The 115,343-nt window shown below is 38.6% G+C and carries 110 protein-coding genes and 1 tRNA gene (2 of these 111 running past the window's edge); 31 read left to right on the forward strand and 80 right to left on the reverse strand.

Features of this window, described 5'->3' with window-relative positions:
• Positions 1-740 carry the 3' portion of an aromatic amino acid DMT transporter YddG gene (gene yddG / locus MKL51_RS10310; RefSeq protein ID WP_017481477.1) on the forward strand. The gene continues 193 nt to the left of window position 1, outside the view, so only the last 740 of its 933 coding nucleotides appear in the window; the start codon falls outside the window, past its left edge; the stop codon is at positions 738-740.
• 128 nt (positions 741-868) lie between these two features.
• Positions 869-1,300 carry an SRPBCC family protein gene (locus tag MKL51_RS10315; RefSeq protein WP_017481476.1) on the forward strand — a complete coding sequence of 144 codons (432 nt, stop codon included), beginning with the start codon at positions 869-871 and terminating at the stop codon, positions 1,298-1,300.
• A 51-nt stretch (positions 1,301-1,351) separates the two neighbouring features.
• Here the strand turns inward: MKL51_RS10315 and MKL51_RS10320 are convergent, their stop codons facing one another.
• From MKL51_RS10320 to MKL51_RS10400, 17 genes are all read right to left on the reverse strand, one after another.
• The gene (locus MKL51_RS10320) at positions 1,352-1,918 is read right to left on the reverse strand and encodes a TetR/AcrR family transcriptional regulator (protein WP_017481475.1); all 567 of its coding nucleotides are present in this window, start codon (positions 1,916-1,918) and stop codon (positions 1,352-1,354) included.
• A gap of 787 nt (positions 1,919-2,705) precedes the next feature.
• Positions 2,706-3,221 (reverse strand): SMI1/KNR4 family protein, encoded by a 516-nt coding sequence (locus tag MKL51_RS10325; protein ID WP_005070062.1) that lies wholly within the window; start codon positions 3,219-3,221, stop codon positions 2,706-2,708.
• A 268-nt stretch (positions 3,222-3,489) separates the two neighbouring features.
• Positions 3,490-4,890 (reverse strand): hypothetical protein, encoded by a 1,401-nt coding sequence (locus MKL51_RS10330; RefSeq protein ID WP_002114038.1) that lies wholly within the window; start codon positions 4,888-4,890, stop codon positions 3,490-3,492.
• Between the two features lie 11 nt (positions 4,891-4,901).
• Complete coding sequence (locus MKL51_RS10335; RefSeq protein WP_087400482.1) at positions 4,902-10,973, reverse strand: two-partner secretion domain-containing protein; 6,072 nt, start codon at positions 10,971-10,973, stop codon at positions 4,902-4,904.
• Positions 10,974-11,019: 46 nt separating this feature from the next.
• Positions 11,020-12,759: a ShlB/FhaC/HecB family hemolysin secretion/activation protein gene (locus MKL51_RS10340; protein ID WP_017481474.1), complete on the reverse strand. Its 1,740-nt coding sequence runs from the start codon at positions 12,757-12,759 to the stop codon at positions 11,020-11,022.
• Positions 12,760-13,105: 346 nt separating this feature from the next.
• Positions 13,106-14,326 (reverse strand): chloride channel protein, encoded by a 1,221-nt coding sequence (locus MKL51_RS10345; protein ID WP_017481473.1) that lies wholly within the window; start codon positions 14,324-14,326, stop codon positions 13,106-13,108.
• A gap of 302 nt (positions 14,327-14,628) precedes the next feature.
• The gene (locus MKL51_RS10350; protein ID WP_017481472.1) at positions 14,629-16,347 is read right to left on the reverse strand and encodes an acetyl/propionyl/methylcrotonyl-CoA carboxylase subunit alpha; all 1,719 of its coding nucleotides are present in this window, start codon (positions 16,345-16,347) and stop codon (positions 14,629-14,631) included.
• Positions 16,344-17,930, reverse strand: a complete 1,587-nt coding sequence (locus MKL51_RS10355; protein WP_270904288.1) for an urea amidolyase family protein — start codon at positions 17,928-17,930, stop codon at positions 16,344-16,346. Before MKL51_RS10355 ends, MKL51_RS10350 begins: the two co-directional genes overlap by 4 nt.
• A gap of 33 nt (positions 17,931-17,963) precedes the next feature.
• Positions 17,964-18,779 (reverse strand): putative hydro-lyase, encoded by an 816-nt coding sequence (locus MKL51_RS10360; protein ID WP_080612904.1) that lies wholly within the window; start codon positions 18,777-18,779, stop codon positions 17,964-17,966.
• A gap of 2 nt (positions 18,780-18,781) precedes the next feature.
• Complete coding sequence (locus tag MKL51_RS10365; RefSeq protein WP_017481469.1) at positions 18,782-19,546, reverse strand: LamB/YcsF family protein; 765 nt, start codon at positions 19,544-19,546, stop codon at positions 18,782-18,784.
• Between the two features lie 34 nt (positions 19,547-19,580).
• Positions 19,581-20,834 (reverse strand): NRAMP family divalent metal transporter, encoded by a 1,254-nt coding sequence (locus MKL51_RS10370; protein WP_014206320.1) that lies wholly within the window; start codon positions 20,832-20,834, stop codon positions 19,581-19,583.
• Between the two features lie 345 nt (positions 20,835-21,179).
• Positions 21,180-22,091, reverse strand: coding sequence for a LysR family transcriptional regulator MumR (gene mumR, locus MKL51_RS10375; RefSeq protein WP_014206319.1), 912 nt, complete (start codon positions 22,089-22,091; stop codon positions 21,180-21,182).
• 91 nt (positions 22,092-22,182) lie between these two features.
• Positions 22,183-22,362 (reverse strand): zf-HC2 domain-containing protein, encoded by a 180-nt coding sequence (locus MKL51_RS10380; protein WP_017400102.1) that lies wholly within the window; start codon positions 22,360-22,362, stop codon positions 22,183-22,185.
• The gene (locus MKL51_RS10385; RefSeq protein WP_017481468.1) at positions 22,356-22,976 is read right to left on the reverse strand and encodes an RNA polymerase factor sigma-70; all 621 of its coding nucleotides are present in this window, start codon (positions 22,974-22,976) and stop codon (positions 22,356-22,358) included. Before MKL51_RS10385 ends, MKL51_RS10380 begins: the two co-directional genes overlap by 7 nt.
• A 2-nt stretch (positions 22,977-22,978) precedes the next feature.
• Positions 22,979-23,734 (reverse strand): HvfC family RiPP maturation protein, encoded by a 756-nt coding sequence (locus MKL51_RS10390; RefSeq protein ID WP_031945047.1) that lies wholly within the window; start codon positions 23,732-23,734, stop codon positions 22,979-22,981.
• Positions 23,685-24,548, reverse strand: a complete 864-nt coding sequence (locus MKL51_RS10395; RefSeq protein ID WP_017481466.1) for an HvfB family MNIO-type RiPP peptide maturase — start codon at positions 24,546-24,548, stop codon at positions 23,685-23,687. The genes MKL51_RS10390 and MKL51_RS10395 overlap by 50 nt, the downstream gene beginning before the upstream one ends.
• A gap of 69 nt (positions 24,549-24,617) precedes the next feature.
• Positions 24,618-24,926, reverse strand: coding sequence for an HvfA family oxazolone/thioamide-modified RiPP metallophore (locus tag MKL51_RS10400; RefSeq protein ID WP_004642275.1), 309 nt, complete (start codon positions 24,924-24,926; stop codon positions 24,618-24,620).
• A gap of 164 nt (positions 24,927-25,090) precedes the next feature.
• On the opposite strand from MKL51_RS10400, the gene MKL51_RS10405 reads away from it, so the two are divergent.
• Entirely contained in the window at positions 25,091-25,693 is a 603-nt protein-coding gene (locus MKL51_RS10405) for an HvfX family Cu-binding RiPP maturation protein (protein ID WP_017481465.1), read from the forward strand.
• Between the two features lie 128 nt (positions 25,694-25,821).
• On the opposite strand, the gene MKL51_RS10410 is transcribed toward MKL51_RS10405, so the two are convergent.
• The 8 genes from MKL51_RS10410 to MKL51_RS10445 form a co-directional block, all read right to left on the reverse strand.
• A complete protein-coding gene (locus MKL51_RS10410; RefSeq protein WP_017481464.1) occupies positions 25,822-26,766 on the reverse strand; it encodes a DUF4424 family protein in 945 nt (314 codons plus the stop codon).
• A 122-nt stretch (positions 26,767-26,888) separates the two neighbouring features.
• Complete coding sequence (locus MKL51_RS10415) at positions 26,889-27,233, reverse strand: hypothetical protein (protein WP_017481463.1); 345 nt, start codon at positions 27,231-27,233, stop codon at positions 26,889-26,891.
• Positions 27,234-27,545: 312 nt separating this feature from the next.
• Positions 27,546-28,004: a hypothetical protein gene (locus tag MKL51_RS10420; RefSeq protein WP_017481462.1), complete on the reverse strand. Its 459-nt coding sequence runs from the start codon at positions 28,002-28,004 to the stop codon at positions 27,546-27,548.
• A gap of 250 nt (positions 28,005-28,254) precedes the next feature.
• Positions 28,255-28,449, reverse strand: a complete 195-nt coding sequence (locus tag MKL51_RS10425; RefSeq protein WP_005070097.1) for a hypothetical protein — start codon at positions 28,447-28,449, stop codon at positions 28,255-28,257.
• A 174-nt stretch (positions 28,450-28,623) separates the two neighbouring features.
• Positions 28,624-28,941, reverse strand: a complete 318-nt coding sequence (locus tag MKL51_RS10430) for a hypothetical protein (protein ID WP_005070099.1) — start codon at positions 28,939-28,941, stop codon at positions 28,624-28,626.
• 160 nt (positions 28,942-29,101) lie between these two features.
• On the reverse strand, positions 29,102-29,794 hold the full coding sequence (locus tag MKL51_RS10435) for a hypothetical protein (protein WP_017481461.1): 693 nt from the start codon (positions 29,792-29,794) through the stop codon (positions 29,102-29,104).
• Between the two features lie 245 nt (positions 29,795-30,039).
• Positions 30,040-30,744, reverse strand: a complete 705-nt coding sequence (locus tag MKL51_RS10440) for a hypothetical protein (protein WP_017481460.1) — start codon at positions 30,742-30,744, stop codon at positions 30,040-30,042.
• Between the two features lie 286 nt (positions 30,745-31,030).
• Positions 31,031-31,888, reverse strand: coding sequence for an SDR family oxidoreductase (locus MKL51_RS10445; protein ID WP_025468432.1), 858 nt, complete (start codon positions 31,886-31,888; stop codon positions 31,031-31,033).
• A gap of 127 nt (positions 31,889-32,015) precedes the next feature.
• Here MKL51_RS10445 and MKL51_RS10450 point away from each other — a divergent pair, with 127 nt between their 5' ends.
• Complete coding sequence (locus tag MKL51_RS10450) at positions 32,016-32,369, forward strand: winged helix-turn-helix transcriptional regulator (protein ID WP_017481458.1); 354 nt, start codon at positions 32,016-32,018, stop codon at positions 32,367-32,369.
• Positions 32,370-32,456: 87 nt separating this feature from the next.
• Here the strand turns inward: MKL51_RS10450 and MKL51_RS10455 are convergent, their stop codons facing one another.
• Both MKL51_RS10455 and MKL51_RS10460 read right to left on the reverse strand, forming a co-directional pair.
• The gene (locus MKL51_RS10455; RefSeq protein ID WP_017481457.1) at positions 32,457-33,011 is read right to left on the reverse strand and encodes a TetR/AcrR family transcriptional regulator; all 555 of its coding nucleotides are present in this window, start codon (positions 33,009-33,011) and stop codon (positions 32,457-32,459) included.
• Between the two features lie 588 nt (positions 33,012-33,599).
• Entirely contained in the window at positions 33,600-34,349 is a 750-nt protein-coding gene (locus MKL51_RS10460) for a 3-oxoacyl-ACP reductase family protein (RefSeq protein ID WP_017481456.1), read from the reverse strand.
• A 106-nt stretch (positions 34,350-34,455) separates the two neighbouring features.
• Here MKL51_RS10460 and MKL51_RS10465 point away from each other — a divergent pair, with 106 nt between their 5' ends.
• The 3 genes from MKL51_RS10465 (at position 34,456) to MKL51_RS10475 (ending at position 36,943) form a co-directional block, all read left to right on the forward strand.
• Positions 34,456-35,391, forward strand: a complete 936-nt coding sequence (locus tag MKL51_RS10465) for a LysR family transcriptional regulator (protein ID WP_017481455.1) — start codon at positions 34,456-34,458, stop codon at positions 35,389-35,391.
• Between the two features lie 161 nt (positions 35,392-35,552).
• Positions 35,553-35,924 (forward strand): nuclear transport factor 2 family protein, encoded by a 372-nt coding sequence (locus tag MKL51_RS10470; RefSeq protein WP_017386636.1) that lies wholly within the window; start codon positions 35,553-35,555, stop codon positions 35,922-35,924.
• 260 nt (positions 35,925-36,184) lie between these two features.
• Entirely contained in the window at positions 36,185-36,943 is a 759-nt protein-coding gene (locus tag MKL51_RS10475; RefSeq protein WP_017481454.1) for an HD domain-containing protein, read from the forward strand.
• Between the two features lie 61 nt (positions 36,944-37,004).
• Here the strand turns inward: MKL51_RS10475 and MKL51_RS10480 are convergent, their stop codons facing one another.
• A complete protein-coding gene (locus tag MKL51_RS10480; RefSeq protein ID WP_017481453.1) occupies positions 37,005-37,604 on the reverse strand; it encodes a TetR/AcrR family transcriptional regulator in 600 nt (199 codons plus the stop codon).
• A 180-nt stretch (positions 37,605-37,784) separates the two neighbouring features.
• Between MKL51_RS10480 and MKL51_RS10485 the strand changes: the two genes are divergently transcribed.
• The 3 genes from MKL51_RS10485 to MKL51_RS10495 are packed head-to-tail and all read left to right on the forward strand — an operon-like array spanning position 37,785 to position 40,656.
• Complete coding sequence (locus tag MKL51_RS10485) at positions 37,785-38,837, forward strand: sugar phosphate isomerase/epimerase family protein (protein ID WP_017481452.1); 1,053 nt, start codon at positions 37,785-37,787, stop codon at positions 38,835-38,837.
• A 21-nt stretch (positions 38,838-38,858) separates the two neighbouring features.
• Positions 38,859-39,758, forward strand: coding sequence for an alpha/beta fold hydrolase (locus MKL51_RS10490; protein WP_017481451.1), 900 nt, complete (start codon positions 38,859-38,861; stop codon positions 39,756-39,758).
• Positions 39,742-40,656, forward strand: coding sequence for an alpha/beta hydrolase (locus MKL51_RS10495; RefSeq protein ID WP_017481450.1), 915 nt, complete (start codon positions 39,742-39,744; stop codon positions 40,654-40,656). The genes MKL51_RS10490 and MKL51_RS10495 overlap by 17 nt, the downstream gene beginning before the upstream one ends.
• Before the next feature lie 124 nt (positions 40,657-40,780).
• Here MKL51_RS10495 and MKL51_RS10500 read toward each other — a convergent pair whose 3' ends face one another.
• Positions 40,781-42,160, reverse strand: a complete 1,380-nt coding sequence (locus MKL51_RS10500) for a putative bifunctional diguanylate cyclase/phosphodiesterase (protein WP_017481449.1) — start codon at positions 42,158-42,160, stop codon at positions 40,781-40,783.
• Between the two features lie 322 nt (positions 42,161-42,482).
• On the opposite strand from MKL51_RS10500, the gene MKL51_RS10505 reads away from it, so the two are divergent.
• Both MKL51_RS10505 and MKL51_RS10510 read left to right on the forward strand, forming a co-directional pair.
• Positions 42,483-43,181, forward strand: a complete 699-nt coding sequence (locus tag MKL51_RS10505) for a DUF1826 domain-containing protein (RefSeq protein ID WP_017481448.1) — start codon at positions 42,483-42,485, stop codon at positions 43,179-43,181.
• Between the two features lie 215 nt (positions 43,182-43,396).
• Positions 43,397-44,425: a MerR family transcriptional regulator gene (locus MKL51_RS10510; RefSeq protein ID WP_017481447.1), complete on the forward strand. Its 1,029-nt coding sequence runs from the start codon at positions 43,397-43,399 to the stop codon at positions 44,423-44,425.
• Positions 44,426-44,549: 124 nt separating this feature from the next.
• On the opposite strand, the gene MKL51_RS10515 is transcribed toward MKL51_RS10510, so the two are convergent.
• Positions 44,550-45,020, reverse strand: a complete 471-nt coding sequence (locus tag MKL51_RS10515; protein WP_017481446.1) for a Csu type fimbrial protein — start codon at positions 45,018-45,020, stop codon at positions 44,550-44,552.
• Between the two features lie 491 nt (positions 45,021-45,511).
• Between MKL51_RS10515 and MKL51_RS10520 the strand changes: the two genes are divergently transcribed.
• Both MKL51_RS10520 and MKL51_RS10525 read left to right on the forward strand, forming a co-directional pair.
• On the forward strand, positions 45,512-46,435 hold the full coding sequence (locus MKL51_RS10520; RefSeq protein WP_017481445.1) for a hypothetical protein: 924 nt from the start codon (positions 45,512-45,514) through the stop codon (positions 46,433-46,435).
• A gap of 443 nt (positions 46,436-46,878) precedes the next feature.
• Positions 46,879-47,316 (forward strand): DUF2147 domain-containing protein, encoded by a 438-nt coding sequence (locus tag MKL51_RS10525; RefSeq protein ID WP_017481444.1) that lies wholly within the window; start codon positions 46,879-46,881, stop codon positions 47,314-47,316.
• An 85-nt stretch (positions 47,317-47,401) separates the two neighbouring features.
• On the opposite strand, the gene MKL51_RS10530 is transcribed toward MKL51_RS10525, so the two are convergent.
• From MKL51_RS10530 to MKL51_RS10555, 5 genes are all read right to left on the reverse strand, one after another.
• Positions 47,402-48,706 (reverse strand): MFS transporter, encoded by a 1,305-nt coding sequence (locus MKL51_RS10530; protein WP_017481443.1) that lies wholly within the window; start codon positions 48,704-48,706, stop codon positions 47,402-47,404.
• Positions 48,707-49,054: 348 nt separating this feature from the next.
• On the reverse strand, positions 49,055-49,651 hold the full coding sequence (locus MKL51_RS10540) for a cytochrome b (RefSeq protein WP_017481442.1): 597 nt from the start codon (positions 49,649-49,651) through the stop codon (positions 49,055-49,057).
• 12 nt (positions 49,652-49,663) lie between these two features.
• Positions 49,664-50,728 carry a catalase family peroxidase gene (locus MKL51_RS10545; protein WP_017481441.1) on the reverse strand — a complete coding sequence of 355 codons (1,065 nt, stop codon included), beginning with the start codon at positions 50,726-50,728 and terminating at the stop codon, positions 49,664-49,666.
• Positions 50,729-51,044: 316 nt separating this feature from the next.
• Positions 51,045-51,608, reverse strand: coding sequence for a TetR/AcrR family transcriptional regulator (locus MKL51_RS10550; RefSeq protein WP_017481440.1), 564 nt, complete (start codon positions 51,606-51,608; stop codon positions 51,045-51,047).
• A gap of 759 nt (positions 51,609-52,367) precedes the next feature.
• Positions 52,368-53,060 (reverse strand): alpha/beta hydrolase, encoded by a 693-nt coding sequence (locus MKL51_RS10555; RefSeq protein ID WP_017481437.1) that lies wholly within the window; start codon positions 53,058-53,060, stop codon positions 52,368-52,370.
• A 200-nt stretch (positions 53,061-53,260) separates the two neighbouring features.
• Between MKL51_RS10555 and MKL51_RS10560 the strand changes: the two genes are divergently transcribed.
• Positions 53,261-54,151 carry an AraC family transcriptional regulator gene (locus tag MKL51_RS10560; RefSeq protein ID WP_017481436.1) on the forward strand — a complete coding sequence of 297 codons (891 nt, stop codon included), beginning with the start codon at positions 53,261-53,263 and terminating at the stop codon, positions 54,149-54,151.
• A gap of 250 nt (positions 54,152-54,401) precedes the next feature.
• Here the strand turns inward: MKL51_RS10560 and MKL51_RS10565 are convergent, their stop codons facing one another.
• The 3 genes from MKL51_RS10565 to MKL51_RS10575 form a co-directional block, all read right to left on the reverse strand.
• Positions 54,402-54,590, reverse strand: a complete 189-nt coding sequence (locus tag MKL51_RS10565) for a hypothetical protein (protein ID WP_080612931.1) — start codon at positions 54,588-54,590, stop codon at positions 54,402-54,404.
• 171 nt (positions 54,591-54,761) lie between these two features.
• Positions 54,762-54,971, reverse strand: coding sequence for a cold-shock protein (locus MKL51_RS10570; RefSeq protein ID WP_014206275.1), 210 nt, complete (start codon positions 54,969-54,971; stop codon positions 54,762-54,764).
• A 230-nt stretch (positions 54,972-55,201) separates the two neighbouring features.
• The gene (locus MKL51_RS10575; RefSeq protein WP_017481434.1) at positions 55,202-55,522 is read right to left on the reverse strand and encodes a hypothetical protein; all 321 of its coding nucleotides are present in this window, start codon (positions 55,520-55,522) and stop codon (positions 55,202-55,204) included.
• Between the two features lie 383 nt (positions 55,523-55,905).
• Between MKL51_RS10575 and MKL51_RS10580 the strand changes: the two genes are divergently transcribed.
• The 3 genes from MKL51_RS10580 to MKL51_RS10590 all read left to right on the forward strand — a co-directional run bounded on the left by MKL51_RS10580 (position 55,906) and on the right by MKL51_RS10590 (position 56,925).
• Complete coding sequence (locus MKL51_RS10580; protein WP_014206273.1) at positions 55,906-56,058, forward strand: hypothetical protein; 153 nt, start codon at positions 55,906-55,908, stop codon at positions 56,056-56,058.
• A 175-nt stretch (positions 56,059-56,233) separates the two neighbouring features.
• On the forward strand, positions 56,234-56,350 hold the full coding sequence (locus MKL51_RS10585) for a hypothetical protein (protein ID WP_107908818.1): 117 nt from the start codon (positions 56,234-56,236) through the stop codon (positions 56,348-56,350).
• A 341-nt stretch (positions 56,351-56,691) separates the two neighbouring features.
• Positions 56,692-56,925: a hypothetical protein gene (locus MKL51_RS10590; RefSeq protein ID WP_017481433.1), complete on the forward strand. Its 234-nt coding sequence runs from the start codon at positions 56,692-56,694 to the stop codon at positions 56,923-56,925.
• A 158-nt stretch (positions 56,926-57,083) separates the two neighbouring features.
• Here MKL51_RS10590 and MKL51_RS10595 read toward each other — a convergent pair whose 3' ends face one another.
• Entirely contained in the window at positions 57,084-57,710 is a 627-nt protein-coding gene (locus tag MKL51_RS10595) for a hypothetical protein (RefSeq protein WP_017481432.1), read from the reverse strand.
• 184 nt (positions 57,711-57,894) lie between these two features.
• A complete protein-coding gene (locus MKL51_RS10600) occupies positions 57,895-58,770 on the reverse strand; it encodes an EamA family transporter (protein WP_017481431.1) in 876 nt (291 codons plus the stop codon).
• Between the two features lie 118 nt (positions 58,771-58,888).
• On the opposite strand from MKL51_RS10600, the gene MKL51_RS10605 reads away from it, so the two are divergent.
• Positions 58,889-59,356, forward strand: coding sequence for an Lrp/AsnC family transcriptional regulator (locus MKL51_RS10605; RefSeq protein ID WP_002115807.1), 468 nt, complete (start codon positions 58,889-58,891; stop codon positions 59,354-59,356).
• Between the two features lie 88 nt (positions 59,357-59,444).
• Here the strand turns inward: MKL51_RS10605 and eat are convergent, their stop codons facing one another.
• Positions 59,445-60,860, reverse strand: coding sequence for an ethanolamine permease (eat, locus tag MKL51_RS10610; RefSeq protein WP_017481430.1), 1,416 nt, complete (start codon positions 60,858-60,860; stop codon positions 59,445-59,447).
• A 181-nt stretch (positions 60,861-61,041) separates the two neighbouring features.
• Between eat and MKL51_RS10615 the strand changes: the two genes are divergently transcribed.
• The 3 genes from MKL51_RS10615 to qhpR all read left to right on the forward strand — a co-directional run bounded on the left by MKL51_RS10615 (position 61,042) and on the right by qhpR (position 64,786).
• On the forward strand, positions 61,042-62,043 hold the full coding sequence (locus tag MKL51_RS10615; RefSeq protein ID WP_017481429.1) for a phosphotransferase enzyme family protein: 1,002 nt from the start codon (positions 61,042-61,044) through the stop codon (positions 62,041-62,043).
• A 74-nt stretch (positions 62,044-62,117) separates the two neighbouring features.
• On the forward strand, positions 62,118-63,443 hold the full coding sequence (locus MKL51_RS10620) for a phosphoserine phosphatase (protein WP_017481428.1): 1,326 nt from the start codon (positions 62,118-62,120) through the stop codon (positions 63,441-63,443).
• A 308-nt stretch (positions 63,444-63,751) separates the two neighbouring features.
• Positions 63,752-64,786 (forward strand): AraC-like transcriptional regulator QhpR, encoded by a 1,035-nt coding sequence (gene qhpR / locus MKL51_RS10625; protein ID WP_031945045.1) that lies wholly within the window; start codon positions 63,752-63,754, stop codon positions 64,784-64,786.
• Positions 64,787-64,936: 150 nt separating this feature from the next.
• On the opposite strand, the gene MKL51_RS10630 is transcribed toward qhpR, so the two are convergent.
• Positions 64,937-66,277 (reverse strand): aspartate aminotransferase family protein, encoded by a 1,341-nt coding sequence (locus MKL51_RS10630; protein WP_017481426.1) that lies wholly within the window; start codon positions 66,275-66,277, stop codon positions 64,937-64,939.
• Between the two features lie 403 nt (positions 66,278-66,680).
• On the opposite strand from MKL51_RS10630, the gene mutS reads away from it, so the two are divergent.
• The 5 genes from mutS (at position 66,681) to MKL51_RS10655 (ending at position 72,242) form a co-directional block, all read left to right on the forward strand.
• On the forward strand, positions 66,681-69,320 hold the full coding sequence (gene mutS, locus MKL51_RS10635) for a DNA mismatch repair protein MutS (RefSeq protein WP_057089874.1): 2,640 nt from the start codon (positions 66,681-66,683) through the stop codon (positions 69,318-69,320).
• Positions 69,321-69,381: 61 nt separating this feature from the next.
• A complete protein-coding gene (locus MKL51_RS10640; protein WP_017481424.1) occupies positions 69,382-69,912 on the forward strand; it encodes a GNAT family N-acetyltransferase in 531 nt (176 codons plus the stop codon).
• 345 nt (positions 69,913-70,257) lie between these two features.
• Positions 70,258-70,581, forward strand: a complete 324-nt coding sequence (gene fdxA / locus MKL51_RS10645; RefSeq protein WP_002051033.1) for a ferredoxin FdxA — start codon at positions 70,258-70,260, stop codon at positions 70,579-70,581.
• A gap of 131 nt (positions 70,582-70,712) precedes the next feature.
• Positions 70,713-71,435 (forward strand): D-Ala-D-Ala carboxypeptidase family metallohydrolase, encoded by a 723-nt coding sequence (locus MKL51_RS10650; protein ID WP_182917432.1) that lies wholly within the window; start codon positions 70,713-70,715, stop codon positions 71,433-71,435.
• Positions 71,436-71,573: 138 nt separating this feature from the next.
• Positions 71,574-72,242, forward strand: a complete 669-nt coding sequence (locus MKL51_RS10655) for an O-methyltransferase (protein WP_017481423.1) — start codon at positions 71,574-71,576, stop codon at positions 72,240-72,242.
• A gap of 116 nt (positions 72,243-72,358) precedes the next feature.
• On the opposite strand, the gene MKL51_RS10660 is transcribed toward MKL51_RS10655, so the two are convergent.
• From MKL51_RS10660 to MKL51_RS10715, 11 genes are all read right to left on the reverse strand, one after another.
• Entirely contained in the window at positions 72,359-73,201 is an 843-nt protein-coding gene (locus MKL51_RS10660; protein WP_002115820.1) for a universal stress protein, read from the reverse strand.
• A 155-nt stretch (positions 73,202-73,356) separates the two neighbouring features.
• Entirely contained in the window at positions 73,357-73,968 is a 612-nt protein-coding gene (locus MKL51_RS10665; RefSeq protein WP_002115833.1) for a chloramphenicol acetyltransferase CAT, read from the reverse strand.
• Positions 73,961-74,560 carry an IMPACT family protein gene (locus tag MKL51_RS10670; protein WP_017481422.1) on the reverse strand — a complete coding sequence of 200 codons (600 nt, stop codon included), beginning with the start codon at positions 74,558-74,560 and terminating at the stop codon, positions 73,961-73,963. Before MKL51_RS10670 ends, MKL51_RS10665 begins: the two co-directional genes overlap by 8 nt.
• Positions 74,561-74,651: 91 nt before the next feature.
• The gene (locus MKL51_RS10675; RefSeq protein WP_017399974.1) at positions 74,652-75,848 is read right to left on the reverse strand and encodes an HlyD family efflux transporter periplasmic adaptor subunit; all 1,197 of its coding nucleotides are present in this window, start codon (positions 75,846-75,848) and stop codon (positions 74,652-74,654) included.
• Positions 75,845-77,986, reverse strand: a complete 2,142-nt coding sequence (locus MKL51_RS10680) for a type I secretion system permease/ATPase (RefSeq protein WP_017481421.1) — start codon at positions 77,984-77,986, stop codon at positions 75,845-75,847. The genes MKL51_RS10675 and MKL51_RS10680 overlap by 4 nt, the downstream gene beginning before the upstream one ends.
• A complete protein-coding gene (locus tag MKL51_RS20990; RefSeq protein ID WP_017481420.1) occupies positions 77,983-79,449 on the reverse strand; it encodes a TolC family protein in 1,467 nt (488 codons plus the stop codon). The genes MKL51_RS10680 and MKL51_RS20990 overlap by 4 nt, the downstream gene beginning before the upstream one ends.
• A 273-nt stretch (positions 79,450-79,722) precedes the next feature.
• Positions 79,723-80,466, reverse strand: coding sequence for an LPS export ABC transporter ATP-binding protein (gene lptB / locus MKL51_RS10695; protein WP_002122331.1), 744 nt, complete (start codon positions 80,464-80,466; stop codon positions 79,723-79,725).
• Positions 80,466-81,014, reverse strand: a complete 549-nt coding sequence (lptA, locus tag MKL51_RS10700; protein ID WP_002122334.1) for a lipopolysaccharide transport periplasmic protein LptA — start codon at positions 81,012-81,014, stop codon at positions 80,466-80,468. The genes lptB and lptA overlap by 1 nt, the downstream gene beginning before the upstream one ends.
• Positions 80,998-81,546, reverse strand: coding sequence for an LPS export ABC transporter periplasmic protein LptC (lptC, locus tag MKL51_RS10705; protein ID WP_005070181.1), 549 nt, complete (start codon positions 81,544-81,546; stop codon positions 80,998-81,000). The genes lptA and lptC overlap by 17 nt, the downstream gene beginning before the upstream one ends.
• Positions 81,547-81,583: 37 nt before the next feature.
• Positions 81,584-82,123: a KdsC family phosphatase gene (locus tag MKL51_RS10710; protein WP_017481419.1), complete on the reverse strand. Its 540-nt coding sequence runs from the start codon at positions 82,121-82,123 to the stop codon at positions 81,584-81,586.
• 3 nt (positions 82,124-82,126) lie between these two features.
• Complete coding sequence (locus MKL51_RS10715) at positions 82,127-83,104, reverse strand: KpsF/GutQ family sugar-phosphate isomerase (protein ID WP_002122342.1); 978 nt, start codon at positions 83,102-83,104, stop codon at positions 82,127-82,129.
• 213 nt (positions 83,105-83,317) lie between these two features.
• Between MKL51_RS10715 and cysS the strand changes: the two genes are divergently transcribed.
• The 3 genes from cysS to MKL51_RS10730 all read left to right on the forward strand — a co-directional run bounded on the left by cysS (position 83,318) and on the right by MKL51_RS10730 (position 86,106).
• Entirely contained in the window at positions 83,318-84,739 is a 1,422-nt protein-coding gene (gene cysS, locus MKL51_RS10720; RefSeq protein ID WP_005076856.1) for a cysteine--tRNA ligase, read from the forward strand.
• A 63-nt stretch (positions 84,740-84,802) separates the two neighbouring features.
• A tRNA-Gly gene (locus tag MKL51_RS10725) sits at positions 84,803-84,878 on the forward strand.
• Between the two features lie 214 nt (positions 84,879-85,092).
• Positions 85,093-86,106 carry a tyrosine-type recombinase/integrase gene (locus MKL51_RS10730; RefSeq protein WP_270904289.1) on the forward strand — a complete coding sequence of 338 codons (1,014 nt, stop codon included), beginning with the start codon at positions 85,093-85,095 and terminating at the stop codon, positions 86,104-86,106.
• A 24-nt stretch (positions 86,107-86,130) separates the two neighbouring features.
• On the opposite strand, the gene MKL51_RS10735 is transcribed toward MKL51_RS10730, so the two are convergent.
• The 8 genes from MKL51_RS10735 to MKL51_RS10770 form a co-directional block, all read right to left on the reverse strand.
• Entirely contained in the window at positions 86,131-86,325 is a 195-nt protein-coding gene (locus tag MKL51_RS10735) for a hypothetical protein (protein WP_270904290.1), read from the reverse strand.
• A gap of 139 nt (positions 86,326-86,464) precedes the next feature.
• Positions 86,465-87,082 (reverse strand): lysozyme, encoded by a 618-nt coding sequence (locus tag MKL51_RS10740; RefSeq protein WP_270904291.1) that lies wholly within the window; start codon positions 87,080-87,082, stop codon positions 86,465-86,467.
• A 10-nt stretch (positions 87,083-87,092) separates the two neighbouring features.
• Entirely contained in the window at positions 87,093-87,464 is a 372-nt protein-coding gene (locus MKL51_RS10745; RefSeq protein ID WP_044100789.1) for a hypothetical protein, read from the reverse strand.
• Between the two features lie 123 nt (positions 87,465-87,587).
• The gene (locus MKL51_RS10750) at positions 87,588-90,086 is read right to left on the reverse strand and encodes a right-handed parallel beta-helix repeat-containing protein (protein ID WP_270904292.1); all 2,499 of its coding nucleotides are present in this window, start codon (positions 90,084-90,086) and stop codon (positions 87,588-87,590) included.
• Between the two features lie 69 nt (positions 90,087-90,155).
• Positions 90,156-90,449, reverse strand: coding sequence for a hypothetical protein (locus tag MKL51_RS10755; protein ID WP_031946159.1), 294 nt, complete (start codon positions 90,447-90,449; stop codon positions 90,156-90,158).
• A gap of 114 nt (positions 90,450-90,563) precedes the next feature.
• Complete coding sequence (locus MKL51_RS10760) at positions 90,564-90,803, reverse strand: hypothetical protein (protein WP_119517287.1); 240 nt, start codon at positions 90,801-90,803, stop codon at positions 90,564-90,566.
• Positions 90,804-90,919: 116 nt separating this feature from the next.
• A complete protein-coding gene (locus tag MKL51_RS10765) occupies positions 90,920-97,450 on the reverse strand; it encodes a GNAT family N-acetyltransferase (protein ID WP_270904293.1) in 6,531 nt (2,176 codons plus the stop codon).
• A gap of 81 nt (positions 97,451-97,531) precedes the next feature.
• Positions 97,532-98,386 (reverse strand): KilA-N domain-containing protein, encoded by an 855-nt coding sequence (locus MKL51_RS10770; protein ID WP_046023630.1) that lies wholly within the window; start codon positions 98,384-98,386, stop codon positions 97,532-97,534.
• A 376-nt stretch (positions 98,387-98,762) separates the two neighbouring features.
• Between MKL51_RS10770 and MKL51_RS10775 the strand changes: the two genes are divergently transcribed.
• Positions 98,763-98,906 carry a hypothetical protein gene (locus MKL51_RS10775; RefSeq protein ID WP_171249681.1) on the forward strand — a complete coding sequence of 48 codons (144 nt, stop codon included), beginning with the start codon at positions 98,763-98,765 and terminating at the stop codon, positions 98,904-98,906.
• Positions 98,907-98,920: 14 nt separating this feature from the next.
• On the opposite strand, the gene MKL51_RS10780 is transcribed toward MKL51_RS10775, so the two are convergent.
• The 19 genes from MKL51_RS10780 to MKL51_RS10870 form a co-directional block, all read right to left on the reverse strand.
• Positions 98,921-99,253, reverse strand: a complete 333-nt coding sequence (locus tag MKL51_RS10780) for a hypothetical protein (protein WP_052691325.1) — start codon at positions 99,251-99,253, stop codon at positions 98,921-98,923.
• A gap of 2 nt (positions 99,254-99,255) precedes the next feature.
• Positions 99,256-101,517: a transglycosylase SLT domain-containing protein gene (locus MKL51_RS10785; RefSeq protein ID WP_270904294.1), complete on the reverse strand. Its 2,262-nt coding sequence runs from the start codon at positions 101,515-101,517 to the stop codon at positions 99,256-99,258.
• On the reverse strand, positions 101,517-102,146 hold the full coding sequence (locus MKL51_RS10790; RefSeq protein ID WP_071709591.1) for a hypothetical protein: 630 nt from the start codon (positions 102,144-102,146) through the stop codon (positions 101,517-101,519). Before MKL51_RS10790 ends, MKL51_RS10785 begins: the two co-directional genes overlap by 1 nt.
• Positions 102,143-102,613 (reverse strand): phage protein Gp13 family protein, encoded by a 471-nt coding sequence (locus MKL51_RS10795; protein ID WP_023187947.1) that lies wholly within the window; start codon positions 102,611-102,613, stop codon positions 102,143-102,145. Before MKL51_RS10795 ends, MKL51_RS10790 begins: the two co-directional genes overlap by 4 nt.
• Complete coding sequence (locus tag MKL51_RS10800) at positions 102,610-104,646, reverse strand: hypothetical protein (protein WP_270904295.1); 2,037 nt, start codon at positions 104,644-104,646, stop codon at positions 102,610-102,612. The genes MKL51_RS10795 and MKL51_RS10800 overlap by 4 nt, the downstream gene beginning before the upstream one ends.
• Positions 104,647-105,201 carry a hypothetical protein gene (locus MKL51_RS10805; RefSeq protein WP_023187945.1) on the reverse strand — a complete coding sequence of 185 codons (555 nt, stop codon included), beginning with the start codon at positions 105,199-105,201 and terminating at the stop codon, positions 104,647-104,649. It lies immediately after the preceding gene.
• Between the two features lie 5 nt (positions 105,202-105,206).
• Positions 105,207-105,494 (reverse strand): hypothetical protein, encoded by a 288-nt coding sequence (locus tag MKL51_RS10810; protein WP_270904296.1) that lies wholly within the window; start codon positions 105,492-105,494, stop codon positions 105,207-105,209.
• Between the two features lie 11 nt (positions 105,495-105,505).
• A complete protein-coding gene (locus MKL51_RS10815) occupies positions 105,506-105,910 on the reverse strand; it encodes a Bbp16 family capsid cement protein (RefSeq protein ID WP_071708551.1) in 405 nt (134 codons plus the stop codon).
• Positions 105,911-105,923: 13 nt separating this feature from the next.
• The gene (locus tag MKL51_RS10820) at positions 105,924-106,946 is read right to left on the reverse strand and encodes a major capsid protein (protein ID WP_001142379.1); all 1,023 of its coding nucleotides are present in this window, start codon (positions 106,944-106,946) and stop codon (positions 105,924-105,926) included.
• An 11-nt stretch (positions 106,947-106,957) separates the two neighbouring features.
• Complete coding sequence (locus MKL51_RS10825; RefSeq protein ID WP_270904297.1) at positions 106,958-107,617, reverse strand: hypothetical protein; 660 nt, start codon at positions 107,615-107,617, stop codon at positions 106,958-106,960.
• A complete protein-coding gene (locus tag MKL51_RS10830; protein WP_270904298.1) occupies positions 107,586-107,915 on the reverse strand; it encodes a Bbp19 family protein in 330 nt (109 codons plus the stop codon). The genes MKL51_RS10825 and MKL51_RS10830 overlap by 32 nt, the downstream gene beginning before the upstream one ends.
• Positions 107,912-109,603, reverse strand: coding sequence for a portal protein (locus tag MKL51_RS10835; RefSeq protein WP_000133665.1), 1,692 nt, complete (start codon positions 109,601-109,603; stop codon positions 107,912-107,914). Before MKL51_RS10835 ends, MKL51_RS10830 begins: the two co-directional genes overlap by 4 nt.
• Before the next feature lies 1 nt (position 109,604).
• Positions 109,605-109,859 (reverse strand): hypothetical protein, encoded by a 255-nt coding sequence (locus MKL51_RS10840; RefSeq protein WP_000337838.1) that lies wholly within the window; start codon positions 109,857-109,859, stop codon positions 109,605-109,607.
• A gap of 77 nt (positions 109,860-109,936) precedes the next feature.
• Complete coding sequence (locus tag MKL51_RS10845; RefSeq protein ID WP_270904299.1) at positions 109,937-111,562, reverse strand: terminase; 1,626 nt, start codon at positions 111,560-111,562, stop codon at positions 109,937-109,939.
• The gene (locus MKL51_RS10850) at positions 111,543-111,878 is read right to left on the reverse strand and encodes a hypothetical protein (RefSeq protein WP_270904300.1); all 336 of its coding nucleotides are present in this window, start codon (positions 111,876-111,878) and stop codon (positions 111,543-111,545) included. Before MKL51_RS10850 ends, MKL51_RS10845 begins: the two co-directional genes overlap by 20 nt.
• A 16-nt stretch (positions 111,879-111,894) precedes the next feature.
• On the reverse strand, positions 111,895-112,104 hold the full coding sequence (locus MKL51_RS10855; RefSeq protein WP_151859440.1) for a hypothetical protein: 210 nt from the start codon (positions 112,102-112,104) through the stop codon (positions 111,895-111,897).
• Complete coding sequence (locus MKL51_RS10860) at positions 112,097-112,678, reverse strand: terminase small subunit (RefSeq protein WP_270904301.1); 582 nt, start codon at positions 112,676-112,678, stop codon at positions 112,097-112,099. The genes MKL51_RS10855 and MKL51_RS10860 overlap by 8 nt, the downstream gene beginning before the upstream one ends.
• Entirely contained in the window at positions 112,678-112,887 is a 210-nt protein-coding gene (locus MKL51_RS10865) for a hypothetical protein (RefSeq protein ID WP_001144538.1), read from the reverse strand. Before MKL51_RS10865 ends, MKL51_RS10860 begins: the two co-directional genes overlap by 1 nt.
• A gap of 213 nt (positions 112,888-113,100) precedes the next feature.
• Positions 113,101-115,343, reverse strand: partial view of a phage/plasmid primase, P4 family gene (locus MKL51_RS10870; protein WP_270904302.1) — the 3' portion only. Its footprint extends 376 nt past the window's final position; 2,243 of the gene's 2,619 nt are visible here — the last part of the coding sequence; its start codon lies off the right edge, out of view — the gene reads right to left on this strand; the stop codon is at positions 113,101-113,103.

Raw genomic sequence — 115,343 nt, forward strand, 5'->3', positions numbered from 1 at the left:
TAATATTTGGCACAATTCTGTTCGTGGCTTATGAGGTGTGCTTCTCGTTTGCGATTGCTTACTCTCAGACAGCAAAACAAGCAATTGAAATTAGTATTGTTAACTATCTGTGGCCGAGTTTAACGGTTTTAGCTTTTGTTATTTTTAAGGAATTAAAGTTTAATTTCCTTATTATTTTAGGTCTAATGCTTTCAATTTTCGGCATTATTTTTATTCAAACTGGAAGCGGTGATTTTAGTCTAAATAGTCTTGTCGATAATTTTCATAGCAACCCACTGAGCTATATTTTGGCATTTGCAGGCGCCATCATTTGGGCTTTTTACTGTGTACTCACCAAAAAATTAAGTAATGGGCAAAATCCAATTTCCATTTTCTTTGTTGGTGTCGCGCTCACGCTATGGTTCAAGCTGCTTGTATCGGGGCACTTTGCTATTCCTTCAATGGATATTCCAACAGTCATGACCCTTTTAGTTGCTTCTGCTGCCATGGGTTTTGGTTATGCCGCTTGGAATGTTGGCATCATTCATGGAAACATTACCGTGCTTGTGGTGGCCTCTTATTTCACCCCGATTATTTCGTCTATTTTGGCGATGTTTGTTTTACAAACTCAATTATCGATGAGCTTCTGGCAAGGAACAGCAATGGTGACAGCTGGTTCCTTTATTTGCTGGGTTTCAACCAACTGGTCTGTGATTCAGCCCTTCTTTAAAAAATTAAGAAAAGGCCAAAAAGCATTGTAGATTGAACGCAATACTTTTTTCAGACTTAAAATAACTCCGACGAAGAAGAATTCCCCCATTGCCCAAAGCGTGCTAACATCCAAATTCTGACAATTACCAATGTCAAAATAATTTCTAGAGGGAATAAGATGTTAAAAACTCAAAAAATCAACATCGTACAAGAATTTGATGCACCCGTAGATAAGGTCTTTGCAACCTTAAGTGAGCATGAAAACCTAAGTAAACTTTTCGCTCCTGCTAAAGTGACTCGCATTAGCAATGGAAAAGACGCTCGTAATGGTGTTGGCTCTGCACGCAAAATGTCTATTCCATTGACCCCTTCATTTGTTGAAACCAATTTAGTCTACAAAGAAAATGAACTGATTGAATATGCAATTACGAGCGGGATTAGCCCAATTAAGGGCCACCGTGGTGTCATGAAATTTACTGACTTGGGAAATAATCGTAGTCGTTTGGATTACACCATTAGCTTTAAAGGTCGCGTACCATTTATTGGCCCTATCATTAAAGCCGCTCTACAAAATGGTGTGAGTCGTGGGCTTAAAAAACTTAAGTTTTAATCGCCGCATCTAAAAGAAAAAGCCCAATCACGGGCTTTTTGTATTTAAGGTTTAAGTTGAATGCTCAGATAGCATAAATAAAAAGTAATCTAATAATTTATCTCGTTCATCTACGCTATTGGCACTTAATAGCTGAACCATTGCCCCATCAATTGCAAATAGAAACATGTGTGGGTCTTTTATTGAAGCGGTAGTTTTTACAGTAAGAAGCAGCTTATAAAGCTCATTTATAAACCAGTTTCTATAATCAAGAACCACTCGATAAGCTGTTGCATAACACTTTTCAATTTCAAAAATTGCTTTAAATGGTAAACGATAAAAGCCTTCTAAATTGGCATGTAAAAAGTAAATTTGCTTGAGTTTATCGAACACCATAAGTTCGCTGTATGAATTGATAATTGAAAGGACTTTTACTTTGAGCGCATCCGTTTGAAAGGTTAAACACATCTCTATCAGTCGTGCTTTTGAATGAAAGATGTTATAGAAAGTCGCTTTGGGGATTTTGGCTTCAGCAATAATTCGGTCAACCCCGACCTTGTTAAACCCATTTTGAGTAAATAAATCTTTTGCTGTGTGCAGCACTCTGAGTGCTCTAAATGAAGATTCTAAATTTTTCATGTATACCGCTTAAAATATTTTTTGTTGTATGTAAAAGAGATAGAAATGCCGTCACTCTTAAATTGAGTGCTAAAAACAGGCATGTAAGAGCGGCACTAAAGGTGTGCTCGCCTATCTCGGTTTTATTGTTGCTATGTTTTAGTCGTAACGATGTTTAGGCGTAAAAACCTAGAGTCGATTAAACCGATTTAGAGAGTATGTAAACGGTATAAATAGAGAGATTTTGGCAAAGGCCAAAAATTGAGAAGAATTAGTACGCATAGCGGACTCCTAGATGAAATAGAAGTTCTACCAGATCACTGCTAAATGATTATGGTGGCAGAACGAAGAAGGGTTAGCAGACCAGTCATCTAGGAACTGGCACGCCCGAAGGCGTCCCTCCTCCGTCCTACCGCTACGAAGGGAGACGAACGAGTTCATCACCAAAAAATTACTTTTTTGATGATCTAGATGAAAACGGTCTGCTAAAACCGACTGGCAATGTGGCCAGCACGCAAAGGATAGTATTCGCTATTGTTGGCGTCAAGCGTGGGAAATGACATTTGTTTTAAAATAGATCGTTAAAAAGAAAGAAATTAGCCATCGGAAATGGGCTTATATATTCATAGAAAAATAAGGATATACCTTTCTTGCTTTATTAATTTAGTAACTACATAGCAAACTATAGATTAGCTCTAGAGATGACTTATATATTTAATTTTAAGCATTAATCTTTGCAACATAATTAGAATAATAAATAAAATGGGATATGCTAAAAAAACTAGCCCTTGTTAGAGCTTCAATAAAATTATTTTTTTGTTCGCATCTCCCAGAATTTATCGCCCTCAAAATTAACATAGTCAGTTATAAAATATTCAAAGTTGACTGAACAATACCAATCTGAGCGATTATCAAAAGGTAAAGCGATAAGTACAACGCCATAATCCTTACTTTCAGGATCACACCTTAACAATAACAAATCTGAATCACCATAAAACTCACCAATTATCAAATCCCCCTTAGTGAAGTCTTTAGGCCTTAACTCTCTATAATATTTATTAGATGACTGTAACTCATCAATACTAAATATTCTCGCTCCCCATTGCCCATATTCCTCATCCTTGAATAAATCAGCCCCATTACTAACTAAGAGGAACTCCTTAAACTCTGTGGGTAATTGCAAATCGATATCATCAAATCTATCTGGTGAAATACCATTATTCAAAATACAACGAAACTGAAAAAAAGTTTTTTCTCCTCTATGAACAGCGTGCTTTAGTTCTTTACTCCAAAGAATCTCTATTTTTCTTAATGCTTCATTCACATTTTTCTCCAAAAAGAATTAAATTCTTGTTAAGGGTGTCCCTAAATTCTTCACAAGAATTTTTTGATCGCTTTTTAAGGCATCAACATTTTTAGCTGCCTTTAAATCCACACGTATTGATAATTCAATTAAAGCAGATGTTCTGTCATCCATAGTGGATGACAGAACATTCAACAGCTATATTCGCTGCTATATATTTCTTGTACAGAATAAAAATAAGGAGCTTCATCCCCTTATTTTTATCAATAAAAGTCTTTTTATATAAATATTACTTAGCTTTAAACAAGTTAAAAATTGGGTTAGAAATTTCTTGAGATTCACTCAAGTCATTACACCAATAATCCATGAAAGTGACTTTAACAAAAAACCGCTCAAATACAATTACTTTAATTGCTATACGAAACAAATTAAACTCTTGTGGATCGATTTGGTCTAAATAAACTTCTGAATGCCCCTCAAAATGATCAACTTTACTTTCTACATTTGACCATTCTGATTGCGCTAATGGGTAATTACTAGCTAATACTTGAAGTATGGATTCAGCATACTTCTGACGGCTCATTGTTTCTTGCTCTGGTCGATCCCACGCTCCAATAAATAGTTCCTTTTCTATAGGAGAGTCATATCCATCGGGTTTATAAAAAAACTCTATTTCACTTACCTCACCATGATTATAAACATCCTCAACACCATAACCAAGCGCTATAGGATCAAACATGCGTAATAACCATGCTTGAGACAATTGAACAATCCATTGATCGGTACCAAATTCCTTTATTCCCTTCAAATATGTATAAATATTTTCCGGCGGCACTTCTGCTTGCATATAAGCATCTGATATTAAATTAAAATGAGGCACACGGAAGACATCAGTATAATTAGTCTGCAAAGGAATATTAATTACATTATGTTCAGATAAGCCTTTTAAAACTCTATAATCCGTGTTTATTACATAAGCCTTTTCTGGTGACCAAAAGGCATCAGTACCCAAATGATGTTTAACTATTTCACGCTGTTCATCCACATGTTCTGTTTTTTCAAATATATCTTGTACTTGCTCAGTTAATTGAATGTAAACAGCATCATCTGATAACTTTTCTACTTTATACGCGGGGGTAGACAATAAACACTCTAAGCCAAATAAATCGACATAAGGTTTACCAAATACCGTTCCCCAATACATATCTGGTAACCAATGTTTTAGTTCATAGGAAAAAGGTGTTACCCCACGCCATCCTTCTTTAATTCCTAACTGTGGTTCCGAATGCCGATTTGCATCAATAATTGCTAAGTCCGCATTAAATTGTAAGGTAGTAGTTTTCAGATAATTTATCAATTTATGCTGATCAATTTGAGTAAACTCTGAGGTAAGATATTCCTCACTATGCGTCTCTCCATGCAGTGAAGGCCAAAAACTTCCTTGATAACGGGGCTTTTTTAAACGTTGGCACAATAATCGATCAGCAGCTCCCCCTCTGTCATTAGGAATCAGTTTTTCTATTATGTCAGGTGAAAATGGGATTTTTAATGGTTCCCAAAAACCATACTTTTCTGGAAGCATTTCTGGAAAGGAATTACAGTAGTGGTGTATCCGTTTAAAAAATTCTTGGGGATCTCTCAACATATTTGGAGTAAAAATTTTGCTATAAATAGGACGCTTAAACTTCATTTGATAATTTCCTAATATGAGTGGAGAGTATTTTTGATAGGATCAAATCTTTGAATTGTCCCCTTATTAGATAAAATACTATTCTTCACTGTTTCAGATATCTTTGTATTCATATTTACTACTAAAGTAACTGGTTTTCCTGTTGCCCCATACCCCCTGAGTTGCTGGGTATCTGTAAGATATTGGACATTCTTGAACTCAACTAATGTCCCACCATTACCGAATGCATCTGGAATAATATTAATCTGTCCATCTCTCTCAGTTTTTATGGTAATCATTTGTCGATCGGTATTTCGCTTTACCCCCAATTTACTTGCAGCACTCATTTCAAATTCTTTACCGTTTAATCGGTTTCTGGTAACTACGTCTTTTTTTACTTGTAAAACTTTTAAAGTATAAGCTTGATCTACTTTTAATTTATCCAATTCAGCTTGAGCAAGCTTTAATGATTCAGCCTTCCCCGGTTTTAAATCTGTTCCAATAATAAGGTCAAAAGCTGCTAAAGCTCTATCAAAAGGAGTACTGGCAGGACCAAAAACAGTTACCAAATCATCAGCTATTCCAACAAGCTCACTTACGCCTTGATCTTTAAGTTTTTGTACAAAAACCTTTGAATCGACTATACCCTTATTTGCTTTCTTAATATCACCATAAATTTCAGCTGCTTTTACTAATAGCTTACCTGTGGTAGTTGCTAATCTAACTAAGGAGTTATTCTGAATCGCAGTATCAGCACTGTTCGCAGCAGTGTTTACATCATAACCAGTATATGCTGCAACCGTTCCAGAAACTAATTTACCTATATTCCGGATTTTTAGTTTTTCTGCATCAGTATATTCAATACCATTGGCTGGTTCTGGCATTAACCCTGCAACTATTTCACCTACACCGGCACCAATCGCACCTGCCTCACAACTAGACTTCGTTGCAGCAGCAGCAGCACATCCAACAGCGGCGTGAGCAATTTTATGAATTGTATATTCAAATATATTCGGATCGACTTTATCTAAACTCGTTCCAATCTGACTAGCCAACTCTCCTTGTAAGGCCCCTGCTAAACCGGCTAGTAATGCAACTTGTAAATTATCGCCAAGATTCCCACCATTAATGGCAGTTTGTACTAAGGTGGATCCTACAGAAGTGGTAAAATTATTTACTAATCGGTCTGATAGGAGAGTACTGTCTGGTTTTAAATTTAGAGCAGTACCAACTTGACTTAATAAACCTGCTGTTACCACAGATGCAGCCAGATTTTTAATGGAATCTTTACTTCCCATCTCTTTTAGGGTCTTGCCAATATCCCCACCGTTATTAATCAGACCAATACTTGCCTGAGCAGCTAGACTCGTGACTGCTGCATTTGCCATTGCCCCTAATGTTGATGGAACAATTGCGCCTGCCGCTGTGGTAGTCACCCCAGCCGTACCAAGCATGCTTGCCCCAAGACCGACCGTAGTACCACTAGCAGCTGTTCCTCCTGCTGCTCCAGCCGCCGCTGCTGTACCAGTACCCATTGTCGCAATAGTGACGATGATGACAATTAAAGCCGCTCCTGCTCCAGTTAGACCTTGTGATTTATAATCCCAATCCTTTTGAGTAAGGAGGATCTTCTGCCAATCCACATCATTACGATTGACTAAATCTTTAAGGTAAGTATTTCCAGGTTGGTTTGCTAATTTTAAAATTTCATCCCGAAGTACTATTTTATTGGCATCTTTTTCACTTATCGGTATTTGTACGCTCAGCCCACCAGCAGCCTTAAATGTAGGCGCAACAGGTCCATTAAAATTTGGGAGTTTGGCTGTTTCTGTAATGGAGCCTTTATCTTGCATAGATTGCCAAACAACAGAATTACTTTCTTTCTTTAGTTTTGTCGAAATATTAGTAATAGCAGGCTCAATAAAGATTTTACCACCTGATTCAATTGTTGCGCCTTTTAAATATTCAAAATCAGTCCCTACTAATCGTGTATCAAAGCCTGATTTTGTACCGATATAATCAGCAACTAATTTCGTCGGTATTTGTGTTACTACATTATGAGTCGAATTTGTCTTTGAACTATTATATTTAATCCCCATTATTGATGATTTACTATTCACATCAATTGTTGTTTTTGAAGATTCAGGAGCTGTATAAAAATTCAAATTACCACCTGAACGAACTGAAATCATCCCTCCATTCGCTGTGAGCTTACCTCCATAAATATCTATACTATTTTGTGGATTTACTTCTTTACTTTCTATATAAATATTTTTTGCATCAATATCAACTGAAGCAGGTCTTATTAACTCGTTTTCCATTACAGTTGTTATTGTCTTTTTCTTTAATCCACCCCAAGATTTTTTCTTCTGTACCTTTGTTGACCGATCAAAAATTTGCTCGAGTGCTACATCAAACAGAATATTCTTTTTCGCTTCTATCTTTACTTGATTTTTAGCTGAAATACCCACTCCTTGAAGTACAAGATTATCACCTGCACTATTTCCTACTGTTTTTATATTTATATCAGCTCCTTCAATAGTAGTAGGGCTTACAAAAGAAATTGCTTTATAATTAGAATCTGTATCATTACCCTTGTCATAAAAGTCATTATGTCCAGCTATAATAATACTAGCATTCATATTTATAGGCTGGTTATTCTTGTTTAAAACCGTAGAATTATAAATTTTATCGCTTCCCCCTTGAGCTTCAATATTTACTTTTCCATCATATCCTGCCTGGATTGTTGCTCCAGTAATTTTTATTCCCTTTTTTGAAATAAGGTTAATAATTCCATCACCTAGACTTGTTCTAAGTACAGTTTCTGCATGTTCGAATCCATTTGTCCCATTTTCTAAAAATGTGGAGGCATCTTTTAGATCTGCTAATTCTTCTTGCATTTGACTAATTCTTGAAGCACTATATTTTTTTAAACTTTCAGTATTAGATAAGATCATTGTCAAATTAAAAATTTTTTCAAACAATTCAGAGCTATATTTTTTACTAGCATAATTATTAAAATTATTCTTAATTCCATCAATATTAATATCACCTGAACTAGTAAAAATATTTATATTTCGACCAGAAATAAAAGCCCCTTGAATATCTACTTTTTTTCCTTCTACGTGAATATCTCCTGTACCACTAATAGTAAAATTCCTCTCAGAACCATTACCTTTACTCCCCCCATATCCAAGTAAGGTTAAATCTCCATTTTTTGAAATTAACTCAATATTATTATCACCTTGAATTTTAATTTTTTCTGGATCCAATACAAGAGTATTATTTGTTTGAATTGAAAGATTTCCCTGTATCTTCTGTAATTGAGGATCACTTGCTAAAAATTTATCAGACTCTTGATTAGAAAATATATTCCTTGCTGAGTTTAGTTGAACATCCTTATTTATATTAAATGACCCATCAGTTTCAATATTGATTGCTCCTCCTTTAATGCTAGTAGAGTTAAGAGCTTGTGAGCCTTTACTTTTTAATGATAATAAACCAGCTGCTTTTAAATTAACTAAACTATAAGATTCCCAAATTGTAGATGTTACTGTAGGGCCCTGTTCACTATTCAAATAGATATTTTTTTGACTATTAAGCGCCATGTGTTTATCAGCATTCGCTTCTATATTTTGTAAAGTCAAATGATCTTTGGCGGAAAGCTCAATATTCCCTTTAGAGTTTAATTCGCTATTTGATAATGTCGTTTTACCCTCGCCATTAATAGATAAACCACCAACAGAAGTTGTTAAATTGGTGCTATCAATAACGATATCTGCTTTCTTATTCTGAATCTGTAAGGATTGTCCTTGTAAAACATTCTTTCTTACATTGTCATATCCACTATCACCACTAATCGTAACATCGGTATTCGCCTGTAAAGAAACACCATTACCAGCAACTAGTTGAATATCACCCTGTTCAGCAGTAATACGAGTAGATTTTAATTGTACATTCCCATCCCCAATTGACCCTAATGTAACCCCTTTATTACCATTAATGAAGGTCATATCAGTTGTTGCGCCATCTTGATCTGCCCAAGGAGCTGATTCTATTTCTTGCAGTGAATTTAAAACTAGATTTTTATTCGCAAGAATCGAAATTTTGCCAGCATTAGAATTGGCTTTGAGGCTATTGGCAGTAATCCCACCAGTTAAAGCTGAAATGTTGATATCATTTTGAGCATTTAATACATTATTTAGAAATAAATCAGTTGTTTCTGTGATCAGATTAATATCTTTTTGGGAGGTGAAATTCGTATTTAATGTTAATTGACCTGCTTGTAACTGGATACTATCTTTACTAGAGACCCCTTGAGCTGAAATACTTAAATTATTCTCGGCATCCAATGCAACTTTCCCTGTAATCTGGGGTAGAACTTTTGTTGCATTGTTCCAAACCAAGTTTCGTCCACTATGAGCATTAATGTTCTTGACTCGTGTTGCAGAATTTTCAAGTGCAAATCCAAGATTTTGTAAATTTACATCTCCTGAACTATATAAGTTTAAATCTTTACCCCCATAAATAGTCCCACCTCGAATATCAATTAAACCATCTGTATTTGAAGAATCTGCTTGTAGGTTTATTGAACCCAAGGATGCCTGTATCTGATTTTCGTTCAGTGAGAGCTTACCTTTTCCGGATACATTCAAATTTTGTGCTGCTATTAATTTTGCACCTTGAGCTGCAACTACATCTTTTTGCGACTGGATATAAGCAGAACCCCGATTACTGGTAATGCCTGCATTAGTTGCCAGATCGATGTTCGCTGCATCAACATATACATCTCCACTCTGTGCATCATTAAAAATTCGACTATTTGCCGCTAAATTTAAATTCCCTTTGCTACTAATGATTAAAGGAGAAGCAGCCAAGCTACCATTATTAATAATAATTTCTTTAGCATTTACATTCAGGTTATTACCTGAATCAATATTTAACATGCTATTACTATTAATACTGCCTGATGAGTTGATATCTGCAACAGCACCAGTGCCTGTTGTTTGTAGACTCACTAAACCTTGGGTTTTACTGGTCGAACTGATAGTACCGCTATGCTCAATTTTCCCGGCACTGGTAATTACCAGATTGTTGACTGCCTGAAGTGTCCCCGCATTAGTAACGCCTAGGCCCTTTTCTGTACCCATCAAATAAATATTATTGGCATACATTCCACCCAGCGCTTTAACATCTACTGCCAATGTCGGTGCGGTTCCTGTGCCTGTTTTAGCAGTAACGTCCTGTAAATCTGCACTGACATTATTTGCTCCAGCAATGACCTGAATATCATTTTTGGCGCGTAGCTCAGCACTAAGCTCTAATGCACGGGTATAGAGGTCTACATAATTTGCATCATTATTATTTCCCCCCAAGCCAAATTTAGAATTAGGATTCGCTGAGACCGTAATTTTTCCTTGGTCAACTGTAAACTGCTTGATACTGCCATCGGCATTTAACTGAGGCTTACCCGTAGTAAAAATTGCCTTATTGGCATTAATAAAGCCACCACCTTTAATATTAATACCAGACGGGTTGGCAATAATCACATCTGCCATTTGCCCTGCAACTTCTAAGTTCCCCTCAAAGCGTGAAGCAGCTGTTGAATTTACCTCATTTAAAATAACTCGAGCTTCGCCTGTTGCTAAAAATGGGTTTGCCCCCACGGCCCCTACGGTTTTCGTGGTAGCTCCTGTTCGGCTGTTATTTAAAACAGCGCCTTCAGCCAGAACATCAAACTGTTTGTAAATATTATGGGATATACCATTTTTAGGGGTCTGGATATTGACCACCGGAACTGTTGTGCCTGCTGAGTTCTTACCAGCACCAATGACAGCCCGATTCGCAGCATTCGCTGCGCTATCTGCAACAATAGCAGCATAGACCGGAGCAAATGGCACCAACAAGCTGATACTTGCCGCCAATGCCTTAACGTGCCACAGTTGATGAAATGATTTTTCTTGCACCAGTGATTGCCCAGAGCTCACTATTTCTGAGGAGGTAGATTGTCCTGCCGCCTTGCTCTGGCTTCTGACATTCTCGGCAACTGCCATAAACATGTTACGGGCTTTGTTAAAAACAATTCGATAAAGATTTTTATTCATAAGTCAGTTTTCTCTAATTAAAATTAATTTTGTTTCTTAAGGAAACTTAATAAAAAGCATTTAGGCTAAATCCCAAAATCCAGTCTTTTTTTATACTTTTAGGTGTGATTAGGCCTCGCCCTGTAAAGGCATCAATATAAAAATGGTTGAGATAACTTCGTAGTCCTACGACACTTCCCATCAGATGACGCTGCCCAGCAATACTGTTCTCACCGTTCACCCACCCCTGATCTACAGCCATGTAAAATTGAGTATTAGGAATTTGTGTATTTACGCTGATTTCCTGTTGTAAATACTGTCCGTTATCGCCTGATAGCATCAGTTCACCATCAAAACCTCGAACGCTATAACGACCACCGATATAAAAACGGTCATTAGGTACTAAAACTCGTGGAGCATATTGTCCGCGCCAGTTCAAACGGTATTGCGCTGGCACATTTAAAAGCTGAAATGGCATTTGAAAACGTAAATCGGCACTCCATATCGGTGCACGGGAATACCCTTCTGATGGTAATGGATTTTTATCAATGTCCTTAATTTGTTCTTCTGGTGCTAACAACGCATCAAATGCGCCTGTGCCATGCCGATAATCCAAACCCGCATCTAATACAGCATCACCCAGATATTGGCGATGTTGTATCCCTGCATTCCAGCCTGAAGTTTTTCTACGTTGTACTTCGATTTCAATATCATCAATAAAGTTTGAATTTTGCTTATGGTAGAGCTTGCCATAGAGGCTAGTTTTATGCTGTCCACTTCGGCTAAGTACACGAGATACATTCAAATTACCCTGCTGACTTAAGCCGTGATAACGTAGTACACCATTTGCACCCAATACATTTTGCTCGTATTGATAACGGCTATAGCTAGTACTGAAATCATAATTTCCTAACGGAAGCTGATAACTTACAAAGTAGTTTTTATTTAAGTCTCGATTTAAGTTATCTAATGAATGACTAAAATTAAAAGAAAAATAATCACTTAAATAGAATGGATTATTAATATTGAGTCCAAGACTACCTATATAACGACCTGTATCTTTACTTCCTGAATTATCCAGACCAAAATTTAAATTGATTTTCGATTGTGGCTGTAACTTAATAATCAGATCACTATACCCTTTAGCTTCCTGAACAGACTCATTTGACGGCACAATTTGTATATCTACCGTATAAGCTCGTTTTAAGTTTTCGAGACCCTGATCAAGTTGTTGTAGATTAAGGACATCGCCTTCTTTAAATGGTAAAGCTGCTTTAAGTTGTAATAAGGAGAGTTGCTCACCTTCTACGATGATCTTACGTAAACGCCCAATCTGTACACCGAGCCGTAAAGAACCTTGCTGAATATCTTGAGGATCAACAGTAACCTGACTGGTAATAAAACCCTTTTTAATCAATTCATTTTGGGCGAAATTAACGAGGTTACGTAAGCTTTGCGTACCGATACACTTGCCAATAATCTTCTGCGGATGATTCCAGATTGCCCGAAGCATAAAGTGAAATTTATAGTGTTCAGGGTCCTGTAACGTCTTTCTATCAAAATCAATATTCTTGACCTTAACGCATGGCTCTTCCGAAACGACTATAGTTTTAAAATCCTGCAATTGGGTAGTGACAGGTTTAGGTGCAAGCTGAGTGATTTGCTCTTCTAATTGTTGATTAAGCTCTTTTAAACGTTGTTCCTGACGTATACGATCTGGTAAAGAAATATCATCGATAGCATAAGCATGTGTAGCTACCCCATACAAAAGAAAAAAAGCGTGAGTAAAAAAAATTTTGTTTTGCATAAAATGTTATTTTTAATTTACCAAATGGATAAAAAATCAAACAAAAACTACATGAATCATTCACAATCAACAATAAATGTCATAAAAAATTCATAATTGAAACATTTTGGAAATTTTTTAAATATTTTTAATTTTTATTAATGTATACCTATAGTTTAAATATTTAGGAAACAATAGTTGTTCATTAAAATTAATTTCTATCTTCTTTTATAAAGCTATAAATTCAATTCTTTTCATATTTTTAGAATTATTTTCATTTACTAGGCCAATTTTTATTATTAAAAAAAAAGAATATTTAATAGGAGTTAAGCACTCTAAAACCACTCAACTCCTTAGAAATGCTTAATCAATCCATCAACTTTTTACGGCGATACAATCCACAATTTCCAGAAAATAACGCTGCCAATAAACACGTAATGATGGCATAAGTCGCAACATTCATTCCAAATAGCTCAACAGCTAAAATAATAGAGGTCAACGGTGCCTTACTTGCTCCAGAAAACAGACTCACCAAGCCTAAGCCTGCAAGTAATGAAATGGGTAGGTTTAAAACTGCGCCTAAAGCATTACCTAATGTCGCACCCACATAGAACAACGGTGTAATTTCACCACCTTTAAAACCCGACCCTAAAGTGATGGCTGTAAAAATAGTCTTGTTAAAAAAGTCGTAAAACTCAATCGGTACATAAAAAGATGAAATGATTTTATCTGTACCCAAACCGTTGTATTGCTGATGCGCAGTGAACAGCGTAAGTAGCATAATGACAATACCACCCGCCATCGTTCTTAATGGTAAATAACGCACATATTTATAAAAGACGTCACTCGCAAAATGAATGGCAGCAATAAAGAAACGTGCGACTAGACCGAAGATCAGACCTGCCACAATTAAGTTCATGAGCGTGCCAAAATGAATGGCTGGAAACTCACTAATCACATAAAAAATATGCGGGTGAACAATATCAAATAGCTCAGGGATCGCCGATGCAATCAGAGCCGACACAAAGCATGGAAAAATAGCTGAATATCTTAAATTACCCAAAGCAGTAATTTCTAAACCATAGATTGCACCCGCTAGAGGCAAGCCAAATACCCCTGCAAAGCCTGCACCAATACTGGCGATTAAACAGATTTTTCGGTTATCTTCCGAGACTTTTAATATATGACTCAAGTGGTCAATTAAGGCACCCGAAAGCTGAACCGCTGGCGCCTCACGCCCCGCCGAACCACCGAATAACTGCGTTAAAATTGAAGTAATAAAAATGATGGGGCTCATTCGTTTTGGAATAAACGACTTAGGCTGGTGAATTTCATCAATCAGTAAATGGGTTCCGCGTTCAATCGGTGATCCATATTTTTTAATGAGATAGCCAATACCAAAACCCACAAAAGGTAAAAAGTAGATGAGCCAGTGATGCAGACTTCGAACTTTGTTTGAAATATCAAAAGCGACAAAAATTAAGGTCGAAGCTAGCCCTGCTATGACTCCAATCACAATTGAGATGACGAGCCAATAGACACTGTATTTTAGAATTTGATCATATTCAGATGAAGGTAGAATTTTCATTCGCTTTCTTCAATTCGCCTTTGAGTGAGTGCCAAATTCTCAAATTATTTTTATGCTGCCAGCTCATTAAGTGAGAAATGCTTAAACTGGGCTAAAAATTAAAGCCCGCATAAGCGAGCTTTCAATACAGTGATTAATTTTCATATCACTAAACTGTGAGGAATATCTCACAATTAGTACTGATTTTCAAGCTGAAAATGGTTAACGAGTACTGTGAAAATAGCTGACTGAGTGAATAAATAAGCATTCGATTTGACCCAATTAAACTGATGCTTAAGTGAGCCAAATCATTTATTCAAAACTTAATTAATACTCGCAATCACTGTTTCTGCATGGCAGGTCGCGCCCTTCTCTGCGCCAATCTGAATAACACCACTGCGGTGTGCCAGTACCTGCACTTCCATTTTCATGGCCTCCATAATCGCAACCACTTGGCCTTCGGTGACTTGCTCACCATTTTCGACTTTCCAAGTGCTAATCACACCATTAATTGGGGCAAGTAAATGCTCGGCACTCACTTCTGGCTCGGTTGTTTGGGCTGGAGCTGCGGTTGCTGGACCTTGTGCAAACATCCCCGCAGGTAAACCTAAACGGTGTAACTTACCATCAATTTCAATGTAGCTCAGTAACATCGATTGTTGATGGTTTGGAATGCCACGTTTAGTTGGCTTTAATTCTTGTTTAAAGTCATTTTCAATCCAGCGCGTGTGTACATTAAATTCATCTGTAAAGTCAGGTTCATTAAGTACCGCGCGGTGAAAATCTAAAACCGAAGCTACGCCTTCAATTTTAAATTGTTTTAAAGCACGTTTAGCGCGAGCAATTGCAACTTCGCGGGTTGGACCAGTCACAATTAGCTTTGCCATGAGTGAGTCAAAATGGCTAGACACTAATGACCCAGTGCGAACACCTGTGTCTACTCGTACACCGTTACCAAACGGCGCTTCAAATAAACTCAATACACCAAAGGCTGGAATAAAACCACGTGCTGGGTCTTCGGCATTAATACGGAACTCAATGGCATGGCCTTGTGCTTTTGGTGTTTCTTTAATAGAAAGCGCTTCACCTTGTGCAACACGAATTTGTTCCACCACCAAATCGACTTTCGACGTTTCTTCGGTCACTGGATGCTCAACTTGCAAACGAGTGTTTACTTCTAAGAATGAAAGCTTACCGTCACGACTCAGTAAATATTCAACTGTTCCCGCACCCACATAGTTTGCGGCCTGACAAATATTTTTTGCCGAGGTTAAAATTTGCTGATAAATCTCATCGCTAATGAATGGTGCTGGCGCTTCTTCGACTAACTTTTGGTTACGGCGTTGCAATGAACAATCACGTGTGCCAAGCACCACAATATTGCCATGCTGATCAGCAATCACTTGCGCTTCTACATGGCGCGGTTTATCTAAATATTGCTCGACAAAACATTCACCACGGCCAAAGGCAGCTTTTGCTTCACGTACTGCCGACTCATAAAGCTCTTTCACTTCTTCGAGTTTCCACGCGACTTTTAAGCCACGCCCACCACCACCAAATGCAGCTTTAATGGCAATTGGTAAACCATATTGTTTGGCAAACTCTAAAGCTTCATCTGCATTATTGAGTGGATCTTGCGTACCCTGAACCAAAGGCGCACCGACTGAAGCAGCAATTTTACGTGCTTCAATTTTATCGCCTAGTTTTTCAATGGCACTTGGTGATGGCCCGACCCATTTTAAGCCTGCATCAATCACGGCTTGAGCAAACTCAGCACGTTCAGATAAAAAGCCGTAACCCGGATGGACCATGGTTGCTTTCGATTTCTTTGCAACTTCGATAATGGCTGGAATATTTAGGTAAGTCTCGCTAGCAGTCGTACCCGCCAAACCCCATGCTTCATCTGCAAGTTCGACATGCATGCTGCCAATATCGTCATCTGCATATAACGCGACTGATGAAATTCCCATATCACGGCAAGCATGAATAATACGAACGGCAATTTCACCACGGTTAGCAATCAATAATTTTTCTGTATTCATCTTTCATTCTCAAAATCTGTAAATTCGGCAATTTTTTTAAATTTGATGCGGCAACCTGCCGGAATCTGTGCCACCAAATCCCAATGGTGTTTAGCAACAGAGGCAATGACCGGATATCCGCCCGTTAAAGGGTGATCATTCATAAATAAAACAGGCTGACCACTCGGTGGAATCTGCAAAGCACCAATACATGTACCTTCACTTTCCAGTTCATGGGTAATTTTGCGAGTTAAAGGCTGTGCACCTGAAAGTCTTAGCCCGACTCGGTTGCTTTCATTGGTCACGAGCCATTCTTGCTGACATAGCAGTTCAATACTGTCTTGTTCGAACCAATCGGTACGTGGGCCCATCACAATATCTAGCTCAACTACTTCGCCAGCTTGTGGCAAATCGTTTTTACCAACTTCATTTACGCTAATATTGGCTGTCTTTACTTGCCCTTGATAAATGATATCTCCAAGTTTTAAAGGCTCTGGACCTAACACTGCCAAGCTATCAAACGAAGCACTATTGAGTACTGGCTCAACGTCTATTCCACCGCGAACAGCCAAATAATTTCTTAAGCCTGCTGTTGGTGGCTGAATTTGAAATTCATCGCCTTCATCCAAATCAATCGGTTGATAGCTTGCAAAGTCTGCGGTTTGACCACCGGCAAATTTCACCCGAATGTTTGAGATAGCCCCAGCCACTGCAATAACGCCCGCATGCTGCATTTTGGCTTTTAGGCCGCCATTTAAAACTTCAATAACTGGTGTATCGGTTGGATTACCGACAATACGGTTAGCACTGTGCATGGCAGATAAGTCCATTGCACCAGCCACGCCAACCCCAATATTGGTCTGGTTTAATCGCCCTTCATCTTGAATAAGCATTTGTAAACTTGGTACAGTGATCTTAAACAGTGGCACCGATTGTTTCGGCTCAACCGTACGCGTGATTTGCTGCGGTACAGTCACTGTCGTTTGGTTATGCGTCACATCTTCAAAATGTACGGTCATGCCCGGTAACAGTAACGCAGGATTTTTACGCTCTAAATCCCACATTTTTTCTGATGTAGTACCAATCAGCTGCCAACCACCCGGACTGTCTTTTGGATAAATACCAGAGTATTTTCCAGCCAATCCCAAAGAACCTGACGGTATTTTTTTACGCGGAACCGTTAAGCGCGGAATATCGGTAAAAGGCTTATCGGGACTGCTCATATACGCAAAGCCCGGCGCAAAACCAATAAAAGCCACATTCCACACACTTTGGTGATGTTTTCTAATCACATCTGCAACAGTCAGCCCTTGTAGCTCTGCAACTTGAGCAAGGTCTTCGCCGTTATAGCAAATCGGCACAATCACTTCTTGGCCGCTACGCTCAAATCCAGAATCAATTTTGAGACTCTGAATTGAAGCAACCAGCGTTTTAAAATTGGTTTCGATCTCATTAAAGAAAACCAAAATTGTTTTTGCAGCGGGGACTAAGTCTTTAATTCCATTCAATTGCGTATTTTGCAATTTATTGTACAACGCCAAAGTTTCCTCTAAGCTCGCAAGCTCAATCAGGAAACAGTCGGCGTTTACCGATAAAAAACGCATTTGCTTATCCTTTTTAATTCTTCTTTAGTCCAGTTAGCCAATCCAAGCATGGTCAGGAATGTCGGTAATAAACATGTGACCCGGTGCATGACTAATCGCAAAAGGAATTTTCGAGTTCATGACGGCAGCTTGCGGTGTTACGCCACAGGCCCAAAACACTGGAATTTCACCCGCTTCAATACGAGAAGCATCGCCAAAGTCTGGCTTATTTACATCCAAAATTCCTAAGCTTTCAGGGTGCCCAATATGTACAGGTGCACCATGCACGCTTGGCATACGTGCTGTAATTTTTACCGCTTCGCTAATTTGATGCGATGGAATTGGTCGCATGGAAACTACCATGTTTCCTGAAATACGCCCTGCTGGTTCACACTTGATATTGCTCAAATACATCGGCACATTGGTGTCGTCATGAATATGACGAACTTCAATGCCCGCTTCTTGCAAAGCTGTTTCAAACGAAAAACTACAGCCAATTAAGAATGTCACCAAATTAGGATGAGCGTTATAAATCTCTCTTGCATCGGTCACTTCATCGACCATTTCGCCATCTTTCCAAATGCGATAACGTGGGAAGTCAGTGCGGATATCTGAGTCTGCTGCAAGCTTAGTTGCATAGATGCCTTCTTCGAGCACATCAAGCACAGGGCAGCTTTGCGGATTACGGTGTGCATAGAGCAAAAAGTCATATGCCCACTCTTTTGGCACCGAAATCATGTTGACCTGCGTCATACCTGCGGCCATGCCTGCTGTCGGTTTATCAAAACCTGCACGGATTTTTAAACGCGCATCTAACGCAGCTTCAAGCTGAGCTGGGTCGACTTTAATATCCTTATACATGGTGCTCATCCTTATGCTTTATTTACAAACGGGCGAATTTCAATATTGTTTTTTACAAGCTCGACTTTAATGGCAGCCGACATCTCTAGTGCACCGTCGGTATCACCATGTAAGCAAATGGTGTCGGCTTGAATTGGAGTAAATACGCCGTCAATTGACTCAACTCCACCATTTTTAAGCATAGACACCACACGGCTCGCAACAAATGCCGAGTCGTGTAAAACCGCACCTTCTAGACGGCGAGACACCAATGAGCCATCGCTGTTATAAGCACGGTCTGCAAATGCCTCAGATACCACTTTTAAGCCAGCCGCACGTGCCTGCTCGACTAAGTTCGACCCAGCCAAAGCCACTAAAACCAGTTCAGGGTTATACATTTTAATGGCATCAATCACGGCTGCTGCTTGAGATTGGTCATGGGCAATGGTGTTGTAGAGCGCGCCATGTGGTTTAACGTATTGCACTTTTGAGCCTGCCACTTTAGCCAAACCATCGAGTGCAGAAATTTGGTAAAGCACATCGGCAATCAATTCGTCACGTGACAAATCCATATTACGGCGGCCAAAGCCCACAAGGTCTGGATAAGACACATGGGCCCCAATAGTCACACCAAGCTCAACGGCTTTACGAACCGTTTTTAAAATGCCGAGTGGGTCGCCAGCATGAAAGCCACAAGCAATATTGGCACTGGTCACGACAGGTAAAATCTGGTCATCATTACCCATTTTCCATGAGCCAAAGCTCTCACCCAAATCACTATTTAAATCTACAAACATGGCATTATTCCTTTATCACTTCACGCAGTCTGGCTTAAAGCTTGGTCAAATAGTTAAATACAGTCGTAAATGACATGTAGCCCATCCACCACGTTAACAGACATGTTAATCCACCCAAAATAAGCAACCATTTTGGATAGTTATAATTACCCATCAAATCTTTACGGCACGCGGCAACATACACAAAAATTGTAAGGCCAATTGGCAACACCAATCCGTTAAAACCACCTACGAAAATGAGTAGGCCTGCCGGAGTTGCACCCAATAACACATAGAGCAATAAAGCCAATGCGATAAAGGTAATGGTCGTATAGTTGGTTTGTTTTGGTGTTAAGTTCTTTTTAAACGCAGTAAAGAATGACACTGAAGTATATGCTGCGCCAATGGTGCTACTAATCCCTGCTGCCCAGAAAATTAAACCAAATAATTTAAAACCAAATGTACCCGCTGCATATTGGAATGCTTGAGCTGCCGGATTGGCGTCATGGCTGGCTAAATCAATGGTTGCACCGCTCACCACCACACCTAAAAAAGCCAAGAACAACACATAGCGCATGATGCCGACCACAACAATGCCCTTGGTCGCAGCTTTAGCAACTTCATCAATATTTTCAGGGCCAACAGCGCCTTTATCGAGTAAACGGTGTGCACCCGCATAACAGATATAGCCACCAACCGTACCGCCAACAATGGTGGTAATAATGGCAAAGTCGATCTGATCTGGAGCAAAGGTTTGATGTACAGCTTGCCCAACTGGAGGCATCACAATGACAGCAACGATAATAATCAGGAGGATTTTAAGTAATCCCAATACGATCATGCTTTTATCCATTGCAAGCGTTGCTTTTCTAGAGGCAAAAATCAAAATGGCTAATGCACCACTTAAAATACCACCCCACTTTGTGTCGAGGCCAAAAAGCGCATTTAAACCTAAAGCTGCACCGGCAATGTTACCGACACTAAAGAAAAACCCGCCCAAAATCACCAGAAATGCCAGTAAATAACCACTACCCGGCAATGCTTTATTGGCAATATCAGATGCACGCATTTGAGTAAGTGTCACCACACGCCAAATGTTTTGTTGAACCACATAATCAATCAGAATGGAAACTAAAATGGCAAAGCCAAATGCCGCGCCTAACTTGACTGTAAATACAGCAGTTTGGGTTAAAAATCCGGGCCCCATTGCAGAGGTCGCCATCATAAAGATCGAGGCCACAATGGCCCATTGGCGATCTGATAAAAAAGAAGATTTCAGTAAAGACATATTAATGCGTTCCTCATCCATTTGAGCTTAACAACGCTATTTTCAAGTTGAACCAAGAACACCATTTTTCGTCCCAAACGATATTCTTTAATCCTTTAAAATGACAAAGATTCCCTGTTCCCCAATTAACACAATCGGTGATTAAATCTTGTGTCTAAAATAAAAACATAGCTAATCACTACGGACAATAAGACTTTTTACATAAAATAAAAATTTCAAGTGATTGATTTTTAATAATCTATCAATTATTGAAAAATCAGGATAAGCTTTACTTATTGAAGTTAATAAGCTGCTTTTATGGTTTCACATACAAAACAGCTTTTTTTAAATGAGAAACAATAGGGATAAAAGACACTCAAAAACAGCTTATTTTTTAATTTGCTCATTGAGTCTTTTCATAGCGCATTCAGAGACCTTAACCGCAACTTCGGTTAATTTCTCTTTTAAGGCAACATCGTTTCCTTGAATGTAGATCGAGGTGAAATGAAACGTCTTTAACTGAATAGGCGTATTTAATATTTCTAGTCGCCCATCAGTAATTTCTTTTAGTGCTGTTAAGGTCGGCACCACAGCAATACCTAAGCCCTGCTCGGCTAAACGCAACAGCGTTGCCAATGAATAACTGGTAATTGAAAGTGGTTCATCAATCCCTTGCTCTTTCATTCGTGCTTTCAATTCTTTATAGGGATAGGTAATTTTTGGATAAGTTAAAATGGTATGTGACATTAAAGTTTTAAAAGACATTTGAGCAACTCCACCTTTAAACGACGGTGAAGCCAAGAAACTTAGTTCAAAGTCACACAAGGCTTGTTCAATACACTCAAAAGCTAAAGTGGGCCCAAGTAAAAAAGCCATGTCTAAGTCACCTGTCCGAACACCTTCTTGTAAGTTAGGCGTAAGGTCTACCACAATTTCTACTGAAATTTTTGGGAACTCTTGCTGAACCTTTTCGATATATTCAACCAACCATGTATAAACAATAGTTTCGGAAACGCCTAAACGAATGGTGCCAGTCAGGTGTTGATTTTCAGTCAGTTCAGCCACCAGATCGGTCTCTAGTCGCATAAATTTTTCGGCGTACTTAAATAAGGTTAAGCCTTTGTGTGTTGGTTTAAGCTGCCGATAACTTCGATCTAAAACTTTAAAGCCTAATTCATTTTCAAGAGATGTGATTTTTTGAGAGACCGCAGGCTGGGTGGTTTGTAATTTAGTCGCGGCCTTATTGAAGCTCTTTAAAGTCACAACCCAATAAAATGCTTCAAGATTCTTTAAATTCACGTTTCATCCTGTCTTAAAAAACTCCTTTACTTTTATAGTATGGGAGTTGTTAGCGTGATTAGGCTAGCAATAAATAAATTTTTAAATAAAATTAGCCATCCAAATTTTTAAATGCTTTAGAAAGCTGACTAATTGTTTTGATCTGTTTTGAATAACGGCGGCATGAGCGGCACGCCAATAAATGCAGTTGTAAACCACTTTGCTCACGTAATAACAATGGTCTATCTTGCTTTTCAGACAACAGTTGAGTGGCTTGTCGACATGTCAGCATGAACAATCCTCCTTCAATAACCATTTATTTTCTAAACATTCACGTAGTCTGGTACGACTCCGATACATCAACACATTAAAGTTTGAGATAGACAATTCCAACTTGCTACAAATCTCATTAGAACTCAGCTCTATCACCTCTCTCATCATAAAAACTTGAGCATATTTGGCGGGTAAATGATTTAAACAAGCTTCAAAAATTATCCAAAAATCGGCCTGCTCCATCATTTCTTCAGGGCTTTGCCATGCTTGAGGCGCTTCATATTTATGCCAATGTCCAGAAGCATCAAACAGTGCATCAATACTCAGTTCACTTTCCTCATCTTTAAATAATTCTGTCATTGAGACCAAACGCGATTTTTGCCGAATCACATCAATAATTTTATTTTTTAAAATCGCGAACACCCATGTTTTGAATGCAGCCCGCCCTTTAAATGAATCTAAATGCTGGAAAGCACTCGTTAATGCCTCTTGCACCACATCTTCAGCTTGAGGAAGCGAAGAAAGCTGTAAAAAAGCAAATTTTATCATTTGCTGTCTTAAGTCTTGTAAAAAGGCTGGATTATGCAGCTGATCCCCTATTTCTTCATGATATGATGCCACGGCTGAAGTCATCCTTATACCTCTTTAAAATCATGGGGAACTTGAATCAATCGCACTCGAGTTAACAGTGCTTTTAGTTCTTGAATTTGCAGATAAATATCATGTTCAGACAAATCAGTGTGTACAGATTGAATCAGTGTATGAATATCTTGGTCAGTTAACTTTACATTTTGAGTCAACTGTTCAATCACCATAGCAAACAAAGGCGAAAGCTGTTCAATACATACTTTGTCTTGTTCATCTCGCCAGACCATAATTGCTCCAGGCATAGGCTCGGCCTGTTCTGAAGTCATTAAAGTTGTCCACGTATAAACGGGATATTGATAAACCAATACCCATACCTTCGTGGTTAACTGCCAATCACAGTTTTCCTGCAAAACTATTTTTTCAATTTCAACAGTGTCTAAATACAACTCAAGCCATTCAAACTGCAACAACTCAGCTAACCAAGGATATTCTTGCAATATCGGGTGCTGCTGATCTGTCAAATATTCTCTAAACTCAAGAGAAATATCATTATACAAAGGCGAGCGGCACTGGGCCTTTTGAAAAAACTCCGAGAGTAATTGTTGCCACTTTAACTCTGGCAACATCGCACGAGCCACGGGATAAACTAAATCAATAAATGAACAGACATTATTAAAAAGTAAGTCTCGATAAATATTCATTCGTTCGGCAGGAAGAGCTTGAGGTAATTCCAAATCAGGATCTCTAATCCAGTCACAAAACTGTTGTTGCATGGTCTGAAAGGATATTTGATTTTCCTTCATAGCCACTCTCCTGTTGTTGAATTATTTTAATTTTGGCTAGCTCCTCTTCTAGCTCTTGCCATGATGGAATATTAAAGTCGCGTTCAAGTAAAGTTGCTTTCACACCACACACTTGATAGGTATATCTCAATAGTTCCCATACGCGATCACAAACTTCTGAGCCATGCGTATCAATTAATAAATTTTTCTGAACTTGTTCATGTCCAGCAATATGTAAATAACGGATTCTTTCTTTTGGCATGTCCCGAATAAATCCAAATGCATCACTGCCATGGTTAATACTGTTGACATAGACATTATTTACATCCAAAAGCAAATCACAGTCTGCATATTGAAGGACTTCACGGATAAATTCCGCTTCACTCATTTCAGCATTGGGCATTAAATAAGTAGAAACATTCTCTATGACTAATCGTCTTCCTAAAATATCTTGAACACGTAAAATACGTTCAGCGACATATTGAACAGCCGCTTCAGTCATGGGGATTGGCAACAAATCATATAAATAGCCGCCATCATTTGTATAACTTAAATGTTCAGAATAAATCGAGACATCATATTGTTCTAAAAAGCTTTTTATTTTTTCGATAAATTCAAGATTGAGTGGATGAGGACCGCCAATAGACAATGACAAGCCGTGACAAATTAATGGGGCTTTTTCAACACACTGTGCGAGTAATTTCGCATGTCGACCACCAAAACCTAGCCAGTTTTCAGGAGCAACTTCGATAAAATCGGGACATGTTTTTGCATCTAAAAACGAATCTATAAAATCACGCCTTAAACCCAGTCCTACGCCTGACAAATCCATCATGGTGATTTCTCCTTTTGGAATGGATGCCGACACTTACCAGAAGGTCGACATCATCCATGATCAGATTGTTTACTTAGCGCCGCACTTACCGTCAGCGACTTTTTTATCTGCACCGCACTTGCCGTCCGCTGCTTTTTTGGTTGCTCCACATTTACCATCAGCTGCTTTTTTATCTGCACCACATTTTGCTTCGGCAGACTTTTCGTGGTTTTTCATTTTGCTAGCACCGCATTTTGCTTCACCGCATTTTCCATCTGCTGCTTTGGTTGCATGTGCTTCGGTTGTTGTATGGGTTGCTGCTACCGCCACTTGTGTAGCGCCAGCAACTGAAAGTGCTAATAATGCCGCCACTGAAGTCATTGAGTTGAGTTTGTTCATTTTAGTATTCCTTTAAAGATAAATTCTCGGTTTGTACATTTGTACGTATAGTTAGACGGACCAAATCCTTTTTTATTACACCGTAAATAAAAAATTTTTTTATGTAAGAAATACAGTCTTTATCCGACTAATTAATATTTAATCGCATCGGATGTGAAATTATCATGAAGAATTTTATTTATGGCTTATCTCAATATTATCAAAAACTGGGTAAAACTCTACAACATGCGGACGGCATCGCAGCTCTGGCTCTTCGATTATATTTAGTTCCTATATTTTGGATGGCCGGCACAAATAAATTAATGCACTTCAATGATATTGTAGAATGGTTTGGCAACTCAGATGGAGGTTTAGGACTTCCCTTTCCATATCTAATGGCCCTGCTTGCAACAACAACTGAACTCGCGGGGGCAATACTATTAACATTTGGTCTGTTTACTCGCTTAATTAGCATCCCACTGATTATTACGATGTTAGTTGCTATATTCACAGTCCATCTACCAAATGGATGGCAAGCGATTGCTGATCCAAATGCACCCTTTGCAAACATGCAGGTCTTGGCCTCGGCTGAAAAGTTAGAGAAAGCTCGTGAAATATTACAAACCTACGGCAATTATGACTGGCTCACGTCTAGTGGTTCGTTTGTAATTTTAAATAATGGAATTGAGTTTGCCGTTACGTATTTAGTCATGCTTCTCGCACTGCTTGTTCTTGGAGGCGGCCGTTATTTCAGTTTAGATTATTGGATTAAAAAGAAGCTGCCCTAATTAATCATTACGCTCAGAATCCTACTGACAGCAACATAGAGCATCTTTTTCTTATTGTGTGCCATGTCTGGTTCATGACACACAATCAATATTGAGGCAATTTGCTCAAACCAGAAGCCTGTATGAAGTTATCGAACTCTCACAAAAATAATATCTAGGTCTTTTTTGGGTACAAACTTAGTCTTGGTCATTTGAAATTGAGTTGGACTAATTTTTTTAACTGGCCCATCCCAACAAAATGAAACCAGTTCGTCTTTATCGCGCTCAATGGTTAACTTAAAGTTTTCAATTGGTTTTGCCCAATTTGCGCCCGTCGTCAAAATATAACCCAAAGCACTAAACGGCGAATTTTCTGCACTGGCTTTTTTTAAGCCCTGCTTAAATTTTTTATCCATACAAAATTGCTGGTTATATTCATCTGGATAGAGAGCTACAGAGCCACCGACCAAAGGTTTGTATTCATGATGAATCTTAGTCAAACCATTGGCTTTAAAAGTCTGCTTCCAACTATAGATCACTTGAGATGACCACGGAATCACATCATCTTTTTTAAATTTGGCTAAAATTTTCTGTATTTGCGGCTTTTTACATTGTTTTAGCTTATCTACATAATATTCATAATCATAGTTAGTACGAGTCCACGGATTTAGCATCTCTTTTTCACTAAAACCGCACTGTTTAAACTCATCCGTAGCATCAATCAGGGGAGATTTTTCATCTTTTTGAATAAAGGTTCTGACATGCATCTCTGGCTTTATATTTTTATCATCCACCACAATTTTAAAACTTTTTAAAAGTTCTTCGGTGTGAGCAAAATCAGACTCAAAAAAATTATCAATGCGCGGTAACGGAAATAAGATGGTTTCCGTCACGTCTTTATTACTTAAGTTTTTATAAAGATAGTCGACCTTAATCAGTTTTTTACTGATGAATAGATCTTCGCTTTGCATGGCAATCTGCGAGTTTTTGAGATATTGAATCCCACCCGTACCCACGTAACCCGTAGAGTCGTTGGCTAGACCATAGGTGGATAACGAAGCTAAAACAGCAAAGGTTAATGCAAACGTTTTCATTTTAAAGCGCTCTGTCATTTTCTAATTATAAAATATCGATCTGGAATAAAGCATAACTATTTAAGCATAGATACGATTAGTTTTTTAGTAATGACTCATATATCGCTTTAAATCTAAAAACTTTAATGAAAACTTAGTTTTTGTCTCGTCATCTTTTTAGGCACACTAATTTTTCCAATAAAGTTGGTTAGCCATAAAATGCATTCATCACGATGTTCAAAGTGAGGCATCAAACTAAGGTCAATTTTTATATCTCTATCTGCCAAAGGCAAACTCAAGCAATATTCAAAGTCAATCGACTTATATTTTAACCTCAGATCTTTTTCTTGGGCCTGTTTTTTGATTTCCGCCATGATGCGGTTGAGGTTAACAATCAAATTATTGGAAACTTGATTATTTTCATAGACACGTTCATAGACGTTTTCAGCAACGTCAATGTATTTTATAAGCTCTGCATTTTCATTCATATCGTTCACTTTCTCTTTTTTTTAAAGATTATGAACAGCTAAATGTTTAATTGCGTTACTTGGCACATTGGTTATGTGAAAAATGTATCTTTTCCTTTATTGCAATATAAACTTAAATAATTGTTATTTATTATAAAACATAAAAATCATGCATATTTACATACAATTAATCTTGTCTATGATCTGAGTTTAAACATAAGAAAAAATTGAGTTTCAATTATATTTAGTCAAAAAAAACCGCCCCAGAAGGCGGTCGCTGAGTTTAAACCAGCAGTATATAGAAGCAAGGTGGACGTTCGCTTCTATATTCTTTTATGAAGGAGTTTTATTGGTTTTCATAAAATCCTCAGATTTAAAATAATTGATAATCATGTCTGCATGCTCTTCTTTTGGAGGAGCAACAGTTACAGGAAACGAATCTTTCGACATCTTAAAACCTGGTGGTAAAAAGTGCGAAATTGGTGGCAATTTAGGCTTTCCCCCTTCTGTGATTCGCTCAATAAGACCAGCTAACCAAAGAAGATATTCACCTTCGTTTGTAAACTTTGGCATGACACTCAAATCAATTTTAACTTTGCATTCACTTAACGGTTTCGTTAAATTTTCTTCAAAGTCTATATAGTTGAACTTGAGCTTAAACTCAGTTCCCTTGATGGCTTTTCGGATCTGACTAATTAAACAGTTAAGGTTCTGAGTAATGTCATCAGTGAATAAGCCATCTTTTTTTATATTTTTATAAACCTTTTCGGCTACAGCTAGATACTTTGGCATTAACCTCTCTCCGTCCTATTGTTATAAAGTTCTGATCTATGAATGTCTTATGTATTTGATTATGCTTAAACTCATGTAATTAAAGGTAACCTTATTAGACTTGTTTGTAAGTAGTTAGTGCTTTATGTAAAGCGCACCAATAAAATACCGAAAAAAATTATGGTTTTGATAACTCATCCGCAAAAATGCATGGTTGAATAGAGAAAGTTTGAAACATTTATTTTCATATTATTTTTACCATTTGGTAAAATTAATATGCTTTCATTTGCTTATCTCGTCTCACTAAACCCAGAACAGCTCGACGCACTCGTATTTCTTCTTCAGAAAAAGGTAAATGCTCGATGAGCTCGCAAATTGAGAGAGAATTATTTTCGATCAAAAAGCAGTCTTGCTCTGTTGTCCAATTAGTCGTAGCCGATTCAGTTTGTTTTAAATAGCGTTTCATATTTCCTAGCAGACTTGTTTACACATACAAAAAGCCTGCCTTTAGGCAAGCTTATATTTCAGATTTTGAATTGATCATTATTATAGCAGTCTATACATGATATGTTCAGTTAATATTGTAGCTGCCCTAACTAAACATTATAAAAAAGCCCACTTATTGTGGGCTTCTAAATGGTTATTGTGCGGCATTTACCCCAACAATAAACTGACTACAATTAGAACCTTCAGATGCATTACCTAATTGCTTTTCAGAAAATTTAAATTTAGAGGCAACTGACTCATAATCTTTTTTAAGGCTTTGTCCTGTTAGCTCACCAAGCTCTTTCACTTGTTCTGGTTTCAAGATGCCATGTTCAACTGCTTGGTTTACCATGACACATGCTGTCGTCATTGCGTCATAACGTGCAGCAGTTTTAGAGTAACCAAGAGCGCCTATTACCCCACCAACAATTAAACCAATAATGACCGCTAAAGTTACGTGCATTTTATTCATTTTTTAAATACCTAAAAATCTAACGAAAAGACGAACACTTCAAAAGGATGTGCTCAAGTCCAATTAAGATAGCGGTATTTACACGATATAAAAAGTTAGATTCTGTCACATTTGTTGATAGATTGAGTGAAATGCGTTTAACCAGTTCAAAAGAAAAATATCAGACCTTTCTAGTTCTCTTTCGTTTTTTGCTTGGCACTTCTGAAGGAATAACCACCTTACCCGTACCTAACCCGCGGAAAAAATAATTAATGATATATAAGAATAACAAGCCAAAATAAAAAATCGGGAAAATACTAAATAAGCTGACTGCTATTTCCCAGAACATCACCCCCACTCTGTAATTATAACTAAATGCTATAAGTCCACCTTTACGTCTAGGTCTGTGCTGAGAAATATCATCATCAATAAAGTGAAAAACTCCCATAATCAAACATATAGCAAATGTAATTGAGACCAATGTCTTTTTAACTAAAGGCTTTTCTAACCAAGGGTATTTTTTTGAAGATTCAAACTCGGCTTTAAAAAAGAATTTATAAATTTCTTCTTGATAAGCTTTATTAATCCCGTGTTCTTTAATAAAAAAATAGCATACTGCACAGCCTAAAAAGAACATGACTATGGTTATATAAATGCTATAAAGAATCGTAAAAAACGGTAGTGGGCCTTTTGTACCAATAGTCACATGCATAGTTTGTGTGATGTATTGATATAGCTCGTACTGCCATTCATTTTTTGGATAACCAGGAAATACAAATAAAGGAATAATAAAAAGAATAGAGCATAAGGCTATATTTCCTCTATTTTCTTTACTTTTCCGCACAATTGTAGAAAGAAATTTTTTAGAAGCCATATCTATATTTTACAATTTGGAATCACTTCTTTAACCTTATAAAAATCATTAAAAGCTTTTATAGTATTCATAACAAGCCATTCATTTTATTTAATATCTTGTGAACGAACTTTACTCTATGTTTTAGATGAAATCAAAAGAAGAGAGAAAGTTTCCTTATATGAAATATATACTTATTTTTACTGTGCTCTTTTATGTTTAAAAGAGCACTTTTTTAAATACTTTATTAAGATATTCCTAAATCATCAAGGTAAAAACGGTTTTGTTAGAAATACAAACCCGACAGAAAAAAAAGCATTATCGTGATGCGAAATTTGGTCGCCATAACTTGCGTTTAATTGAACCAATTCTTTATAGACCATGTACCGAAAACCTGTTTGGTAAAAGGCGTCATTTCGGTCATTACCATATACTTCGGCAGTGAGCGTTAATGGGTTAGCAAGTTGTGTTTCGGTTCCAATACCCCACGTGGTTTGGCTTTTATGCGAGATATTTTCACGTAACCATCCCATATTGGCATGGATTAAAAACTTATCATCCAAAGTAGAAAGACTTAAAGGAACATTAACCGTCCAATCTTTCTTTGAAGAATCCTTAGTATTGATTTGAGTACCAAATGAAAAACCAATTCCCCAATCATTCGTTTCTAAAGGCTTTAATAAGGTTTTACCTTGTAGAGTTGCATAACTGACATGCTCAGTATCATCATTTACTCTCCCCATCCCTATAGCAAATTCAAAATTACCACCAAAATTACAGGCTGGTGTTGCCCAATATTCTTTGCTGTCAGAGTTATGCTGTGCCCATGTTTCTAGCTGACAAGTTTTTGGAGAAACCAGAGCAGCATCGTCAACAACCATAGGTCGTCCACTATGGCTCGCGCTAGATAATGCGAATAAACAGAAACCAGAAATAAGTGAGCGTTTCTTTAAAGTAAATAACACTAGCATCACTCCCATAAGTCATGGAGCACATGCAAGTACTGCAACCCGTCATGAATAAATCATGGATTAATAATAGAAATGAAAAGATGGAAATAAAAAAACCTCTTCTTGCATCCACAAAAAGAGGTCTGTCAGGACTTCAGTGGATACTTAGACTATTACCGATCGACTACTGTCACTCGAGCAAGTACTCACATTGAAGCTCCTAAAAATTAGTTGGGCGGATTCTAAAATTACCGTTGTTAAATATCAAGTTAAAATTTCATGTCAGTCTAAGCGATAGAAAAACTGCTTATTTTAAAAACTCTTTCACAGTTTCTTGCATACTTGTCGTTGCGCGGCCAATGAGCTGATGCAGATCTTTGCTATCACTATATAAACCGTCTTTAGACACGCCTTCATCCGAATCTGCCAATATATGAGCAAACCCTTCTGGTACACCAACCTGCACTAAGAATGCTTTATATTCTTCTTCGGGTAAATCTTGATAAGTTATATCTTTTTTAGTGATTTCACTTGTCCATTTTGCCACATCATCAAGCGTGTAACTTGTATCACCTGCCAGCTCATAAATCTTATTTTCATGCCCATCTTGCGTTAATACCACAGCAGCCGCTGTTGCATAGTCTAGACGTGAAGCAGAAGAAACTTTACCGTGATGAGTTGCCCCAAAAATTTTGCCATGCTCAACTGCTTGTTTAAGACCCATTGCATAATTTTCGTTGTACCAGTTATTGCGTAATAACGTGTAGGGAATATTCGATGCTTTTAAATATTGTTCAGTTTCAACATGTTCTTGTGCAAGTAAAAGCGGTGTTACATCTGCTTTTAATAAACTTGTGTAAGCAATAAATTTTACATGCGCGAGTTTTGCTGCATTAATAATATTTTGGTGTTGTACTGTGCGTTGACCAATTTCATTTGATGAAATTAATAAAAGCTTATCAATACCTTGCAGTTGCTCTGAAAGTTTTTCTACATCATTAACATAATCAAAAGGACGAACTTCTATCCCTTTTGAACTTAAATCTAAAGCTTTTTCTGGATTACGGACTAATGCCACAATATTTTTTGCTTCGGTCCGTTCAAGTAATTGAGAAATAACGAATTGACCAAGTTGACCTGTTGCACCAGTAACTGCAATACGCATGATGATCTCCATCTGATGTAATTGAAATATTTCAATCATCGTAGTATCTTCACTTACTAAAAGTAAGTACTTACCTAAAAGTAAGTTCAGCATTAAATGTAAACTTTTGTAATGCAGGTAATGAGCAATGAAAGGTCTGGTTTTTGCAGCAAATTGTCCATCTAGAAAAATCTTGTTAACACTAACAAGCCGTTGGAGCGTTTTAATTTTAGTTGCATTACGTGATCAGCGTTTGCGCTTTAATGAATTAAAAAAATTAATTGATGGAATTAGTGAAAAAATGCTGGCACAAACCTTAAAGTTACTCGAGCAAGATGGCTTTATCTTTCGTCAGGACTATGCCGAAGTGCCCCCTCGAGTAGATTATCAATTAACAGACTTTGGCCGAGAAGCTTCCGATAGACTTTTTGATTTAACGGATTGGCTTGAAAATAATATATCTCAGTTATTAGAACAGCAGCCTCGTTCAGACTTAGTTTAATAAGCAAATCTTTGTATATTTAAATTTGCTTCACGATTGATATATCTTCATCTAACTCTTATCAACAAACTTAGAGTCCGTACTCCTTTACCCGAACCCCAGCAAAAAACACTCAAGCACTCTCTCCTGCTCGATTGCCACATCTGAGCTTATAAGCTGAATAATTGCACCTTCAATCATATATAAAAATAGCTTGGCATCCTGAAAGGTAGCATCTGTTTTGAGTTTTATAAGCTGGCTATAGATTTCATTAATTAGCCATGTGCGATATCTCACCGCGGTGATATAGGCTTTTGGATAGGTCAGTTTCGTTTCAAAAATGGCTTTAAATAAAAGGTAGTACATCCCCTCTACATCGGCGTGTAACAAATAAAGTTTCTTGAGTTTATCCTTCACGCTTGTGCCTTGATCGTACCCAACAATTGAAACCACTTTTTCTTTTAAACGTTCTTTTTGCACAATTAGACAGATTTCAATAAACCGCTCTTTAGAATGAAAGAAGTTATAAAAAGTTGCTTTGGTCACTTCACACTCTTTCACGATTCGGTCGATTCCAACCGTATGAAAGCCGTGGTGGTGAAATAAATCAATCGATTTATTGATAACTTGAATAGCACGTGTTGAGAGAACTAAATTTGGCATATTTTTACCGTTATAAAATTATTGTTGTTTCTAAATGAGATACTTTTTTGGGAGAAAAAAGGCACAGCAAAGCCCGTAAGACTGTGCTTGGCACATCTCAAGTTTTGTTGTTGCTAAGTTTTAAATAAAAAAGACTTTAAGCCTGAAAACCTTAGGGCGTTCAAGCTGCTTTAATTTTTAAGCTGTGCCGTTATAGCTTTTGGCATTGAGAGCCAAGAAATAATGGATGTGCAAAGCCAACTCCTTTTTATTGGGAGTTCTGCCAGACATTTAAATTATGGTGGCAGAACGGAAGAGGGTTCGCGGACTGGTTTCGACTCCAGCACACCCGAGGGTGTCCCTCTCCCGTCCTACCGCTACGGGAGGGAACGAGATGCACACAAGACTATTCCTCAGAAAAAATAATCCTGATGTGGTCGAAAAAAGCGGTCCGCGACGACCGACTGGCAATGTGGCCAGCAGGCGAAGAATAATATTCCGACCTCTTTCAGTCAAGCACACAAAATGACATTTGTTTTAAAATAGATCATTAAAAAAGTAAGGCTAAATAATGAGGAAGTTATTGTTAAATTGGAGTTTATAAAATGCTTAGGCAATAAACCCGCCATCAACACTTAATTCTGCACCGCTAATATAACTTGCGTCTTCACTTGCTAAAAATAGAACAGAATTTGCAATATCCACTCCTTCACCATATCGGCCTACAGCAATATTCGGCAGAAGTAAATTTGCTATTGGTCCATCTGAAGGGTTCATATCACTATTGGTAGGTCCAGGATGAATTGTATTAATTGTTATGCCTTTAGAACCTAACTCCCGCACCAAACCTTTAGAAAAACCTGTAATGGCGCCCTTTGTAAGAATATAAATTGATGCCCCACTAAATCCTGAATAATTCACCATCGTGCTTCCAATATTTATGATTCGTCCACCTTTTCCCATATGCTTTAGGCTTTCGCGGGTCGTCAAAAATACTCCAGTAATATTTACGGCAACTAATCTCTCAAAGTCAGCAATAGTTACAGCTTCCAAACTACCTAAATGGCTTATGCCAGCATTATTGACTAGGATATCAATCTTATTAAATTTCCTTGCAACCTCAGCTACAGCATGAATAACCATTTCAGGATTACCAGCATCTGCTTTTATGGCTAACCCCTGTCCACCATAAAATTCGATTTCTTTAACCAATTCTTCTGCTTTCTTTTGAGACGCATGATAAGTAAACGCAACTGTAGCTCCATGAGCCGCTAACTTTTTGACTATTTCGGCCCCTATGCTTCTTGATCCACCTGTTACAAGTGCGATTTTTCCCGTAAGTGATAGCTTATTTAACATCTTAGATTACCCATTTATTTAAGTATCTAAACTATAAAATCGGGGCTAATTGTTAAGTAGTCTGTGTTTGCTATAATCATTTTCAAGTAAAAATTGAAAATAAAACATGGAAACTTTGTCTAATCTTGAGTCATTTATAAGAAGTGCTGAACATGGTAGTTTTTCGGCAGCAGCAAGACATTTAGCATTAACACCTGCCGCAGTATCTAGAAATGTAGCGCAACTCGAGCAAAATTTAGGAGTACGACTTTTTCATAGAAGTACTAGAAATCTTACCTTGACTGAAGCAGGCGAACATTTTTTTAATAACATTCGAGATAATTTAAATAGTATTCAAAGCAGCATTTCAGAATTTAATACAGGCTCAAGTAGCCCTAAAGGCATCTTAAAAATTAGTCTCAGTGCCGGCTTCGGCGTCGAATATATACTCCCCCTCATGCCAGAATTTATAAATAGATATCCCGAGATTAAACTCGAATGGCATCTATCTAATAAACAAGTCAATTTAATTACGGATAACTTTGATGTAGCAATTGGAAGCGGAGTTAAATTGGGTCTTGGAATTGTAAAAAGACCGCTCTCTCCTCTTCACATGATTATTGTTGCTTCACCAGCTTTTTTAAAAAATAAAATTTTACCCCGCCATCCACAAGATATATCGGGTTGGGATGGAATTATTATGAGGTCGCCTCAAACAGGTAAGCTACATGAATATAAGTTTTTAGGTCCAAACAGTGAACACGCCTATCTAAACCTAAATGAAAAACTGGTAGCAGATGATCCGAGTGCTTTACATCAAGGTGCAGCTTTGGGAATGGGAATCGCAGCTATTTCTACGGCGCATGCTAAAAGCTATATAGCGAATGGAACTTTAATCAGGATTTTACCTGACTGGTATGCAGATTTAGGCGAAACCAATCTTTATTTTTCAAGTAAAAAGCATATGCCTGCAAAAACGCGCTGTTTTATCGATTTTCTAGTAGAAAAATTTGAAGAGTTAAAAATTAGTGAGCAATTATCAGCACATACGATGGGAAAGTAAAAAGACTTTCAAATAATAATGACTTTCTATCATAGATTTTCAATAAATAGTAGAAAGTGTTTCAACTCTGCACTATCTACAAATCAGGGCTAGAGAAAACAATAATAATCCCATCAATCGTCAACTGCGATTTTAAATTAAGCAATATAGGAGTTGTCAAAATGATGAGCGTGAATAACCCAAAAACTGAAAATCAACAAACAGTCGAGACCTTAGATGTTCTAGAAAGACATTTAAATGCTTTCCGATTAGGTGATGTAGATTTAACGCTTCAAGACTATGCTGCTGATGCCATTATCATTAATGGTACAGGCGAAATTATTAGAGGAACGTCTCAGATTCACGAGACATTTATTTCAGTTTTTCGTGACTACTTTCCTGAAGGTACACGAGATATTGAAATTGATGAAAAGACAATTTGTGGTGAAGTAGCTTATATTCGCTGGCGAACTACAAATACAAAATTAGCTACGGATACCATCATTGTTCGTAACGGCAAAATTGTTGCGCAAACTTTTGCAGCCTATTTTTAAAAGCTCATACTTGTGAGTTATAAGTAAAAGAATTTAGCTCTCCTCGGAGGGCTTTCACACATCATTTCATATAAATTTCTCTTATCTTTTCAAAAGGCCCACACTCACTTAATACCTAATTTTTACTATTAAAAATAATGATATAAGTTAAATAAATCTTTACGCGAAGATAATCATTATTATGGTTATGGAAGATATCGCTTGCAAAAAATTATCTATGATAATATTTTAGAGTAATTACTCTAAAATGGGAACTAATCATGAAAACTAAAAGAATTGGTTCATATCACTGGATGCAAGCTACAAATGGTCAGCTCAGCTTCAAAGAGAAAGTTAAGTTAATTCACAAAATTATGCTGCCAAGTGTTATGGCCACTATAAAAATAAATTACTTTCGGTTCAAAACTTTAGATGATTTTGATATTGATCAGATCGTGATACCAGATACTCAAATGGTTAAAGTCGCGCTTGATGAGCTCGAAGCTAAAGCAGATATATCTATCTATAATCATTCATGGCGCACCTATTTCTGGGGTGCTGCCCTAGGCAATATACAAAAACAGCAATTTGATAATGAATCACTTTTAATAGCCTCACTTTTTCATGATATTGGCTTAACTAAGCAACATATTCATAGTAAAGGTTGTAACTGTTTTACCTATGAGAGTGCTAAACAATTTGAGCTAAAGGCTAAAGAATATAGCTTTGATGAGAAGAAAAGTGGAGTTATTAAAGATGCTATCTGCTTACATATGAACGGCTATATAGATCACTCTGACCCAGCAGAAATTACGCTATTACAGCAAGGTGCATCATGCGATGTGATTAGTGACGGTCTATATAGACTCCCCTTCTCTTTTAGAAATAAAATTTTGGAAAAATATCCTAGAAAACAATTTAATAAAGAATTTATTGAACTTATTGATTTAGAAAGTAAGAATGTACCAAATTCTCGAACTAGTTTATTAAATAGTCTTGGTTTACCACTCATGATTAAGTCAAATTTATACGAAGAGTGAATTTTACGAGAGCTATTAATCGTAAAAACCCTATTAAGTCTCAGCTTGAAAGTTGAATCGATTAAGCATTTACAACATATTGATCTAGATTTTTTAATGCAAAATGGATCACCTGAGAAAGCTCTTCTTGCGAATATCCATCTCTTGCCTGAACTGATAGCCCATGCAGAACAAGCGCGTAATATTGCCCTAAGGTTTTAGGGTCAGCTTCTGCCACCAATTGTCCGTCTGATTTTGCTTGAACAAATCGATCGACTAGGCTTTGGCCCCGTTCAATACGCTGTGCTTTCATCCATTCCAAAACAGCTTGGTTTTCTTCACCTAATACGCTCGCTGCCGACACAACCATACACCCATACGAATGGTTGGCTTGCGTGTAAAGCACTAGTGCATCTGCAAATAATTGACTGATTGCATCCTTAATATTTTTTTGCTTTAAGGCATTTAAGGCGAAATTACCTTCATTTTTTTCATAGTGATTTACAGCTTCTCTAAACAAAGCCTCTTTTGAGCCAAATGCTTTATAAATTCGAGCAGAGGCAATCCCCAAAACTTCAACTAAATCTGACATGGATGTGCCTTCATAGCCGTGAAGCCAGAAGAAATCTCTCGCTTTTACGAGGGCTTCTTCTCGATCAAACTCTCTTGGTCTGCCAGCCATAATGACCCTTTATCAAATTTAGTACCTCTTTTTATTATTATTCGAAAAAAATATTTTCACAAATAAATCAATGAGATTTATTAAAAATAGTCTCGCTTTGTTTTGATTTTCAAATAAAAAGTTGTTTTTCTCAAAAATTAAGCCTATTGTTTGTCGATCGACAACTAATTAGGTTTTGTTATGAAAACGATCAAAGGTCCTAGCATCCACCTTGCTCAATTTAGCGATGACATTTCCCCTTTTAACCGTCTAGAAGATATAGCTGCTTGGGTGTCAGACCAAGGATTTGAAGCGGTACAACTTCCTGCTTGGGATAAGCGTTTATTTGATGTTAATTTGGCAGCAGAAAGCCAAGATTATTGCGATGAAATATTAGGTACTTTAAACAATCATGGCTTAAAAATTAGTGAGTTAACGACTCATATCTTTGGGCAGTTAATGGCTGTGCATCCTGCTTATGACTCAATGTGCGATAACTTTGCCCCATCTCATTTGCATGGCAATTCAACGGCTAGAACCGAGTGGGCAAAACAACAAATGCTCGCTTCAATTCAGGCATCTGCCCGCTTTGGTCTTAAAGATATGGGGACATTTTCAGGCTCTTTGGCATGGCCTTATGTATTTCCATTTCCACAAAGACCATCAGGACTCATCGAAACGGCGTTTGATGAATTAGCGCGTCGCTGGCTTCCTATTTTGAATGCTTGTGATGAACATGACGTAAACCTTTGCTATGAAATTCACCCCGGTGAAGATTTGCATGATGGCATTACATTTGAAATGTTTTTAGAGCGGACTCACAACCATCCACGTTGCCATATTCTTTTTGACCCAAGCCATTTTGTTTTGCAACAACTGAACTATCTGGAATATATTGATATCTATAAAGATTTCATTCGCATGTTTCATGTTAAAGACGCCGAATTTAATCCAACAGGCCGCCAAGGAATGTATAGCGGCTATCAAAGCTGGGGAAATCGAGCGGGTCGATTCCGTTCTACGGGTGATGGTCAAGTTGACTTTAAAGCGATTTTTTCAAAGTTAGCGCATTACGACTACGAAGGCTGGGCCACATTAGAGTGGGAATGTTGCCTCAAAAATAAAGACGATGGCGCACGTGAAGGTGCCGAATTCATTAAGCAAAATATTATTCATGTTACCGATAAAGTGTTTGATGACTTTGCTGCTGCCCCTGTGAATCAGACTCAAATTAATCAGCTATTGGGTATTTAAGGAAGAGTAAGAGAAATCAACATGAAAACTCAATTATTCAATAAAAACTCACATCACGAATTCGATCATCATTACATTCACATCGAAAGCAAAAAATTACACTACGTCACCTTAGGTGAAGGCCCAGCGGTATTACTAATTCCGGGCTGGCCCCAAACATGGTACGCGTGGCACAAAGTCATGCTTGAGTTGGCAAAACAGGGTTATCAAGCAATCGCGGTTGATTTACCCGGAACAGGAAATTCAGCTCCACTGGATGGAAGTTACGATACGGGACGTATTGCCAAAATTTTATCGATGCTCATGACTCAACTTGAATATCCCACTTATTCGGTTATTGGTCACGACATTGGTATGTGGGTTGCCTATGCGCTTGCATCTGACTTTCCTGAGTCTGTAACTCGACTTGCGGTCACAGAGGCTGTGATTCCCGGTTTAGCACCCGCACCTCCTATTTTTGTTGAGCCGAGTGAAAATATTTTTCTTTGGCACTTCATGTTTAACCAAACCCTAGATTTACCCGAAGCTTTAATCGCGGGCCGTGAAGATACTTATTTAAATTATATGTTTGATAAATGGTCGTGGCACAAAGATAAAGTTGCAACTGAAACTTATATTGAAGCCTATAAAATTCCGGGTCGGTTAGCGGCGGGGTTTAATTATTACCGCTCTATTCCAGAGACCATACGTCAAAATAAAATGAGAGAAACTAAAAATTTAGACATGCCTGTTTTAGCCATTGGCGCTGAACATGCCACAGATAATGCACCTTATGAAACCATGAAAAAGGTTTCACCCCATTTAACCAGTGCGATTGTCAAAGACTGCGGTCATTTCATTATGGAAGAACAGCCAAAAATATTTAGCTCACTCATTTTAGAATTTTTGCAGCAGGAAAAAAGCCATGCCTCTACTTGCTGAAATTGAAAGCTGGCTTAAATCCAGACCTACCGCACAAGGAGTAAACTCCTTACAAGCGCTAAGAGAGCAAGTAAATAAAGACATTATTGATCAGCAAGGCATTGAGCAAGATGCAAGCTATCAACAAAGTTTTCATGTTGCTGTTGCTAATGGCGCGGAAATTGAGGTTCGCGTGTATGTTCCCTATTCTCTCGAAAACACTGAGCAACGGCCCGCATTGGTTTTTGCTCATGGTGGAGGTTGGTGCCTCGGAAGTTTAGATGCATGGGACCGTGCTTGTCGATTACTAGCAGAAACTACTCAACTGGTTGTATTTTCTGTGGACTATCGTTTGGCGCCAGAATTTAAGTTCCCTACACCTTTAAATGATTTTTTTACGGCATTTTGTTATATCTACGAGAACGCATCACAGTTTGGAGTTGATCAAAACCGCGTGGCTGTAGGCGGAGATAGTGCGGGCGCCAATATAGCTGCCGCCACATGTTTAATGGCAAAACAACACCCAGAAATTAAGGTGAGCCATCAACTTCTTTTTTACCCCGCTTTAGATGCCACGATGAGCAGTAATTCCTATAGCCAATATGCCGAAGGTTATGGTTTGGACTCATCCACAATGGTTTATTGCTGGGATCAATATGTACAGCATGAAAGTGAAAAACACAATGAATTTGTAAGCCCATTACTCGCTCAGTCTTTAGAGGGACTGCCTGATGCAACCATTTTTGTGTGTGAATATGATCCCGTTCGTGACGATGGTGAAAGATATGCTCAAAAACTGTGGGATGCGGGTATTCAGGTGAACTTTTATTTATTAGAAGGAATGATTCACGGCGCAATTCACATGCTGACGGTTAGTCCCGACAAAGTAAAATCTATCTACCGTAATATTCGAATGTAGATCTTTTTATTATTCAAATATATTACTTAGTTGGGCCACTCTTCAAAATTGTTTAATTACATTTTCGGAGTGGCCTAATTAAATTTTGACTATCAATAACGGTTCTCATGAGTCCTTATTGAAATTAATTTTTCATTTTGAAATGAGCTAACTGTTTTAAGAAATCATTTAAAGGCATCGGACAACCCCACAAATAGCCTTGAAACTCAGTACATCCGTTATTTTTAAAAACACTAAATTGTTCAGTCGTTTCGATGCCTTCTACTAACACGCGGAGGTTCAAATCTAGTCCAATTTTAATAATACCAGTCACTAATTTATTACTGCGTTTATCATCCAATGCTGCCTGTACAAAGCTACGGTCAATTTTGATTTGTCTGATGGGCATTTTTTGTAGATAGCTTAAAGATGAATAACCTGTACCAAAATCATCAAGAGAAAGCTGAACTCCTTGTTTAGATAAGAACTGCATTTTTTCGATCATGCTTACACAATTTGTTAAAGCAATATTTTCAGTAATTTCTAAAATGAGCCGAGATGGATTGATGTCATATTGCTGAATCAGCCCAATCACAGTTTGCTCAAAGTTTGGTTGCATGAAGTGATCAGCACTAATATTGATTGAAAGCGTAAGATCTTTAGTCTCGGCTTTGCTACTCCAGTCTTGTAGAACTTTGCAGGCTTGAGCCAATACCCATTCCCCAATCTCTGGCATTAACCCAAAAGTTTCGGCTGCTGGAATAAAATCTTTTGTAGGAATATATCCTAAAACAGGATGATGCCATCTTAATAAAGCTTCTACGCCAATTAGCGTTTCAGAAGCATTAATTTGCGGTTGATAAAAAAGCTCAAACTGTTCTTTAATAAGCGCTAAGCGTAAGTCTTGCACCATAGTGCTTTCAGTTTGTATCTCTAATTGCATGGTGTAAATTGAAATACAGATCATGAGCGTAGCGACACAAGTTGCAATCCATCCCCCATGGTCACGAATATCTTCCGGTAAAGGTATGGTGCTCTCAAGATTAAAAGAGCTGCCACTAAAAAATATAAAGCATCCAATCGACAAAAGAATTAAAGCAGCTTGTAAAAAGCTTGGATTTCTACGGTAATTCAAATATCCCAATATCGCCCCAGCGGGTAAAAACAATTGAGCCACTTGCGGACGGTCACTTGTAGCGACATCAAAAAATAAGCAAAAAATGACTGGAAAAACAAGCAGAACGACTTGAGATAAAAGAATACCCGCTGAAATGCGGTTTATATAAATAAGAAAAAGGCTAAAGATGGAGATCAGTGTAAAAATGATATCCATACCCACAATTAACCACATTTTTGCAAATATAAAATATGTGGTCCAAAACAAACAAAAAATAATACAAATGAAGATATTTGCTTTTGCGGCGATTGTAAGCTGCTGATCCTTTACGGTACGGTAATTTTTTTTGCGTTTTTTAAAGTAAGACGAAGCTATCATAAATAAATCAACCGTAAAATATTTCTTCATAAACCCCAAGCTTGATCAGTGATATACCCTGTCAATTTTCACCAATAAAACCTAATGTTTTATTTATTTTTATATGACTCATCTTGAGGTGGGTGTTGTTTTAATTGTGGTGGCACAGTCCGGTTGTTTAATTGAATAATTTTGTTTTTCAATCACCTTATAATTTTAAAGGATCATCCCCTAACGATACATGTCTCTACTAGGCTACACAAGGTTTGAGTGCGAACAGCAATTAACTTATTTAATGAGAAATACTATTTAGCGACTACAGATAGCTCAGTGTATATTATGCGACTCGGCTTCTGGTTTATCTAATTCTCATATGAAGAACGCATTTTCTGACAGCAATCAAATTAGAAAAGTTTGTAGTTTCTCTGAACTTGTAAATACACATTTTCAAGGAGAGACAAATGCGATCTGCTGGCACAGAAATTTGGTGGGCGACTTTAAAGAAATTGTGAGTAAACTTCAGTTAAAAGAAAATATTACAGAAGTTTCTGTTGAAGACTTGTTAGCCCTACAACTTTCAGAAAAAGGCAATTTGGCGAGAGCAATTATTTTAGAAGATATCGAGCTGTTAACTGATTGTGGCACATCACCTGTACTTAATTTGCTTAAAAAGTATGAACGTGATGAAGAGCTAGATTTCATTTCAACAGATGTATATTCATTTCATGTTGACCGCTCCCCCATTGAAACCGATACATTCTTATGTACCTATCACGGCGCTGCCAGTGATATTGTGCCCAATGATCAAGTTGAACAAAAAGTTTTAATTCCAGAAATTAGAGAAAGGCTCAAAGAATTACATGACGGTTCTGATGCTGACTTTGAAGCTTTTTTGGCAGAGTATTTTTTTGATTTGCATTATCAGCCTAAACCGAATGCCCAACCTTTAAATTTAGGTACGGGACATATTTGGCGTTTAGCAGTAGATCATCCAACTCAAAAGGTTTTACCTTGTGTTCATCGAGCTCCAGTTGAAAAAGATGGCGAGTATCGATTGCTGTTGATTTGTTAAATATATTGCCACTCCATGACTGGAGTAGCTTGAAATCATTTTTATCAAATAAAAACTGGCTTAAGTAATCTCTTAAGATATTCCGAAAACGAATCAAATAAATTCGAATATTTACCAAAGCGAAAATAATGAAAAAATATGATTTAAAGTAGTTGACCCTCACGTAACGTAAGCCCCTAGCATAAAACACGCCTAAGGAAGAAGGAGCTAAAAAGATGCTGTTAAAAGTTGGTGAATTGGCTAAGCAAACAGGACTTACTGTCCGTGCTCTTCATCACTATGACGATATCGGTTTACTTCAGCCTTCGGTCCGTTCCGATGCAGGTTATCGACTATACACCCGTAAAGACATTACTCGTTTGCATCAGATTCAAGCATTACGAGGACTGGGAATGTCGTTAGCCGAAATCCATACGGTTCTTGAAGACCCCAATCTTGCGCTTTTACCGATTATTGATCAGCAGATTCAAGCAATTGATCAAAGGCTGACAGAGCAAAAGAAATTGCGAAATCAGCTCAGCAAACTTAAATCTCAAATCATAAATGGTGAAGAGCTTGGTTTGGAGGATTGGCTAAAAACACTGGAGCTTATCGCGATGTTTGACAAATACTTTACAAAAGAAGAGCTTGAAAAACTGACTTTCTTACAAGCAGGCACTAAAAGCCACCAAGAATGGCAAGAGTTAACTCAAGCAGCAAATACACTGTTTAATGCTGGCGAACCATCTAATAGTGAAGCAGCTCAAGACTTGGCTCGAAAGTGGATGAAAACCCTTGAGCACAATACGCGAGCTAACCCAGAATGGTTAGTTAAACTAAATGCCATAAACTCAGCCGAACCTGAATTTCAGGAAAAATTAGGCGTAACGCCAGAAGTTGTTGAGTTTTTACTTAAAGCTTTTTCTGAGAGTAAGCTGAGTATTTTTGCGCGTTATTTATCTGACGATGAGTTTACTTTTTTAAAAGAGAATTATATTCGTGAGATGAAAAAATGGCCTCAATTATTGGTTGATATTGAAAAATTGATTGATGCCGAGGTCACACCAGATAGTGATGGAGCAAAGCATTTGGCACAACAATGGCTCTCTATGCTACAAGGCTATGCTGGCAAAAATCCAACTACTCAAGAAAAAATCCGTACAGCAATGCAAAATGAACCAAGCCTTGCCGACGGTACTTGGCTCAAACCAGTGACGCTACAATTTCTAGAAAAAGCAGTAGCGGCATTAATGCGTGGTGCTTAGTTCTATCAAAACAACTGGCTACACCATAGTTTGGTGTAGCTTTTTAAAATACTCTATCCACCCCTAAAAACAGGTTTTTTTATAAATTAGTTTTTGATATTTATGATTATTTTGGTTTCTACAATTAATATATAACATTCACACGAACCCAATCTTCATACTTGGTCGCCTGAACATTCGTAGTTGATATGATCGCTCCATGAATAGGAATATTTTCTTTCATTCCAGTCGCAATTCGTGAACGTATTTTATCCGCCATCCCTCCCCAAATTTGAGTGTGGCCCGCATCTTGATACAGTACATATGCAACAGATGCTGGGCTGGCAGTAGATTTAAGTTCAAAGTTATTGTCAGAGGTTACAGCCAATTGATAGGGTGTATTTTTGCTGCATTGCACAGTTACATCCGTTCTTGCAGTAGGAACTGGCTGAGCACGTTCAACCGAACCAAAATCCAAGTTTCCTTGTGTGGAAACTTCACAAGTTTCTAGAATGGTTAAACTGACCCTTAACGATGTAGATGCATTGCCAGCATCCGCACTATTTATTGTCAACATTCCCATCAGAGAAAATAAAGCATGTCTAATGACTTTCATTTCTTCTCTCCTTAACTTTTTGTTCTAATGTCTATTCATCTTTATATTGTGTTTTTTCTGTTCCTATTAAAGAAACAGCTTTCAGGATTGTTTAGTTATAAGACTTAATATTGCACAGTGTCAATCTATACTAATCACATGATTTGCATATTATTTTTATAATTTGTGATGAGTTACACGCAATCTCACTAATTTAAAAAGTAGTGGATGTTTTTTATTTCTCCTAAGCGTAATTAATAAATTATCTAATAACTGATAAAACTGTTGAATGCCTCAATTCAATGATGATGTAACTAATAAAAAGAAATATGCTCGGGTTAAGTTCTACTTAGTAATAGTTGTCCGTTATTTGATAAGTCTTAATTTAATACAAATGATTATTTTTTAAACAAAATCACGTCATAAATTGTCGCCGAATAAACCTACTATTATTTCATATAATGAAAAAATTAATTATTTTATTCTTTTCCTAAGCTAATATATGGATTAACATGAACCTAACAAATCTTTTTAATAATGACACAAAAATAGAAACTATTTCAAAATTTCTATCTCTTATATTTAAGTTAAGTACACTAATTGGTGCTTTATGTTTTGCATTATATTGTCATAAATTGAACTATTTTCCAACAGGAATAACAACTGGAGATAGCTTGTTATTCATTCTATTTGCGATTAGTTTCGGTATTATTTATGGCTTTTTTGTAATCAGTCTTTTATCTTTAGGCTTATGGATTACTTACTTGCTTGTTCGTCCAATATTATGGATAAGCATTATAATTTATAAAAAATTTAGTAATAATCCTCCACGACAAACAATTAAATTTATTAAACCAGATTTCATTCATGCTGTATTTGCTCTATTAGGTGTGCTATTCATTTTTGTTCTAGCAAGCCTAGATAAAATGGTTTTGATGAGTTTACCCTTAATTGCAATTTTACTTTCATTTTTATGGGCAACATACAAACAGAAAGAAAGTGACTTTTACAGTTTAGTTGAGGCCAATGAAGTTAATAATATAGAAACCGAAGAAAAACAAAAAAACCTTCTTCAAAAGCAAAATAATATAAATAATATCAAGTACATGGTTTTTGCTTTTATTATTTTTATACCTCTATTCATGGGTGGTATATCTGAAATGATGGTAGAAGCTGGAATGAAGTTTTCTAATGCAAAAAAAGGAACATCATATGTACTTATTCAGCCACCATATGATAGCTTTATTCCACCCGAATATATTATTACTGATTCTCCATATAATGCCTCTGGATATAAGACGTTCAAAGAAATGACAGTAATGTTAACTGGTATTGGAACTAAAACTATTATTCAACTACCAGCAGAAGCTGGTAAAAAGCCACAGACACTTGAAATTCCTAATGAGAAAATTATCATTATCCCTATAGTGAATTAAAAAATAGTAAATTAAAGGCATGACATCTATCGATGCCTTGTCTTTAAATATTCTAAAATTTACAAATATAAATAACAAATATTCCTCATACTGAATTAAATATCTAAAAAATTCATTATTCAATAAATTTTAGAAGCGAATATTTAGTCTCACTTTTACATACTAGCCAATATATTTATAGCTTTAAGCCTACACGAAAACTCACATTATTTATAATTAATAAATTACCTCACACTAATACTAATCTCTTAAAAATTGATTAATTCTGTCCATTCTCGCAATTGCATAAAAAAACCGATCAAAATAATATCCAAACAAATAGATTATAACTTTGCATATTATTTAGCTTATAGATTCAATACTAAGAAAATTGTGAAGTTAAATTTAAAATGAATAATTCTGGCCTTTGAAACCATTTATTTTTAATTCGAGAAAACATTGATATGAAAAAATATTTACTCTTACTTTTACTTAGCTTTTATTCAGTTCATTCATTTGCATCGGACAAATTACATGGCAGTATTTGGAAAACCATTGATGATGCAACCAATCAACCTCGAGCGCTGGTAAGATTTAACCAAGATAAAAATGGCAACCTCTCTGCAAACATCGAAAAAATACTTGTTCCAAGTGAAGCCAACAAATGTACGATGTGTGAAGGTACTTATAAAAATAAATCTTTGATTGGTTTAACCATCGTCAAAAATTTAAAAAGTGTCGGCCAAAATAAATATGACAAAGGATCTATTCTCGACCCACAGTCAGATAAGACCTATCGCTTTAGCCTAACAGTATCCCCAGATGGTGAAAAACTTACCGCTCGTGGATACATTGGTATCTCTGCCATTGGCCGAAATCAAACGTGGTATCGAGTTAAATAGGTCATGAAGTAGCAGTAACCAACTCTTTGTAGCTACTCACCGATCATAATTACAGTCAATATGTGCATGATGTATGCAATAGTTTTTATGATCGGTACTTAGCCTGAACCATCAGCATGATAATGACGAGTAGCGAAGGTATTGCAGCAATCACGAATAAATGGGTAATGACCAGAAATTGGGAAAGGTAGCCACCAAATAGCGGCCCAATGACCGAACCCAAACGGGCAATTCCGATACTCCAGCCCACCCCTGTAGTACGAAGTGAAACTGGGTAATAACTGGCAGACAGTGCATTAATCGCAGGTTGCCCACCAACAATGGCAAAGCCAGCAATAAAAATGATAATAAATAGTAAAACAATATGGCTAACAGCATAGCCAATTAAAGCAACACTCATCACTGCAACCAAAAAAACAGGAATTAATACTTTATAAAATCCTGTCTTATCGATTTTAAGGCCCATCACAACACTACCAATCGTACCGCCTAATTGTAGAGTGGAACCGATCAACAATGCCTGATTTAGTGAGAGTCCTGACTCTTTGGCCAAAGTCGGTAACCAGTTTGCCAGAAAATATAAACTGATCATATTTAAGATACTGATAATCCAGATGGAATAGGTAAAAAATGCACGCTGATTTTTAAACAACTCAAGCGGCGACTTTTTAACCTCAACTTCAGTGTTATTAATAATTTTTATTTCTGAATTAAATGTTAATGCGGGATAAAACTTCTTTAACCAAAATAAAATCTTAGGATTATTTTTATGATCTTCACTCAAAAAATATAAAGATTCTGGCAGCTTAAAGTATGTGATAAAGAAAATAATTAAAGGAACAATACCGCCAAAATAGAAAATCGCCTGCCAGCCTCCCCAAGGAACTAATAAGGCGGATATACCGCCCCCTAACATTGCCCCTACCGTATAGCCACAAGAAATGACCATCATGGTAAAAATACGAGATTTGAATGGAACAATTTCGGAGCTATAAGCCATAACATTTGGCATGATTCCTCCTAAAAAAATTCCTGTAACAAAGCGGATTGCAGTCAATTGCTCAATATTGCCTACATGTGGTGTCACCAGCATCAATACCGAGAACATAAAAGTCGAGATCAGTAAGATGGGACGGCGGCCAAAACGATCAGAGAGTGAACTTAATAAAAATGATCCGACAAACAAACCAAACAAGCTGGCACTAAACACAATCCCTAGCATGGATTTTTGAACGCCCCATTCTTCTATAATCATTGGGGCCGCGTAAGCCATAGACTGAATGTCATAGCCATCCATAATCATCAGTAATAAACAAGTGATCAGAATAAATTTTTGATAGCGTCCAACTTTCTGCTGATTGATCAGATCACTTAATGCAAATTCTTTCATGGTATTCCCTTCTCCATGACATGCTTTAAATTAATTCATTTTAATTATGCAATACGTAATCAATTTACGATTAACGTAAAATAAAATAGCAATAATATGCCAATAAAGTCAAAATATTATTTTTTTACAATATAAACAAAAAGTTAGATCGGATGATTTGATTCTATCGGAGTAATGATCTCAACTTATTGCACAGGGGCTATGGTCTGCTCATCTAACGAAAAACAAGCAAACCATACATCCTATTATTTAAATTATTTTTAGATTCAAACAGATGATTAAAAAAACAATCGAAAATCTTTTCCCTCTCATCCGCCTGATCTGAGCTTAAGAGCTAAATCACTTCCCTCACTCAGCATTCTTCTTTTCAGCAGAAGATCCATTACTTGATGGTTTAGAAGAACCTAAAGCCATACTTGAGAATACGCCATCGCGATAAATCCATGCATGTAATAACGCAGCGGACAGATGACCAATAACCACAGCAAATAGTAGCCAAGCCAAAATTCCGTGTAGAGTACGGAACCAAGCGTAAAGCGTCGAGTTGGTGGGTGCTATAGGTGGAAGGTCCCAACCCGGAAATAAAGTTACAGGCCAATTACCTGCCGATAGCGTTGCCCATCCGAGCAAAGGCAAACTAAACATCAAAAGATAAAGCAGCCAATGTGATGCATGGGCCATAAATGCCTGCCAGCGTGGTACAGTCGGCGGCAAAGGTGGAATTGGAAAATAGAGTCGGTTTATTAATCTTATGATGACCAATAATAAGATTGCGATTCCTAAAGGACGATGGATATCGATTAACCACGGACGCCAAGTGATTGAGGTTGTCATTCCCACACCAATAAATAGCATGGCCAAAATCGCTACCGCCATAAGCCAATGTAGTATTCGAGCAGTCAAATTAAAATGACGTGGAGCATTATTGTTAGATTTGTTTTGCATGGCTGATCTCTCCTATTTGCCCACGGCATCCGTTGCTTTGCCAAATCCAATTTCACGTAAGCGAGCATTGTAAGATTGTGAATAGATGCTTGCTCGCGCCGCGAGTACCGGATCATCTGATAACTCAATTCCGGGTGGAACTAGTGTTGGGTCAAAGTTAATGTCACGGCAAACGCCATTTACCTGTTCAGTTACATTTTTGACTTCCAATGTTCCTGCTATCACTTCTTTGCGTTCTTTTGGCCAAGGTTGAGATGGGTCATTCACTGGGTCTCCCGGCTCGGCAAGTTGCAAAACTAAATCCCAATATAGCGGCCCTTCAGCTAAACGTTTTTTGATGTCTTTAAATAAGAAATCATGGCCAGCTTGATCACGTTGTTCTTTCGTCAGACTAATAAATTTTGCATGAGGACGCATAGACCAACGGACTGGCTGTTCTTGTCCATTAGCAGCCCGCAATATAAAAGCATTTACGACATAAAATTCTGCACCGCTGAAACTACCGGTTAATGGCATCTTTGCCTTTTGCTCAATAGACTTACGTGCTTCTGGATATTCTTTTAAGAAAGCCTCAACAAGGGCTGGATCAGGTTTGCCAGTAGCTGGAACTGGTTTAAATGCTTTTTGCTGCGCCAAAAAACCTTCGGCATTTCGTGTAGGGAAATAGGGAAAGTTGTTTAATTTCATGCGCCATTGTGAATGATCAGCTGCGGAAAGTAATAAAGCCATACTTACTGTTGCTGTCGAATTATCTGCCGCATGCGGGTTACCACTTCCAATAGAAAAACGGCCAATTGCTGGTATATCAGACTTGGCAAATACCGTGGCTTTAGAGAGTGTCGCCGCCGCACCATTACTGTGGTAAGTACCATCAAAACAAATACCCTTACCGTGTGCACGTCGATATCCGGGATCAAAGTTATTTAATGAGTCTCCCAAAAAAGTTTTGCTTGTGGTGCGATGTCCAAATAGACCAGCGGCCCAAGCAAATGCCAATACTAAGGAGCCCGCGATTACAGCAATACCCACGAATCGCAGCCAGTACTTCTTTAGAGTTTTAAAATTCAAATTATTCATTCTTCATCCTGTGTAAATTGTATGGCTGCATCCCTAAAAAAGAGTTTCATCATGTCAAAAGAGATTTACTTACATTGATGGAATCACGTTCAAAATTAGCTCAGTAAATAAAATCCCGAAAGTTCTGGATCCAATAGAGATAAGCCTTAATATAATATTTATTTCCCGATCATATAAGGTACGCACCTCGGGGTTAGTATTAATCTTATTAACATTTGAATGGAGATAAATACAGCATAAGAACGAAGAATCTAGAAGCGCCGACTTTGACCGAAAGAGTCCGAAGAGGTGATCTTTTTAAAAGCGAGCTCGTTAACTAGTGATAATTAATAGTAGAGATGAGAAAACAATCTAACACCCTTTCTCTCTCATCTTTCTGTTCTGAACTTAAAAGCTGAATAATTGCACCCTCAATCATATATAAAAATAGCTTGGCGTCCTGAAAAGTCGCATCTTTCTTGATTGCTCTAAGCTGGCTATAGATTTCATTAATGAGCCACGTTCTATATCTCAACGCGGTTTGATAGGCTTTTGGATAAGTCAGTTTTGTTTCAAACATGGCTTTAAACAATAAATAGTACAGTCCCTCTAAATCGGTATGTAAGAAATAAAGTTTCTTAAGTTTTTCCTTCACGCTTAAGCCTTGGTCGTACTCAACAATTGAAACCACTTTTTCTTTTAGACGTTCTTTTTGTACGATCAGACAAATTTCAATAAACCGCTCTTTTGAATGAAAAAAGTTATAAAAGGTCGCTTTAGTAATTTTTGACTCTTTCACAATTCTGTCGACCCCAACCGTATGAAAGCCGTGATGATGAAATAAATCAATCGACGTATTAATGACTTGAATAGCACGTGTTGAAAGAACTAACTTTGGCATAGTTTTACCGTTATAAAAATTTTTGTTGTATATAAATGAGATAAAAAAACCTGTGCCCTTTCTGGGAGAAAAAAAGGAACAGCAAAGCCTATAAAGACTGTGCTTGGCACATCTCAAGTTTTATTGTTGAGTAAGTTTTTTGGTCGTGACAATTTAAAGCTTGAAAACCTTAGGGCGATCAAACTGCTTTAAACGTTTAAGCTGTGTCGTAATAGCTTATGGCAAGGGCTGCCAAGAAATAATGGATGTGCAAAGCCAACTCCTTTTTATTGGGAGTTCTGCCAGACATTAAAATTATGGTGGCAGAACGAAAGAGGGTTGACGGACTGGTCATAGAGCCAGCACACCCGAAGGTGTCCCCCTCCCGTTCCACCGTAGAGGGGGCACGAGGGGCTAGACACTAAAGATATAAAACCTTTAATGCTTCTATGATACGGTCCGTCAAAACCGACTGGCGATGTAGGCCAGCAGGCAAAGGATAGTGTCCAACCCTTTTGCAGTCAAGCACACAAAATGCCATTTGTTTTAAAATAGATCATTAAAAAAGTAGGACTAAATAATGAATAAGTTATTGTTAAATTGGGGTTTATAAAGTGGGTGAATTAAAAATATTATAATTAATTTTTCATTAGCAATAATACGCATTGCTAGAGGTGACTCTTATGAGATGAACTTATATTTATAATGAAATAGAAGTTAAAAAAATTATTATTTTCTTAACTTCTTAATTTATTTATCTATCTAAATTTATTAACTTTATTAATTAAAGAAAGAAACAGCTTCATCTATTAAATCCGCAACTTCAACTGGCTTGGAAGCTAATGAAGCATGGCTCGCATCTAAAGAAATAACTTTTTTAGCATTTAACCTAGAAGACATAAGCTCTTGATTTTCTGGACTAATCATTCGATCATGAGTAGAAATTTGATACCAAGAAGGTTTAGTTTTCCAAGCGGGTGATGAAATCGTGTCGCCGAAGGTGCTTGCTAACGGAGCTTTTTGTGTTACTCCCATCACTAGACCTTCATCTTCTGTTAAGTCTTGACAGAAGCTTTCATGAAATTTGTCTGCTTTAAGCCAAAGGTAACCATCACTATCTGGTGATAAATTAGGAGCAGCGACAGGTAGATGCTTTTGCGTAATCTCCCCTGGACTCTCATTTGTATCAGGAGCAAACGCTGCTATATAGACTAGACCAACTACATTTGGAAGGTTACCAGCTTCAGTAATAACAGCACCTCCATAAGAGTGCCCAACTAAAATTACGTCACCATCAATCTGAGCTATCATTTTCTTTGTACGTTCAACATCATCAGCTAGTGAAGTTAAAGGCAATTCAACTGCTTGTAATGAGGTAAAACCTCTATGGGAAAGTTCAATAATAACTTTACTCCAGTGAGCAGCGCCTCCCCAAAAGCCATGTACTAATATAATTGTTGGTTTATTACTCATTGTTTTCTCCTAGCTTTAGCTATGACATTGAAATCAATAAATTAAATTAGAAATATTCACACATGAAGTTTAAACAACCTGATCAAATATCAAACTATAAAATCTTCGTAAAATGATTATTTGCTATAAAACTACTTTTCACAATTACCAAAACAGCATATTTTTTTGCAGAAACATTTTTTTTGATGAGATGTAGTGAGATGGATAGTGAACAAGATTTAAATAAATTAACTGATATATTTTTTGATATTTATAAAAAAGCAAAAATAACAGGAAAAATTTATCAAGTTGAAAATTATCAAAATAAAAATATTGTTTTTCTGAATAATAATTTTTCTTATATCCATATATTTCAAGGAAGTAGTTTTAAAATTAAAAGTGATGAACAACAAATAAATGAAACTGTAAACGATGGGGATATTATCGTTATTCCTTCGAGATTTAAGCATTCTATTGAAATTATAGAAGATAAAGCTATAGAACCATCTGTCATTACATGTGTTTTTCAATTAAACGGTGTATATGGACAAACAATCGCTGAAGGGTTGCCTAAATATATATTAGTTCCCTCAGACCGAAATGGGAAAGTTGCTGAATGGATACCAATGACAGTAGCGGCAATAAAATTAGAACTTGATCAACCTTCTTTAGGTAGTCAGGTTATGCTTTCAAGTGTTATCGATTTGCTTTTGGTATGGTCAATAAGATTTTGGCTAAATAAAGAAACATTAAACCATAAAAGTTGGATTTCAGCTTTGCAGAATCCTGCTATTAGCAAAGCTTTATTCTTAATGCATTCTGATCCTACTGAAGAGTGGACCGTAGACATTCTTGCCAAAGAAACTAATCAATCTAAATCAAAGTTTTCAAAAAATTTCATAGAATTGGTAGGTACTACACCAATTAATTATCTCAAACATTGGCGAATGAAGTTAGCGAATCAATATTTAATTGAAACGAATAATAGTATTTCACAAATAGCTGATTTAGTTGGTTATTCTTCACCAGCTGCCTTTACCAGATCTTTTATTCAAACTTATGGTTATAGCCCAAAAAAATTTAGAGAAATGTCGGAAACTAAAGCTAAGTAATAGAAAGGAAAATTTCTAACCTAAAATAATAAAACACTAAAAAGCTATACCTTAATTTTTTACAATAGAGGTCAGAATTTAGTTTTGTCGAAAAATAGGAAATGCTAAAAACATATTTGTTTTATACCAGCCGTAGATTGATGTCACCTGCTTTTAGAATTATTAAAGATACCTTGAGTGAAATATGAAAAAGTCCTCATTAGAGGACTTTGATTTATAAATTATCGATTTTTTTAGACGGGAAAATTAATTAACGAACATAGAGCGGATCTTCCTCAACAAAAAATACCTCACCCGATGAAGGTAAAACCCATTGATAAGTTCCTTCTATTTTCTGCATTTTTTCTTTAAACGTATTATATATTGCTACAAGGTTATGTTTTTCATCATATTCCCCTATATAGCCACGCTCCTTTTCTTCATGAAAATCTCTAAACATTTTATGCATTTTTACGGCTCTAAGTTCCATCTCATTTGTCCTTCTTATTATTAATATAATTATTATGATCTCTTTTTTTACTTTAAATATCAGAAAAATGTACCAAATTATATCCTATTGATATATCAAACAAAAAAAAGCACCTAAGATGCTTTTTTTATTTTTAAAATATTATTGGGCAATAATATTAGTAGCTGTAAGACCTTTTTGTCCCTGAGCTATATTAAAACTAACACGTTGACCTTCATATAAGGTTTTAAACCCTGAACTACTGATTTCTTTAAAATGTGCAAAAACGTCTGGGCCTGTATCTTGTTGAATAAAACCAAAACCTTTAGTTTCATTAAACCATTTCACTGTACCGATTGCTGTATTAGACATAATATATCCTTTGATTTTTAATAATATAAAGCCACATTTCATGACTCATTAAACTTTGAAAAAATAATAACGAATTGAGCTTAAGATCTTAAAAAAACGAAGGATTATGAATAAAACTACGATACTAAAAGAGGATTTACTAATAAGTCTTTTTTTCTAGTTAAATTGAGTATACGCCAAATAAATATTTATACAACACATTTAAAAAATATTTATTTTCGTACCGTTATTTAAAAATAATAACTCCTAGATACAGAAATACTTTTCACAAAACCCGCCAACCAAAGAATAAATTCATGTTCATTATCAAAATTAGGGAGAAGACTTAAATCAATTTTAACAATACGCTCTTTCATTGGCCTATTTAAACAACTTTCAAAATCAATAATAGGATATTTTAATTGTAAATTGTTTATAGCTGCTTCTTTTTTAATTTCAATTAACAGTCTATTTAGACAGTCAATTAAATCCTTAGATGACTGATTTTTAAAGTGAATATTATTGTAAACACTTTCAGCCACATCAAAATATTTTTTCATTTCAACATCCATATTTCCCTCATTTTTTTAGTTAATTTGACTGAGTATGCATGTAAAACTGTATTTTTATGTTGTATAAATATATTTATAGACCTGCCCTTTACTTTAATATAATATTATTTTCAATTAAGCGTGTTAAATAATATGTTTAAGTAAGACATAATTATTAAAAAACTTTTAAAAACAATAGATATTCCGTTATATGTTAACTCTTGTATTTATTTAAAATACCCTTCTATTTATATATCAACAGTCTATTTGGTTCAAAGAAACATTATGTCGAGAATTAAACACTTTTAGGCACATATCTCTACATAGAGTTCCTACAATTACTGCAATGTAAGCGAATTAAAGGCCTACGATAAAGCTTCCTTACTATTATTAAGAAGTTTAAAATGTCTGATTTCAAAGAATTTTCAAAAAAAACCACACAAAACCAAAATGATTCTAATGCGCAACCTGATGAGGATAAAACTGAAAAACCTGTACAATCGCCTGAAGAAGAAAATAATCCTACAGAAAATAACGATGAAGCAAAAAAGGAATAAAATAATTGATAGCTCAAAAGCTCTATATTAAATAGAGCTTTTGTTTAACATTATATTAATTAAAACATTTTATTCAAAATTTTCTAAATTTAATCTAAAAATACACTACTACATATATTTATTTTAACTTAAACAAGTTCCAATCTTTTATTTAATATTAATTCAACTCTTCTTTGTGCATCGCAAAAATCAATCTCTTCACTTATCCAAAATGTATGAAGCTGCCCATGTAGATGAAAATGCTCTTTATTATATTCAGAGCCATGATCAGAATAATGACTATCTACTCTGAAATGATTTTGATCGTCTTTTCTTTTTTTCCCATCAAGTATACCGCCAATACAGATATCCATTTTAATGCCAATAATTAATCGAAATTGACTATAACACATAGTGCACTATGGCTTTAAAAAGAGTTGTTACTATTATATTTACAGCACCATCAAAAAATTTATGTTTGCAGCATATCTCCTTAAATTTAAAGAGAATAAATATATATTTTGCATATCTAAAATACTTTGATATGTAATATGAATATTGATTTAACTAAAATTTATAACATTTTCAAAATAATTCTTCTTACCGTTGATAAATCACTATATGCTGCATACACCTCTTACAGAAATTTTTCTAATGTTACAGCAGACTCTGCTACAAGAACTGAACTCCAGAATCGACTATTACTCTACAAGAACAGACTACCCACTACGAAGAATTTTGATAGGTTACCGAGCATACGCAAAATTGATGTTATGTTCAGCTTTTTCAGATGAAGTTATAAATTCAGCAATTGACCCTAATAAACGAAAATATAAGAAGTTAAAAATTAAAGTCACCAAAGATGACGACCAACTCGACCTTGAATGAATCAATCTAAGTAACAAGTGAATATTTCCTTGTGCTTATTTAGCGCTTCAATGACCGCAAAATGACAATGACCAATGCCGGCAATATTGTTGTAAACATCTAGATAGTGATGCCCTACTGCTGCGGCTTTGAACCAAGAAAATAATTTGCTCTCAAACTTATTTTTTCACAGGAAGTAGTAAAACAGAGTCTTCAATGTCGTAACCAGTTTCTTCTGGAACTCCCAGATATTTAACGACAACCAACCTTTTATTGTGTTTAGGCACACTATAATTTTGGGAAATTTTTATTGCTTTGGTGTAATGAACCGCAACATGGGTCTTACTTTGTAAAGACGGCGATTTTACAACATATTCTGTTTTATATTGCGTAATCTTTCCTGAAGGATCAAACCAAGACGATACCTGATTCTGATGAGTTTTTAATGTTTGAATTTTTACGGTCTTACTATTACTTACGACTAATGGGGTTAAATTCTTTTTAATTTTATTTAGAGCTTTATCAAATGCTCTACTATCTTGATCATAATCAATCTTATGTGTTTTTGGATTGATATAGAGAGATTTAACTTCAATCAGTTTATCAGGCGATTTACTATTTAATAGATAATAATAGAGTTGTGGTAGACGTCCTCGACCATCTTCATAATGTCTTAATACATAAAGTTTCTTCTCTTTTTGCTGATAGCCCAATACTTCAATTTTTTGTCCACCACCGACTGTCGCATAACTATGTGCGGATAAGGTAAGAATCGAGCTAAAAGTTAAAAATTTTAGAAATTTCATGAGTTCATATCCTTGTGATCTGGTAACTATATTGTATAAATATCAATCAGATTAAAATGATACTTGAGTAAGTATTACTTGCTGTTTTTATATTCTTTTGTACACAAACTGCCTTTTCTAAGGGGGCTCTATTTATTATTTATCCCCCTTCAAAACGACTCATCCAGCTTTTAGAGATACGGCATCATAGATGAACAGGCTTTGCAGTATTACGTTTATAAGAAAAATAAGAACATCCCGCACACGATGCCATAATAATTGTTATACCTAGGATCTGAAAACTGTTTAATCGTTCATCTAAAATCAGCCATCCAGCCAAAGCACTCACTGCGGGTGATGCACTCAATAAAATTCCAAAAACTCGCGGATGCAGTTTTTTCATAGCAACCATATCTAATATAAATGGAATTGCACTTGCTAGCATCGCCATGAGTAAACATGTCAAAAGAATCGTATAACTATCAAAAATATGGATAATGTGAGATGCACCTAAAGGTGTGGCAAACAAAGCCGCTAGAAACATTCCTGTTGCAACTGAGCTACCACCACCTTGCGCAACTTTAGAGCCATAAATAATATACAGTCCCCAACCCACGGCAGCCACAAGCGCATACGCCATACCAATAAAGCTAAAGTTATTATTTGAATTGCCCATAGGTAAAAAAAGCAAACCAATAAGAGATAATGCTCCCCAAAAATAATCTAATTTATTTTTGGACATTAAAATAGCGACCGTAAGCGGCCCTAACACTTCGATGGAAATAGCGATTCCAACAGACATATAAGAAAATGCTTTATAAATTAAAGTATTCATTAATGTGAGGATGGCCCCATAAATAATTAGATTTTTCCAATTAGTCTGTCTGTTCCAGCCTCTCCAAGGTTTATAAACAATCCACAAGAAACATGCTGCTAAAGCAAGTCGAGTTAAGGTCACTCCTTCTGCACTCAGAATTGGAAAAAGGGCTTTTCCTATTGATGCTCCTATTTGCACAGAAACTAAAGATAGAAATGCTGCGGCAAATGCCATGCCTTGTTTGGAGTTTGTCTCAATCATCATATTTACCGCTCTGGGAATGATTGAAATTTTAATTCTACGTAATCAATATATTTCTTCTATTTCTCTCAATAAAACGATTAAATAACTCTATATTTAAAGTTTAATGAGAGATTTACTCATGTCAGATATTTCTTTAGATAATTTTGACTACGCAATCTTAAGAATACTGCAAAAAGACAATAAAACTTCGCATCGAGAAATTTCTGAAAAAATTGGCCTCTCCTCCGCTTCCGTTCAAAGACGTATATCGCGTATGGAAGAAAAGGAAATTATTTTAAAAAATTGCGCTATTTTAAATCCGCTTAAATTTGGTGAAAAAATTACTTCTATTATTGAAGTCCGACTTAGCGAAGACCGCTCTGTAGTTATGGACAGAGCGAAGCAATACTTTGCTTCTGTTGAAGAAATTCAACAGTGCTATTTTGTGAATGGAGGTGTCTCTTTTATCATTATCATGCTGAGCAATAACTTATCTCATTTTGAGAGTTTGGTTAGAAAACATTTTGCTGATAATGAAGATGTAAAAACATATCGAACTTTAATTGTTTTAGACCGCGTAAAAGTAAACTTTGAGTTAAATATTTAAACTTCTCAATTTTGTCTTTAAACGTTTTAATAGTCTTATAAAGCTTAAAAAAGAGGCCGAAGCCTCTTTATTTTTATCGCAATCAAACTCAGTCATCAATCATCGCGAACTCTTGTTCAGGCGTACCTTTCACCAAATGGTGACGGCTATATAACAAGTAATAGAGTATAAATCCGACATAAATAAGCGCGGCCAATAACCAAACTTTTGGGTTCACCATTAAACCTGCTACTACAGCAACGGCGGCAAGAACTAAGGCAATACAAGATGTCCATATTCCTCCAGGCGTTTTATAAGGACGAGGTAATTCAGGGCGAGACAAACGTAATTTGATATGTGAAAGCATCATCAACACATAAGAAATTGTTGCACCAAATACTGCCATTAAAATGAGTAAGTCACCCTCACCTGTTAAAGAAAGTAAGAAGCCGATAATGCCCGGAATGATAATGGCCCAATATGGCGCTTTATTTTCATTGGTGAGCGATAAATTTTTTGGCAAATATCCCGCACGTGACAATGCAAAAATCTGGCGTGAATAGGCATAAATAATTGAGAAGAAACTTGCGACAAGTCCAGCAAGACCCACAAAGTTAACAAAGCTTGCCAACCATGTGTGCTGACCATATACCGCAATGAGTGCATCTACTAAAGGTGCTCCCGAATTTTTTAATGCATTTGAACCCGCTGCGCCTGCTCCTAAAAATAAAATTAAAAGTGCAAACGATGCCAATATTAACATTGAACCAATCAAACCTCGTGGCAATGAACGTACTGGATCTTTTGCTTCTTCGGCAGCCAGTGGCACCCCTTCAACTGCAAGAAAAAACCAGATGGCATAAGGTACTGCGGCCCATATTCCCATATAGCCAAACGGTAAAAATTGACTTGCACCTGCATGAGTGCTGACTGGAATATCAAATAAACGTGTGCTGTCAAAATGTGGAAGCATCGCGACAATGAATACGACCAGTGCAATACAAGCAACGGCGGTAATTCCAAACATGATTTTAAGTGCTTCACCTGCACCTTTCAGATGAATGCCCATAAAAACTAAATAACAAATTAGATAAACTGCCCAGCCGCCAATTCCAAAGAGTGATTCGCAATATGAACCGATAAATACTGCAATAGCGGCAGGTGCAATTGCGTATTCAATTAAAATCGCAGTCCCTGTGAGATATCCACCAAAAGGACCAAATGCAACACGGGCAAAACTATAGCCACCGCCAGCAGTGGGCAACATCGTTGACATCTCAGACATCACAAAGCTCATGCAAAGATACATAAACGCGACGATGACTGTTGCAATAAAGAGTCCTCCCCAGCCACCTTGTGCCAACCCAAAATTCCAACCCGCAAAGTCACCCGAAATGACATAAGAAACACCCAGCCCCACTAAAAGTAACCAACCTACAGCCCCCTTTTTTAACTGACGTTTTGCAAAATACTCTGCGTCCTGTTGTAGAGCACCCACATCTACGCTTAATTCAGACTCTTTCATTGTCGTATTGCCTTATCGACTAAATTTACACCACCAATAGTTGCGCAAAAGATATTCATAAAACTTGACAGCAAAACATCTCCCCGACCACTTGAAGTCAAGTTGATTCATTTTTTCTTTTATAAGATCGACGGCATCTCAACACGAAACGTGTTTAAAAATTAAATTGAGGAGATGGGTTATGTCTGTAGAACAAAATGAATTTTTAAGCCAAGTTCAATTACAAATACTGGCAGAACAAGCAATTAAGCAATATCCATCAGACTATCAAGGACAGGTCAAACTACTGTGTCAGTCTGAAAATGCAACCTTTCAGATTTCAACTGGATCTGCCCGATATGCACTTCGAATTCACCGCCCCAACTACCACAGCAAACTCGATATACAAAGTGAGCTTGAATGGTTAGATGCTTTAAATGCGAGTGGTATTCAAGTTCCTGTTGCAATTGCAGATCAATCCGGTGAGCGCGTCATCACTTTAAAACTATCGAATGATATTTATCGTTATGCGGTACTTTTCAACTGGGTTGAGGGCGATATGCCGACTGTTGAAGTTGACCCCACTGCATTTGAGCAATTAGGACAAATTACCGCAAAGCTGCACGTACATAGTAAGACATGGCAAGCGCCTGAAAACTTTCAACGTATTGTGTGGAATCATGAAACCATGATCGGTGCGGATGGGCACTGGGGAAACTGGAAAAATGCACCTCATTTAAGACCTCAAGATCACGGCGTAATTGAAGAAGCCATTGCACAGATTTCGAAAGATTTAAATTTCTTTGGCAAAACTCAGGAACGTTATGGCCTGATTCATGCCGATTTGCGTTTAACTAATCTATTACTACAACAAGAACGTATCGGTGTGATCGATTTTGATGACTGCGGCATGAGTTGGTTTATGCATGACCTCGCCGCTGCGATTAGCTTCAATGAACATTATGCAAATGCACCTCATTGGGTTGATTACTGGTTAAAAGGCTACGAGCGCGTAGGTCATATTCAGCCTGAAGAATATGAAATGATCCCGACTTTTATCATGCAACGCCGCATTCAAATGATGGCTTGGAATGGTTCTCACGCACAAACAGAAATGGCTCAAAGTCTTGGAGACCAATGGTCCAATGAAACTGTGCGTCTCTGTAAAAAATATCTAAACGGACAAATGCCTGTCGGAATTTGAAAAGTGATTTAGATCGCTTTTCTTCATTTTCAATTTTTAGTTTTTAAATTTTATAGAATTTAAAGGAAGGGTTTATGCAAGCTACCCATCAACTGAGCAAATTTGCCAAAGCACTATTACTCACCAGTAGTCTGGCAAGTATGATTGCTCTAAGCGCATGTAACTATAACCCTCTACAAAGCACATCTCCCGCAGTCGCTAATCCCAAAAAGGAATATATACAAAAAGGTCAATGGGACGCTTTTAACTTTGACCAACTTAACCAATTAATTGCTACCTATGGAAAAGATAGCCCAAACTACAATCCTGAAAAACGTCCATATATTGTCACTGACTTTGACAATACCTCGGTATTTTTAGACATCGAAGAAGCAACGTTAATTTATCAGCTTGAACACGTAGCGTTTAATGTCACGCCTGAGCAGCTTAATCAGATTATTCGTAAAGGAATTAGCTCACAAAATTTTGAAGCGACCTACAATAACCAGCAAGGCCAAACCGTCAATATTGATAAAATTGCCCCAGATATTATTGCCAGCTACACATGGCTTTATCACCACTATAGCGGTCTAAAAGGCAAGCAAACTCTGGATCAAATTAAACATGATCCACACTATCTCGATTTCATTACTAAAATGAGATATCTATATGCGGCGATTGGAGACACGTTTGATCATGAGGTCGCATATCCGTGGGTCACTTATTTATTTACTGGGCTTACCGAACAACAAGTCCGTAATTTGGTAAAAGCAACGGTGGCTTGGCAAATGCAGCAACCGATTGGACCTGTGACATGGACCTCTCCCGCAGCGCTTTCGGGCCAAGCAGGCATTGTGAAAACCACTTGGGAAAATGGTTTAAGACCATACCGAGAAATGCAAAATCTATTTAAGACCTTTCAGGACAATGGCATTGATGTCTATGTCTGTTCGGCATCTTTTATTGATGTGATTAAGGAAATTATTTCTAATCCAGAGATCGGCTATAACATTAATGAAAAAAATGCCTACGCCATGGAGTTAGAACGAGATGCACAAAATCGAATTTTACCCGAGTTTCGTCATGGCTATGCGCAAACTCAAGGTAAAGGCAAAACCGCAACCATCCAGCGTTTTTTAGTCTCTAAATATGGTTATGGGCCAATTTTTATCGCAGGAGACAGTGAAGGCGATCAAAATATGATGCAAGATTTTGCAATGACTCAGAAGGTTCTAATTATCAACCGATTGCGCAGTCCGAGTTCTGATATTGGAAAGTTTTCTCAGCAGGCTGTGCAGGGCTATGGTCAAGCCAATACTAAGTTTTTACTACAGGGCCGCGATGCCAATACAGGTCAATTTAGACCTTCAATGGCCAGTTTAAGTTATGGTGCTCAAACGGCAAAAACTACAAAAAATTAGTATTTCACTTATTTTCTCATGCCTACAATACATGTTGTATGCATGAGAAGCCGCTTAATTTCTTGTTTTAGTTCTGTCCTTTTTGCCTATCTCTAATGCATTTTCTGCCTTCTTTTAGTTCGCTACTCAACCTTAAATACAACTCTTGATCTCTTCTTAAAGAATCAAGCCTGAAACTTAAAACAGCAAAACATAAGTTATTATTTTATAAAAACTTTTAACAAAACAAAATCATGGACGTAAGCAAAAACTGGTATGGCTTTTGCTTAATATAATAATAGTTAGGAATAAATATCATGAGACTTGACATGTTACATCTCAATCCAGCTCATCTTGTCGATTCAAATATGTGTAATCAAGGTGTATTGTCTGCAGCCGCCTCTGGATTAAGCGAGTTTATTCATCAAAAAGGTGCAGATGTTGATCGTGTTTTAGGAATTAGTGGTATTAATCCTGAACTTCTAATCAGCCCAACTTTGAGCTTACAACTACCCAATTATTGCAAGGTGTTAGAACAGGCAGCCTTGGTTTCAGGTTGTGATAATTTTGGTCTGCATTATGGTCAACAGTTTCAACCGAAATCATTAGGGCTTATTGGTTACATCGGTCTTTGCTCAAACACATTAGAGTCTGCACTCATGAATATGACCAATAACTTTTATTTGCATCAGAAAGATACCCTCAATCGGATGGTCGATTTAGGAGATAGCTGGCGCATAGATTATCAAGTCCAACACGGCGCGATTTTAACTCGTCGCCAAGATGCTGAACTGACCATGGGCATGTTTATGAATGTGATCCGTGAAGTGATGGGCCCTCATTATTCACCACGCGCCATTCACTTTGAGCATACTCGACCTGAATTCTGGCAAGAACACAGCAAATTATTTAACGCACCTGTTTATTTTGATCAGCCTTTTAACTCCATCATCATTTCAAAAAAAGACGTCCAGCATACTATGCCAGGACGTGATTCTATTTTACTAACAGTGATTCTAGATACATTGCACCTACTCAATCGCGCTTCACCAAGTCAATGTCTTGCTGATCAAGTACGCTCTCACATCCAACTTGAACTCAGTGAAGGTGAACCAAACCTTGAAAAAATCGCTCATGATATTGGTTTAAGTAGTTGCACCCTTACCCGCCGTTTAAAAGCTGAAGGACTGACCTTTACCCATTTAGTCGATCAGGTCCGTTGTGAGTTGGCCGAGCATTATATTAAACAGAAAAATATTCCAATTTCAGAAATGGCATTCTTATTAGGTTATTCAGAAGTAAGTGCGTTATCTCGTGCATTTAAACGCTGGTTTGGTGTTACACCCCGTCAATTAAGACACTAAAACATCACAAATACAGGCCTTGAATAAAGGCCTTTTTATTAGTTAAGCAATTCGAGATATCTTCAAAAGACACATAAGATAATTGAACAACAAAATACCCTTCAAATTAGATTTAACATCAAACTTGAAGGGTATTTTTTATAGAAGGTCTTACTTTAATTTTGTTAAGGCTTGATCTAAAGCACCGACTAACCAATCAATATCTTTTGTTTGGAAAGCCAAAGGTGGGCGCAGTTTCAATACGTTGCCATAAGGACCTGCAACTGAGGTTAAAACTCGATGAGTATTTCTGAGCTCTTCAATAAGGTTCAAAGCTAATGCTTTATTCGGCTCTTTAGTGGTTCTGTCTTTAACCAGTTCAAACCCTATAAATAAACCAGCGCCACGGACATCGCCAACCACTTCATGTTTATCCATAAGTTTAGTGAGTTCTTTGAGAAGTAGTCCTCCCACATATTTGCTATGGGTTTGTAATTCTTCTTCCTGAATCACTTTAAGTACAGCCTGAGCGGCTGCCATAGAAACAGGATTACCACCAAAGGTATTAAAATATGGAATTTTATCGCTAAAAGCAGCAAGGACTTCACTCTTGGCTAAAAGCCCTGACACAGGAACACCGTTACCCATTGGTTTACCTGTGGTAATGATATCAGGTACAACATTGTGACGACCAAAGCCCCAGAAAGAATCGCCAGTGCGCGCGAAACCTGGCTGTACTTCATCGGCAATAAAGATACCGCCATTAGCATGCACAACATCAACCGCTTTTTGTAAGAACCCAACAGGATTAGGCATGACCCCATCAGAAGAAAATATTGAGTCCGCTAAAAAACCTGCAAACTTAATACCTTTTGCGTTCATATCGTCAATTTGCTGTTGAATCTGCTGTGCGAACCATGTACCTAAATCATCAGTTTGAATCCGATAATAATCAGGTGCTGGAACTAGACGAGTTGTAGCATCTAAAGGTTGTTCAGTTCCCAGTGCTGGAGAGCATCCTGAGGTTAAACTACTGGTCCCATGATAGGCTTCTTGAGAAACAATAATTCCTGTACCGCCACTATATTCACGGGCAATACGAATCGCTAAATCATTGGCTTCCGAACCTGTACACATATACATGGCACGGTCAATTTCATCGGGAGTGGTTTGTAATAGTTCTTCGGTATAATCCAAAATATTTTCATGTAAATAACGGGTATGGGTATTGAGCATTTTCATTTGCTCATTCACCGCTTCAATCACCGCAGGATGACAATGACCAATGCTGGCAACATTGTTGTAAACATCCAAATATTGATGACCTGCTGCATCCCATAAATATTGCCCCTGTCCTTTTACCAGGTGCACGGGATTACGATAAAACAAGCGATAGGATTCACCTAAAATTTTATTTCTTTTATCTGTCAGTTTGCGGGTAGCATGATCCAGCTCAGCAGCATGTTCTGGACGAAAGCTATTGGTATCCATAATGGTTGAACGCGTACCCATGAATGACTCCTCTATTTATATTCAGCATACTTTTGCGCGAGACAATGACTGACGTAGGCAATTCATACTCTGATTCGATATATTTCAGTATTTGATTGAAGTTACGCAAACCATATTGCTTAAGTATCTTGAAAAAAACTTGACCTCAGACCACTTAAGCCACAATTTGAAGTCAACTTATTGGTCTTATACTTCAGAGCTCCACTACTCTTTTTTTCAATAACTCAAATTTGTTACCATTACACATCTGGAGTGACTCCAAATCGCTTTATACTATGGATGCCAATTTTTAAAGTTCATCCAGTTGTGTTCTTTTCTTGAATGACATTCATTTTTAAAAGACTTGAAATTGGTTAGATGACCAAACGTAAAATATTACTGATTTTTTAAGGGTTTAATACGCATGAATAGCGCTGAAATCATGGCTGACTTATCTTCTCACACACCTATGATGCAGCAATATCTCAAAGTTAAAACGGACTATCAACATGCGTTGCTGTTCTACCGTATGGGTGACTTTTATGAACTCTTCTTTGAAGATGCTCATTTAGCAGCCAAACTTTTAGGCATCACATTAACCCATCGTGGCAAAGCCAGTGGCCGACCTATTCCAATGGCGGGTGTTCCCTATCACTCGGCAGAAGGTTATCTTGCTCGCCTTGTTAAAGCTGGCCGTACTGTCGCCATTTGCGAACAAGTTGGAGAAGTGACAGGTAAAGGCCCTGTTGAACGTAAAGTTGTTCGTATTCTGACCCCTGGTACATTAACTGATGACGCATTACTCAGCAGTTATCAATCATCTAATCTCGTTTCATTGTGCATTCATCAAAACCAGATTGGTTTTGCTTTACTCGACTTGAGTGCAGGCATTTTTAAAGTTCAACAACAAGATTACAAGCCAGAGCAATTGCCTATTGAACTTGCGCGTTTAATGCCAAGTGAAATCTTGATTGATGAAGACTTGGTCGACACCAATATTATTGAACAAATTAAAAAGCATTTAGATTGCCCTGTTACTAAACGTCCAAATGTAGACTTCAACCTAAATAATGCACAAAAAACCTTATGTGACCAGTTTACAGTATCAACACTTTCAGGTTTTGGTTTAGACCCATTACCTTTAGCCAAGGCTGCTGCCGCTGCGCTTATTCACTATGCAAAAGAAACCCAAAAAACTGCATTACCGCATATTCGTTCAATCCAACTTGAACAAAGTACAGACTTTATTGCGCTCGACCCAATTACACGTCGCAACTTAGAAATTATCGAGCCATTATTTGAACACGGAACATCATTATTTCAACTAGTAAATGACTGCCAAACTGCAATGGGTGGCCGTCTATTAAGCCGCACACTCATGCAACCTGTGCGTGATACTGCATTGCTTGATGCTCGTTTAGATGCGATTGAGCAACTCATTCAGGGATATCATGAAAACCCAATTCGTTTAGTGCTTAAAGAAATTGGTGATATTGAACGTGTGCTTAGCCGCGTTGCTCTAGGCAGTGCACGACCACGTGATTTGGTGCAACTTCGTCATGCATGTGCACAAATTCCAGCTTTAAGAACGGCGTTAACTCCAGTCATTCAAGCGAAGAAATCTAAATTATTAGTTCAACTAGATGAAGAACTTGGAGATTTCAAAGCACTTCATCAACATTTAATGGCAGCTATTGTTGAAAACCCACCGGTATTACTTCGTGATGGCAATGTAATTGCAGAAGGATATGATGCTGAGCTTGATGAATTACGCCAAATTCGTGATCATGCAGGTCAATTCTTAATTGATCTAGAAATTAAAGAGCGTGAACGTACAGGCATTAATACCCTTAAAATCGGTTATAACCGTGTAAGCGGTTACTACATCGAACTCACTCGTGCTCAAGCAGAACAAGCGCCAGCCGACTATATCCGTCGTCAAACTTTAAAGAATGCTGAACGCTACATTACCCCTGAGCTAAAGAGTTTTGAAGATAAAGTCCTGTCGAGTGAGTCACGTGCGCTGTCACGTGAAAAAGCATTATTCGAAGCTTTGCTTGAAAACCTGCGCGAAAATATCGCTCATCTACAAATGATGAGTTCAGCAATTGCTCAAATTGATGTCATTGCAAACTTTGCTCATCAAGCACGTTTAAACAATTGGGCGCGCCCTGAATTTACTCCGGAAACGGGCATTAAAATTCAGGCTGGTCGTCATCCTGTCGTTGAAGCATTAAATAAAGCACCATTTACCCCAAATGATACTTTCCTTGATGCTCAGCACCGCATGGCAATTATTACCGGTCCAAACATGGGCGGTAAATCAACCTTCATGCGCCAAACGGCATTAATCAGTTTACTTGCTTATTGCGGTAGCTATGTTCCGGCTAAAGCCGTCAAACTTGGTCCAATTGACCGCATTTTTACCCGTATTGGTTCAGCCGATGATTTATCTACAGGTAAATCTACCTTTATGGTTGAGATGACTGAAACTTCGCAAATTTTGCATCATGCCACCAACCAGTCGTTGGTGTTAATGGATGAGGTTGGCCGCGGAACCAGTACTTATGACGGTTTATCTTTAGCATGGGCATGTGTGGTCGACTTAACCAAGCGCGTAAAATGTTTATGTTTATTCGCGACTCATTATTTTGAGTTGACTGAACTTGGTAGTGAAGCAGGAATTGATAACTATCATGTCACGGCGCAAGAGCTGAACGGCAATCTGATTTTATTACATAAAGTTCAGCAAGGCCCTGCAAGCCAAAGTCATGGTTTACAGGTCGCAAAATTAGCGGGTATTCCTGCCAATGTTATTAAAGAAGCGCAGAAACGTTTGCGCATTTTAGAAAAACAGCAGCAACAACATCTACAAACCAGCTTTCAAAATGATTTGTTTGCTCCACCAGATGCAAACTCTGGTTCACAAATCATAGAGAAAGTTGTCGAGATCGAAGTTTCATCCCCTGCTCTAGATTTGCTTAAGCAAATTGAAGTCGATAACTTATCGCCTCGTCAGGCGCTTGAACAACTCTACGAGTTAAAAGCTGCACTCAAATCTTAATAAAGCACTTCCGAATAAGCAGGCTTAGGTCTGCTTATTCATATCGGAGAATAATATTTATATGATCTTAAGATCTTTGCAAAGTTCAGAAATTGATCTTATTTGGCAGCAGATTAGCCGCCGTGAATTAATCACTCAAAACTACATACAAAAACAGCAACAGTTAGAATTGGTTGATTGTTTTTTTGATGTACAAAATTGGGATTCATATCATCTAGAAAATGACCCACCTAAACTCAAACAACTCTTTGCACAAGGTTCAATATTTGAAGGTGCATTTAATGCTTCTGAAAAGCTCGTTGGTGTAAGCGTAGTCTCAAATCAACTTATAGCGGATTACCCCCAAGCGAAATTACTCCACTATTTCTATGTGGATGCTGACCAACAAGGTCAAGGCATTGGTGCTAAACTTATGCAAGCCGCAAAAGAGTCAGCCAAGCAACTCGGTGCACACCAACTGTATATTTCAGCAACCCCAAGTCGACGCACTGTAGACTTCTATATGAAGCATGGCGCGCAACCGTTAAGTGCTCCAGATCAACAACTTTGGCAGCTCGAACCTGAAGATATTCATTTACTATGTAAGCTTTAGCTCTAAAAATTTAAGGTTTTCTAATCAAAAAAGCCGTAAATCAAAATTTGTAAAAGAAAAAAATGAAAAGTTAAGGTATTTATTAAAATAGATGCCTTGACTTAAATGACATCTAAAGAATTAAATAAAATATTTTTTAAGTTATTGTTTTATAAAATATATTATTATTTTAATTTTATAGATTAAGCTCTGCTAGGTTTACAAGATCTGTTTGATTATCAACGTATTAACTTATCTTCATATGCATGAATAAAGAATATCAATAAAAGCAATTGTTTGTTTACCCCTTTTTTGCCTAAAATAAGCTATTCGAAATGAAACCATATTTTTTAGGTAGCTGTCGCCATGACCTTTGTTGTCACTGAAAATTGTATTAAATGTAAATACCAAGATTGCGTAGAAGTTTGTCCTGTAGACTGTTTTTACGAAGGTCCGAATTTCCTAGTGATTAATCCGGATGAATGTATTGACTGTGCATTATGTGAACCAGAGTGCCCGGCAAATGCAATTTTCTCTGAAGATGAGTTACCTGAAGGCCAAGAAGTATTTATTGAATTAAATGCTGAACTTTCTCAAAAATGGCCTAACATTACTCAAATTGGCGATCAACCAGCTGACCGTGAAGAATGGAACGGCAAACCTGATAAATTACAATATCTTGAAAAGTAATTTCAAAAAAGATCAGCAACCGCTGATCTTTTTTTATACCCTATTCAAACATTTCATTGCAAATTCCTCGTAATTTGTGCACTGTTTTGCATTAAAATACCCGCAATATTTATAAGTGCTTAATTTTTCTTATGCGGAAGTTTTTGCAGAGTATGGTGCCCTTATGCATAATCCCAGCGGTTATGGTAGGTTGTGTCAGCTCTCCCCAACACACAACAACAGGCAAAACCTCTCCAAGTGGTAAACGAATCTTTATTCCACAAGAGCGCGTTATTATCGAGCGCCCAATTCCCCCTAAAGTTGAGCCTGCATCTTATCGAAGTTGGTTAAGTTCTGGTGAAAATTACCAACGTGTTCGTGAATACGAAAAATTCTTAACCCGAAATAACGTTGCAGGCATTGTGCCAAGCTTTGAGTTATTACGTTCAGCACGTGATTGGCAAAAATGTGGCCGCTCTGAATATGCTGTACCTAATCGCGAGCTATGGGGAAATTCTTTATCTACCCTACGCGTATTTAAATATTTAGTAGCAGCAAAAGTTCTTACCGACTTTGAAGTGACCTCGGTTTACCGAGACTTACCTTTAAATGAATGTGCAGGCGGTGCAAGCTCATCTAAACATTTGTTTAACTCGGCAATCGATTTCCGTATTGGTCCTGAGTTCCCACAAGCTCAAGATTATGCATTTATCGAAAACACCAAGTTTAAACTTTGTCAGTTCTGGGCTCAGCATGGTCAAAGCTTAAATATGGGTATTGGTCTATATAGTTCAGGTCAAATTCATATCGACACTCAAGGCTATCGTACTTGGGGACCTGACCTCACCCGCAACAGTTCAATGTGTAATTTCTAATAAAAAACTCCTTTCAACTGAAAGGAGTTTTTTTTATTGTTCATTTCCCAATCAACCAAAATTTCTTGAACCGAAGATTTTTGCACTCTAGGCATAAACGTTTAAAATAGCCCGATCAACATATAGGTAAATTTGATTATGCAGCAGATGTGGACAGACATTGACCAATATATCGATTCACATTTAATTCCTGAAGACCCGCGACTCGAATATGCATTAAAGAATACCGACGAACACGGCTTTTCAAATCATCTTGCAGTGGCTCCTAACCAAGGTATGTTCTTGCAGATGCTTATTCAAATGAATAAATGCAAACGAGTTTTAGAAATCGGAACCTTTGCTGCATATAGTACCATCTGGTTAGGCCGTGCCCTACCTGAAGACGGTTACTTACTCACCATAGAAGGCCGTGCTACTCACGCAGAAATGGCACAGAAAAATATCGATCATGCCAATCTTCCTGTAAAAGTTGATCTTCGAGCTGGCCGCGCCGCTGATATTCTGTCTAAAATTGATCCTCAATCTATCGAACCTTTTGATTTTATTTTCATTGATGCAGATAAACAGGGTTATCCTGAATATTTAGAATTGAGTCTGAAATTCTCAAGATCAGGTACGATTATCGTACTCGACAATGTAATTCGTGCAGGTGATATTTTAAATCCTGACAATAAAAAACCGAGTATTGAAGGCATCCGTGAAATGTTTAAAGCTTTAGAAAATCATCCGCAAATATTGTCTTGTACAGCTCTGCAAACAGTTGGCTCAAAAGGTCATGATGGGTTCGCAATTGCAATTGTGAAATAATGGTTAAAAAATCATCTTTTTTATTTTATTATTTATAATCAATTAATTACTTTTATTACTGTTGCTTTTCCATATAGTTATCCACAAGATTTGCGGATAACTATATGCAAATCTCATCATTTAGCCACAAGTAATGGTACAGTTGCGTTTCGGAATATGGTTGTCGCAATACTTCCCAAGAAGAATTGGTGAATTTTGCTATGACTAAATGCCCCTAACACAATAATTTGAATACCATGTTCTTGTTGGTACTCTAAAATATTTTGTGCAACATCGCCATAACGGTAAACGGTGACTACATCGAGCCCCGCTTGTTTAAGGTAATGTTCTGGTTCATTTAATATTTCTGGATGATCGCCTACATACACCAAATGACATTGCAGTGTTCGCAATAAGTCACTTTGGGCAATACGGCGCATCATTTTTTGACAAGTTGGCGAATATTCATAAGCAAAGATAAATCGTGTTGGTACTTTAAAGTTTTCACCAATGGTCAACACAGTACAATTCGCTCCACGAATGAAGTTTTCAACATTGCTACCGATTGGTTTATGTTTCTCGGCTGCTCTTTCCCCGACTCGACCTAAAATAACGATGTCATTTTCATGTAAGAGATTAAAACTTTGTTCTAAAAAATCACCTTTTTCTTGAATTTTTGAACTGGTAATTCCATGTTTTTCTTGAATAAGATCAGAAATATGGCGGAGTAAATTATTACTATAGTCTAACGCGAGTTCACTTTGTTTTTGCTCTAGCTCAGCTAACTCTTTTAGCAGCATTGCATTGCTTTCAAAGCCGATTACCCCACTAATTTCACCAAGATGATAACTGGCTGGGTAATAGTCCAGAATTTGTAATAATACAAGTTCCCGTCCAGTTGCTTTAGCAACCCATGCTGCTGCATCTGCAATAGCATTAATACACGGTGATGAGTCAATACACGCAATAACACGGTTCATGTTAGCCTCTCTTCTTCAGGTCTATTGCCTTGGAGATTATTATTAAAACTTAGCTTTAACTTAACATAGATAAAAATTGGTATGTTAAGGTTTATGTATAAAAACCAACTTTTTTGTTTAAAGATCAAACATTTTATTACATTCTTAAGACTGTATTATTCTCTTAAACGAATAAATTTTGCGGGATTTCCGCCAACAATATGGTACGGCTCAACATCTTTAGTCACCATACTATTCATCCCGACCACAGCATGTTTACCGATTTTAATACCGTCTTTGATCCCCACATGCGCACCCAACCAAACGTCTTGCTCAATTTCAATTCCTTTGGACGTAACTGGTTGCTGATAAAGTGGACGGTCTAGTTGCATCCCATGGTCAAATGCATATAAATGGCAATATGCGGCAATACGGACTTGATCATGCAACTTTATGCCCGTTCGCCCACCATCTAAAATACAATGATGGTTAATCGCGACTTCATTGCCGATCTCGAGTGGTCCATGCAATGTGCAATCAGCCGCAATAAAACTATTATCCCCAATAATAATTTTGCGGCCTGGTTCAGCAAAGATATGTGCTAGCGGTGAAATAAAACAATTTTCACCAATCTCAACTGTTTCCATATCCATTAAATAAGCTTGATATTCCTTTTGCCACTCTTCAGCCCAAGCACGGTTTTTAGGTTTTAAAGTCCAATATAACCATGGCATATAGTTTAAGCGGTGCTTATGTTGCTCACGATATTTCAGTAAGGAATCAGTCATCTGTTAATTCCTCTTCAATTTTTAATTCTTCACGACCACGTGTTACGTCTCTGAGTTTTAAGGCAAGTGGTTCAATTTGATGTATCTGTAGTCTCGCTTCGATATCTACGCCTGTTGCCGTATAGGTTTCCTGATATTCAATCTGTTGTTGAGTCAGTTCATATTGAAATATCGCCCACTCACTAAAATGACAAGAAAAGTGAATCGTCTTCTTTGCAATGAGTTCAATACGTTCAGCCAATAATAAACATTGCCCAGCACAGCCACCGTATGCTCTAACAAGGCCACCCGTTCCCAGTTTTATACCGCCATACCAGCGGTTAACCATCACAATAATATTCGTCAGGTCATTTCCTTCAATAGTCGCCAAGATTGGACGGCCTGCTGTTCCTGACGGTTCACCATCATCGTTAAAGCGTACGTTATGCCCAATTTTCCAAGCCCAACATTGGTGAGTGGTCGAGATATCCTTGTTCTGTTCTAAAAATTCTTTAACCTGCTGTTCATTTTCTATTGGCGCAGCAATCGCCTGAAATCTACTTTTTTTAATTTCTTCTTCAAATGTAATCTGTGATGCAATCGTAAAAGCCATAAATAAGATAAAGCACAATAAAAATCAAATTATAACGTGAATTTAATAGAATCAAACCTATAAAAAAGCCCCGAATCTCGGGGCTTTTTTATTATCTTTCTCGTAGCGCTTCTTTGGCTTTATTAAATGGTTTAAGTAAGTAATCAAGAACTGTTTTTTGACCAGTACGAATATCTACTGTTGCCACCATACCCGGTGTAATACCAAACGCTTTACCTTCTTTATTGTAAAGCTTATCGGAATCAGTACGGATATAAACACGATAATAGAATTGGTCCTGTTTCACTTCATCACGAATGGTGTCGGGTGAAATAACCGTAACCTTCCCTTTTAAACCACCATAAATTGAGTAGTCATAGGCAGTAATTTTAACCAGCGCTTCTTGTCCCGGACGAATAAAGGCAATGTCACGCGGTAAAATACGCGCTTCAATCAGCAATTGTTCGTCAATCGGTACAATAGTCATCAGTTTACCGTTTTGTGGAACAACACCACCACGGGTAGTGACTGCAATTTCTTTGACAACACCACGTACCGGTGCTCTGAACACTGCACGGTCTAAACTGTCACTACGACCCAGTACAATTTGTTGTTGCGTTTCGCTATCCGTATTCGCTTTAGATAACTCTTCACGCGCTTTCACATAGTACTGGTTCTGCGCATCATTCATTTTGTTTTGCAAATCATTTGCTTCACGACGTAAACGTAAAACCTCAACCTCACTTGCAGCACCTTTAGCAACCAAAGGCTCTGTCATCGCCAGTTCTTGTTGCACCAGTTGTAAAGCCTGTCTTAAACCTGCAAGCGTTTGTTCAAGATCAGCACGGCGCGAACGATATAATGCAGTTTCTTCTTGTACTAACTTTGGTTCTTTCATCACAATTTCAGGAAAAACCAAAGGTGTACCGTTTACTTCCGCACGTAAACGCGCTGCTGTCGCTTGAGCAGAGATCAGTAAAGATTTTGATTCACCGACATTTGATGCAAAACGGGTTGGATCAAGCTGTGCAAGAATTTCGCCCTTTTGAACGATGTCACCTTCTTGTACATTCAGCTTGGTTAAAATACCGCCTTCTAAAGACTGGATGACCTGTTCTTTAGAAGATGGAATGACTTTACCTGTACCAGTAGAAACTTCTTCAAGTTTAAATACCCACGCCCAGATAAAGAAAATAACCAAGCCAATGCCCACAATCCAGATCACTAAACTGGCACGTGGTAAGGGTGGCTCACTATAAGAGACATTCATTGAACGGGTGAGTTGTTGTTCTTGTTGTGGTTCGCTCATGAATTACCCCCTTGGCTCACTTGTTTTTGTTGGGCTGTTGATTGATTGAGTACCTGATCTCTTGGACCGTCCATCACGATTTTGCCTTCGTTCACGACAATAATACGGTCCACCAGTTCTAAAACAGCACGGCGGTGGGTCGCAACGACCAAAGTACGATGTGCTAGCCAACCTTTTAAATGATCAATCAGTTGTTTCTCTGCCACGTCATCAATTGCCGCTGTCGGTTCGTCTAACAATAAAATGTTCGGTTGACGAATCAATAGACGAGCCAGTAACAATGCTTGTTTCTGACCACCAGAGAAACCAACACCACCTTCTAAAATCAGGTGATCTAGCCCTTCTTTTTTCTCTTGAACAAAAGGTAATGCACCCGTCACTACTAATGCACGAAGAATCTCTTCATCCGTTGCAAGCGGCGCGCCTAAAGTGAGGTTTTCACGAATCGTACCGTAGAAAAGATGCGCATTTTGGTTAAGTAAGCCCATATCACGACGTACATCAGACGGATCAATTAATGAAAGATCGAGACCATCTAAATGTACCGCGCCTTGAGTTGGAATTTGCATACCAGATAGAAGCTGGAGCAGTGTCGATTTACCTGCACCATTACGTCCCAATATGGCAATTTTTTCACCAGCACGAATTTTTAAATGACGGATTGCCAAACTTGGTTTCGGGTCTTCTTCTCCATATTGGAATAAGACATTTTTTAATTCGTAATCGCCATTTAAAACTGCTTTGTGTACCAGATGCGAACGGTCAGCCTGATCAATCGGGCGTTGCATGAGCTCATCAAGGCTTTGTTTGGCAACTTTTGCTTGCTGTAAACGACCTAAAACACCTGTAATCTGTGCAATCGGTGCCAACATACGTGAAGATAAAATTGAACAAGCCACTAACGCACCTGTGGTCATTTCACCGTCCATTACGGCAAAACATCCTACCAACACCACAATTGCATAGGTCAAACCTTGAAGCATTTGAGTCCATGCCATTAAGGTACCGACAATTTTACGCTGTCTCATCCCGATATCGGCTGAAACTTCGTTCATGTGGTTCCACTGGTTCTGAAAGCGAGACTCAGCACGTAATAGCTTAATGTCTTCAATGCCTTGCACCGCTTCAACAAGAATAGCGTTACGGATTGAAGACTCTCTCATGCCCTCTTGTGCGAGTTGCGCTAACTTCTTCTGTGCCAGAATACCCGGCAAAAGCATAAGTGGCACAACTAGCAGCATCACCCAAAACAGTTTTCCACCGATAATCGCAAAAATGATCAGGAATAGGAAAAAGAATGGGAAATCGGCAATTGCACTAATGGTGGTTGAAGTCACCAGTTCACGCACACCTTCGAGCTCACGAATCTGGGAAATAAAACTACCGGTAGACTTTGAACGGTCTTTATTCTTGATACGTAGGGCATGACCAAATACACGGTCAGACACCCGTAAGTCAGCACGTTTACCGATAATATCGGATAAATAGACCCGTGATATACGTAAGGTAAACTCAAAAAGTGCTGCAATGAGTACACCGCCTGCTAGCACCCATAGAGTCGGGATAGACTGAGATGGTACAACACGGTCATACACTTGCATTGAGAAAATAATGGTTGCCAGTGCCAAAACATTAGCTATCAGTGAGGCAAACATAATATCAACGTAGCGCTTCCAGTCTCTTAAAACAATCGACCAGAACCAGCTTGCTTCGTATGGTTTGATATATTCGTCAATACGTGCATCGGGAATAGACGTTTCAGGACGTAGGATGTAGACATTCTTAATTGTTGTTTTTAAGACATCTAAGCTTAAATTTTGGGAAAGACCGTGATCTCCACTAAACTGGATACTGACATTTCCTTGAGTATCGGCCTTATCAATTACACCAACTTGTCCGTCATTAAACTCGACCATGACAGGTAAACGCCATGGATTAAGTAAATCTAATGAAAAAGGTACTTTACGTAAATTGAGTCCAACCTGACGGGTCATTAACTGCAAAACATCATCAAGGTTTTGATTTTGGTTCCAGTCAAGTTGTAAACGAATTCTTTCTTCTGAAGGCTCAATTCTATAATGTTTAGCAATCGTTAAGACCGCCTGTAACCAGGGCTGGTAATTTATTTTTGTCATCATGGTTGTACTTCGAACCCCTGAATTGAAATATTATTTAAGTCATAAGCTTGGCGGGAACGTCCTGTTGCTGCAATGTACTGAACAATACTGCTGTAGATGTCATAACGTGCAGTTTCAAGTTCCGAATTGGCACTATGAATCGCCTGTTCAGCATTCAATAAGTCAACCAATGAACGGGTACCGAGTTTGTACTGCTCTTGATAAAGTTCGCGTGTACGAACTGTCGTCGCTTGGCGGTTGGCTAAAACCTGCATTTGACGTTGTTTATTTTCAATTTGTTCACGGCTGGTTCTGATCTGATCGAGCACATCCAGATACACAGAATTCACTTTAGATTTAGCGGCTTCTTCTGCGTAACTTGCCATTTTTACCTGAGAAGAAACTGCCCCACCTTGATAAAACTGGCTGGTGGCTTCTAGCATGATGGAACTATATAAACCGTCATCTTCATCATTGTTTGGGTTTTTTCCATTAATGGCCTGACTCACCGAGCCTTTCACTGCCAAAGTTGGATAACGTGTTAAACGGGTCTGTTCCTTTTGGGCTTTAGCCACTTCAATGCCCGCTTGTGCCGCGATCATTTTTGGAATGGTATTAAACTCAGGTTCACCATATAAATCAGACACTTTCACCAAATCATCTGAAATAATCCAACCTGTACGTGAAACATCAGCACCCAACAATGTTCTTAAATGTTGTTGGTACTGACGTAATAAAGATTGCTGTGCAATCAGACCAGATTGAGCAGCTTGTAGATAAGACTGGGCTTGGATCGGATCAGCTTGGCTACTAATACCTGCATTTGCACGTAAATTAGCGATTTCCTGAATTCGCTGAATACCTGCAATTTGCTGCTCGGCAATTTTATTTAACTGGAGATAGCGCTGAATATTGATAATCGACTGAGCCACATCAAGTGCAATATCGTCAATGCTGACCAACACATTCGCCTGTTCGACTTGGAGCTTGGCTTTCTCAACCGATACACCTGATTTGACTTTACCAAAATCATAAAGCATTTGAGTTGCGTTTAAAGTCAATAACTGCCGACCACGCTCGCCACTACTCAAGTCACCTGTGGTAATACCACCTGAAATTTGAGGGTAGTAACCTGCCTTCGCAACATCAATACCAGCGTTTTGGCCAGCTAAAGTTGAAATGGCTTGGGAAATATCAGGGTTACGCTGAATCGCGATTTTCACCGCTTCCTGCAGAGTCATTTTCCTTGATGGCAAATTTGAATAAGATGAAGCTGCTCTATCATTGAGTTGAACAGTCGGAAACTCCTGCACTCTAGAACGATCTAGCCTAAAATTACTCAACTCTTGCATCTTAGCGACTTTAAATTCATCACTACTTTTAGGGGCAAAAAGTTGTGATAAGTTGTCTTTTAATGTGTGATATTGCTCACTTGGTTTAGCGGCATATATCACCATAGGTACATGCAGTGAAGTTAAAAGCATCAACCCTTTCAGGAAAGCTGGCTTTTTACATGTCCTTTTTACTCTTCTCTGGTTATATCCAATCATGCTTGTCTTGTTGATCTTGTTTGTTATCGTTTAAAAGCTTTTACATTCTACATATTTTTTTGCATAAAGAAGCATAAATGCAGGAATAATTCACACATTACTTTTTTATCAACTAAATATTCTAATTTATTGTTTTTAAAAAATAAATATAAAAAAGCTAAAAAGAAGCATTGACCTCTTTTTAGCCAAATAGATTAACTTTTTTATTTAAACTGTAAAATCGTCACCTAAGTAGACTTTACGTACCTGTTCGTTATCCAGAATTTCTTGTGGAGTGCCTTCTGCAATTACCGCACCTTCGCTCACAATATATGCACGTTCACAGATCGCCAAAGTTTCACGTACGTTATGGTCTGTGATAAGCACACCAATACCACGATCTTTTAAGGTCTGGATAATATCTTTAATATCGCCTACCGAAATTGGATCGACACCGGCAAAAGGTTCATCAAGTAACATAAACTTAGGATCAGCAGCCAATGCACGTGCAATTTCAGCACGGCGACGCTCACCACCAGACACACTCATTCCCAATGAATCTTTAATATGACTGATTTTAAAGTCATTCAACAATTCAGTAAGACGTTGTTGGCGCTGTTGTTTATTTAAATCTTTGCGTGTTTCTAAAATAGACATAATATTTTCAGCAATTGTCAGCTTTCTAAAGATAGAAGCTTCTTGCGGAAGATATCCGATTCCTTTACGTGCCCGTTCATGCATTGCCAAATCGGACATATCAAGATCATCAAGGTGAATTTCACCTTTGTCCATACGCACTAGCCCAACAACCATATAGAAGCTTGTTGTTTTTCCTGCACCGTTAGGGCCAAGCAAACCAACAATCTGTCCACTTTGCATACTAAAAGATACGTCTTTGACGACCCAACGTTTACTATAGTTTTTTGCTAAGTGCTTAATACACAAAGTTTGGGGTTGAAGAGCTTGTTGCATTAGTCACGCGCTCCCGGGAAACTTTTTGAAGTTGATGGCGGAATAATAATTTGAACACGATTTGATGATGAACCTTGAGCTTCAACATCTCCTTTGTTCATACTATATTTCAATGAGTTACCACGGATGCTTGAACCATCTTGATATAGATATGCACCACCAGTCAAAGTAATAATGCCTGTATCTGCATTATAAACAATAGTTTGACCTTCGCCTCGTGCAACGCCCTTGTCAGCACTAATTTGCTGTTGGAATTTAGACGGTCTACCTTTGGCAGTAATCGTTTGAATTTCACGTTTAGAGTTTAGCGTAGCAACAATTGAGTCGGCTTGAAGCTTCATCGTACCTTGCTCAATCACGACATTACCCGTATAAGTCGTTAAACCCGTTTTCTCATTATAAGTTGCACGGTCTGCCACTAACGAAATTTGTTGATTACGGTCAGACGGTAAAGCAAAAGTCGAAGCAGATGATAAAGCAACGAATGTAATTACCGCAGCTTGTTTTAGGAAAGCTGAAGAACGTTTTAAATTAAGACTTTGGTGCATACTTTCCTCGAATATTAAAAAATTCGTACTGACCATTATTCAAATTAGCTTTTAACCCTTTGCTGACAAACTCGGCTTGCGGAGATTGAACAACCACTTGGTGATCTGTTTCAATTTCTCTGGTTTTTGGATATCCAGTTAATTCATCAGTTTGGAACTCAATCTTCCCTTGTGGCGCCAGTTTAGTTGCGACCACATCACCCGATAAAATAACTTTACGGTTATCATCGTAGCCATTTGCCTGTTTTGCAAAGAATGTTGCATCAACTTTGCCATCTTTATACATCGAGGCATTAAGTTGATCCAACTTTGATGTTTTTTGTTGCATATCCTGTTCAAGCTGACGAACTTCAGCACGGATATACAAATTGCCTTGATCATCAGTTTGAGTCAAATGGACGCCCTGCGCTGAATATGTCATATTCTTCGCAGAACCAATGTCTAGTTTTTTTGCCTTGCCACTATAGTAGTAGTAACCACCACTTATAGCAGCAACCACTACAGCAACAATTGATAAAACTCTGGTATCCATGAGCAGGAATAGCCTACCTTTTTAAGTAATCTTATTATTAATGCGGTACTGCAAGATATTTTTCAAGAAGTTCTTGGTAAATGCCTTTTGCGATCAGCAACATATCACAGACTTCACGAACAGCACCACGCCCACCCATCGATTGCGTAACCAAATGCGCCCGGCGACGTACTTCTTCGTGACCATTTGGCACAGTAACACTCATACCTGCGATTGCAAAAGCAGATAAATCAGGCCAATCATCGCCCATATATAAGCAATCAGACGGCAAAATATTAAACTGCGCACATGCTTCACGAAGTGCTGAGCCTTTGTCTTCACGGCCTTGAAAAACGAGGTCTACACCTAAATCAGACATACGTTTTTCAACAATATTGCTTTTTCGGCCTGTAATAATGATAACTTTCATGCTGGCTTGCTGTACAAGCTTCATTCCTAAACCATCACGAATATCGAATGATTTAATTTCATCGCCACTATTGGTTAAGGTTACGAAGCCATCACTTAAAATACCATCAACATCCAGAACCAATGCCTGTAAATGACGTGCTTGTTCTAACAATGCATAAGATGCCATTGATTAATTTACCCCTGCCTGAATAAGGTCATGCATACTAATTACACCAATCACTTTGTTTTGGTCATCTACGACCACAAACTGACTAATTTTTTTCAGGTTAAGCTGTTGTAGAGCTTCTACCGCACGTGCCTCTTGAGAAATCGTTGATGGTTTTTTTGTCATCACTTCTGAAACAGGCAAATTCACATCAAAACCTTGCTGTTTATCAATTAAACGGCGCAAGTCACCATCGGTGAAAATACCAAGCAAATGTTCTTGTTCATCTACAATTGTCGTCAAGCCTAAACGTTTATTAGAAATTTCATAAAGCACTTGATTCATTGGTGTATCTGGTGAAACTTTTGGCAGCTCATCGCCTGTATGCATGAGGTGTTTCACATGTAAAAGTAAGCGTTTACCCAACGCACCTGCTGGATGCGAACGAGCAAAATCATCTGCGGTAAAACCACGTGCTTCAAGTAAAGCAACAGCCAGTGCATCACCCAAAACTAAAGTTGCTGTCGTACTCGACGTAGGCGCTAAACCTAATGGGCACGCTTCGTCAGACTCACCTAAAGTTAAAGCAATGTCTGCGTTTTGCGGCATTGGGCCTTTATCATCACGGCTAATCGTAATAAGAGGAACGCCAAGATGTTTGATTAAAGGCATCAACATCATGATTTCATCACTTTTTCCAGAGTTGGAAATCGCAATTAAAACATCACCACGAACCAGCATTCCCAAATCGCCATGTCCAGCTTCACCCGGATGCATAAAGAAAGATGGTGTACCAGTTGAGGCGAAAGTAGCAGCCATTTTACGGCCAATATGCCCTGACTTACCCATGCCAGTGATCACAACACGACCTTTACACTGTAACAATATTTCACAAGCTCGGTTAAAACTGTCACCAATTTGTGTTGCTAACACGTCTAAGGCTTGTTGCTCAATACGCAATGTTGCTAATGCGCTGCTTTGGAAATCTGTAGGATTGGGCATACGAGTTTGACTCAAAATAATTGATCTGATCTCTTGTGAAGATCGGTGATTTTAATCAAAAGATTTGGGGGCATTCTAACATAACTCAATCATCTACACGTTTTTAAATGTATAAGATTTCACAAGCTTATAAAATTCTTGCATAAACCTTTGTGAAAAATGATGCATCAGTTATGATGTAACACTGTTTTTGTTGAGTGTTTGAAAACCCTTATGCAACCGTTTGTTTTATATAACTCTGAGCAACGAAAAAAAGTTGAATTTGTACCTCGCAAAGAAGGTCACATCGATATGTACGTCTGCGGTATGACCGTTTACGACTACTGTCATATCGGGCATGCTCGAGTTATGGTTGCATTTGACTACATTATTCGTTTCTTACGTAGTCAAGGCTGGAATGTTCGCTACATTCGCAACATTACCGACATTGACGACAAAATCATTAAACGTGCGAATGAGAATGGTGAAACAATCCAACAACTCACCACTCGTTTCATCGATGCAATGAATGAAGATGCAGCGAACCTAGGCTGTTTAGCTCCTGATGAAGCACCTAAAGCGACTGAATATATCGACCAGATGCAGAACATGATTGGCAATTTGGTGAATAAAGGCGCTGCCTACCCTGCTTCAAACGGCGATGTTTATTTTGAAGTCACCAAATTCGAAAAATATGGTCGTCTCTCTGGCCGTAAACTTGATGATATGCAAGCTGGCGCAAGTGAGCGTGTTGATGTAGAAGTTGAAAAGAAACACCCTTTTGACTTTGTACTTTGGAAACATGCAAAAGAAAATGAACCGTCTTGGGCATCACCTTGGGGTAATGGCCGTCCGGGTTGGCACATTGAATGTTCTGCAATGTCGACTTGCTGCTTAGGCAATCACTTTGACATTCATGGTGGTGGTTCAGATTTAATGTTCCCGCACCATGAAAATGAAATTGCGCAAAGTGAAGCTTCGACTGGTGAGCAATATGTGAACTACTGGATGCATGTTGGCTTCATTAACGTTGACGGTGAAAAGATGTCTAAGTCTTTAGGCAACTTCTTTACGATTCGTGATGTGATGGAGAAATTCCATCCTGAAGTGATCCGCTACTTTATTGTATCTTCGCACTATCGTAGCCCTGTGAACTTCTCTGATGTGGCACTTAAAGAAGCAAAAACTTCTTTAACTCGCTTCTATCATTCATTTAAAGCTTACCAACAAGTGTACGGTCAAACGACAACTGAAACGCTTGATCAAAGCTTTATTGAGCGTTTTAACAATGCGATGTGTGATGACTTCAACACTGCTGAAGCAATGGCGGTATTGTTTGAACTGAACAAAGAGTTGAACCGTGCTGTAAAAGAAGAGCAAGCTGACCAAGCGACTGTACTTTATTCGACATTACGTCACCTCACCAACATTTTAGGTCTAGTACAACACAATGTAGATGATTTCTTAAAATCAGATATTGGACAAGAAGCTCTTGCTTTATCTGATGCTGAAATTGAAGATTTTATTCAACAACGTGTTGATGCGAAAAAGGCAAAAGACTTTGCTAAAGCAGACGGTATTCGTCAGTCTTTACTCGACCAAGGTGTGGTACTTGAAGACACTCGCCAAGGTACAGTTTGGCGTCGTGCTGATTAAACGTTCAATTAGATCACAAGAGTGTTGACACTTTAATGAAACACTCTATAATGTGCTCACATTGCGGGAATAGCTCAGTTGGTAGAGCATAACCTTGCCAAGGTTGGGGTCGCGAGTTCGAGTCTCGTTTCCCGCTCCAAGATTTGTTGTTAAAAATCAATAAGCTGAAAGATTCTAGTAATCTTTTGGCTTGTTTTTTATTGTCGATAGGTCAGCTATGACTATTCAAAATAGTCATATTTCACATTAAAAAACGCTTTATATTTCCGTGCCGCCGCCAAAAAAGTGGGTGTCATTTGTACATCTTCAATTTTTGACGGCAGTGCGCCACCATGAAATTTGGAGTGTTAAAAATGCAGAAACCGACCCGTCGCGGCAACGCTTGGCGTATTGAAGTTCGTTTTAAGGGCAAGCGCTACGCTGCCACTCGTGACACAGCTAGCGAATGCGAACAGTGGGCAGCAACCAAACTATTAGAATTACAATCTGAACAACCAACCTCAGAACCTGAAAAAATCCATATTTCATTTCAAGCCCTTTTTGATAAGTATTATCAGGATGAAGGTCGCAAAATGAAAAGCGCCCGTTTAATTGTTCAAATGCTCAAATGTTTAAAGAAAAATTGGGGCGAACTAGCAGATGAGTCTATACACAATTTAACCCCTGCTCTAGTTAAACAATGGCGTGATAAAAGATTGAAGCAGGTTAAGGGCGCAACTGTCATTAGAGAAATGGCTATGTACAGTTCAGTTTTTGACTTTGCACGAAAAGAATTATTTTTAACTAAAGAAAATCCATTTAAAGAAATTACTAAACCTTCAGCACCGCCGCCAAGGCATCAACGCGTTAATCAGGACCACATTGATAAAGTTGTAAAAGGCTTGGACTATGAATGGGGTAAAACACCAACACAGCCAAGACACCGTGTTGCATGGTCATTTCTATTTGCCCTTGAAACTGCTATGCGTAAAGGTGAAATACTTAGCGTGCAAAAGCATTTAATTTTTACTGACTTCATTAGACTATTAGACACTAAGAACGGCTCTTCACGTGATGTACCGTTAACAGCCAAAGCAAAAGAAATGCTTTCTTGGTTGCCAGAGGATCCAAACGATACACGAATGGTTCCACTTACGTCGAATGCCTTCAGGCTAATTTGGCAACGTAATTTACGTCGAGTTGGTTTAGACGGGGTTATCACCTTCCACGATTCAAGACATGAAGCAATTACAAGATTTGTCCATGAGTATCGCTTACCTGTAGAAATTCTCGCAAAAATTACAGGTCATAAAACAATTAGTGTTTTAGTAAATACTTATTACAACCCGACTGCATCGGAAATTGCCAAGATGCTAAACGCTGCATAAACAAAAAGCCCCTTAATTGGGGCTTTATTTTAAATCTACTTTAACGGGTAAACGCCATCGGGTACGATTATAAATTACGGTACCATCCAAATTTATTGATAGTTCATTACCATTATAGTCAAAAACTTTAAGAATATTGCCACCCTTACCTACTTCAACCAAAAAGTCAATGACTTTAGTATTTGCATGGTCAAAGGCTTTGATCATCACTTGCGTCATTATTAAAAAACTCATAAGGCTTTTACGCACAATGATACTTGAATATTGTTATTAATTGAATGTGCTGTGCATCCTGAAAATAGAATGCACATTACACTTAGAAGAAGTGCAAACTTAGTGCGCTTGCAGTAAAAGACCTTCATGTTAGAAACAACTTCTTTTCAGCTGCTCGACGGTTCACCAAACCATTAAGGACTTTACCATTGTCGTAAACCCATTTATCAAATTGATTAGCCGCTCCTTTCATATCTCCTGCATTAAGATTTTTTAGCATCGTGCTTTTAGAAAATGCAGTTTCGCCAATGTTGTAGACCAATGAAGCCAATGCATCAAACTGGTTTTGTGTCGGCTTGTTCTTTAAATATTTATCTAGACAAGCATCAACCCAAGCGCAGTCATTTTTCAACCACTCTTCGGCTTCTGCCATGGTGCAAATATCTCCTTTCTTAACACGTGTGCCGTTCGGGTATTTAATAGTGCCGTAACCGATCGTCCAAACACCGCCAGTATCTTGATAAGCCTTTGGCATGAAACCTTCAAATGACTTAATGAGTTTGTATCCGTTTTCGGAAATATCGCGGAAGCCTGTAACATTGGTATCTAATTTATATCCGATGACTTGAGCGAATGTTTTAAGGCCATTCATTGCGATGATTGAATCGCCCGCAGTAACTTGCTCATGTGCGAGTTTACCGCCCGACATTGCACGCAGCCATGAGTAGGCTTGTGCAACTTTTTCTGCATTATCTACTGACATGGACATTCTCCTACTTGAATATAGCCTTGAACGCTTCACGGATTTCAAAGATCAATTCACTAATCGTTTTACCTTTTAGTAATTGAATCGCCTGGTACCAAATACCAATAAGGAGCATTCCGAATACTGCAAAAATCAACATCACAAAACCTTGGGTCATGTGCGAGTAATGGCCCCAATCTTGATATTCAATAAATGCTGAACCGCCGTATAAGCTGATAGAAACGCTAATTGCGAATTTGATAATCACGCCGATATTGATTTTTATCTTTCCTTCAACGTCAATATCACCACTCAACATGAGCGCAAAAATGCCGCCCATCACCGCCGCCCAAATCTTGATAAACCAAGGTAGGGATTTAATAGTTAAAAGGTCATTCATTTTTTCCACCAATCTAATGTTTTCATCATTTTATTGATTGGTTTAATTTCTGTATCGAAATCTGTTGACAGTAAAAAGCCCTAACTTATTAAAAGCTAGGGCTTGCGTTGGTTTGTTGGGTGATTAAATGTAGAACAACTTATATCGCAATCTATTGTAACCTAGATCGCTCAAGCTTCCCGTCGTAATCAACTTAAATGTGTTTAGATACGCGTTTATTGGGAATGGACTGATACCTGTGAAACCGATACCTGAAACACCCGTACCACTCAAAACCTTACCTAATGTAATTTCTAAGTTCTGATCGTTGCATAGTAAAGCGGGGTTTCCTGTATTTGACGCAAGGTTAGTATATTCCAACTCAACTGCTATAACCTGCATTGGCTTTAATGTTCTTCTGCCTTGTGTGATGGCTGCAAAATTTCCATAACTTACAGCATCTAAAAAATCCAACGTGTAATATCCTTTTGGTCTGATATAGCCGATAGATGACAAATAGCTACACGTTGTTTTTGAGTTCGTATCAGTTGGATCGACCAACGCAACGTTAGCATTGCCCGTCAATTGTAGATTTTCTACAGTGAATTTACATTTTGTATTGCTTAGCACGTTGTCAAACTTAAAGACAAAGTAGTCGCTATCTACTTGCAGAGAGTTAAGCTGCCGTGTCCCGCCCGATGTTGACATACTTTCTCTGACAGGGATTGGATAACCTTTGATAGAGTCAAGTCGGCTGTTAAAATTACCACCCAAATACAGGTGCATACCGATGTTATCGAGTGCGTTTGGTGCGTGTAGAATAAAATCACCTACGCGCAACCCGGTTGGGTTTACACTGAATTTTAGTTTTACAAAAGTGTACGCATAGTTTGGAAGTGATACCCCCGTTGCAACAGTAGATACAGTGTAAGATGTGCCGTTTATCTGCACGACCTCGCCTACTGACCAAGTTAAACCGTTTGTAATACCTGCTGATTCGGCGACGTACACATATCCATCTGCGTCAATTGCACTTACGGATGAGTAAGGGGATGTTTTGTAAAAAGATTGCGCTTCATAAGTATAAGTATTTCGAGACGATCGCATTTCTGCAACCCCATGCTGTAACCCCATTTGACAATTAGACACGGTATTGCGAAAGAGGCGCAGTTTTGCGGATGACGTAGAGAGTGAATATGTGATTCCGCGATAACATTGAGAAATCTCATTACCAACTACTTTCGCGTTTTCAATAAGATTAACAAGTGTTGCGCCCTGAAAACAGTCAGAGATAATATTGTCTTTAGCGACGCCATCAGAATTTAGTAGTGTATGATTTTCAAACTCAACGCCATACAAGCCCACGTCACTGATAGTGTTGTTACGTGCAATATTATTCGACCCTGAGCCGAACCAAATATTGATGCCGGACTGTCGAACTATGTGCTTAATCGTGTTTCCAGTGACTAAAGTGTCTGTGCAGTTTGTACCTAGCACTGCCCACGCATGGAATCTCTCAATACGGTTTTCCAGTGCCTTGCAGCCCACCGAATCAATAAACACAATTCCTGCTTGCCCATCTTCACGGTTATCGTAGTGCGCCACGCATTCGCCATGCAAGTAACTATCTTGTACTGTTACGTTTGTTGAATTGCGTATTGTGATAGCACCGCGATTATTATTTAGTGGCTTATTAAGTGGCGGGACATGGTACAAATCATCGGCTTCAATAATTGAGTCTTTCAAGTACATTAAAACCAGTTCTTTTGTAGAAAAAATGCTTCCACTCAGCCGTAAATTATAGCTTTTGTTTTGCATGAATGCGGCAAGTAAATCAAACTTGCTGGCTGCATCTTCTCCATCTCTAATCCCAACCATTTCAGATGTAATAGTATTGTTCGTAATCCCACCGACCCAGCCATTAAAAACTACAACACCATCATTTTCATTTGCTTTTTCTGAGTCATACTTAAAATAGCGACCACCAGTATTTTGATCTGCATAATACGATTTAACAAAAGCAATCTGGCCGTTTCCGCGTGGAGTATAGTTTAGTAAATCTTCAATAGATGCAAAAGCACGAGCTGATTTATCGTTAATTTGCTCTTGAGTTTCATCGCCATCTACAACGAATTTTGAAGGTAAACCTAGAACAGGTTGACCAGTGATAGCACTGGCGATTCCATCGATATACGCTCTTAATTCAGCTTCTCGTTGTTGAGCCAGTTCGTCATAGTTAAGATCAGCAAGAATGCGTGCTTGTGTCTCAAAATCAACTAAGTGTTTCCACTCTTGTAAAATGGCTGTAAGTTTATCTAATGCTCTTTCAATTGCATCGGGATAAAAATTATCATAGTTAGTTATATCTAATAACTGATCTACGGGTGTTTTACCTGCAATATAGAAATATGTTTGTGCGTCAGGCGCATCAAGAAAATTTACATACCCACCTAGATTATCGGGGTTAATTGTGACGGTGTATTTAGTCTCATCAAGAAATTCAAACTCGTTTCCGACTTTAATACGTACAGCTACACCTGTCTCGTCTTCTTGATCAAAAATCCTAAAAGTAAAATCAAACCGTGTATTAACCCCATTACCAACATAAAGTTGACTGAGCCGGTCGGTAACTTGAACTGTCATAAGCTCACCAATAAAAAAGGCCGTATTCTCTACAGCCAATTTTAGGTAAGCTTACAAATAATAGGATGGTTACAGGTCGCGCCGTGTCAACAGGTGCTTTTCAGTAATTGACTTTTCGAGCCAATTTAGAAATTCACTCTTGTTTTCTATATCTGGGCTATCTAAAGGGTCGATAATTAGATAGTAATCATCAATTCGATAATGCGCCCCAATTTGGGAAAAATAAGGAAGTACTTGCCTGTGTATTTTTTCAGATAAGAATATTTCTACTTTTCTTGCATTGGTTTCGTTTTCTAATTTTTTATAATCATCGTTATTTAAAAATTCATTATATAAACTTTCAATTTTAAGTTTTTTCGACATTAAAGCTCCTACATATAAGGGGTTAAAGAAAATCAGCTTTAGATAAAATATCTTCAACTAACAAGCATATTATTAACAAAATAAATACGCTTGTCAGTTGACATTTTGTAATTTTTAAAATGCTAAATCCAAAGCTTCTTCTTCAGTATCAGCAAAACCAACAACAACTTGTCCTAAGTTTTGGACGCCTTCCCACAATAACTGATTCCTTTCGGCATCGTATTTATATGTCTCAACACCTATAAACATTTCTTTGTTGCTTTTAAAAACAACAAATTCTTTACCACCTTGTCTGACATTGCCTTTACCTAAATAAAAACCGTGACCTAAATTTTTAATGACTAAATAATTCATGCGAAAAACTCCGTAATTTGGTTAGATATTGAACTAACAAAATTACGGAGTCAACTATAATTTTTAGGCAAATTGTTGTTAAATAACGGAAAATAACAGTTTATCACGCCACATCATTACTTATCATCTTCAGGCGCATGTTTTCCTGTAATCGTTCCGCGTGTCGCATCATAAATGCTATCAGGCGCATCTTTTTTGCCTTGTGCAATGGCAAGCCAATAACCGATAGGCTTACCAAGTACAGCAAACGGAATGCCTGTTGCAAGTGTTGCAGTGTTCAACATGTCTTTGGCTGCTTTACCTTGGTTTACTTCTTTATCTTCATCTAAAGCGCGTTTTGCATGTTGAATTAATGAAAGTCCGCTTTCACCCATGCTAAACACTGGTGAAGCTGTATAACGGTCATTCACAACACTATCGTCTGTATTGCTAATTGCAGCGTTCACCACATTACCCGCATACGGTACAAAAGCCGAAAGCATCTTTAACTGTGAAAGCGCAAGTTTTGCGGATAGATCATCCCATTTATCGCCGTCATCATCACCATCCTGCAAGCCGCCTGCAAATATCACACTGAGCAATTCAGATAAAATGGAAGGAATAGAGATCATCATCAAAGCGATATAGGCCAAACGTGGCGAAGCTTGAACCCATGAACCGTTGCTTGCTTCAAGCGCTAACTTAGCTTCTGAGCTCGTCGTATTCCAAATCATATTAAACCAGTTATAAAACATCAAAAACATACGCTTAGCGGGTGTGCCGCGTTCAAGATTTGAAATACCTTCAGGTGACATATCTGTCATGTATTGGCGAATAACCGCATCAGCAGCATGAACCGCGTCATACTGTGTATAGCCCTGCTCTGTGTAATGGTTAAATGCTGCTTGCCATGAAATCATTTCCATTGGTCTTTGTATTGTTGTCTGCAATACATAAGCGTGCTTCATGGTGAAGTCTTTCACTGTTTGAATTGCACCCTTTTGAAAAACAATTTCATCCACCGCATAACGGTATTCATCCGCTGCACGGTCGAATCGGGTTTTCATGAAGTCAGACATTTCCATGATGTTATTTGCCATGTCTTCACGGGTAGCAACTGAAGCAAAATAATGGGCCTGAGCTTTTAGCAATTGTTTCGGTGGTACTGCAACAGCAACTTGTGTAAAGCCTGTGAACTGCTCAACAGCATTTTTTAAGTTACCCGCCATAATCGCGATACCCGTATTGCGGCGAAGTGTGCGGAAAATATTATCTAGCAAACTAACGCCTGAGCTTTCATCAACAGTCTGGTTTGCGATTGCTTTCAACCAAGGGTTAAAGACTTGTTTAACACCAAACGGCAAGACACGCTCAATCTCATTTCGAAAATCTTTATTCAGCAATAAACGCCCGATTTGTCGAATCTGTAATTCAAGATGGATATAGCGCAATTCTTTATCCAGATGACTTGGTAACCGAGACATATCAAGCTCAAGTTGATCGTGGTAACGATCTGCACGTGACTTGGTAAAGTTCGCGCCAGTCGTTGCGATATCTAATGCAGCTAAGTTGTTTTCAGCTAAGTTTTTATCTTGAATGCGGTCTTGCTCATTTGAGCGTATACGGTCATAAGCAGCAGGCACATAACCGCCTTCATACTCACCAAATGGCGTACTAATAGGCGTACGTGGTAATTCATCAAAATAGCGACCGTTAATTTTTTTATGAGTGATTTGTGCTTGCTCTTTGTATTTGTCAAAAAGATTCCAGAGTTTTTGGATGTTATCCATATCTTTTTTGGTAATCACACCCTCTTTAACCATCCGGCTAAAGAATTGATCCCATGCGCTGAAATCGACCGAACCATCTTCTAAACGCGCACCCCAACCATAACCTAAAACAAGACGCTCTTTGTTGCTTAAATTACCTGTATGCAAAATCGCATGGAGCAAAGATTGCTTGCCCACGAAAGTAAAGTTATTAAGTTCAGGCGCAGCAATTTTTGAATTATCGAGTTTGCCAAATCCTTCAAAAATATCGACCACGTCTTTAAGCATCTTGGCTTTCTCAATACGATATTTAGCCAAAGCATCTTGCATAGGATTGATTAGATAGGTACGGAATTTGCCACTTGCACCGCCGTCTAACCAAGTTACTACCTGGTCGACACGTTTTGCGGAAGCGCCTAATTCCATGAACTTAGCTTTAAGTTCTGCGGTCTTATCTCTACCCAATAAAGTTTGCTGAATCTTCTCAACGCTTTTCTTACCGCCTGTTTGCTGTATTAGTTCTTCACGGACCTGTTCACGCTCAAAGGCTTCATTGGTTGTATGCCAAATCTTATTTTCTTTAGATCGATGCCAAAGTGTTTCGACCGCAGCCATAACTGCATTGAACTGTTCAAGCGTTAATTCGCGATAGTTTTGGTTTTCAGGCAATGCGCCTATGTTTTGTATTTCGGCATATGTGGTCGGGTCATATTTACGAATCAATTCTAGCTGATGCTCATATTTAGTAGATTCGCGACCAAGATCATATTTGCCCAAAATGCCGCGGGCAGCGGTCACAAAATCAAAGTCACGGTTTTTAGATAACTTCTCGTTATTGCCAAAAACCTTTTTGACCAAATCAAGGTGTTTTTGAATCTGGTCTTTTGCATCATAACTGTATTTGGTTGCATAGAATTGAACCAACTGATTGCGCTTATGGCGCGCAGCTTCTACCGTTTCCCCCTTTCTAAATGCTTCATTTGCCATACGCCCTAAACGAGCATCATCTTGTGCACGTACATGCGGTCGAATATCTTTAATTTTTTGACGTTGCACAATGTCTTGAGCAACTGTCTTTGCTGCTTCATTCAAAGCAGACTTGCGGCCAAGCAAACCGTTTAGTGCAGCCATTTCAGCTGAAAGCATACGCGCACGAACATCATTGTGTAATGCGGCTTCGACTGCTTCTATAATGCTTTGCTGATCGAAAAATTCAGAATATTGTACAGCCATACGCGCATCGGTGAGCTCATCAATTTTTTGCTTAGGACTCGGTGAATTAAGCAAGTCACGAATCAATGCATCGCCGCTTTCATATCCGAACATTTCAGCAACTACGTCGGGGTTTTCTCCACCGCGCTGTGCAAAACCATAAGCGCCTTTAGATATGCGTTGGTAAATATCACTATCACGGCCATATTTAGCTTCAATCCAATCTAGTGATAACTTACCTTTGGTTGTGCGACCTTCTGCATAGCGTTGCAGCAAATCCATGTCTTGCGAATAGTCCAATAATTCAGGATCCACTTGCGTTGAATATTGATTAACGCCGCGCAACTGTTCCGCAAATTTATCTTCAAGTTCACGGGTATCAAATTTTCCGTGTTCATCTAAAGTTAAATACCCTTCTTCACTGAGCTTCTCAGCCATCGATTCAATTGACAGGCCTTTTACTTTTGACTTTGAAGAACGTACGACAGGTTTATTTCCAACGCCCGATTTGGTTTTAGCAGCTTCATCAATGCCCCAAGTGCTTTCTACTTCATTGGCATCAAGCCCGCCGAATTTAGCAATCGCTTCAAATAGATTATCGCGTTCAGGTTCAACCTTTGTTGAATCACGCTTAGCAACTTGGTCAAGCGGTTGACGTAGAAATGCCATAGCCTGATATACAGGTTCTTGTGCAATTTCTTTTGCCATATCTTCGCGAACGGCAGCGCGCTTTTTATCAGCTTCTTTTTGCAATGTTTTCAGATACTTAGATTTCTGTTTTTGGTACCAAATCATATTGCGCAGGGATTTCTGCTCTAAAGTATTTATAGATAATTCTGTAGCAATTTCATGATCTTGGCGCATTTCGTCATAATCTTTTGGCGAAATACCAAGGCGCATTGCATCATCTTGATGAATTAGCATTTCAAGATTTGATGCGGCTTGTGCTTCAGCAATTGCACTTGATGATGCAAGCATACGGTCCATTACACCTGTGATATCAGAGTTCAATTCTGCACGGTCATTGATGCCCATAAACTTTTCAATGTTCCGGTACACGGCAATCATGAATTGTCTGAATCGGTTGAAAACTTGCTTTAATGCCGCGCTTGGTGCTTTACCCGTAAAAACATACTGTTCAAAAGTTTCTGCAAATTTTTCGTGTACTTCTGTTTTTTCTGCATCGGTGAAAAAATCCCATTCGCCCAGATCAGTTGTTTCTGGTGAAGCCCACTTCATTACCGTTTCCATATCTGCACGGACTTGTGCGGGTGCATCAGGACTTAGGGCGAGTTGCATATTCATTTCTAAGAAGTGATGCCCAAGCTCATGCACAAAGGTTGAAAAGTCAGCATTTTTGCTTAGTATGATTGTTGAACCATCCTTACCAATATTAAAAGTAATTGAGCCGCGTGTGCCCCCTTTACTTTGTTGGTACCTTTGGCCTTTTGGTTCTGTTTTTGGTTGTTGCATCTGATCAAGTGTTACATTGTTATCAACGCTTTCAGGTACCTTAACTTCTGATTGAACAGAGTCGTCAGCAATACGAATTGGGTAACGGTCAAAGGCTTCTTTTGCACTAATGCCGAGTTTATCGCCCAAGGTTGAGTAGAAAGCTGAAGTTAATTCACCCGCTGCACGATTGTATTTAGCCGTAAATGTTCCGACTTTAGCCAATTGGTTTTGTACTTCTGTTGCTACCAACTCTTTTGCATCTTCAGCACTTTCAAAACGGGCTTGCTCAGCCATATATGTATCGGCTTCTTGCTGCATTTGTTCCGTTGTTTTTGCAAGGTTCTCTTGGGCTTCGCGATAAGTTGGCATGTCTGGGCTTGAACGAACGTTCTCAACAAAATCTGTTGGACGCTCAACAACCGACATTGCAGAAACAAATTCATTTACTGGTATCTGTACAGTGCCGTTAAATGTTTCCGCGGTACCCAACTGATCTTGAAGACTTGGAGCACGTTCAAATAAATCGGTTGGCTCAATATTACGGTCACGTAATAACTGGTTGAAGGTCTGACCATCTATATAAACTTCTTCAACCGCGCCGTGTTCTTCAACTGCCTGTTTGATAAACGCTTGGCTGGCAGAGTCATCGCGTTGTGCCGTCTTACTTTCTTTATTGCGGTCGATAAGGTTATTAAGTACTGCGGCAAATGTACTTGAACGAACAGCATCTTGCTGTTGATCTTGTCGCAATTGGTCTAATGCAAATTGTGCTGTGCGTTGGTTTTTAACTTTGGCCGCAGATGTAATCGCTACTTCAGGCGCAGCTGTTGCAACTTCTAACAAACCTTCTAAAGCCATTTCGACTGGATCAGCCTTTTCACCAACTGCATCAGCCGCACCTTTAACGGAATACATGCCCGCAGCGGATTGAATGACCGCTTGACCACCAACAGTACGCAAAGGGCCGCCAAAAGTTACAGGCATTAATGCACCGCCCAATGCTGAATATTTAGCTGAACCCCATGTCTTTGCAGCTGCATAATCAATCTGTTCTTGGCGGGTTAAAAACTTCTCACGGGCTTCTGCCATGTTCTGCCCATATGACACCAGAGCATCGGCCGTGCCTGCACCTAATGCGCCTTGTGCCGCATTACCTGCGGTTGTTACTCCGCGTACTAACTTAGCCGCCTTTTCTAGGTTCATCACCATAGGGGCATATTTAGCTGTATTTCTGATAAGTGAATTTGTTAAAACACCGCCTGCCCCTGCGCCTGCATAATACCCAACTAATGCGGGGGGTGCTTGTTCAATTAAAAACTCACCCACTAAACCTGCATCAGCATTGCTAACCAGTTCTTGTGCCGCGCCCAATACGCCTGCATCATTTGTCTGTGCCGCAAGTTGTGCTTGGTAAAGCGCTTGCGTCATTTCTTGTGATGGGGCAGCTTTATTTTTAACACGTGTCGCCAAGTTAAGAAGGATATCGTTTCCTGTTGTCGCGCTAATTACTGCGCCTTCTGTCTGACCAATAGCCGCAACAGCACGAATAGCTGCATTTATATATCGATTGCCTTGTTCTTGTGGACTGGTAGGTTCAGCAGTCGCCGTGTGCTCCATCCAATAGACTTGGTTTTCATAGTATTTTTTAAACCGTTCGGCAGACATTACGCCTGCTGTTTTCTTGATGCGGTCGTAATGTTCTTTGAAAACTTGGTCTGATGTTTGGGGCACTAAAGATGTACTTAGCGTATCCAATAAATTAGGGTTTACATTCGGCTTGACCTGCTTTTGAGGGTCTTCGTAAATACCTAGTTCTTTCAGTCTCTTTTTTTGTTCTGGTGATGTTCCTTTAGACAAAACATTTTGTATGTCTTGATATGAAACAGGTTCGTGCGGTTTGTTCAAACTCGAACCCAATAGTGATACTTTATCGCTTATGTCTTTTAGATTTTCAAAGTCGTCAAGTGAAACAGCGGCTTGATTTGGGTTAAGTGCGTATTTACCCAATACAGGGTCACTTGCAACCACTTCATTGACGCGCTTTTGAGTGTTTACCTCATCCGCAACAGAAACGATCTGCTCTGGTGTTTCTGTCATCTTGTTATAGTCTAAGCCCAACGAACGTGCAGCCTTACGCGCACGGGCTTCTGTATCCGCAATTTGCGTTGGGTTCTTGCCTTGGTTTAATTCGAATAATTGACCAATTGTCAGATTTGTATTTTGATCAGACATAATAAAAGCACTTAAGACTACGGTTATTTGTAATCTTAAATGCTGTTATTGGTTAGACTGCCTTTTGCTGTTGACAGCTTATCAACCTGCCAACATTGTTGCCTGTTGATATAACTTGCTCAGAATACGTTTTGCTGTATCTCGATGGATGCCGAACTCTTTACACATACGATTAATATCATCAGGATGATAAGTTGTTTTAAGCATAGATATAGCGATTGCAACTTTATCACGTACCATGGCTTTGCTTTGTGATGGAGTCATGTTTGCAATTTCATCGTCTGAAATAGTTCGTTCAAATTGCTGACCATTTTCGCTCAATTCACAAATTAAGGGCAATGCCAACTCATTGGCGCTCAGCTCACCATCAACAATTTTTGTTCGATATCGCAACTCTTCTAATGCACGAATTACTGTGCCTAGATCACGACGCAAATCGGAAACATGTGCAGCATTAACAAAAGATACATCCTTCGCATCTCGTAAAGTGGTAACACCGTCTCTTTTAACTACGGTATAACGATTTGTATCAGGCGAAATAGGTTCGGGGATATGCAACATCCCCATAGAATTATTACGAGCCTTCTCCAATTGCTTAACAATCATTTCGTCGTATGCGCGAATAACTTGAAGATGGAATGAAGGGCTAATCCACATTGCGTATGCATAGACCAGTTCTTTGACTGCATAGGTGCCTTGTAATAGTCCGCCTTTAATAGTTTGAATTACCGAAGCGGGATTTCCCGCTTCGATCACTAATTCGTTAATAATTTCTCTTGTTTGTTGATTGCGAAGCCACTCAGAAGGCTTTTTACTGACTTTAGCAAAAGATGCTTTATGTAAATCATTAAGACAAAAACGTCCTTCATTGTCTTGGCGGATTACAATTGAACCTAAAGTGATTGGGTTTTCATATTTTAAAATGGCTGACCACATTTTATTTACTCCTTCGTTGAGATTTACCCATTTTTGAGATGGGCGGTCAGGAGCTCAAAACAGTACGAAGTCTGCGGGCGTATTCCCCTTTCGGGTGTTGTATTAGCCGCACTCCCGACCATAGAGTAAACGTGCACATGTCAAACACGTACATGAGTATACATGGTCAGTATTGTCTTTTTAAGGACAAAATTAAAGCCACGATGACGCTGTGACAATTACGCTTCGTATTTAGGTGTTTTGAGCACCTGATAAAAATGTAGCGTATTTTTCATGAACATGCAAATTTTTACGTATTCGCAAAATATTGCGTATTAATATCTTATTTTTTGGGTTATATTTTAATCTTTAATATCCAGAACATAGGCAACAATGTATGAAAAAATTAATGTTAATTCTAACTTTATCTGTACCTTTTTCTGCAACCTTTGCAGGAAGTTGTGATCATAGCTGGCAAAATGCCAAAGATGGTTCTTCTTGTGGAGATCGCGCAGCAGACCAACGTAAAGGTGGTCGCTAAAACATAAAGGCGCGTTACGCGCCTTTTTGTCTTTTGTGCCAATAAAACAGTACGAACAAACTTATTAATAAATAGAATACAGGAACCCAAGAGGGATGCACCAAAAAGAATATCGCGCTGCCAGTTAAAATATCCAATAAAACCGTTAAAAACCTATTTTTTAGGGAGCTTATATTTTCGTAAAAAATAACGATAAGTAGGACAGATATTAAAGAGTAAACCGCGGCAACGATAACCTTTATTGTAGAGGTATCTGTTATTCCAAAAGAGGCTAAAACCGTCAATATAATCTCATAAATAATTACGGGGGCTAATATAAGTAACACCCCCAAAATAAATTTTTTCACCGTTAAAACCCCCTTCTAGCCATTGAGTAGTAAGCATTAAGATATTCTGCCAATGTTACTTTTGATAAATCACGACCTTGTTTTTTAAACAAGTCATCAATTTTCTTTTGAGTATTAGGAGCAATATCGTCTTTACTTTTAACTGAGTATATGCGATTTAAATTGCTTTCAGAACTGCCAATTGACACACCGAACAAAGAACGTGATGTTGTGATTTTGGTATTTAGCCCGATCGTTTTAAGAACAGCTCGACTAAATTCATCCTTGGTCAGCTTGCTTCCTTTTCGAGCTTCAGCTTCACGCAATGTTTGTGTTACGTCTGCCTGAACAGCAGCATAATGATCGATCTGATTCTTATTTGTCTTATTTGTAATACCAAGCATAGGTAGATAAGGATTTAAATAATCCGAAACCGTTTTAGGGCTAACTTCAATAGCATCTTCTTTTCTTGCATCTTTTGGTGAAGCATTTACATCGATGTACATTTTTGTGACAGCACGATAATCTGATGGGGATAATTTATCAGCGTACTGATGCAAAACTGATTGTGGTTTTCCTTTGAAAAGCTCATCTTTATTTAGCATAATCATGCTGTAAATCGTAGGGTCAGTTTTAATATCTTTTTTAAATTTAGAATTACTAACAGCTTCAAGGCTCTTAATTTGATTGGGCTCTAAAGAATTAATATCTACTACAGGAATCTGTTCATAAGAGAACTGCCCCGAATTAATTGCTTTGAAGTAATAATCATAGACCTGATTTTGTTTTTCTTCTTTTGCTTTATCTTGACCGTTATAATACCTATCTATATAGGACAAGACTTTCTGCTTAATGCTTATCGGGGCATTACTATTTTCAATTTCTTCGTACGCTTGGCCCCGAGTTTTAGCAGGTTTTTTAGCATAAGCTCCAAAACCATCTGACATCCAATTATCCAAACGTTGCAAGTATTTTTGTGTCTCTGGTGCAGGTGGCTGTTGTCCTTTCAACACAGCATTTGCGGCCGGGTGCCCTCCATTATAGTAAGCGGCAATGACCATCGGGTCTTTAGTTTTATATTTTTTGCTAATCCAATTCACAAACTCTAATGAAGCGTCAATAGTATCAGCCGGATTATTAATATCTCTCTGACCGCCTTTACTATATTCTTCCCAAGTTTTAGGCATAAACTGCATTACTGATTTTGCGCCTCTGCGGGACACAGCGCTGTTATTTGATTTCTCACCTGCTAAGCGAATTCCTAAAAGTAATGGTGCAGCCCATTCCATACCTTTTTCTTTTGCAGCATGCACGGTGTAAACATCCAAACGCTGATCATCGTATCGGATGCTTTTCATTTGCTCTGGCGTTAATGCTTTTAATTCTTTTGCAATTTCTGCCGATGCTTGAGGTGGTGCGTTTAAAGCAGGATTACTAAAGTCTTGCGTACCTGTAAGAATTTGATTGGCAAGCTGCTCCACCTGTTGTTCTTCTAATTTTTGATGAATACGTTGTTCGACTTTAAAGCTGTCTTCTAAAGAAATTTCATTCTTATATTTATTACGGTACGCTATAGCCCCTTTTAAATTTCCTGACTCTGTTAAAACAGATAAATTTGTTGTGTGTGCTATAGATGCTATCTTAAGATATTGGTTTTCACCTTCAAGTGCCGATTTCCCTTCTAATTGAACTTTTTTACCAATCGCTGCTTTTAGGTTTAAAAGTTTTTCATCGTTACTAGAAAAATCTAAAGGATTCTCTCCTATTTCTCGGACAAGTCGGTCTGTTGCCGCGGAATAAACGCTTTGTTGATAAACGTCATTTTCACGTACAAAGTAATTTTGTAATGAGCCTTTGAACTGCACCGCGTCACGTTCTGACATTTCTTTAAACAAGGCACGTTGACGACTATTACCTAAAGTATTTGCAATTTGCCCAACTCCATCTTGATATGCTTTTGTATAGTAGTCTACAAACCCGCCACCGTTGCCATCATCAAAACTTACAACATCTACCCCTTTTTTGTTGCCGTACCCATCGACATCATTATTTTGCAAATGAAGTTTTAATTCAGCGAGTTTATTTTGGGCATCAATAACACGTACGCGGTCCGCTTCATCTTGGTATGCTTGGTACGCATTCAAACCTGAATTAAGTGCGCCGATTAAGCTATCAGTTTTATTACCAACTAGGCTTGCCGCTTCGCCTGCTGACACGCCCCCGTTGACTTGTACATTTGGAACGCTATTGTCAGAAACTTGTCGATTAAATTGTGGAATACGCATTAACTAGCTCCAAACCAATTCCAATTATAATTTTGCCATGACGCGCCTTGCGAATTACTGCCACCTATACCATAAAGGCTTGAAGCAAAGTCAGAACCGCCACTAGATGCAGAACCGCTTTCAATCCCGCCCCCTAAACCGCCTTTACCCATACTTGAACCAAATGCGGCAGCAGCTTCCCCACTAAGGTTTAGTATCGTGCTTAATACAGGTCTAATGGACTTCGCAGCAACACGATAATTTTCGGCTTGATTGCGGTAATTTGTGGCTTGAACCTTGTGCCCCCAAGACTGAAGCGCAGCATTGTATTTAATTGAATCAATATCACCTTGAGCAAGCATCTCTGTTGAAGCAAGTAAATCAATGGCTGAACCTTGTGTTACATCAATACCATTCTCTGCAAGGGCGTTGATTTGGCTTGATTTAAAGGCCGAAACGTTACGCTGATAATCAGTTACGGCATTGGTACCATCTTCGATGGCTTGCCGAGCCTGATTATCTGAAAGGGTTGCATTGTAAAGGGCGAGCTTTTCTTGTTGCTTAAACGCCTGTTTTTGCGCCTTCATTTTTGCGTAATTGGAAAGCGCTTCTACACCTTTAACCGCTGCATATGCATATGGATTTGTCATAACGCCCCCATCACGAACGGATGAAACATTTTATTGTTCGCGCCGTATGGTTCTGCTTTTTTTAAATCAAAGCCTAGTCTTTTTAAGAAACGTATAGCATTCTCGTTTTTTTCATACACATGATTTACAAGAACGGCATACTCCGACCGCATTTCCTTTAAAATACTTTGGCATTGTTTGTAAAATTCAAACGGATATTGTTTTATGAAATTTGTGCCAAGTAACCACGGGCAACCAACATTTCCTATTAAACTTGACACTCCAACGCCACAAATAAAAAGCAATTTACCGTTAACTACTACAGTCCAAGCATCACTTGAATGCTTGATAGACATTTTGATCATCCAATGAAAGTTGTCATTGAAGTACGCTTTCATTTCATCTTTATCGGCATCGCGCAGGTTTTCAACAAGAATACGAATATCGCGCTCAGTTGGCTTACGAATTTCAATATTATTTCGTCTCATGTCATTTTTACCTCAATTGCCAATAGCTTCATAGGTAAAGGTTTATCATGTTTTACAGTAATTTGAATGTCACTTTCGTAAGTACTGTCAACTGGTACCTCTATTAAACCTGAATACAATTTAAGAGGGCTACCATAGCGCTCATTACTGCGCGGTTTAAACTCATCGATTGGTGTACGGTCCTCGATATCTTGGTTCGCACCGACCAAAATGTTTTGAGACTCTCTTACTCTTAGGTGAACTTTATTGACGACTTTAGGTTTAACGGGGTCATTTTGTTCTTGAAAAATTGGCAATGTTTGTAGTTCAGCTTCATAATTCAGACCAACCCAAATATTAGATAATTCACGTGGCAGTTTTATTGTGCCGTTTTCTACTTTTACATCGGGTTTAACGCCACCATCTGCAAATACAGATACTGTTTGTCCTTCAAGCCAATCTAATCCGGTTAAAGTTGATGTAGGGCTGCCCTTATACTGTATGCTACTGTCTAGGTAACATTTGTCTTGCATATCTAACGGCTGCCTTGTAAGCATTCGTTCAATGGTATAAAAACCGTCACGCTCAATAAAAGCATATAAAACAGATTGGTCATCTTCAGGTATTTCAGCAACTGAAAGAAATCTACCATTCGTATGGTGTTCAGCCCAAGCCCAAACCTGTTGTTGCGGCTCGTAAGTTAACGAAAGCAAAACACCATCATTACGAACAAAATATATAATATTCAATGGGTTACGCAAAACCGCACAATCTACAATTTTATGCCCATCAAAAAGTTGTGGGCACATTATTGATAGGTCAATTGTTTGATAAAAAGATGCATTGTATCCACTTGCCAATGATATTTCGTGTACATGACCTGTTTGATCAGACGCAAATATTGCTGCCCCATCAACTTCAACTGGGGTCACATCATTCGCACCTGTGTTGTATTGCTTGTTCATGTTTACACTAGCAGCAGTTACTGCCCCATCCGCTGACATTTTCCACAGGGCACCACTTGTTAGAATCAGTAAATCATTCAAAGTGACAAGATGTTTTACGCCGTTACCATCACGAGCAGCAAAACGAATTTGAATTGAGTCTGTGTCTTGAGTAGGAATGTGATAACCGAAATTGTCATCCGTTGCTGTACGCGACATACGAATCCATTGTGGGGATTTATACCCTCCTCCGTAAACCTTACGCTGCCCATGATAAGAAACGGCAGTAGGGTTATATTCAAAAGGGTTACGAATTAATGGCGGTGTGATTGAACCATTTGTTTCAATATTATCGTCTGTAAAGCTGGTTTCGGTTGTTTCACCTATGAAGCTTGCTAAACCAGATCGTAGTTTAAAAATGTTGTAGCGGTTAGCACCAGTTACCGCGTCCCATGTAATCGTGTTGTAATTCCCTGCAAGCGTTAAGTCGTTTTGTACGACAACCTTTAATGACGCCGCAGATTCATTTTGTTCATCTACAGCGGTGACTTGGTAAGAATAATCACGCTCAATGTATGAGTCGTGCATGTTCCCACCGGGTTTATATTTATCTTCAATATGGGCTGTTGCTGCAACATTTTGAGGGGTTCCTATGCCATACCCCACTGTGACTATCTCAGTCGTCCATTCAGTTGCACCTTTACGAATGATTTTTCTTGGAGGATAGTTAGGATGGGTTATCGTCACTACATCGGCAGATTGAGCATAGCGGAGTTGCATTAAATGCTCTTCGGCATACGGAACTTCAACTTCTAAAGGTTCATTATTTTCATTCAGCAGCATACCGCCGTCAGCAAAGAAATTTATAGCGCCTGCACGAATAGCCAAAACAACGGCTTGTTCTTCACTAAAGACAAAACGGATTAAACGCATTTTGCCCATTGTTTTCGGGTAATGGTGTACGTAGCGGAAGCCTGCGCGATAGACAACCCCGCCAAACAGTTCGACATAAAGGTTTTTGCATTTAGCTACACCAGTCTGATATTTCGCCTGATCAATGCGGCCGAACATATCGGGCGAAATTACGCCGCCATTAAACGAATATTGCATTTATCGTGCCTCAAACATTGAGCCTGTATGCTCAGGCCGTGGTTCAATCCGATGTTGTTGCAGATCAATGAAAATGGCTTGGTTTAAGCTCATTGCATAGCCTGCCATCATTTTCCTTTGTAGTTGCTCGTTCTGTGTCAATGGTCCTGCGATTCGCTCGGCCAATAAAAAAGATAGAGCGGTCTTGAAAGAATCAGGCATTAACGCCAAGTCTTTCACATCGTGAACATAACGTAAGATTGGTGCGGTATCTTCTGTGAATAGAAGATTACCTTCTACATAGAATCGGCTGCCTGATTCAAGCTGAAATATGCGGACCTTGTCGCTCGGTAGAACATACGCCGTGCCAAACTCATACCCTGCATCGACATTCAATCGAACGCGCTTAATGGCAAACGTCCATTGATGTTCGTTGTCCAACAGCTCTCTACGGCAAATTGGGTAAAAGGTATTACACAATCTTGCATGCTTTGTCGGTTCGGTTAGTTCATTTACAACATAGCCCTGCGCAAGATGCGACAGGGCTAAATTGCAAAGATCAACAATTGATCTCATAGGCTTTACTCAGCTGTTAAAAGCTCAATAATTTGCGCTTTGGTTTCAGCCCCTGTTAACTGAATGCCTCTTTCAGCAGCGGCTTGTGAAAGCGCTTCTTTGTTCATTCGCGTATAAGGGTTGTTTGGGTCTGTGTTTTGCTGATCAGAAACAGCGTATTTCTCATCCACAGGTTTAAACCAAGTTTTTTTACTAGTAATCAAACTTGGTGGTACATGAAACTGCGTACCAACATCACGAATGCCGTGATAAAAACCCTTTTTAATCGCAACAACTTCAACTTGATTTGACATCTACCAACTCCTTAAACTGGAACAGTTGCGCCGCTTACAGCGTCGTAGTTTGTACGGATATCCGCTTCATTGCCCAACCAAGCCGAAATCGATCCGGTAGGCGCATTGGCAACTGCATAAGTCAAACGGATAAAACGTTTTGTCGCACTGTTCACGTAAAAGAACGTACCTTTGTTCAGTTCAGCAGCTTTAAACGCTTTTGACGCGGCTGCCGCTGTAAAAGTTGTACCGTCCGCACTTTCTTCAAGTGTCACTGTAACGGTAGCGTTTGCAGGTCCAACTACATGCCCTTGAAGGCAGATAGGTAAACCCGCAGTACCAACAGATTTATGCACTGTGTCCAAAGTGAAAGTACTAGCACCCGCCGCAATAGCTTGCTTATCGGAGAACTGTAGTAATTTATCAACTAATGCCATGGTTAAATTCTCCTTAAACTACACGGGCTTCAGTGTTAAGAATCACATCACAGATGCGAATCGGCTCACCATCCCATGCTTGAATTTTGCGGCTACCGTCTTTACGGAAGTCTTCAAGAGTCAAGCGCACATTTTTAAAGTGATTGACTTGGCCTTTAAGCGCTTGGTTAACAGTACGGTTCATGTAGATTGCTGTACGTGCTGAACCTGCAAGTGGTAAGAGAGAAAGTGCTTCGTCCAATAAATCAATAAGATTTGCACCAGTAGATGCGTCTTTTGAAAGGTCCGAAACATCAATGTTTGCGATACGAACAACCGAGCGCCAGTCACGTACAGATAAACCCACGTCCCATTGGAAGTATGTTCGCATTGCTTCATAACGGCCGCCTTGCGCATCAAGTACCGTTTGTTGCCCTTTGTCCTGAATATCAAGACCCGCTTGCGTACCTTGCGGATAGAACAAGTGAGTTTTTTCACGCCCCCACTGCACAATGTAAATTGACGTATTGTCAGTGCCTGTACCGCCTGCATCCAGAATGTTTACAGCGTTTGCAGGTGCTACGCCTGTTTCAGGGTCAATAAGATGGTTGTAACGCGTTGCTAAACCGTTAAAGGTAGATACATCACCTGCAACATCACCATAGATAATGTTTTCCATTACCTCTTGTGACATACCCTCTAAGAAGCCTGCATCTTCTTCAGAGCGCCATTGTTTTTTATTTTCGCCTTGAAGGTCGTACAAGGTTTTATCAACTTCTGAATACGAAGTTAACTGACCAGTACTATCAGAGACTTGAACACGTGATGTTTTTTCGGGTTGCACACCATAGTTCAATTTACGCCATGTACCTTTTGGTAAACCTGAGCGAACGCTAGTTTTATTGTGGGTACCACTATTTGCTTCAAGCACTACAGCATCGTCAAGTAAGTCTTGACGTTTGTTGAGTACTTCGATAATCGCCCCAACTTTAGAGTTCGTACCAATGTTATGGGCAACGTCGGCTAATGTTGGGTTTGTTTGTACAATCGTAGGCATCTAAGTATTCCTTATGATTTGTCATACCATACGGCCGCTGGTGCCACGTTCGCTGTATTTGTGCCTTTTCCATGTGTCATGTTGTCACCTTCTAACAACTTACCAACTTCTGTCATAAAGCCAATTACAGCGGGATGGTTACCGAGTCCGCTCTTAAAGAGAATCTTAGAGATTTCAGCGCCACGTGGTAAGCTGAAGGCGCGTTGTGCTGTCAACAGGTTTTCCTTCAATTTTTCCCCGCCGTATTCAGGGTCCGCTTTAGCTGCGTCAACCCAAGAAGCAATCACTTTTTGCTGTTCTTGTGCTTGTCGTTGTTGCATTTGCACCCCTAAATCGACAAGTTTTTGCACCGCTTCTTGCGGCATTTTGAACTGTTGCCCAAGCTCCTGAAGTGTTTTTGAATCTTCTGGGTTCAGTGAATACCCTTCAGGCATAGTGAAATCTGTGTATTGAATCGGCTGTTCTGCATGCGGTTCTTCACCACCTAATAAAACTCCGGGCTTGGTTTCAGTATTTTCTGTAGTAGTGCTTGTAGTAGGTGTGGTTTCAACCTGAGTTGTAGCAGGATTGCCTCCACCTGTTTCAGTAGCAGTTGTAGTTACAGCAGGTGTATCCGTTGTAGTAGCGGTAGTTGCTGCATCAGTTGCTGTCGTAGTTGTCACTTCGCTCATGGTTCACCTTCTCTTTAAGTTTTGAAAATCGTTGTTTCTGCATGTCTAGCCATGCATCTGAATTGGCTTGTGTGATTTCACCAAGGATGTATAGGCCAAACTCTCGGCGGCCTTCCATGAAAGCAAAATCACTGATTTGTGACCCACCGCCATAGGTGGGTTGAAATATGCTTGCCCGATCAATTAATCGCATTAGAAAACGTTTACCGTGTTCCGTTTCCAAGATTGAGCGCAGGTCATTTAGTTCCTGGTCACGTTCACTCTTATTTTCTTTAGCTTTGGTTTCTAAATCGCTCATGCGCCACCGCCTTGCAAGAACATGTCAGACAAAGTTTCTGCATCTGTATCGCTTACGGTCTTAACCGTATTGGCGTTAGTGTTTTGCGTTTGTGCTTGTTGGGCAGCAAGGGCTTGTTGCTGTGCAATTTGTTGTTGTGCTGCACGGTCACTACGGATTTGGTCAACGATACGTTGAGGACGGAAAATATCAGGCGATACGCCGTTAATCTCCGCGTATTCATCCATAAATTTATCTGTATCAACTTTATCGAGTACTTGGGGGTCAACTTGGGCTACTTGCCCAATCATAGCAAGGGCACGTTCAAGAATCGCCGAGCCAGAAGATTTCTGTGCAAGTGCAAGTATGGATACGAAATTGATTTCGACATCAGCGTTTTGAATCGCTTCTGGTGCAATTTGACGTAGGTATTCACTGTTTGCCAATACACGCTCAACGCAGATTTCAACGAGTGGACGCAATAATTCATCAATTTGACGTTCTACTACAGGACCAAGCATGAGCATCTTTTCAGATTTGCGTTCATATACTTCTGTAGCGGTCATTTTGCCTTTATCAAAAGCATCAAGCATCATGAACAAATCTGTATGAAATGCGCGTTTAACACGCTCTTGACATTGTGCAATCTGCGCCATAACACCGTTCAAATCGAATTGCACATTCAACATTGCTTGAACTTGTGCAACTTGGCTCGTTGGTGACGCTTGGTAAAATGCAATACCGTTTGGCAATGTCTCACGCTCATGACCTTTCAAGTAATCAGGTAAAAGCAAAGGCGGTCGAACTTGATAGTCCACACCTACTGCAATTTGTTGATGACCTTTCTGTAATGCACGTAAATCACCAATGCAATCGCTTGCAGGTCCTTCGCCGTACACATCACTACTTGAAACAGTCCAACGTCCGCAAATAACCTGAAAACTCATTAAGCCACTTTCGCGTAGCAATTTATTTGATGAACTTGGTTCATAGTAAATTGAAGCGAAAGGCATGTTTTTAGGTCCATACCCTTTTGCATCTACTCGTTCATAAATTGCATGGCAAACTTCAAACTCTTGTTCGTAGTTTTTATTTTCAAACGCGTTCTTAATAGCATCCGAAACGTTATCCAATCCAAAATATTTAACCATGTTGATAGAGGTTAATTTGAATTTGCGATAAACGCCGTTCGGTTTATTAAACTCGTCCGTTGTGATAGCAAACTCACCGAAAGTAAGCGGTATTAAATCCATGAGTTGAGCTTTTGAATTGCGGCCATGTTCAGGTGCTAACGCCGCACCAATGCCGAAAGCGCCTTCTTGCATGTAAATATGATGCACAGTTCGATAAACATTGCTTTTTGAAAAAGCAACATAACAAGCATCCTCAACAGCTTTAAGCCATTGACGAACTTCAATATCCTTTTGCAATGATTCATCTGCGGCTTGCAAGGTGAACCATTTACGACTTGGCGAACAAGTGCCCGATACCATACCCGCTGCAAGGGTTTTCAACGAGTCTTTACCAGTGTTATCAACTATTTTGGACCATGCAGATCGGTCATGCTTTTCTTGGTCTTTAATCGTTTTGATGGCAGCAGGCAAAACGTGTAATGCTAATTCGGCACAATAATCGTCCATATCATTTACACGTAATTGCCAAACAGCATCAAACCGTTTTTTCAGCGCTCTGATATCGTCTTCAGTCATCTTAACCGCCTAATAAAGTTTTCTTGCCTAAGCGCAAATCTTCGTCACTCACGCCTTGAGCATCGGTATAAAGCGTATTTGCAATACCACCAGACATGGAATTTTGTGCTTGCTGTACACGGTCAATGGTCGCGGATGAATCAGGAGATTTAGAATCTTGGCGCGTTGGTTGCTTTGGCGGTGCAATGACTTGCGCCTTTGGTGCATCCATCCCAAGAATATTGGTTACGCCGTCAAGAATATTTTTCACGCACATTGAAGGGCTCCGATTAGTTTTGCCTTTTTTGACATTATGCGATTGGCACATTGAAAAGGCCCTGTTTCCTGTTGACACTATGACGCGTATGGGTCGTAATCACGTCTAGCAGCTGATGCATTGATGGTCTGCATAATGTGGCGTTTAGGTGTATCAATTTGCGCATTGATAATTGCTGAACCATAGTCAGGACTGCGGCCAATACGCTTAATAATTTCCTCTCGAGATTCCACTTTGATTTTGGTTCCCTGTAATCCCCAACGTGGCGCCGTTAAATCTGCTAAAAGCTTTGGCTCAGGCGGCAAAGCAACTGTACTGCCATAGGCAGGGTCTAATGCTTCGCGGAACTGCCACCAGAGTTGTGAACGCAGGTTGTAAAAACTAAGTTGGCCTGAACGGTCGAAAGAAGTTGCCGCATTGCGTACGTCCACAGGCACAGCGTGAATACCTGATTGCTTTAAGAAATCGTAAGTACTTGCACCTACACCAATCACATCGACATGAATGGGCGCATGGTCACGGACATGCGACACAGCAAACGATGCGCTTGTTGGTCCGTCTGGTGAATCCTTACCTTCAAGTACGTTCGGGTTGTCGTACCAATAACCGTAACGCGCAAAACCAATCGTGTTATCGCTACCTGCACGTGCAACGTCCAATCCGTAAGAATCCATCTTGAAATCTCCACGATGCAAAATGCGCATGTCTTCAAGTGGTTTCCAACGTGCTTGAGCCGCTTCAACCCATTCTGTAGGAATAACTTGCCAAGGGTCGTCTTCAATACCCGCACCGAAATCGCCGTATAACATTTGTGACCTCAAAGGTTCAGGCAATGCTTGCAAGGTACTCATGTAGCCTGTTTCCATGTAGTACTTGTTGTCCGTCACACGTGCAGGAATGAACGTGCGTGATTTAGGTTTAATGATGAGTTCGGGCTTGTAGTCTTTAGGGTCAAAGTCATAAACAATATGATCGTCAATAAGTACAAAGGGTTTATTACTCTCAACTTCTTGATCTTTGCCGCCGATACGTGCGAACCAACGCAACTCGCCCGGCTGTGCAGGGTTCGGGTACCCTTTCTTAATCCAAGGTGCAAAGAAATCTAAAACCCAACGGCCTTCGGCTGTAGTAGGCGGGTTAAATGTCAAAAGGCACTTTGGTTTTATCGTTGGGTCGCTAGTACGATTCCAACCCATTACGAACATTGCTTGTGACTCACGGATTTCTGTAGCTTCATCCAATGCCTTCAAGTCATGCGCACGCCCTTGCCAACGTTTCTCATCGCCCATGTTGTCAAGGCCGCCGAACTCTAAGAGTCTGCTATTGTCAAAACGCCATGCTGATTTTTGCGTGTTGTATCCGTTCTTGTGCCCTACGATCTCTTCGATACGTTGCACAATGCCGTCTGTCTGTGCCTTTTCACGCCGTACAATCAGTACGCGCTTATGCACATTGAGTGACAAGCCTGCAATCAGATCGGTCTTGCCCCCGCCCGCTGCACCGCCATAACCGATAATGTCAGCATCCGATGTGTAAGCAGCCATTTGGGGGCCTTCAAGCGGAAACCACACGGGAGCATTTGCAAGTATCCTGCTAATAACTGCACGTTCATCTTCATCAAGCGAATTAATAAATTGCTCAATTTCCGATTCGCTCATATCCGCAAGTAATGCGAGTAGTTCGTCATCGTTGGGCTTGTTCATAGTCAATCCAATCACCAAATTCAAAGATGGTCATGTAACTAATGGCAAAGAGAAACCAAACATCGGCTAAATCTCTGATGTGGTTTTCCTGAAGCCTGAAATACTCACCAACTACTGCAAACATTAAGAACCATGTTAGACAGCTAAAAAATGCTGATTTCTTGAGGTGCCAGAATCTCACCATAAGCATAGGGATAAGTAGATTGATAAATACTGAAATGAGAAAAACTGTCAGCGAGAAAGTATTTGTCATAGGTCCACACCATGTACCTTTGCGTAAGTGGCGCAAATAACCAAAACCATTAGGAAAATCCAAAAGTATTTATCCATTATCAAATAGCCTCCACTTGCCAAGGTTGAACACGAAATGTCTTATCGTGCTTGGTTGCCTTGTTTGGTTCTGCATTCAATGACAAAGTGAAATCTTCAATACCTGTTAACCAATAGCCTTTGTTTGTATGAATGCCGTTGATGTAGTAATACTTCCGTCTCGTGGGCAAATAGACTTGTTGCCCGATTTTGTAGTTGTGCTGTTCACGCATCGCCTTTCTCCTTTTTAGCCTTAGCCTTTTTCAACTTGGCAAGAAGGCTTAACTGTGTGCTTGCTGCTTTTGGATCGGTTAGCGGGTTTTCTGGGTCGTTGCCAAGTTCTACACGCTCTTTGAATGCTCCGATTGAAATGTGTTTGCCTAATAGCTCAAGGTTCTTAACTTTGTCAGGCCATTTAATTTTGCGTAAATAACCAACCATTGTTCGGTCATCGCCACGTCCGTCAAACTCTTCCATGTTGTCTAAGCCCGAAATGTATTGACGCCAGATAGGAGGCCATTCGCTGATTGGTTTAAGCGAAAGGTCATCGTTCATGATGTCAAGGACGTCCATTTGGTCGATTTCAACCAGTCGATGCAACACGTAATCTGCATCTACATTTAGGCGTTTAATGCGTTGTTCTTGGGCTTCTTTAATGGCTTTTTGAATTTCAGGTTTTTTAAGGTTCTCATCGCCAATTGAACCCGCAGTTTTTGCAGAATATCCTGCGCGAATTGCAGCTTGCGTTGCATTTAAATCTTTCAAGTATTCATGTACGAATATCTTTTGTTTTCCACGTAAAGCCATTAGAAAACCTCCTTATAGCAATACCCCACGCAAATACGTCGGCACATTTCGTGGGAAATTTCGTATTTATGACCAAGTTGTCTATAAGACATGCCCGATTTATGTAGCGCTCGAATGTTTTTCACGTCTTCCTCTGTAACTTTTGGCTCAGAGCTACGCTTTACTTTGTCTTTCACTACAAATTCAGGGAGAAAAGCCAAAACAGGCATGGGCGCGCTCCTCCAAGTCGTTAATTTTTGCGTTTTTGTCTTTGGAGTGGCGTTAAGGCGTTTATTTATGTTTTTCAAGGAAAGTCCTATATATATAGATAGAAACTTATAGAAAAATGCCACTTAAACGCCTTAACGCCACTAAAACCGAAACTCTTTCACCTACAAACACGCAGAAATTTGCGTATACGCAAAAAACTACGTGTTCAACCCCTACTGCTTACCGCTTTCGTCTTCAAACAAATCTGAATCTGCAGAAACTCGCACACGAATACCGAGCATTTTTCTCGCACCATTTGCGCCTTTTGCTGTTTTGAACTTTGAACTCAAACGCCGTCCTAAACTTCTTGAAGTCGGTATGTACCGCAATTCGCCTTTTTTAGAAGCGTACTCTTGCCAACTTTCCCAAAGCCTTGAGGACAACTCAGAAACCGTTTCAGGGTCCCCAACTTCACAACATTCGCTAATCCAGTCTTTCAACAGGTCCATTTCATCGCGGTATTCGTCACGTGCTTTTTTCGTCTTTTCAGGCGGGTTTAAACCTTCTTGCTGATATTCAATTGCCCCACGCACAAGCCAAGCTAAAACACCCGGTAATTCATTGAGCAATTTCGTTGCTAGAAAAGGGTCTTTAACAAGTGTCTTGTCTTTATCGTAGTTGCGTTCAAAAGGGACCATCATTAAACGCCGCCATATACCATGGTCGCTCCCTTTAATGATTGGCTTGTGGTTCGTAGGCATCACAACCGTCCAAGTGGGCGAAAACTCGACTGTGTGTCTGGAATAAAGACCGCGTGCGCTAAGCTTCTCGCCACCCGTTATGGTTTTAACGAGATTTTCTTTCAGCTCTTTGTTTTCGTCCGGTTCACCAACATAGACAAAGCGGGAACCACGTAAACGCAAAATATCCTCACGCGCACCGCCTGCCGATGCTTTGGCATCGCCTAAGAAAGTCTCAGCCGGAGTAGTAGTTGAATAATCGCCAAGAGCTTTGGATATTGTTGTGAATACGGTTGATTTACCGTTGGCACCATCCCCAAACGGAATGATCATTAAGTTTTCAACAGGGTTGCCTAAAATCGCGTAGCCCATTAAACGACGGAAAAAATTAGCCATTTCTTCATCGCCAAAAAAGGCATCAAGAACAGTCTTTTCAAATAGAGGACATTTGGCTTTAGGGTTGTATTCAACACCAGTGCTATATGTGATTAGCAATTCTTGACTTGGTTTAACCAATTCACCATCACGCAAATTCACTGCACCGTTTGCACAGCCCAATAAATAAATATCACTGTCTAATTCTTTGATTGGAACCAATACACGCGGGTCAGATTGAGCAAGCGTCACCATGTTTTTAACCATGAACGCCTTTTGAGACATTGCACAGAATTGATAGAACTCGGCACGTTGTGCATCGTCATCAATCTTTTTGGCCTCATCGCCCATAGCCAAAACAGTTTGCTTTGCATACTGCTCGATGACCATGTTCACGCACGATTCCCAATAAACGCCGTTCCATCGATACCAGGTATTTGTTTCGGCAATAAACATAATTTCATTGCCGTAAGCGTCTAGCATTCTTGAAGCATTACCGAATTCAGTCATCGGGCGTTTTTGAGCATCATCAAGTGCAATTTGCACTTTGCGACCACCCATTGCGATATTCACTTCACGCGCTGAAATACTGATCTTGGTTAATTGCTTGAAGCGCTGACGGATAAGTCCCGATAGTTCAGTACGTAAAGCAAGGTCAGTACCTGCAACCTTGCCTGCTTCTTTGGCTACAACCTGCAAAAGCTCTTGTTGGTCACGACAATCAGCAATCTGATTTTTAATGTCAGCAAGAATCTGCCGTTTCTCTAATCTAAGTTTTGCTTGTTTAGATTCACGACCTGTTTTAAGTAACCAGTGCGCTGTGATGATAGTTGAACCCGTACCGCTAAACGTACCCCAACGGTATTCGAGCTCTTCAAAGCTAACGTAATTCGATGCGGTAGAACTCCATTCATTCCATAGTTCGAGAGCAACGTCACTGCCGTCAAACTCATGATGTAAAGACATCCCCACACGCAACCAAGTGTCATAATCTTCATTGTCTATATGTTCTAAATATTTTTTTGCATCATCCAACGACCAACCGATTGTTGCCGTGGTCGTCATTAATAAATCTTCTTCATCCGCGAGTTCACTAGACGTCAAAGCACCAATACGTGACTTGCTGTTTTTAACACGCACGAAACCGTGTTCTTCAGCCATACGTTCAAATGCTTTTACCGCTTCTTCGACCTGTTCTTTAGTAATGGTCGGCAAAGCGTTAGCAGCAAATTCAGTCAGGCCACCGAAGAAATCAACCCATTCATACGGCTTATTCGTATCGGGGTGAACATGGTACGCGACGAATTGTTGACCGCGCCCAAGCACTTCGATACGATGCTTATGTATTTCTTTAAAAGGTT

The organism is Acinetobacter sp. AOR18_HL (assembly GCF_027855145.1).
In the GTDB taxonomy this organism is placed as follows: domain Bacteria; phylum Pseudomonadota; class Gammaproteobacteria; order Pseudomonadales; family Moraxellaceae; genus Acinetobacter; species Acinetobacter pittii.

Excerpts from the sequence above, each read along its gene's own strand:
- MKL51_RS10820 (WP_001142379.1), bottom strand. The coding sequence starts at position 106,946 with ATGCCTACGATTGTACAAACAAACCCAACATTAGCCGACGTTGCCCAT.
- MKL51_RS10420 (WP_017481462.1), bottom strand. The coding sequence starts at position 28,004 with ATGCCAAAGTATCTAGCTGTAGCCGAAAAGGTTTATAAAAATATAAAA.
- MKL51_RS10605 (WP_002115807.1), top strand. The coding sequence starts at position 58,889 with ATGTCAGATATTTCTTTAGATAATTTTGACTACGCAATCTTAAGAATA.
- MKL51_RS10855 (WP_151859440.1), bottom strand. The coding sequence starts at position 112,104 with ATGCGTGAACAGCACAACTACAAAATCGGGCAACAAGTCTATTTGCCC.
- MKL51_RS10545 (WP_017481441.1), bottom strand. The coding sequence starts at position 50,728 with ATGAATAATTTGAATTTTAAAACTCTAAAGAAGTACTGGCTGCGATTC.
- MKL51_RS10670 (WP_017481422.1), bottom strand. The coding sequence starts at position 74,560 with ATGGCTTTTACGATTGCATCACAGATTACATTTGAAGAAGAAATTAAA.
- MKL51_RS10840 (WP_000337838.1), bottom strand. The coding sequence starts at position 109,859 with ATGTGCGTGAAAAATATTCTTGACGGCGTAACCAATATTCTTGGGATG.
- MKL51_RS10355 (WP_270904288.1), bottom strand. The coding sequence starts at position 17,930 with ATGCGTTTTTTATCGGTAAACGCCGACTGTTTCCTGATTGAGCTTGCG.
- MKL51_RS10860 (WP_270904301.1), bottom strand. The coding sequence starts at position 112,678 with ATGGCTTTACGTGGAAAACAAAAGATATTCGTACATGAATACTTGAAA.
- MKL51_RS10450 (WP_017481458.1), top strand. The coding sequence starts at position 32,016 with ATGAAAGGTCTGGTTTTTGCAGCAAATTGTCCATCTAGAAAAATCTTG.
- MKL51_RS10460 (WP_017481456.1), bottom strand. The coding sequence starts at position 34,349 with ATGTTAAATAAGCTATCACTTACGGGAAAAATCGCACTTGTAACAGGT.
- MKL51_RS10775 (WP_171249681.1), top strand. The coding sequence starts at position 98,763 with ATGAAAAAATTAATGTTAATTCTAACTTTATCTGTACCTTTTTCTGCA.
- MKL51_RS10520 (WP_017481445.1), top strand. The coding sequence starts at position 45,512 with ATGAACCTAACAAATCTTTTTAATAATGACACAAAAATAGAAACTATT.
- MKL51_RS10565 (WP_080612931.1), bottom strand. The coding sequence starts at position 54,590 with ATGTTTAGAGATTTTCATGAAGAAAAGGAGCGTGGCTATATAGGGGAA.
- MKL51_RS10405 (WP_017481465.1), top strand. The coding sequence starts at position 25,091 with ATGAAGAATTTTATTTATGGCTTATCTCAATATTATCAAAAACTGGGT.
- MKL51_RS10800 (WP_270904295.1), bottom strand. The coding sequence starts at position 104,646 with ATGCAATATTCGTTTAATGGCGGCGTAATTTCGCCCGATATGTTCGGC.
- MKL51_RS10490 (WP_017481451.1), top strand. The coding sequence starts at position 38,859 with ATGAAAACTCAATTATTCAATAAAAACTCACATCACGAATTCGATCAT.
- lptC (WP_005070181.1), bottom strand. The coding sequence starts at position 81,546 with ATGGATACCAGAGTTTTATCAATTGTTGCTGTAGTGGTTGCTGCTATA.
- MKL51_RS10395 (WP_017481466.1), bottom strand. The coding sequence starts at position 24,548 with ATGATGGATTTGTCAGGCGTAGGACTGGGTTTAAGGCGTGATTTTATA.
- MKL51_RS10750 (WP_270904292.1), bottom strand. The coding sequence starts at position 90,086 with ATGACAGTTCAAGTTACCGACCGGCTCAGTCAACTTTATGTTGGTAAT.
- MKL51_RS10345 (WP_017481473.1), bottom strand. The coding sequence starts at position 14,326 with ATGAAAATTCTACCTTCATCTGAATATGATCAAATTCTAAAATACAGT.
- MKL51_RS10665 (WP_002115833.1), bottom strand. The coding sequence starts at position 73,968 with ATGACTGATTCCTTACTGAAATATCGTGAGCAACATAAGCACCGCTTA.
- MKL51_RS10515 (WP_017481446.1), bottom strand. The coding sequence starts at position 45,020 with ATGAAAGTCATTAGACATGCTTTATTTTCTCTGATGGGAATGTTGACA.
- MKL51_RS10500 (WP_017481449.1), bottom strand. The coding sequence starts at position 42,160 with ATGAAGAAATATTTTACGGTTGATTTATTTATGATAGCTTCGTCTTAC.
- MKL51_RS10385 (WP_017481468.1), bottom strand. The coding sequence starts at position 22,976 with ATGACTTCAGCCGTGGCATCATATCATGAAGAAATAGGGGATCAGCTG.
- MKL51_RS10555 (WP_017481437.1), bottom strand. The coding sequence starts at position 53,060 with ATGAGTAATAAACCAACAATTATATTAGTACATGGCTTTTGGGGAGGC.
- MKL51_RS10675 (WP_017399974.1), bottom strand. The coding sequence starts at position 75,848 with ATGAGCGAACCACAACAAGAACAACAACTCACCCGTTCAATGAATGTC.
- eat (WP_017481430.1), bottom strand. The coding sequence starts at position 60,860 with ATGAAAGAGTCTGAATTAAGCGTAGATGTGGGTGCTCTACAACAGGAC.
- MKL51_RS10380 (WP_017400102.1), bottom strand. The coding sequence starts at position 22,362 with ATGCTGACATGTCGACAAGCCACTCAACTGTTGTCTGAAAAGCAAGAT.
- MKL51_RS10600 (WP_017481431.1), bottom strand. The coding sequence starts at position 58,770 with ATGATGATTGAGACAAACTCCAAACAAGGCATGGCATTTGCCGCAGCA.
- MKL51_RS10465 (WP_017481455.1), top strand. The coding sequence starts at position 34,456 with ATGGAAACTTTGTCTAATCTTGAGTCATTTATAAGAAGTGCTGAACAT.
- MKL51_RS10335 (WP_087400482.1), bottom strand. The coding sequence starts at position 10,973 with ATGAATAAAAATCTTTATCGAATTGTTTTTAACAAAGCCCGTAACATG.
- MKL51_RS10835 (WP_000133665.1), bottom strand. The coding sequence starts at position 109,603 with ATGACTGAAGACGATATCAGAGCGCTGAAAAAACGGTTTGATGCTGTT.
- MKL51_RS20990 (WP_017481420.1), bottom strand. The coding sequence starts at position 79,449 with ATGCTTTTAACTTCACTGCATGTACCTATGGTGATATATGCCGCTAAA.
- MKL51_RS10615 (WP_017481429.1), top strand. The coding sequence starts at position 61,042 with ATGTCTGTAGAACAAAATGAATTTTTAAGCCAAGTTCAATTACAAATA.
- MKL51_RS10640 (WP_017481424.1), top strand. The coding sequence starts at position 69,382 with ATGATCTTAAGATCTTTGCAAAGTTCAGAAATTGATCTTATTTGGCAG.
- MKL51_RS10485 (WP_017481452.1), top strand. The coding sequence starts at position 37,785 with ATGAAAACGATCAAAGGTCCTAGCATCCACCTTGCTCAATTTAGCGAT.
- MKL51_RS10390 (WP_031945047.1), bottom strand. The coding sequence starts at position 23,734 with ATGAAGGAAAATCAAATATCCTTTCAGACCATGCAACAACAGTTTTGT.
- MKL51_RS10805 (WP_023187945.1), bottom strand. The coding sequence starts at position 105,201 with ATGAGATCAATTGTTGATCTTTGCAATTTAGCCCTGTCGCATCTTGCG.
- MKL51_RS10770 (WP_046023630.1), bottom strand. The coding sequence starts at position 98,386 with ATGTGGTCAGCCATTTTAAAATATGAAAACCCAATCACTTTAGGTTCA.
- MKL51_RS10715 (WP_002122342.1), bottom strand. The coding sequence starts at position 83,104 with ATGCCCAATCCTACAGATTTCCAAAGCAGCGCATTAGCAACATTGCGT.
- MKL51_RS10765 (WP_270904293.1), bottom strand. The coding sequence starts at position 97,450 with ATGTCTGATCAAAATACAAATCTGACAATTGGTCAATTATTCGAATTA.
- MKL51_RS10495 (WP_017481450.1), top strand. The coding sequence starts at position 39,742 with ATGCCTCTACTTGCTGAAATTGAAAGCTGGCTTAAATCCAGACCTACC.
- MKL51_RS10740 (WP_270904291.1), bottom strand. The coding sequence starts at position 87,082 with ATGTCAGTAGATAATGCAGAAAAAGTTGCACAAGCCTACTCATGGCTG.
- MKL51_RS10365 (WP_017481469.1), bottom strand. The coding sequence starts at position 19,546 with ATGTTTGTAGATTTAAATAGTGATTTGGGTGAGAGCTTTGGCTCATGG.
- MKL51_RS10370 (WP_014206320.1), bottom strand. The coding sequence starts at position 20,834 with ATGGATGAGGAACGCATTAATATGTCTTTACTGAAATCTTCTTTTTTA.
- MKL51_RS10795 (WP_023187947.1), bottom strand. The coding sequence starts at position 102,613 with ATGAGACGAAATAATATTGAAATTCGTAAGCCAACTGAGCGCGATATT.
- MKL51_RS10540 (WP_017481442.1), bottom strand. The coding sequence starts at position 49,651 with ATGCAAAACAAATCTAACAATAATGCTCCACGTCATTTTAATTTGACT.
- MKL51_RS10830 (WP_270904298.1), bottom strand. The coding sequence starts at position 107,915 with ATGAGCGATTTAGAAACCAAAGCTAAAGAAAATAAGAGTGAACGTGAC.
- MKL51_RS10505 (WP_017481448.1), top strand. The coding sequence starts at position 42,483 with ATGAAGAACGCATTTTCTGACAGCAATCAAATTAGAAAAGTTTGTAGT.
- MKL51_RS10790 (WP_071709591.1), bottom strand. The coding sequence starts at position 102,146 with ATGACAAATCCATATGCATATGCAGCGGTTAAAGGTGTAGAAGCGCTT.
- MKL51_RS10815 (WP_071708551.1), bottom strand. The coding sequence starts at position 105,910 with ATGGCATTAGTTGATAAATTACTACAGTTCTCCGATAAGCAAGCTATT.
- MKL51_RS10735 (WP_270904290.1), bottom strand. The coding sequence starts at position 86,325 with ATGACGCAAGTGATGATCAAAGCCTTTGACCATGCAAATACTAAAGTC.
- MKL51_RS10410 (WP_017481464.1), bottom strand. The coding sequence starts at position 26,766 with ATGAAAACGTTTGCATTAACCTTTGCTGTTTTAGCTTCGTTATCCACC.
- MKL51_RS10480 (WP_017481453.1), bottom strand. The coding sequence starts at position 37,604 with ATGGCTGGCAGACCAAGAGAGTTTGATCGAGAAGAAGCCCTCGTAAAA.
- MKL51_RS10320 (WP_017481475.1), bottom strand. The coding sequence starts at position 1,918 with ATGAAAAATTTAGAATCTTCATTTAGAGCACTCAGAGTGCTGCACACA.
- MKL51_RS10865 (WP_001144538.1), bottom strand. The coding sequence starts at position 112,887 with ATGCCTGTTTTGGCTTTTCTCCCTGAATTTGTAGTGAAAGACAAAGTA.
- MKL51_RS10620 (WP_017481428.1), top strand. The coding sequence starts at position 62,118 with ATGCAAGCTACCCATCAACTGAGCAAATTTGCCAAAGCACTATTACTC.
- MKL51_RS10525 (WP_017481444.1), top strand. The coding sequence starts at position 46,879 with ATGAAAAAATATTTACTCTTACTTTTACTTAGCTTTTATTCAGTTCAT.
- MKL51_RS10435 (WP_017481461.1), bottom strand. The coding sequence starts at position 29,794 with ATGGCTTCTAAAAAATTTCTTTCTACAATTGTGCGGAAAAGTAAAGAA.
- MKL51_RS10510 (WP_017481447.1), top strand. The coding sequence starts at position 43,397 with ATGCTGTTAAAAGTTGGTGAATTGGCTAAGCAAACAGGACTTACTGTC.
- MKL51_RS10570 (WP_014206275.1), bottom strand. The coding sequence starts at position 54,971 with ATGTCTAATACAGCAATCGGTACAGTGAAATGGTTTAATGAAACTAAA.
- MKL51_RS10425 (WP_005070097.1), bottom strand. The coding sequence starts at position 28,449 with ATGAAACGCTATTTAAAACAAACTGAATCGGCTACGACTAATTGGACA.
- MKL51_RS10655 (WP_017481423.1), top strand. The coding sequence starts at position 71,574 with ATGCAGCAGATGTGGACAGACATTGACCAATATATCGATTCACATTTA.
- qhpR (WP_031945045.1), top strand. The coding sequence starts at position 63,752 with ATGTTACATCTCAATCCAGCTCATCTTGTCGATTCAAATATGTGTAAT.
- MKL51_RS10845 (WP_270904299.1), bottom strand. The coding sequence starts at position 111,562 with ATGAACAAGCCCAACGATGACGAACTACTCGCATTACTTGCGGATATG.
- MKL51_RS10590 (WP_017481433.1), top strand. The coding sequence starts at position 56,692 with ATGTTACAGCAGACTCTGCTACAAGAACTGAACTCCAGAATCGACTAT.
- MKL51_RS10580 (WP_014206273.1), top strand. The coding sequence starts at position 55,906 with ATGTCTGATTTCAAAGAATTTTCAAAAAAAACCACACAAAACCAAAAT.
- MKL51_RS10330 (WP_002114038.1), bottom strand. The coding sequence starts at position 4,890 with ATGAAGTTTAAGCGTCCTATTTATAGCAAAATTTTTACTCCAAATATG.
- MKL51_RS10660 (WP_002115820.1), bottom strand. The coding sequence starts at position 73,201 with ATGAACCGTGTTATTGCGTGTATTGACTCATCACCGTGTATTAATGCT.
- MKL51_RS10785 (WP_270904294.1), bottom strand. The coding sequence starts at position 101,517 with ATGCGTATTCCACAATTTAATCGACAAGTTTCTGACAATAGCGTTCCA.
- MKL51_RS10530 (WP_017481443.1), bottom strand. The coding sequence starts at position 48,706 with ATGAAAGAATTTGCATTAAGTGATCTGATCAATCAGCAGAAAGTTGGA.
- MKL51_RS10710 (WP_017481419.1), bottom strand. The coding sequence starts at position 82,123 with ATGGCATCTTATGCATTGTTAGAACAAGCACGTCATTTACAGGCATTG.
- MKL51_RS10630 (WP_017481426.1), bottom strand. The coding sequence starts at position 66,277 with ATGGGTACGCGTTCAACCATTATGGATACCAATAGCTTTCGTCCAGAA.
- MKL51_RS10730 (WP_270904289.1), top strand. The coding sequence starts at position 85,093 with ATGCAGAAACCGACCCGTCGCGGCAACGCTTGGCGTATTGAAGTTCGT.
- fdxA (WP_002051033.1), top strand. The coding sequence starts at position 70,258 with ATGACCTTTGTTGTCACTGAAAATTGTATTAAATGTAAATACCAAGAT.
- MKL51_RS10340 (WP_017481474.1), bottom strand. The coding sequence starts at position 12,759 with ATGCAAAACAAAATTTTTTTTACTCACGCTTTTTTTCTTTTGTATGGG.
- MKL51_RS10550 (WP_017481440.1), bottom strand. The coding sequence starts at position 51,608 with ATGCCAAAGTTAGTTCTTTCAACACGTGCTATTCAAGTCATTAATACG.
- MKL51_RS10415 (WP_017481463.1), bottom strand. The coding sequence starts at position 27,233 with ATGAATGAAAATGCAGAGCTTATAAAATACATTGACGTTGCTGAAAAC.
- MKL51_RS10475 (WP_017481454.1), top strand. The coding sequence starts at position 36,185 with ATGAAAACTAAAAGAATTGGTTCATATCACTGGATGCAAGCTACAAAT.
- MKL51_RS10825 (WP_270904297.1), bottom strand. The coding sequence starts at position 107,617 with ATGAGCGAAGTGACAACTACGACAGCAACTGATGCAGCAACTACCGCT.
- MKL51_RS10440 (WP_017481460.1), bottom strand. The coding sequence starts at position 30,744 with ATGCTAGTGTTATTTACTTTAAAGAAACGCTCACTTATTTCTGGTTTC.
- MKL51_RS10350 (WP_017481472.1), bottom strand. The coding sequence starts at position 16,347 with ATGAATACAGAAAAATTATTGATTGCTAACCGTGGTGAAATTGCCGTT.
- MKL51_RS10755 (WP_031946159.1), bottom strand. The coding sequence starts at position 90,449 with ATGTCGAAAAAACTTAAAATTGAAAGTTTATATAATGAATTTTTAAAT.
- MKL51_RS10760 (WP_119517287.1), bottom strand. The coding sequence starts at position 90,803 with ATGAATTATTTAGTCATTAAAAATTTAGGTCACGGTTTTTATTTAGGT.
- lptB (WP_002122331.1), bottom strand. The coding sequence starts at position 80,466 with ATGCAACAAGCTCTTCAACCCCAAACTTTGTGTATTAAGCACTTAGCA.
- MKL51_RS10810 (WP_270904296.1), bottom strand. The coding sequence starts at position 105,494 with ATGTCAAATCAAGTTGAAGTTGTTGCGATTAAAAAGGGTTTTTATCAC.
- MKL51_RS10470 (WP_017386636.1), top strand. The coding sequence starts at position 35,553 with ATGATGAGCGTGAATAACCCAAAAACTGAAAATCAACAAACAGTCGAG.
- mutS (WP_057089874.1), top strand. The coding sequence starts at position 66,681 with ATGAATAGCGCTGAAATCATGGCTGACTTATCTTCTCACACACCTATG.
- MKL51_RS10745 (WP_044100789.1), bottom strand. The coding sequence starts at position 87,464 with ATGAATGACCTTTTAACTATTAAATCCCTACCTTGGTTTATCAAGATT.
- MKL51_RS10455 (WP_017481457.1), bottom strand. The coding sequence starts at position 33,011 with ATGCCAAATTTAGTTCTCTCAACACGTGCTATTCAAGTTATCAATAAA.
- cysS (WP_005076856.1), top strand. The coding sequence starts at position 83,318 with ATGCAACCGTTTGTTTTATATAACTCTGAGCAACGAAAAAAAGTTGAA.
- MKL51_RS10650 (WP_182917432.1), top strand. The coding sequence starts at position 70,713 with ATGCGGAAGTTTTTGCAGAGTATGGTGCCCTTATGCATAATCCCAGCG.
- MKL51_RS10560 (WP_017481436.1), top strand. The coding sequence starts at position 53,261 with ATGGATAGTGAACAAGATTTAAATAAATTAACTGATATATTTTTTGAT.
- MKL51_RS10680 (WP_017481421.1), bottom strand. The coding sequence starts at position 77,986 with ATGATGACAAAAATAAATTACCAGCCCTGGTTACAGGCGGTCTTAACG.
- MKL51_RS10360 (WP_080612904.1), bottom strand. The coding sequence starts at position 18,779 with ATGAGCACCATGTATAAGGATATTAAAGTCGACCCAGCTCAGCTTGAA.
- MKL51_RS10400 (WP_004642275.1), bottom strand. The coding sequence starts at position 24,926 with ATGAACAAACTCAACTCAATGACTTCAGTGGCGGCATTATTAGCACTT.
- MKL51_RS10315 (WP_017481476.1), top strand. The coding sequence starts at position 869 with ATGTTAAAAACTCAAAAAATCAACATCGTACAAGAATTTGATGCACCC.
- MKL51_RS10430 (WP_005070099.1), bottom strand. The coding sequence starts at position 28,941 with ATGAATAAAATGCACGTAACTTTAGCGGTCATTATTGGTTTAATTGTT.
- lptA (WP_002122334.1), bottom strand. The coding sequence starts at position 81,014 with ATGCACCAAAGTCTTAATTTAAAACGTTCTTCAGCTTTCCTAAAACAA.
- MKL51_RS10575 (WP_017481434.1), bottom strand. The coding sequence starts at position 55,522 with ATGGATGTTGAAATGAAAAAATATTTTGATGTGGCTGAAAGTGTTTAC.
- MKL51_RS10445 (WP_025468432.1), bottom strand. The coding sequence starts at position 31,888 with ATGCGTATTGCAGTTACTGGTGCAACAGGTCAACTTGGTCAATTCGTT.
- MKL51_RS10595 (WP_017481432.1), bottom strand. The coding sequence starts at position 57,710 with ATGAAATTTCTAAAATTTTTAACTTTTAGCTCGATTCTTACCTTATCC.